Source organism: Pseudomonas sp. 02C 26 (genome assembly GCF_002843585.1).
Lineage (GTDB): Bacteria > Pseudomonadota > Gammaproteobacteria > Pseudomonadales > Pseudomonadaceae > Aquipseudomonas > Aquipseudomonas shirazensis.
On sequence record NZ_CP025262.1, the window covers coordinates 2,840,899 to 2,949,414 of the forward strand.

The window sequence follows — 108,516 nt, forward strand, 5'->3', positions numbered from 1 at the left end:
GACCATCGATGGCCGCCTGCGTTATGGCAGCTTCGACGATTCGGAAATCGCCTTCGGTATCAATCAGGCGCTGGCCAGCAACCCGGCCGAGGCCCACCACTTCGTGCGCCTGGATTTCAGCCGCGGCCACAGTAACGGATACATCGACCGCAATGAGCGCGATACCGACAGCCTGGCGTTGTCCTTGCTCAGTGAGCTGACCCCCGACCTCACCCACACGCTGGCCATCGAGTACCAGCAGGACAAGGAAGTCAGCCCCTACTGGGGCGCGCCGATCCTGCCGGGGCGCAGCACCATGAAGATCGACAACAGCCGCCGCTTCGAGAACTACAACGTCGCCGACGGCCGCTATGAACAGCGCGTGCGCTGGTTGCGGTCGATGCTCGACTACCAGATCAGCGACGCCACCAGCGTGCACAACACCCTGTACCACTACGACGCCCAACGCGATTACCGCAACCTTGAGCGGTACAGCTACAACGCCGCGGGCAATGTGCAGCGCGGCAGCCCATACCTGCAGCGCCATGAGCAAACGGTACTGGGCGACCGTATCGAACTGCGCCACGCCAACAGCCTGCTTGGCCTGTCGAGCCAGTGGGCGATGGGCGTGGATTACTCGCGCATGCGCCAGGACCTCTACCCCACTGCGGGCAGCTGGAGCGACGTGGTCGACCCAGACCATTTCGACCCTGGCAGTTTCGGTGACATCCCGGGGGTCAATACCGGCCTGACCCGCCAGCGCCATCACCAGATCGACAATCGCGCAGTGTTCGCTGAAAACCGCCTGCAGTTGACCGATCGCCTGGCCTTGCTCACAGGCCTGCGCTACGACTACCTGGAAATGCAGGTGGACAACTACGGCACGGTTTCGCCCACCAGCCCAGCCTACTTTGAACGCCGTTGGGAACCGCTCAGCGGGCGGGTCGGCTTAACCTATGAACTGACACCTAGCGCCAACGTGTACCTGCAGTACAGCACCGCTGCCGACCTGCCGGCCGGGTCGTTGGCCGCCGCCACCTATTCCAACGTCGGCCTGTTCGATCTGTCCAAGGGCGAGCAGTGGGAAGCCGGCAGCAAGTTCGACTTTCTCGAAGGTCGCGGCGCGGCAACCGTTGCGCTGTATCAGATCGTGCGCAAGGACTTTGCCGTGCGCGATTCGAGCAACCCCAACCTCACGGTGCAAGCCGGTCAGCAGACCTCACGCGGGATCGAACTGGCTGGGCGTTTTCAAGTCACGCCAACGCTGCTGGCCGAAGCCAACTATGCCTATGTTGACGCGCAGTACGATGAGTTCAACGAGGCCGCCAATGGCGTCTCGGTATCGCGTAAAGGCAACGCGCCGGTCAACGTGCCGGCCAATGTCGGCAACCTGTGGCTGACCTACAGCTTCGATACGGTTTGGTCGATGGGCGTTGACGGACGTTATGTCGGCTCGGTCTACGCCGACAACGCCAACACGTTGAAGGCGCCGGCCTATACCCTGTTCGGTGCATTCGCGCGCTATCAGGTCGACCGCAACACCGCACTGACCGCACGGGTGCGCAACCTGACCGACGAGGTCTACGCCAAGCAGGCATACGGCCTGCAGTACTACATGGGCGCGCCGCGTACGCTCGAGTTGGCCATGGACGTGCGTTTCTGATGGTGCCTCAACGTCGTGCCGAGACCAGCAACATCATTGGCCGTTCAAGCTCTTCAGCCAGCGCCGGCCAGGCCTCGATCTGCTCTGGGCTCGGTGCAAACTCCTCAATCCGGGCAACCTGGAAACCCGCCTCGATCAAGCTGTTGAGCGTGCTGGCCAGGGTGCGGTGATACTTCAACACATCTTTGGCAAACCAGTCACTGCGCCGCTCGCCTTCAACTGCGTAGCGGCTCACCGGCCAACTCAGGCTGCCGTTCTCGGCGTGCTGCCAGTGCGCGCCGGCAGCGGCCATGTAGATCGGGTGTTCACAACTGAACACCAACTGGCCGCCCGGTACCAGTGCCTGGTACAGCGTTGCGATCAGGCGTGGCAAGTCTTCGATGTAGTGGAAGGTGAGCGCACTGTAGGCCAGATCGAACGCTGCTGCTGGCAGCGTGAGGCTTTCCAGATCAGCGATGCGGTACTCGATCGCCGGATCATGGGTATCGTGCCGGGCACGCGCGAGCATGTTCTGCGACAGGTCCAGCCCTAGCACCGAGGCCGCGCCTTGCTCGCGCATCCAGCGCGACGCCCAACCAAAGCCGCAACCCAGATCGACCACCCGTTTGCCGGCGAGTACAGGCAACATGGCGCGCAAGCTGGGCCACTCGGGAGCGCCAGCGAGCCCCTGAGTCTGACGTGGCAACTGGCTGTAACCGGCGAAAAATGCAGGGGTGTCGTAGATATTCTGGGCCATGACAGGGTCCGTGAGTGGCACAAGCACGAACTCTAACCTGAGATCGCAGAGCACGGCCACTAGCTGCTCAGTTGGTCGGGCAGCTCAGGACGCTTGCGCCACCGCACCAATGAAGTTGGCCAGCTCGGCGGTTTGCGGCGCGGCGAACACCTCCTGCGGATTGCCCACTTCATGCACCTTGCCCTGGTGCATGAACACCAGTTTGTCGCCCACTTCCCGGGCAAAGCGCATCTCGTGAGTGACCATGATCAGGGTCATGCCCTCCTTGGCCAGCTGGCGTACCACCCCCAGCACCTCGGTCACCAGTTCCGGGTCCAATGCCGAAGTGATCTCGTCACACAGCAGCACTTTCGGCGACATCGCCAGCGCACGGGCGATGGCCACCCGCTGTTGCTGGCCGCCAGAGAGTTGATCCGGGTAGGCATTGAATTTCTCGCCCAGGCCGACCCGCGCCAGCATCTGCTCAGCCAGTTGCCGCGCTTCGCCCTTGCTGGTCTTCTTCACCACCTGCGGCGCCAGCATCACGTTCTCGCCGACGCTCAGGTGCGGGAACAGGTTGAACTGCTGAAACACCATGCCCACCTTCTGGCGCAGGCTGCGCAGGTCGGCGCGGGCAGCGTCGAGGTACTCGCCGTCGACTTCGATGACGCCGTCACTGATCGACTCCAGGCCGTTGAGGGTGCGCAACAAGGTGCTCTTGCCCGACCCGCTGCGGCCGATGATCGCGACCACTTCGCCCTCTTCGATGCTCAGGTCAACGCCCTTGAGCACGTGGTTGTCGCCGTAATACTTGTGCAGCGCAGACACTCTAAGCAGGGCCATGCAGCCTCCTTTCCAGATAACGGGCGCTCAATGAGAGCGGATAGCAGAGGATGAAGTAGCCCACGGCGACCAGGCCGTAGGTCAGGAACGGCTCGAAGGTGGCGTTGGCGAGCATGCCGCCGGTCTTGGTCAGTTCGGTGAAGCCGATGATCGACGTGACCGCGGTGCCCTTGACCACCTGCACCGAGAAGCCCACCGTCGGCGCGATGGCGATGCGCATGGCCTGCGGCAGGATCACATAGCGCAGTTGTTCGAGCCGGCTCAGCGCCAGGCTGCCGGACGCTTCCCACTGGCCACGGCCGATCGACTCGACACAACCGCGCCAGATCTCGGCAAGGAACGCGCTGGTAAACAGCGTCAGGGCAATTGCTGCTGCCATCCACGCCGAAACGTCGATGCCGAACAGCGCGATGCCGAAGAACACCATGAACAGCTGCATCAGCAATGGCGTGCCCTGGAACAACTCGATATAGCCCCGGGCCAGGCCGCGCAGATAAGGGTTTTCCGAGATCCGTGCGAGCAGCAACAGCAAGCCGGCAACGCCGCCGCAGACAAACGCCACCAGCGACAGCAACAAGGTCCATTGCAAGCCGGTCAGCAGGTTGCGGACGATATCCCACAAGGTGAAGTCCATCAGCGTCTCCCCATCAGCCAGCGCTGGCCGAGCCAGGCCAGCAACTGCCGCACGCCGATGGCCATGAGCAGGTACAGCACGGTGGTCAGCAGATAAGTCTCGAACGCGCGGAAATTACGCGATTGAATGAAGTTGGCCGCGAACGACAACTCCTCGGTGGCGATCTGCGAACACACCGCCGAACCGAGCATGACGATCACGATCTGGCTGCTCAGCGCCGGCCAGACCTTGGCCAGTGCCGGCTGCAGAATCACATGTCGAAACGCCTCGAAGCGGCTCATGGCCAACGCTGCAGCCGCTTCCAGCTGGCCCTTGGGGATGGCCATGATGCCGGCGCGGATGATCTCGGTGGAGTACGCGCCGAGGTTGATCACCATCGCCAGCACTGCCGCTTCCCATTCACTCAGGCGCACGCCAAGCGCCGGCAAGCCAAAGAAGATGAAAAACAGCTGGACCAGGAACGGCGTGTTGCGGATCAGCTCCACATACACCCCGAACACCGCGGAAAACGGCTGCAGACGCCAGGCCCGGACCACCGCGCCGAGCACGCCGATGGCCAGCCCCAGCACGGTGCCGACCACCGTCAGTTGCAGGGTGAACAGCGCGCCCTTGAGGAGCAGGTCAGCCTGGGCCAGCACCGGGACGAAATCAAATTGATAGGCCATCGAACAGCAACTCCAGGCGCGGCTTAAAGGTCAGCCGGAAGCGGCTGCTTCAGCCATTTTTCCGCATTGCGATTGAGGCTGCCGTCAGCCTTGGCTGCATCCAGCGTGGCGTTGACCTTGTCCAGCAGTGCCGGCTCCTGCTTGGCCAGGCCGACATACACCGGCGAGTCCTTGAGCTTGACCTTGAGTACCGGCACCTTGGCCGGGTTCTTCTCGGCGATCACCGCCATGACCACGCTGCCACTGGCGATCAGCTCGACCTGCCCAGCCAGGTAGGCGGCGATGGTCGAGTTGTTGTCTTCAAAGCGCTTGATGGTTGCGCCCTTGGGGGCCACTGCCGACAGCTCCATGTCTTCGATCGAGCCGCGGGTGACGCTGATGGTCTTGCCAGCAATGGCATCGATGCTGTCGATCTTGGTCTCGGCCGGGCCGAACACAGCCAGGTAGAACGGTGCGTAGGGTTTCGAGAAGTCGATCACCGCCGCCCGCTCCGGATTTTTGCCCAGGCTTGAGATCACCAGGTCAACCTTGCCGGTGGTGAGGAACGGGATACGGTTGGTGCTGTTGACCGGCGTCAGCGCCAGCTTGACCCCAAGCTTGTCGGCCAGCAGCTGCGCGGTGTCGATGTCCAGGCCGCGCGGTTTGAGGTCAGGGCCGACCGAACCAAATGGCGGGAAGTCTTGCGGCACAGCGACTTTCAATACACCACGGGCGGTGATGTCGGCCAGCACGTCGGCTTGGGCCTGAACTGTGCCAAGGGCACCGCCGCAGAACACGGTAGCCAGAAACAGGGTACGGAACTTGGTCATGCACGAGCCTCGCAGGGTCAGAGTGGGCAACTGGACAGGCAGTTACACAGGACAAGTGCACGGGCCATGCCAGAAAGCTCGCGAAACCCCGCAAAAGCAGGCCAGCCCCTCTGCGCCACGGTCTTACTGGTCTGAACAGTTGCCTGCTGACTGAGGTAAGCACGCCGCGCTGCGCCCTGCATTTGTGCAAACCCCGTTCACCCTGCGCCAGCACGGAGCAAGGCTTGCCAGCGCCGCGCATTGCCCGTAAAAGGGTCGAACCCTGCCCTCTGACCGGTCTGAACTGCATGCTCGATACCCTCCCCCGCGCCGTCCCGGAAATCGCCTTGCAGGCAATCCGCAAACTGATCGATGACGGTGGTTATCTGCCCGGTGATGCCCTGCCCTCGCAGCGCGACCTGGCCGAGCAATTGGGAGTCAGCCGGGCCTCGTTGCGCGAAGCATTATCGACCCTCAGCGCGTTGGGCCTGGTCAGCGTGCAGCCCGGCAAGGGCGTGTTCGTGCTGGCCCCGGTGCCGGCCACCCCGGTGGGCTTCAGTTGGCCGTACGCCGAGCAGGTTTCTGCCGCCGACACCTTCCAACTGCGCTATGCACTGGAAGGCTTTGCCGCCGGGCAGGCGGCGCTGAACCTGACGGCCGACGATCTCGACCGGCTTGCCGCCAATGTCGAGGCCATGCGCCAGGAGTTGCGTGCGGGTAACTTCGAAGCGGCAGCGCGGCTGGACTTTGCCTTCCACCAGGCTCTGCTGCAGGCCGCCGGCAACCGCGCCATGCTGCATGTGATCACCGCCAGCCAGGACATCTTTCTGGAAAGCCAGAAGCTGCCGTTCATACGTCCGGAGCGGGCCATGGAAACCTGGCAGGAGCACAGCAAGATCCTCCGCGCCCTGGCCCGACGCTCGCAACTGGGCGCGCAGCGGGCCATGCAGGAGCATATCCGCAACGCGGCTTCGCGTACCGGCGTGGTGTTCCCGGTCTAGGCCGGCGCAACCGCTTGCCTGCTGGTTGAAACAGATAGCTCAGTGTCGCCCCCGACTATGCGCGCGGCGCAACCTGCCGATCTACTGATAGCCATAACAACGATGCTGCGGCCCGACTGCGGCACTTTCATTCAGGCTGCCATGGCAAATCGGAGCGTATCCGCATGTCCACTTCCCATGAGGTATCACCGGCCACCTTGCGCCGGGTCATCGCGGCCTCGGCCGTTGGCAATTTCGTCGAGTGGTTCGACTTCGCCGTCTACGGCTTCCTTGCCACACTGATCGCCAGCCAGTTCTTCGCCAGCTCCGATCCAGGCGCCGGCCTGCTGAAAACCTTTGCCGTATTCGCCGTGGCCTTTGCCTTGCGGCCATTGGGCGGCATCGTGTTTGGTGCTTTGGGAGATCGGCTCGGGCGCAAACGCGTGTTGTCGATGACCATTCTGCTGATGGCGGGCTCGACCACCCTTATCGGCCTGCTGCCCACCTACGCCAGCATCGGTATCGCCGCGCCGCTGTTGCTGACCCTGGCGCGCTGCCTGCAAGGCTTTTCCGCTGGTGGCGAGTACGCCGGTGCATGCGCTTATCTGATGGAACACGCACCGCAAAACAGACGCGCGTTCTATGGCAGCTTCGTGCCGGTGTCGACCTTCTCGGCGTTTGCCTGCGCAGCAGTGATCGCCTACGCCCTCGAGGCAAACCTGAGCAGTGACGCGATGAACAGCTGGGGCTGGCGTGTGCCGTTTCTGATCGCGGCGCCATTGGGCCTGGTCGGTCTGTACCTGCGCTGGCGCATGGAGGAAACCCCAGCGTTCCGCGCGGCCATCGCCGAAGGCAAGGTGCACAGCCATTCGCCGCTCAAGCAGACCCTGCGCAATCACGGCCGGGCGATCCGCAACCTCGGCGCGTTCATTTCGCTGACGGCGCTTTCGTTCTATATGTTCACCACCTACTTTGCCACCTACCTGCAACTGGTCGGCAACCTGACCCGCGCGCAGTCATTGCTGGTGACCACTGTGGCACTGCTGTTCGCCGCTGCCGGCTGCCCACTGGCGGGGTTGCTTTCGGACCGCATTGGCCGACGCAAGACCATTGGTTTTACCTGCCTGTGGGTGATGGTTGCGGTGTTCCCGGCCTACTGGCTGGCGAGCTCGGGGTCGATGTCCGGCGCCTTGCTCGGCGTGATCCTGCTGGCGGTCGGAGCGCTGATGAGTGGCGTAGTCACTGCCGCGCTGCTGTCGGAAAGCTTCCCTACCCGCACCCGCTACACCGCTTCGGCGATCACCTACAACGTTGCCTACACGTTGTTCGGCGGCACCGCGCCGCTGGTTGCGACCTGGCTGATTGGCCAGACCGGCAGCAGCCTGGCACCTGCGTTTTATCTGGTGGTGATCGCCTTGCTGGCGTTGATCGGTGGCCTGGCGCTGCCGGAGACTGCGCGGGTTTCACTGCATGACGAGGTGCCGACAGGGCAGCCTAATCCCGCCGTTTAAGCTATGTGTGCGGGGTCGTTGAGGCCCCGTGGCACAGTTAGTTGCGGTAGTCGCCACCGTGCACGGCCCAAAGGTAGGCTTTGTCTGCCTCAAGCCTCAGGTCACGCCACTCTTGCCACGTCACCAAGCCCAGGCGGTCCATTTCGTCAGCCTGATAGAGCAGCCGCTCGTGGTAGGTGTTGGGGCAGTCCATGCGCTGCTGGCGGTCCTCAAGCAGGTGGTACCACCCCGACAGTGCCGAGATCCGCTGTTCATCCTGTGGCTGCAAGGAGGCATCGAAGACATTCATTGGCAGTTACCCGGCGCTGGTTTCCCGGTTGAGTCAGCCCAGCGCCGAGGGGTTCCTGCGAACTTGCCCATGGCCTGCTCAGCGGTTAGAGGCTGCGGGTAATGCCGCCATCGACGCGGATGTTCTGCCCTGTAATGTAGGCGGCGCCTTCACTGGCCAGAAATGCCACGGTGGCGGCGATTTCTTCGCTGGTGCCATAGCGCTTGAGCGGTACGCTGTCGCGGCGTTGCTCGGTGCTGGGCAAGCTGTCGATCCAGCCGGGCAAGACGTTGTTGATGCGCACGTTATCGCCGGCAAATTCGTCGGCAAAAATCTTGGTGAACGCAGCCAGCCCTGCCCGGAATACCGCTGAAGTCGGGAACAGGGAGCTAGGTTCAAAAGCCCAGGCGGTAGAAATATTGATGATCACCCCACCTTGCTGGCGCTGCATGATCGGGGTAATCAGGCGACTGGGACGGATTACATTGAGCAGGTACGTGTCCATGCCAAGCTGCCAGTCCTGATCGCTCAGCTCCAGAATCGGCGCCCGTGGGCCGTGGCCTGCGCTGTTGACCAGCACGTCGACGCGGCCCCATTTGGTCATGACCGCATCGACCAGTGCTTGCAGATCGGCAGGGGACTGATTGCTGCCGGTCAGGCCGATACCGCCTAGTTCAGCGGCAAGGGCCTCGCCTTTGCCGGAAGAGGACAGGATCGCGACGTGAAAGCCGTCGGCGGCGAGTCGGCGGGCGGCGGCGGCGCCCATGCCGCTGCCGCCGGCGGTGATAATGGCTACTTTGTCTGCTGACATGATTGCTCCTGAGTACACATTGATGACGCTAAAAAGGCTACACCCGAGAGCAGGCTCGTCAGCAGTCATGAATAATCACGAGAGCCAGTAGAAAAACTTCTGAGTAGATCCGGATTTGAAACTCACCCGCACGGCCATTGGCCGATGCGGTCCTACTCATCAAGGTGTTATTTCCAGCAGATCAGGGCCGTCTTCCATGCCACCACGCAGCACATCCCCAGAGCACGCCTTCACCGGCTTCGTCAGCGTGCGCGGCGCCCGCGAACACAACTTGCAGAACGTCGACGTCGACATCCCTCGCGACGCGCTGGTGGTGTTTACCGGTGTGTCCGGCTCAGGCAAATCCTCGCTGGCGTTTTCCACCGTGTACGCAGAAGCGCAGCGGCGTTATTTCGAATCAGTGGCGCCTTACGCACGGCGCCTGATCGATCAGGTCGGCGTACCCGATGTCGACGCCATTGAAGGCTTGCCGCCAGCGGTAGCCCTGCAGCAGCAACGCGGCAGCCCCAGTGCGCGCTCCTCGGTGGGCAGCGTGACCACCTTGTCGAGTTCGATCCGCATGCTCTACTCGCGCGCCGGCAGTTACCCCGACGGGCAACCAATGCTGTACGCCGAGGACTTCTCGCCGAATACGCCGCAGGGCGCTTGCCCGGAGTGCCATGGCCTGGGCCGCGTCTATGAAGTCACCGAGGCGAGCATGGTGCCCGATCCTTCTCTGACTATCCGCGAGCGTGCGGTGGCGGCCTGGCCGTTGGCCTGGGGCGGGCAGAATCAGCGCGATATCCTCGTCACCCTCGGCTACGACATCGACAAGCCATGGCGCGATCTACCGCAAGAACAGCGTGACTGGATCCTGTTCACCGAGGAAACCCCGACTGTGCCGGTGTACGCCGGGCTGACTCCCGAGCAGACCCGCACAGCGCTCAAACGCAAGCTGGAGCCGAGTTATCAAGGCACATTCAGTGGCGCCAAGCGCTATGTGCTGCACACCTTCATGCACTCGCAAAGCGCGCAGATGCGCAAGCGCGTCAGCCAGTACATGCGCCCGAGTGCATGCCCGCTGTGCGCCGGCAAACGCCTCAAGCGCGAAGCCCTGACCGTCACCTTCGCCGGCCTGGAAATTGCCGAGCTGTCGCAACTGTCGTTGCAGGACCTGGCCGTGGTATTGCGCACGGTGGCCAATCCCGACTACCTGGCCAACGCAGAGCAAAGCGGCGCTACCCTCTCCCATCAGCAAACCCGCGAGGCCCGCCAGCAACGCGCAGCCAAGGGCGAGCCGGCGCACAGCGGCGGCCCGGACGTGCGCCACACGCCCAATCTGTCGCTGGAGAAACGCCTGGCCGCGCAACGCATTGCCGCCGAACTGCTGGAACGGATCAACACCTTGATCGACCTTGGTCTGGGTTATCTGGCACTCGAGCGCAGCACGCCCACGCTGTCGTCCGGCGAGCTGCAGCGGCTGCGCCTGGCCACTCAGCTCAACTCGCAACTGTTCGGCGTGATCTATGTACTCGACGAACCCTCGGCCGGCTTGCACCCGGCCGATAGCGAGGCGCTGTACGCGGCCCTGCAACGGCTGAAAAGCAGCGGCAATTCAGTGTTTGTGGTTGAGCACGACCTGGACACCATGCGCCGCGCCGACTGGCTGATCGATGTGGGCCCAGCCGCCGGCGAGCACGGCGGGCAGATTCTCTACAGCGGCCCGCCAGCGGGCCTGGCCGAGATCGAGCAGTCGTGTACCCGCGCGTATCTGTTCGCCGAGGCCGGGCCGCAACATCAGCAACCAAGGGCCCCCCAGGGTTGGCTGACACTGGAGGGCGTAACCCGCAACAACCTGCAGGACCTCAGTGCGCAGTTCCCGCTGGGCTGCTTCACGGCGGTTACCGGGATCTCCGGCTCGGGCAAGTCCAGCCTGGTCAGCCAGGCCCTGCTCGAGCTGGTAAGCGCTTACCTGGGCCAGCCGGAGCAAGCCGCAGAGCCTGACGAACAGAGCCTGGAAGACGAGCCTGAGCAGGCCAGCAGCGGCCGCATCGTCGCCGGCCTGGAGGCGATCAAGCGGCTGGTCAAGGTCGACCAGAAGCCGATCGGGCGTACCCCGCGCTCCAACCTGGCCACCTACACCGGGCTGTTCGATCACGTCCGCAAACTGTTTGCCGCTACCGAACAGGCCAAGGCGCAGGGCTTCGACGCCGGACGTTTCTCGTTCAACGTTGCCAAGGGCCGTTGTGAAACCTGCGAAGGCGAAGGTTTTGTCAGCGTCGAGTTGCTGTTCATGCCCAGCGTCTACGCGCCCTGCCCGACCTGCCACGGCGCCCGCTACAACCCGGCAACGCTGGCAGTGACCTGGCAGGACATGAGCATTGCCGATGTGCTCGGCATGACCGTCGAACAAGCGCTGCAGGTGTTTGCCGAACAGCCGCCCGTGCGGCGCAGCTTGCAGGTGCTGGCCGATATTGGCCTCGGTTATCTGCGCCTTGGCCAACCGGCCACCGAGCTGTCCGGTGGCGAAGCGCAACGGATCAAGCTGGCCACCGAGCTGCAACGCAGCGCGCGCGGCGCCACCCTGTATGTGCTGGATGAGCCCACCAACGGCCTGCACCCGCAGGACGTCGACCGCCTGCTGCTGCAACTGAACCGGCTGGTCGACGGCGGGCACACGGTGGTGGTGGTCGAGCACGATATGCGCGTGGTGGCGCAAAGCGATTGGGTCATCGATATTGGCCCCGGCGCCGGCACTGCGGGTGGCCAGGTCGTCGCCAGCGGCGCGCCCGCCGAGGTCGCCCGCTGCAAGCACAGCCGGACGGCGCCATTCCTGGCAAGCGTGCTGCGCTGAGGCTGCGGCCCAATCGGCAACTGGAAAGTTGCCGATTGGGCCAGTGCTTCTATATTGACTGAACCCTGCCTCACGCGAGGCCAACCATGGCCAGCACCGCCCAGCTGATCATTTGCGAGCACTGCGACTGCGTTTATCAGCAGGTTGTGCTCGGCAAACATCAAAAGTCCTTGTGCGTGCGCTGCGCCGGCGTGCTGGAGCGCTACAACGGCCTGACGGTGGAACAACGCCTGGCACTGACCATCACCGCAGCCATGCTGTGGCTGTTCGCCAACTTCTACCCGATCATGACCATCAGCCTGCAGGGCCTGAAAAACAGCGCCACCTTGTGGGATTCAGTACTGGCGCTGAGCCAGGGACCCATCACCTTCATTGCCATGGTCGCAGCCATCGCCATCATCATCGCGCCGGCGTTTCAGTTGATGCTGCTGATCTGGGTACTGGCCTTTGCCCTCAGCCAGCGCCGCGCGCCGGCGTTCAAACTGTGCATGCGCTGGCTGGAAACCCTGCGCCCGTGGAGCATGCTCGAAGTCTGCCTGCTCGGCGCCATGGTCGCGGTGTTCAAGCTGGCCGGGATGCTGGCGGTGCTGCCCGGTATCGGCCTGTTCGCCCTGGCCGCGCTGAGCCTGCTGCTGATCCGCATCGCTGGTCGCGATATCCGCGAACTGTGGGCGCTGCCATGAGCCGCACTGCCAGCAATCGCCCACCGACGGCCGCCGAGCTCAACCTGTGCCTGTGTCACAGCTGCGGCCTGGCCTGCGACATGCGCGACGAGCCACACAGTTGCCCGCGCTGCGACGCACCACTGCACCGGCGCAAGGTCAACTCGCTGGCCCGCACCTGGGCGTTCATGCTGGCCGCGCTGGTGTTCTACATCCCGGCCAACCTGCTGCCGGTGATGAACACGACCATGCTCGGCGACGGTGCCGACAGCACCATCATGAGCGGCGTGCTGGAGTTCTGGGCGCACGGCGCGTGGGACATCGCGCTGATCATCTTCATCGCCAGCATCGCGGTGCCGGGGGTCAAGTTCGTCGCGCTGTCGCTGCTGCTGATCACCGTCCAACGGCGCAGCCGGTGGGCATGCCGCGAGCGTTCGCAGTTGTACCGGTTTGTCGAGTTGATCGGCTACTGGTCGATGCTCGACGTGCTGGTAGTGGCGCTGGTTGCAGCGTTGGTCAAGTTCCAGGCGCTGGGCGATATCGAGCCGCGCGTAGGGATTCTGTTCTTTGGCCTGGTGGTGGTGTTCACCATGCTCGCGGCGATGAGCTTTGACCCGCGTCTGATCTGGCAAGCAGGACCTGAGGAGGCCACGGATGAAGTCGCCCGCCACTGAAGCACCCGCAGAACCGGGACCGCCACCGATCAAGACGCGCCGTTTCAGCGTGTCACTGGTGTGGCTGGTCCCGCTGGTGGCGGTACTGGTCGGCCTGTCGTTGGTGATTCACAGCAAACTGCAGGAAGGCCCGACCATCACCCTCAACTTCAAGACCGGCAGTGGCCTGGTGGCGAACAAGACCGAGGTCAAATACCGCAGCGTGGTCATCGGTCACGTTTCGGCGGTGGCCCTGAGCGATGATCAACGCAGCGTCAACGCCACCGTCCAGCTGGACAAGCAAGCCGAGGGCTTCACCCGCGAAGACTCGCAGTTCTGGGTGGTACGCCCGCGCATTGGCGCCGGCGGCGTGTCCGGTATCGATACGCTGCTGTCGGGTGACTATATCGGCGCCGACATCGGCCAGGCCGAGGGCCGCGCCAAGCGCTTCAAAGGCCTGGAAAACCCGCCGCCGATCACCTACGGCGAACCCGGCAAGCGCTTCACCCTGCACACCCAGGACCTCGGCTCGCTGGATATTGGCTCGCCGGTGTACTACCGCAAGATCCCGGTCGGCCAGGTAGTCGCCTACGCGCTGGATGCCGACGGCAAAGGCGTCAATATCGAAGTGTTCATCCACGCCCCCAACGACGCCTATGTCACCGACAACACGCGCTTCTGGAACGCCAGCGGCATCGACGTCAACGTCGGCGCCAACGGCGTGGCGATCAAGACTGAATCGCTGTCGACCCTGCTGGTTGGCGGCATCGCCTTCCGCGCACCGGAGTACAGCCCCAACGATAGCGCCGCCGCCGAAGACCGCACCTATGAGCTGTTCGACGATCAGCAAACCGCGCTGGCCCCGCCGAGCGGCAAAGCCCAGTACCTGACATTGCGTTTCGACCAGGCCATGCGCGGCCTCAAAGTGGGCGCGCCGGTGGAGTTTCTCGGTATCGAGATCGGCCGAGTGGTCTCGGTCAATCTGGACTTTGATGAAGTGCAACGCAGCTTCCCAATCAACGTTGGCATCGTGGTGTATGCGCAGCGATTGGGCCAGGCGCACCAGAAAATGCTCAAAGCGCTCAAGCATGATCCGGATGACATGACCGCCACCGCCCAGGTGTTCAGTTCGTTCGTCGCCAACGGCCTGCGCGCGCAGGCACGCAATGGCAACCTGCTGACCGGTCAGCTATATATCGCCCTGGACTTCTTCCCCAAGGCGCCCAAGGTCGCCTTCGACCTGAACGCCAGGCCAATTGCGATCCCGACCCTGCCCGGCAGCCTGGAAATTCTCCAGGAGCAACTCCAGGCGATGCTGGAAAAAATCAACAAGCTGCCGGTCGAGCGCATCGCCGGCAACCTTGACGGCAACCTGGTGGAGCTGCGCAAAGGCCTGATGCAGTTCAACAGCCGCACCCTGCCGGGGGTGCAGAGCACCCTGGCGGATGTCAGCAAGACCTTGCAGTCGGCCAGCGCCACGCTCGCCGAAGACTCACCGCAGCGTGAGAAGCTCAGCGAGACCCTCGACGAACTCGGGCGCATGTCGCGCTCGTTGCGCGATCTGTCCGATTACCTGGGGCGTAACCCAGAGGCGTTGATCCGTGGTCGACCAAGCAATGCGCCACCAATCGACCTGCAAGGCCCGCCGCGCAACTGACCCGGAGCGATAGCCATGACTTCACCCTGCAAGCTCATGCTGCTCGTCACGCTGGCGCTGCTGGCAGCGTGTCGCAGCGAGCCGATCCAGTTTCACACGCTGATGCCAACCCAGGTCAGCCGCTCCCCGGCCGGCAGCGAGATCGCCATTGAAGGCATCAGCGTGCCCGCGCAGGTCGACCGCGCCCAGATCGTGATCCGCCAAGGTGCCAGCGGGCTGGCCATTCTGGAAACGCAATGGTGGGGCGCCAGCCTGGCCGATGAGCTGCGCAGCGCCTTGGCCGAGCAACTAAGCAGTGGCGTGCCTGGCCAGCAACGCTCGGTAAGAATCATTGTGCAGCGCTTTGATTCCGTGCCCGGCCAATACGCCCTGCTGGATACCAAGTGGCGCCTGCGGGTCGCCGCAGGCGCCAGCCTGGATTGTCGCAGTGTGGTGCAAAGCCCGGCCGGCGCATCAATCGATGCAGTGGTTACGGCCCATCAGCGCAACCTGATGCGGCTGGCCTCGCTGATCAACCAGACCGCGCGCAATCCGCAAGCAGGCTGCGCGGCCAGCCCAAGCCTAGGCCCGGGCGTCTGACTACTCGGTAGGCGATTCGGTATTCACATAGGGCGGGACTTCGGCGAGGGCCAACGCGCGACGCTGCTCACGCTGCGGCAGGCGCCTGGCCGGCAGCGGCTCGAGCATCTGCGCCTGCCCGGTGATCAACGCCCGCTCGATCGCCATGATCACGCGGACATCGCGCCATCCCTCCTCCGCGTCTGGCTCCGGCGCCTGGTCGTTGAGGATGCAATCAGAAAAGTACGCCGTCTCGCCAGCAAACTGATCCACCACTGGATGCACATGCACGCGGGTGGTGCCGTCGAGGGTTGCGCGGTAGCTGATCGCGACATCTTCACCATAGCCATAACAAGGCGAGGCTTCGATTTCGCCCCCGCTACCGAGCAACTGGAAACGCTCCGAGCCGGGTAGGCAGTAGCTGACGGTAAACTGCGCCAGGCGCTCGTCAGGAAACCGCAGCGACACGCTGACGGTGTCCCAGGTGTCGATCCGACTGCCTGGAGAATGGCTGCCCTGCGCACTGACCTCGATCGGCTCGGCATTGAACAGCTGGCGCACCATGTTCAGCGGGTATGGGCCCATGTCAGCTACCGGGCCTGCGGCAAAGCCGCTGTGGGCACGGTGATTGCTCGGCTTGACGGTCTGGGTGAAGATCGAGGTGAACAACCGTGGTTGGCCAAACTCGCCGCTATTCACACGCTCGATCATCTCCAGCGTGCCTGGCTCACAATGCAAACGGTAGGCGACCATCAATTTAGTGCCTGTGCGTTGCGCCACATCGCGGATGGCCACGCAGTCGTCATCGCTGGCCGCCATGGGCTTTTCCAACAGCACATGAATGCCGGCTTCCAGCGCCGGGATGACGAACTCGCGATGGCGGTAGTTGGGCGTGGCAATGTAAACCGCATCTATTTCACCTGAGGCGAGCAGTGCTGCGTAATCGGTGTAGGCCCACGCCTTGAGCTGATAGCGGCTGGCCAGCTGACGGGCCTTCTCAGGGTCGCCAGTCACCAGTGCAGCGAGCGCCGAATTGTCGGTCTGGCCGACCCCAGGCATGAATGCACCCTGTGAGATCGAACCGCCGCCAACCACTGCGTAGCGGATTTTGCCATCTGAACTGGGCATTGCTGTCTCCTTGCGGGAATTATTCACTAGCTAGGAAGTGGGCAAGCAAGCCGGGGCGCGAGTTCGATTTTTTTCTTTGTGGTTCTCACCAGGCGCGTACAAGTGATGCAACGCAATCAGCTTGTGCTGTAGTCGTATTTTGTTACCTGCAGGCCAGTGATTTTGTCTGGACTCCCCCCGGCGACCTCTCTAGGCTACGGCCTCCGTCAAGATAGGGTCCCACCTGTGAAGCAGTCCTCCGGCACATTAAAGTCCGCCCTCTGGGGCTTGCTGCTGGCTACCAGCCTGTGCGCGCACGCCGACCGCGAGGCACCAACGCTGGTTTACTCGTGGCCGGTCAATGCGGGCCCGCTCGACCCGCGCGGCTACGCACCCGACCAGATGTACGCACAGGCCATGGTCTACGAGCCGCTGGTGCGCTACACCGCAGCCGGTACGGTCGAACCCTGGCTGGCCAGTAGCTGGCAGGTCAGCGACGACGGCAAGACTTACACCTTCACCCTGCGCGACGGCGTGCGCTTCAGTGACGGCACGCCGTTCGATGCGGCTGCCGCCAAGGCCAATCTGGATGCGGTGCTGGCCAACAGCAAACGCCATCGCTGGCTGGAGTTGGTCACTACGCTGGAGCGGGTCGAAGCGCCGGACCGGCGGACCCTGCAACTGTTCCTCAAACACCCCTACTACCCGACCCTGATGGAACTGGCCCAGGTACGCCCACTGCGCTTCGGTGCGCCGCTGGCCAAACCTGGCGAGCCAGTCGGCACAGGTCCTTGGCAGCGGGTGGAGAGCCGCCTGGGCGAATTCGATCGGTTCACCCGCAACCCGTATTACTGGGGCGCGCAACCCGCCTACGGCGAGGTGCTGGTCAAAGTCATCCCCGACCCCAACAGCCGCGCGCTGGCTCTGCAGACGGGGCAGATCGACCTGATCCAGGGCGCTGCCGGCGAGATCACCGCCAGTACTTTTGTGCGTCTGCGCGATCAGGGCTTTGCCAGTGCACTGTCAGCACCGTTGGCGACTCGCAGCCTGGCGATCAATACTGGCAGAGGCGCAACCCGCGACCTGGCGGTGCGCAGGGCGATCAACCATGGCCTGAACAAACAGGCGATCATCGACAATATTCTGTATGGCCTGGAGCCCCGCGCCGACACACTGTTCGCGCCCAACCTGCCTTATGCCGACCTCGGCCTTGCGCCGTATGCCTACGACCCTGCCCTCGCCGCCCGCGAACTGGATGCTGCAGGCTGGCAACTGGTGCCCGGGGCAAGCGTGCGCAGCAAGGGTGGCGAGCCACTGGCAGTCGAACTGGTGTTCCTCGGCACCAGCGCTCTGCAAAAGAGTCTCGCCGAAGTGTTCCAGGGCGAGTTGGCCAAGCTTGGCATGCAGATTACCCTGCGCGCTGTTGAGGAAGGTGCGCTGGTGAGCCGCCAGCGCGAGGGCGACTTCGGCATGATCTTCGCTGACACCTGGGGCGCGCCCTACGATCCACACTCGTTCGTCAGCTCGATGCGCTACCCCGGCCATGCCGACTACATGGCCCAACGTGGCTTGGCGATCAAGGACCAACTCGACCAGCGCATCACCAAGGTACTCGCCAGCACCGACCCACAGCAACGCGCCGAGCAGTACCGTTTCATCCTCACCACCCTGCACGAGCAGGCGGTGTATGTGCCGATCTCCTACCTGACTGCGATCAGCCTGCGCCGCGACGTGGTCGACCACGTGCAGTTCGGCAGCACCCTGTTCGATGTGCCGTTCGAAGCCATGACTCCCAGCCAGGAACATTGACCGATGCTGCGCTATATCCTGTTGCGCCTACTGTTGCTGGTACCGGTCATGCTGGCCGTGTCGTTGCTGGTATTTGTCTTGCTGCATCTGGGCAGTACCGACCCTGCGCTGGACTACCTGCGCCTGTCGCATATCCCGCCCACCGACGCGGCAGTGGCTGAAGTGCGCCAGGCGCTGGGGCTGGATCTGCCCCTGTACCAGCAATACTGGATCTGGCTGTGCAAGGCGCTGCAGCTGGATTTCGGTATCTCTTACCTGACCGGTCGGCCGGTGCTTGACGATCTGCTCTATTACCTGCCGGCGACTTTGCAATTGGGCGGCCTGGCGCTGGCCTGCACCCTGCTCTTCGCAGTGCCGCTGGGCCTGCTGGCGGCGCGTTGGCAGGGGCGCTGGCCAGATCACGCAGTGCGCGCGGTGACCTTCATCGGCGTGTCGATGCCCAACTTCTGGCTGGCGTTTTTGCTGATTGCGCTGTTCTCGCTGTGGCTGGGCTGGCTGCCGGCGCTGGGCCGCGGCAGCCCCGGCCAGCTGGTGATGCCAGTACTGGCGATTGCGCTGATGTCGATGTCGATCAACGCCCGCCTGCTGCGTGCAAGCCTGCTTGAAGCCAGCGGCCAACGGCATGTCACCTACGCCCGTGCCCGAGGTTTGCCCGAGCGGCGGGTGTGGCGCGGGCACATCCTGCGCAATGCCTGGCTGCCACTGGTGACCGCGACCGGCATGCACGTTGGCGAACTGATCGGCGGTGCGCTGGTGATCGAAACCATTTTTGCCTGGCCCGGGGTCGGCCGCTTTGCCGTATCGGCGGTGCTCAACCGTGATTTCCCGGTGATGCAGTGCTTCACCCTGCTGCTGACCGGCCTGCTGATGCTGTGCAACCTGCTGGTGGATATCTGCTATGCCTGGCTTGATCCGCGCAGCCGCCTGCAGGGGGTCGACGCATGAGCGCCTTTGCCGCAGTGCCACACAAACCGTTGCGACTTCGCTGGAGCCTTGCGGCAGGCGCGCTGCTGGTCAGCTTGCTGGTGCTGCTGGCAGTGTTCGGCCAGTGGCTGGCACCACATGATCCGGACTTGATCGACGTCGGCCAACGCCTGCAACCGGCCAGCATGAGTCACTGGCTGGGCACCGACCACGTCGGCCGCGACCTGCTCTCGCGGCTGATTGTCGGCACCCGCTTGTCGCTGGGCAGCGTGCTGTTGACGCTGTCCCTGGTGTTGGCACTAGGTCTGCTGGTCGGCGGCGTCGCGGGGTTTGTCGGCGGCAAGCTGGACCTGCTGCTGATGCGTCTTTGCGACATGTTCATGACCTTCCCCACGCTGGTGCTGGCGTTTTTTTTCGTCACCCTGCTCGGCACCGGCTTGACCAATGTCATCGTCGCCATCGCCCTCTCCCACTGGGCCTGGTACGCGCGGATGGTGCGCGGCCTGGTCATCGCCCAGCGTGGCCGCGAGTACCTGCTGGCAGCACGGCTGGCCGGCGCTTCGCGCTGGAGCCGGCTGCGCCAGCATGTAGTGCCCAACATCGCCGGGCCGCTGCTGGTGCTCGCCACTATGGATATCGGCCATATGATGCTACACGTCTCCGGGCTGTCGTTTCTCGGCCTTGGGGTGACGCCGCCAACTGCCGAGTGGGGGGTGATGATCAACGACGCCAAGGAGTTCATCTGGACCCATCCACAACTGCTGCTGTGGCCGGGGCTTATGATCTTTTTCTCGGTGATGGCCTTCAACCTGCTCGGCGACGCCCTGCGCGACCGCCTCGACCCTGCTCAGGAGCGCCACTAGATGCCCACCCCCACCCTCGAGTTGCGCACCCTCAGCGTTGCCAGCCGGAACACGCTGCTGGTCGATCAACTCAGTCTGCAGCTGCACCGGGGCAAGGTCTGCGCGCTGGTTGGCAGCAGCGGTTCGGGCAAGTCGCTGAGCTGTCTGGGCATGCTTGATCTGCTGCCGCAGGGCCTGCTGCGTAGCGGTGGCGAGCTATTGCTAGACGGCGTTTCGCTGGCACCTGCGCAGGTGCGCGGGCACGTTGCGAGCCTGGTTCTGCAAAACCCGCGCAGCGCATTCAACCCTGTGCGGAGCATGGCCAGTCATGCTCAGGAAACGCTCAAGCTGCGTGGCGTGCATGGCGCCGATGCCCGTCAGCAAATGATCGAATGCCTTGCCGCAGTTGGCTTGAGCGATCACCAGCGGGTGCTCGAATCGTTCGCCTTCCAGCTCAGTGGCGGCATGCTTCAGCGCATGATGATCGCCTTGGCCTTGATGGCGCAGACCCCTTATCTGCTGGCCGATGAGCCGACCAGCGACCTCGATGCACTGAGCCAGGCACGCTTCCTCGAACTGTTGATGGAGCTGGTTGAAGGACACGGGCTAGGCGTGCTGCTGGTGACTCACGACATGGGCGTGGTCGCACGCTGCGCCGACCACGTGCTGGTGATGGACGCCGGGCGCATCGTCGAACGGCAAGACACCCAAGGTCTGTTCGACGCACCCGCGAGCGCCACCGCCCGTACACTGCTAGACGCGCACCATCTGCTGACCGGGGGTCATCCATGAGCCTGCTGCGAGTACAGCAAGTTGAACACGGTTATCGCAGTGGCGGGCTGCTCGGCAGAGGTAAGTGGCTGCAGGTGCTGGAAGGCATCGATGTACAGTTCGAGGCCGGCCAGACCACCGGCCTGCTCGGTAGCAGCGGCAGCGGCAAAAGCACTCTCGCCCGCCTGCTGCTCGGGCTTGAGCGGCCCAGCCAGGGCCAGGTCAGCTTCGCCGGGCGGGACGTCAGCCGCTTGCGTGGCGAGGCGGCGCGCGATTTTCAGCGCGCCGTCCAATTGGTGTTTCAGGACGCGCCGAGCGCGTTCAATCCACAGCGCTCGATTGGCTGGAGCATCGCTGAGCCCCTGCGTCATCTGAGCACGATCAGCCAAGCAGCCCAACGCCAGCGCGTGTTGCAGTTGCTGGAGCAACTGGGCCTGTCGGCCGAACACGCCGAGCGTTTGCCGCAACAACTCAGTGGCGGTCAATTGCAGCGGGCCAATATCGCTCGAGCTCTGGCGATTTCACCCCAGCTGGTGGTGCTCGATGAAGCCCTGTCCAATCTCGACCGGGTGTTGCAGGTGCAACTGTTGCAGCGGCTTGAGCAACTGCGCCGCGACACCGGCACCGCGTTCGTGCTGATCAGCCACGACCTGAGCCTGGTGCGCTACTTCTGCCAGCGTGTAATGGTGCTTGCGGATGGCCGCATCGTCGAGGATCGATCCGTCGATCAGGAGCTCAGTTTTCAGCACTCAGCAGGCCAGCAGCTGCAGGCAGCGATGCTGCCAAGCCGTCCTCAGCGTGCGCGTAGCGAGTTTGATCGCGCGTGAAAAAATATTTTCAACAGCCTGCATCCAAACCCGTTCCTGGCGGGTAGTACTGTCAGCAGCCCATCGCTGCCACTCGGTTACTCACCAGGAGATACACCATGAATGGCAAACGTACTCTCAGCCTGATCAGCGCTTCCCTGGCCATCGGCGGCCTGTCCCTGTTCATGCAGACCGCCCAGGCGCAAATGGGCCTGCCGGATGCAGTCAAGGTGCCGGACGGCAACAAAGTGATGATGGAAACCGTCGGCGTAGGCGAGATCACCTACGAGTGCCGCGACAAGGTAGATGCCGCCGGCCAGACCGAGTGGTTCTTCGTCGGCCCCAAAGCCGTGCTCAATGACCGCAAGGGCAAAGCAGTCGGCGACTACTTTGGCCCACCTGCGACCTGGCAGGCCAAGGATGGTTCGAAAGTCACCGGCACCCAGGTCGCCGTCTCCCCAGCCAACAAAGGCGACATCCCCTACCAACTGGTCAAGGCCAACCCCGCCGACGGCAAAGGCGCGATGCAGGGCGTGAGTTACATTCAGCGCACCGCGACCAAAGGCGGCGTAGCTCCCGCCAGCGCATGCACTGCCGCCAACAAGGGTGAGAAACAGGTTGTCAAATATCAGGCCGACTACATTTTCTGGTCTGCCAAGTGATCGACGTGCGCGGCAAGTGCTGACTACAAAAGTCGTCTAAGCTCTGCGACAAACCCCGGCCAGCCGGCTGGGGTCCGCACCCCTTGCCAATGGCTGAACAGAATTTGTCCTTGCCTGAAACCGCGTTTGATTATCAACGTTGCCTGCTGGCCTGCGCTGCAGGCGATCGTAGAGCCCTGCGCGAGCTGTATCAGCAGGAAAGCGCGCGTTTGCTCGGGGTCGCCCTGCGCATCGCACGCGAACCGGCGGTCGCTGAAGACATCGTCCATGACGCCTTCGTGCGCATCTGGACGCATGCCGCAAGCTTCGACCCAGACAGAGGTTCGGCACGTGGCTGGATCTACAGCGTCACCCGGCATCTGGCATTGAACTTCGTGCGTGATGGCGCCCGCCAGGTGCCTCTGGATGAGCAACACGACGAGGCGCTGCAAGCCTCTGCGCAGTGGCAGCCAGTGGACTTTACCGCGCAGGCGCATTCGGCGCGGATTTACCACTGCCTGGAGCAGTTGGAGCCGGCGCGGCGCGACTGCATCCTGCACGCCTACGTCGACGGCTGCACCCATGCAGAAATCGCCCAGCGCATGAGCACGCCGCTGGGCACGGTCAAGGCCTGGATCAAGCGCAGCCTGGCAGCATTGCGGGAGTGCATGGGATGAACAACGACCAGAGCAACGCCGATGAGCTGGAGCAACTGGCCGGTGAATACGTACTGGGCACGCTCGACGCCGAGCAACGTGCCGCCGTGCAACAACGCCTGGCTTATGACGGCGCCTTGTGCGCCGCTATCGATGCCTGGGAGCAACGCCTGCTGGAGTTGACTACCCTCGCCCCGGCGCAACAACCCTCGAGGCAACTGTGGCAGCGCATTGGCCGCAGCCTGGACAACCTCGCTCCACGTGAAGCAGCCCCCGAACGCAGCGTGAACACCTCCTGGTGGAACCTGCTGCCGCTGTGGCGTGGCCTGGCAGGTGCTGGCCTGGCGGCAAGTCTGGTGATGGCCGTGGCGCTGTCGAGCCAGACTGTCACGCCGCCGCAGACCTCCTATCTGGTCGTGCTGGTCGCCCCGCAAGACCGCGCTCCGGGCTGGGTGATTCAGGCCAGCAGTCCGCGTGAGGTCGAGCTGATTCCACTCGGCCAAGTCACTGTGCCGGCCGACAAAACCCTGCAGTTCTGGACCAAGGGTGATGACTGGCAAGGGCCGGTCTCGCTGGGTCTGGTCCAGCCAGGGGAGAAGATTTCGGTGCCGCTGGACAAACTGCCGCCGCTTGAAGCGAACCAGTTGTTCGAACTGACACTGGAGAATGCCGGCGGATCGAAGACTGGCAAACCGACTGGGCCGATTCAGTTTATTGGCCGGGCGGTGAAAGTCATCTGATTGTCGGCATGGAACCTGTGGCTTCGAGATTGAGCACCGCATGAGCTATGTGGACAAAGCTGTGCAAAAGCCCTCATGCTCACAGCTTCACGTTCACGACCGAGCAAGGAAGCCATCATGACTGTTCGCGGTAACGACCGGCAGATCGACAACATCGAATTCAATGTCAGCGACATTGCCCGCAGCAAAGCGTTTTACGCCAAGGCATTCGACTGGACCTTTGTCGATTACGGCCCGACCTACAGCGAATTCAGTGACGGTCGCCTGAGTGGCGGTTTCACTACCGGCGAGCCGGTCCGCCTCGGCGGCCCGCTGGTGATTCTGTACGCCGACGATCTGGATGCGACTCAGCAGCGGCTGCTGGCTGCTGGCGCGCAGATCAGCCGGCAGACCTTCTCATTCCCCGGCGGCAGCCGCTTCCACTTCATCGACCCGGACGGCTACGAGCTGGCGGTGTGGACTGCAACAAGCACTGCTTGATCGGCCCGTTCAGTTGTCGCCGAAAAAACTGCGCCCGCGTTCCTTGAGCAATTCGACCATCGCGGCCACGGCCGGTGGCAGATAGCCCTCGGCGCGAATCGACACCGCCACAGTGCGGTGCATGGTGGTTTCATCCAGGGTCACCGCACGCAAGCGCGACATACCGTGGCCGTGCTCAAGGGTTTCCCTCGCTACAAAGCTCAGCAGCCGGGTGCGCTCGATCAGGCGGGGCAGCATCGAGATGCTGTTGGCTTCGATCTGCACCTGTGGCATCGGCAAATGGCGAGTGGCAAACACGTTGTCGATCCAGCGCCTGGAACTGACCGTGATCGCCGGCAGCACCCAGCGGTATTGGCAAAGGCTGTGCAAGGTGATCGGCGCGGCAAACAGCGGATGGTCGGCACTGGCTACCACCACGGCCTCATCCTGCAAGATCGGGTAACTGCTGACGTGCGGATCATCGACGATCAGCGGGCAGATGATGGCATCCAACCGCCCCGAGCGCAGCGACTCCTTGAGCAGATCGTCCTGGCCGATGGACAGCTGCAAGGTCAGTTCGGGCGCGCGCTGCAACAACGACTCAGTCAGCCGCGGCAACAAGTACTCAGCCATGCTCGCCGCGCAACCGAGGCGGATGTTGCCAATCAAACCACCGGCAAAATCGCGGACCTCGCGCTCGGTTTCGGCGATGTTCAGCTGCAATTGCCGACCTCGTTCAAGCAGCAACTCGCCTACGTCGGTCAGCTTGATACGCCGACCATCGCGCTTGAACAGCCGCGTGCCAAGGGATTCTTCCAGCCGCTGGATACTTTTGCTCAAGGCGGGCTGGCTGCGGTTGAGCCGTTCGGCAGCCCGGCCAAGATGACCAAGCTCAGCGATAGTGGCGAAGTACGTCAGGTCGCGAAGGTCCATGATTCATGAATTTCAGTTATAGGTTCATCGAAAGTAGAAAATAGACTTGATCGATTGCGCCGTCGATAATTTTCTCCAGCAAGCGCCGTTACCGGGTCGAGGAGAATCACCACGTGCAGTTGTTCCTATCAAATCCCCTGCTGATCCTGCGTTGGCTGGCCCTGATCGGTTGTGCTGCCGCCAGCGGCCAACTACTGCATGCGTTGGCAGTGCCTGCAGGATTGTTTCTCGGGCCGATGCTGACCGCGATCGCCTTTGGCGTCAGTGGCGCCGGGCTGCGCCTGCACAAACAGGTGTTTCGCTTTGGCCAGGGCTGCGTCGGCCTGATGGTTGCCCACTCGATGAGCTGGACGGTACTGGTGGCCTTGGCGCAGTCGTGGCCGGTGATGCTGATAACCACGCTGCTCACTGTGCTGTTGAGCGCCATGGTAGGCCTGGCCACTGTGCGTTACGGCGGTATCTCGGCCGCGACTGCAGCCTGGGGCACAGCCCCTGGCGCAGCTTCGGCGATGGTCTCGATGGCGGAAGCACACGGTGCCGATCCTCGGGTAGTGGCAACCATGCAATACGTGCGGGTCGTCTGCGTAGTGATGATCGGCGCGCTGGTCAGCCACTTGCTTGGCGCCGGCGATATCGCCAGCAAGGCGTTGGTACCAGCCGCCAGCACCCCTGCGGTACAGCTGAACCAACTGCTGCCATGCCTGGCAGTGATTGTGATCGGGATAACCCTGGCCGCCAAACTGCCTGCGGGCGCGCTGCTGGCACCGTTGCTGATCGGTAGTGCGCTGCAACTGAGTGGCCTGATGCAGATCGCCCTGCCCGGCTGGTTGCTGGCCTTTGCCTACGGCGCCATCGGATGCTACGTAGGCCTGCGGTTCGATCGCGCCACGGTGCGTTATGTGGGGAGCCGCTTGCCGACCATGATCGCCGGAGCGACCGGCTTGATCGCGCTGTGCGCCGGCTGCGCCTGGTTGCTGGCATGGGTCACTGGGCATGATTTTCTTTCGATGTACCTGGCAACCAGCCCAGGCGGGCTGGACGCCATGGCCATCATTGCGGTGGAAAGCCACTCAGATGTCGGGCTGGTGCTGGCAATGCAGACCTTGCGCCTGTTTGCCGTGATCATTACCGGTGCCTTTTGCGCCAGACAGATCATCCGCCTGGCCAAGGCCTGAAACCCGCTTACCCCTGCTGCGCGTTTACCAGAGCGCAATGTCGTAGGTCAGGTACAGCCGATTGCTGTCACGACCGCGGGCGAAGTCAGCGCGATAGACGTAGTTACGTGCCTTGATGCCAAGCCCCTTGAAGGTGCCCGACTGGACCACGTAGGCCAGCTCGATGTCACGTTCCCACTCGCTCAGGCCAGCATCGCCGGAACGGCCATTGTCACCGCTCAGGTAGCGGGTCATGAAGGTCAGGCCTGGCACGCCGGCTGCAGCAAAGTTGTAGGCGTAGCTGGCCATCCAGGTCTTTTCTTCTTCCTCGATGAACTTGCCGATGCCGACGTTGCTGAACGAGTACACGGTCGCACCGCTGATGTACGGCAGCCCGGCGTCGCCGTTGAGCACCTGGTAACCGGCACCTACGGTATGGCCGCTGTGGGCGTAGGCCAACTGGCCGCTGAGCATGTCGTTGTCGATCCGGCCGGCGTAGGCCGAACCGCTGTCATGGCTGCTGAAGTAGCGCAGGTCGCTGGTCAGCACGCCGCCACCGAGCTTGAGGTCGTGCTGGATACCGGCGAAGTCCTGGCGGTAGAAGTTTTCCAGTTCGCCATGGAAGTAGCTCAGGCGCAGTGTTTTGCTGGCGGCATAGTCAGCACCGGCGTAGCGGAAATCGCCGGTCTCGTCGCCGCGATAGCCGTCGACATAGAGCCCGGTGCTGTCGGACGAATCGCGCTGCTTGAAGCGGTCCAGCTGGCCGGCAGTCAGGGTCAGTCCATCGATATCGGTGCTGACCAGTTGAGTGCCCTGGTAGGTCTGCGGCAACAAGCGTGCATCGTTGTGCACCAGCACCGGGGTCTTGGGCAGCAAGGTGCCGTGCTTGACCACCGTATTGGCCAGCTTGGCTTTGGCGGTTACACCGGCGCTGGCGAACTCGTCGGCCGCGCGGCCATCGTCATGCACGGGCAACAGGCCGGTGCCACTGCGGCCGCGACCGGAGTCGAGCTTGACCCCGACCAGCGCCATGGCATCGAGGCCAACACCGATGGTGCCCTGGGTGAAGCCTGACTGGTAATCCAGCAAAAAGCCCTGCGCCCATTCGGTGCGCTCGCTCTTGGCAGTGGCGGCAGCACGGGCAGTCATGCCCTGCTCGTCACGGAAGTTCTCGTTGAAGTAGACATTGCGCAGTTGCAGCTTGAGTTTGCTGTCTTCGATAAAACCGCCAGCGACGGCCGCAGGCAGGCAGCCGCAGAACAGGCCGCAGGCGGCCCCACGCAGAAAGAGTGATTGCATGTCAGAGGACTCTTTTATTGTTTTTTGAAGGGCTGCGCGGGCACCGTGCGGTGCCCGTCCAACAAGGTCAGGCGAAGAACGAAATGGCGCCGGTCAGGACTGCCAGGGCGGTGATTACCAGGGAGGTATACACCGCCCATTTAACCGTGGCTTTCTGGAAGTCGCCGATATCCCGGTCAACCATCCCCACCAGCAGCAGGGTCGAAGCCACCAGCGGGCTCATCAGGTGTACCGGCTGGCCAAGTACCGAGGCGCGAGCGATTTCCACCGGGTCGATGCCGTATGCAGCAGCGGCGTTGGCCAGGATCGGCACCACGCCGAAATAGTAGGCATCGTTGGACAGGACGAAGGTCAGCGGCATGCTGGTGATCGCCACCACCAGCGGGAACCAGTGCCCCCAGGCATCCGGGATCCAGTCAACCAGGGTCTGCGCCAGCGCGTCGACCATCTTCGTGCCCGAGAAGATGCCCGCGAAGATACCGGCGGCAAACACCAGCAGGACCACGGTCATGGCATTGCCCGAGTGGGCGAGGATGCGCTCTTTCTGGATGTCCAGCTGCGGGTAGTTGATCATCAGCGCAGCAACGAAACCGATCATGAACAGGATCGCCGCGTGCATCACACCCAGCACCAGCGCAGTCATCACCGCGATCACCAGCACCAGGTTGACGTAGGCAAGGCGCGGACGCTTGTGCGGGGTGTCTTCCAGGATCGCCTTGATGTAGCAGTCGCCACCACCGGACTCGAGCTTGATGTTACCAATGCGCTTGCGCTCGCTACGGCCCAGCAGGAACGCGGTGAACACAACCCAGGCGGCACCGCCGATCATGGTTGGCAGCATCGGGATGAAGTAGTGGGTGGCGTCCAGGCCCAAGGCAGCGATGGCGCGAGTAGCCGGCCCGCCCCATGGGCTCATGCCGCTCATGATGCTCAGCGACAGCATCGAGATGGTCGCCAGAATCATCGGGTTCATGCCGATGCGCTTGTACAGCGGCAGCATTGCGGCGCAGGTGATCATGTAGGTGGTGGTGCCGTCACCATCCAGTGCGACCAGCAGCGACAGCAGCGCGGTGCCGATGGCAATTTTCAGCGGGTCGCCATTGACCCTTTTGAGGATCTTGCGGATCAGCGGGTCGAACAAGCCCGCATCGATCATCAGGCCGAAGAAGAGAATGGCAAACAGCAACAAGGCTGCCGACGGCGCAACCATTTTCAGGCCGTCGAGCATCATCTTGCCGGTTTCCGGGGCGAAGCCGCCGATCACCGCAAATACGATAGGCACGACCGTCAAGGCCACGATTGGGGATAAGCGTTTGCTCATGATCAGGTAGGTGAACGTCACTACCATGAGCAAACCGAGGAGTGCGAGCATGTCTGTATCTCTTGTTTTTATTGTAAATGTGCACGTCTGCCGGGCAGACGGCGCCTGACCCGCTCGATGCCCGGCAAGGCAGCGAGCGATTGTATGTCAATCGTTAAACAAAGCGTTTAAAGCGATCAGCCGGCGAGCCTGCGCACGGACGGCGCGTAGACGTAGCCGGAGAAGAGCCGCCGGGCAGTGCGTACCACCGAGGCTTGAATCGGCTTGCCTTCGGTGCGTTCCAGGGCAATATCGATGCTGCCGCTCGGGTGTTCCAGGCGCACCTGAGTAAGGCCATTGGCGCGCTCGCCGAGCATCTGCATGACCACCGTGCCTGGGCTGACGCAGGCCGTCGCCAGGCCGATGGCGCCGGTGATGGCCAATGCCCGATGGCAGTCGTGCGGCATGAAGTAACGCACCTGCAGGGTGCCGTCGAATTTGGCTGGCGAGATCAGCACGGGTTTGGGAATGACCATACCGCTGACATCGCCCAGGCCCATCGCCGCGCCGGCCTTGATCCGCAGCGCTTCGATCTTTTGCATCAACGCGCTGTTGCCCTCGAGCTCGGCCGGGCTTTCGCCGCCGGTAACGCCAAGCTTGCTGGCTTCGATGATCATCATCGGCATGGCCATGTCGATGCAGGTCAGCTCGACACCATCGATCACATCGCTGGCCTGACCGGTGGGGAACAGCTTGCCAGTCTTGCTACCAACGGCATCGAGGAAGGTCAACTGCACCGGCGCTGCGGTACCCGGCACGCCGTCGATCGCAGTGCGGCCCTCGTAGCGGACGATGCCGCCGGGGGTTTCCACCAGCGAGTTGACGAAGGTTCCGGTGTTCAAGTTGCGGATGCGCACCAGGGTCTTGCCTTCGGTGGCCTTGACCAGGCCCTCTTCGATGGCGAATGGGCCGACTGCGCAAAGCATGTTGCCGCAATTAGGTGCAGTATCGACGCGGCGCTGAGCGACCATGACCTGAACGAACAGGTAGTCGACATCGGCATCGGCATGTAGCGAGGGGCTGAGGATCGCCACTTTGCTGGTCTGCGGGCTGCCGCCGCCGATGCCGTCGATTTCCAGCTCATGGCCAGAGCCCATCAGGTTGATCAGCATTTCGTCACGCTCGACCACATTGGTCGGCAAGTCCCAGGCATGGAAAAACGGACCCTTGGAGGTACCGCCGCGCATCAGAACACAAGGAATTCGTTGCATGACTACTGACTCTTGTTGATCAATAGGGGGTATTGATGTGTTGGAAACAAGAGTGACAGGGACCGATAAATCAATCCAATGCAAAGATCGTAGCTATTATTGCGCGCAGCAAATGAATCAAGTCGTGAACTGCTGAAGAGAATCGTCATGGAATATGAGCTCCAGGATATAAGATCTTTCGTGAAAATCGCCGAACTTGGCAGCTTCCACGAAGCTGCTGATGTGCTCCATCTATCTCAACCGGCGCTGAGCCGGCGGATCAAGAAGCTAGAAGAAGGCCTGGGTACGCCGTTGCTCGAACGGACTACGCGCCGGGTCAGCCTGACCAGTGTCGGCCGCGACTTCCTGCCCAAGGCCAGACGCCTGCTGGATGACTTCGAGGACTCGATCCTGAGCATCCGCGAACTGGCCGAACGCCAGACCGGCCAGGTGACCCTGGCCTGCATCCCGACCGCAGCGTTCTACTTTTTGCCGTCGGTGATTCGCCTGTACAACGAGCAATACCCGAAGATCCGTATTCGCCTGCTCGATCTCAGCGCCAACGACGGGCTTGAGGCCGTACTGCGCGGTGAAGCCGACTTCGGCATCAACATGATGAGTGGCCAGCACCCGGACATTGAGTTCGTGCCGCTGGTCGAGGAGAAGTTCGTCCTCGCCTGCCGCCGTGACCACGAGCTGGCCAGCCGCGCGTCGGTGACCTGGACGCAACTGGCCGACTATCGCCTGATCGGCGTAGGCCGCCTGAGCGGCAACCGGATGCTGCTCGACCATGCCTTGTCCGGCCTGAGCTGGCGTCCCAAGTGGTTCTATGAGGTGCAGCACTTGTCGACGTCGCTGGGCATGGTCGAGGCTGGCCTTGGCGTCTCCGCCATGCCCAGCCTGGCCATGCCGGCAGCCGACCACCCTACCCTGGTCAGCGTGCCGCTGAGCGAGCCAGAGGTGACCCGCACCCTCGGCCTGGTCTACCGCCGCGGCGCCTCGCTGTCGCCGGCTGCCGAGAAGTTCGTGGCCATTCTGCTGGAGAAATGGCCGAACAGCTGAGCCGTGCACGGCGACTGGCTTGCGCTGGTACTGAGCGGACGTCATTCGCCCCCCAGGCCGTGCGGATCGGGCTGGCGTTTTTCGATGGCAAACTTGAGCAACGCCGCGCTGCGGAAAATGCCGTGGGCGAACTTGCCGTAGGGCAAGGTCAGGAACAGCGCCATCACGCAGCCCAGGTGCACCGCGAGCAAAATGGCCATCGCTCCGGTGTCGCGCCAGCCGAGCAAGGCCAGGCCAGTCAGACTGACCAGCAGCAACAGCAGGATGAACGCGCGGTCCATCGGCCGCTGGCTGACATCGCCATGCGCTGGGTCGCGGCGCAGGTTGAGCAGCAGCAGGCCGACAGGGCCGATGACCAGGCCCACACCGCCGACAGTACCCAGCACTACCGGCCAGCTGAGCAACGGATAAGGCGCCATTTCACCCAGCAGGTAGTGGTAACCGGTGGCGACCACCGTCGCCGCGAAACAGAGCATGAAACCGTAGAAGGTCAGGTGATGAAAACGCCGGCGCCACAAGGTGTAGCGGTCGCTCTCGTTGGTGCAGCCCTGGCCATGACCACCGTCCAGATACTTCAGTGTCAGCGCCGCAGTCGAGGCTTCCACCACCGCAGCATGCTTGCTTGCGGGCGGGCTGTCTGCCGGTGCGACCTCGCGCCAGAAGCGTCTGACGGCGATGCTCAACGCCAGCATGGCCGCGGCGAAGACCACGCCAAACATCAACGCCAGGGTGTTATGCGGGAACACCGCATAGAAATCCCCCGCCAACCGCCCTGGTAGCACCGTGCCATTGACCAGCAGCGCCAGCAGCAGGAACAGCGACAACCCGGCTGCCAGTGCACTAGCGAGCAGCGTGCCGTTATGCCGGTAGAGCCGGCCGAACGCGCTTGGCCAGGCGTAGTCCGAGTAAGTCTGGCCGCGCACGGTGGCCAGCGCCTTCGGCACATTTACGGCAAACTCATGCGGTGCGGCGTACTGGCAGGCATGCAAGCAGGCACCGCAGTTGTGACACAGGTTGGCCAGGTAGTGGATGTCGGCCTTGTTGAAGTCCAGCCGCCGGGTCATTGCCGGGAACACCGCGCAAAAGCCCTCGCAATAACGGCAGGCATTACAGATGCGCATCTGCCGGTCGACTTCGCTTTCGTCCACATTCAGCACGGCGATCAGTTCGCCGTGGCCCTTGCTGGGCTCGACCAGCCGCGGTTCAAGCAGTTGCGCAGTCATGGGTAATCTCGCTGGAAGGATGGTGATAGCCGAGCGCTGCCGCCGCCTGGGTGCCGGCAATCCGGCCGAAAGCGGTGCCGATGGACATGCCGACGCCGGCGGTGTAGCCCTTGCCCAAGACGTTGCCGGCCATCATTTCACCGGCAACGAACAAGTTCGGGCTGGGCTTGCCGGCAAAGTGCACGGCGGCGGTGTGATCGGTGCGCAGGCCCAGGTAGGTAAAGGTCACGCCGGGGCGCAACGGGTAGCCGTAGAAAGGTGGGGTATCCAGCGGGCGCGCCCAATGGCTCTTGACCGGTTGCACGCCTTGGGTATGGCAGTCATCAAGCCGAGTGTGGTCAAACGTGCCGACCTGGCAGGCTGCGTTGTAGGCCTGCACGGTGGCGACGAATTCGCCCTCGGGCAGGCCGAGCTGCTGTGCCAGTTCGCCGAGGGTATTGGCCTTGGTGCCGGCAAACACCGGCGGCATGAAACGCCCGAGCGCCTTTTGGTCAATGATCGAAAAGCCCACCTGCCCTGGCTGCTGGGCGACCAGGCGGCCCCAGATGGCATAGCGCTTAGGCCAGAAGTCTTCACCCTCGTCGTAGAAGCGCTGGCCGTCACGGTTGACCACCACGCCGAGCGACACGCAGTCGATACGGGTGCAGATGCCGCCGTCATACAGCGGAGCACGCGCGTCGATGGCAACCATGTGCGCCTGGGTCGGATCGCCGATGGTGTCGGCGCCCTGCCCCATCAAGCCACGCAGCAGCACGCCGGTGTTGAAGCGTGTGCCACGGATCAGAAAATTGTCTGCAGTCCACTCGCCACGTTCGTTCTGGCCCCAGGCCTCGCGCAGCCATTCACGATTGGACTCAAAGCCACCGGCGGCGAGCACACAGGCCCGCGCCTCGATACGTTCGGCGGGCAGGTCGCGGCCATCGACGTGACGAGGGCCAATATGGGCGGCCACAAAACGATCACCGTCAAGTTCGATGTGGCTGACCGGTGCGTTGTAGCGAACGCCTACGCCGAGCTGCTCGGCGCTGCGGAAATAGGCGTTGACCAGCGCCTTGCCGCCACCCATGAAAAAGGCGTTGGTGCGCGCGGTATGCAGGGCACCGGACAACGACGGCTGAAAGTGCACGCCATGGCTGCGCATCCAGTCCCGGCAGGTCGCCGAAGCTCTGATAACCAGGCGCGCCAGCTTTTCATCGGTCATGCCGCCGGTGACCTTGAGCAGGTCCTGCCAGAACTCTTCTTCCGGGTAGCTCTCGACCAGCACATCCTGCGGCGCATCGTGCATGCACCTGAGGTTGCGCGTGTGCTGCGAGTTGCCACCGCGCCATTCGCGCGGTGCGGCTTCCAGCAACAGCACGCTGGCACCGGCCTCGCGCGCCATCAGCGCAGCGCACAGGGCTGCGTTGCCGCCCCCTATGACGAGCACATCAATCATATCGCCTCCTGTTCAGCGAGGAGACGGGCGTTCGGTTGCTCCTCGCGATGGCGGCGACTTTAGAGCGCTGCCCAGGACGGCGAAACGGGCTGTCGGCACAGGGGCCTGCAGTTTTGCTAAAGGGTCAGGTCGAGAGCATCCGTGCACCGGGCCAACGGCCTTGCTCGACCAGCTCACGCGCCACGTCGAACAGCACGATGCGCGTGGCCAGTGCCGCCGGTGACAGTTCGTCTTCGGCCAGGCTGACCATCACATTGCGCCGCTCGGCGTCGGCATCGCTGATCTCGAACACCTTCAGCCCCGCCTGCAGCGATCGCGCTACCGTGGCCCCTGGCTGGATGGTTGCGGCGTGGCCGGCACACACCGCGTCCATCAACAACGACAGGCCGTCGATCTCCATGACAATGTCAGGCTCATGCCCCACCCGCTCGAAGGCTGAACGCAGTGTCGTGCGCAAACCATGCTGGGCGCTGGGCAACACCAGCGGCAGATCCTTGAGCTGTGCCAGGCTAAGGCTATCGCCCCACTCCGCCCGCACCAGCGCCGCTGGCACCAACGCAAACAAGCGCTCTTGCAGCAGCGGTCGCAGGCTCAAACGCGGCCCCACATCGGCCTGGAACAGTACTGCCAGGTCCAGATGGCGCGCGTTGAGCTGGTTGACCAGATAACCCGAAAGCATCTCGACCAGATGCAGGCGCACGTCTGGATAACGCTCGCGCATGCGCGCAATCAGCGGCAGGCCGAGGATCGAGGCTGTTGTGGGCGCCAAGCCAACGCTGGCATAGCCGCTCATGCGCCCGCTCTGCGCGGCCAGCACAGCGTGCTCGGCCTGACGCAGTGTCAGCCGGGCATGGTGCTGGAACGCCAAACCGGCCGCAGTCGGCGTCACGCCGGTGCTGGTGCGGGTCAACAGCCGCGTGCACAGCTCACCTTCGAGCTTGGACAGCTGCTGGCTCAACGCCGAAGCGCCAACACCCAGCTCAAGGGCGGCGCGGCCGAGGCTGCCGTGTTCGAGTACACCGAGGTAGTAGCGTAATTGGCGCAGTTCCATGGAGACCTCGGGCGATGGTGGGCGGCTACCCTATACTCAAAGCTTTGCACAACTCAATGGCTGGCTCGACGGTGATGTTGCAACCTGCTGGGCCGCACATCGGCACTTTCCCAGCGCGTTGGGTTCGAACGTTGCAGACAAACCATTCGACTGTTTCCAGGAGGTGCCTGATGATCCTACGCAACACTTTGCTGCTGTCATGCCTGGCCTTGGCGCTGGCCGGCTGCGCAAGCTCCAGCGACAACCAGAAACCGCCGGCAACCATGCAGGTCGACCTGCAGCGTTACCAAGGCACCTGGTATGAAGTCGCCCGCCTGCCGATGTTCTTCCAGCGCAACTGCGTGCAGTCAGAAGCGCGATATGGCCTGCGCGCCGACGGCCTGATCGACGTTACCAATCGCTGCCGTGAAGAAGACGGCAAGTGGAACGAAGTCCACGGCACCGCCGAACCACAGGTGCCGGGCAAGACCGACAAGCTCTGGGTCAAGTTCGACAACTGGTTCAGCAAGCTTCTGCCCGGCTTGACCAAGGGCGAGTACTGGGTGCTGTACCACGATCAGGATTACCAGGTTGCATTGGTCGGCCACCCGAACCGCGAGTATCTGTGGCTGCTGTCGCGCACGCCGACCATCAGCAGTGAAACGCGTGAGAAATTGCTGACTACGGCGCGTGAGCAAGGGTATGACGTGAGTGAGTTGGTGTGGCGTAAGGCGGACTAGGGCAAATAGGTTGGAAGGGGCTGGCTTTTACGCCCCCTTCCGACCAATGTACTTATATATCCTTCAACTTTATTATTGCAGCAACGATCGTTATCCAGACACACCCAACAATCGTCGGCCATCAAGACGCCACCATCCGCTTCTTCAAGCTAGCCGAAAACGTCCGCAAATCTTCAATGCTCAGCAGACCCCTTCGAAGGTGCGGACCTGGCAGAAGCAATAAACCGCACATATTGGAAACAAGCATCCAGCGCGAACGCACACTTAAAAAGCCCGTGCAGTTCTTTGTCGCTCAAGCCACGGCCTGCTTTTGATGGCAGACGACATCGCAAAGACAGAAGAATTCACCAATGCCCTTGCCTACTTCATTGCCCTCCGGCTTTAGCGATCTTGGCTCAGAGCCACTAACTCGAGCTAACGCTGGCGACCTCACCACTCATAAATGGCCCTAGCAGCATACAATAGTGAAGCCCATGCAATACCTAAGCAGTAGCACCCACCTCCAACTCGAAGTCGAAGACGTAAGCTGCGCGGTATAGCATGCAAGTCCTCAGGCACTATCTTGCCGCGTCGAATATAGAGATGATGGCAATCCGTCAACGAGGAAAAGTTAGTCACAAACCACCACCTACCTCGCAAAGTGCGAAAATCCCCCGCAATTAAAATCCTTAAGCGCGGATTGGCAGATACTATTTCCTGCATGACGTTTATATCATCACCCATCATGATATAGGCCCACATCACCATACCAACACCTATAAAAACAAATGGCATGGCATAGACGAACACACCAAGTCCGGCCACCAGATTTTCGAGAGCATTAATCATTATTCAATACGCTCATAGATGAACTCGCCAAGAGCCTCGCCTCCCTCTTCAGCAATTGCGCCTCCTAGCAACACGCCTCCACCGACCATAACCAGCCCGCAAACGGGCGCCAAGACTCCGGTGAAGCCGCACACTAAAACAGCCACCTTGCTGCCTGCCGCCGCTCCCGCGGTACCACCAGCGATTCCACCTGCGAAACTACCCGCCTCCTTGAACCGAATCAGGTTGCACTCCTCCGTCCCCCCCGCCCGACATACTTCTTCCACCTTCAAATAAGACGAAGCACCTCCCAAGGCTGTGCCGATGTGTCCTCCATACTTGACGTACTTAGCCGCCTTGGCCACCTCATCCAAATGCGTGGCATACCCCGGAATCTGCCCCGGCCCTCCGGCTTTTGACCAGTGATGAACCAGGCTCTTGGTAGAAATCTTCAAATCACGACGAAGACGCTCGTAAGGGCCAAGGTTCAATCGCTTGTTCAAAAACGCCGCCTTCAACTGTCCATCCAGTTGCCTGAGCAACTTCTGTCGATTAGCAAAAAACTCCGGGCTGTTCAGGTGGCCGAACTTGTCGAACTGCTGTTTGTGTAACTGATCGACTTCGAGCAAGGTCGCCCGGACCTGCCTCAGGCCTTGCTCGAGCATGTCCTTGCCAACACCCATGGACTGACTCGCGCCTGTCAGCAATCCTGCAATTTCAGCCTGATGCTCCATCATGAATTCGGCCTCGTCGTAGTCGAGCAGCGCCAGCGAGTCGCGGGCCTGCTGTGCGGCGGCCATCAGTTGAGCTTCTTCGCGGGTGCAGGCATCGCCGTTGTCGGGGTCTCCGATGACGAAAATCTCGCCAGCCTTGAAGCCTTGCTGGAACGTCGGGTTGAGCATCTGCAGGCGCGAGATGGGCAAGGTGCTGTCCTGGTCGGCTAACTGCAGCAGCACCTGCGGGAAGGACATGTTGCGCTGGACAATATGGAAGCCTGGCTCATTGATATACGGCCGGCTATCAACGAAGTGCACAGGCTGACCAAAGCTCTGCGCGCTTGGGCCGACCACGCGCGAAGTCCTTGTCTCCCGCCAGGGTGGAACAAAGTCAGGTGGCGCTACAACTCGGTTGGTACCAGGCGGACAAGCGCACAGCACCAGCGAACCATCGACCGCCACTTCGCTGCCATCGGAGATAAAGCACGGCGCGCCTTCGGCAACAGTGCCTGGTTCGGCGCACAACGGGCAGGCCGTGGTCTTGTCGCCGACACGCAGGACCATGCGCCCATCACAGATGTAGCCATCACCCGTGGCGATGCACACCGCACCCGTTGTCGTATCATCGCCATCGACAGCTTGACCTTTACCGTCAATTATCACGCGCATCTGCAAACGCCCTGTGCTTGTTGAGCCAGGGAAACTAGCAGCTGCTGACCGGTATTTTTCCCCGCCAAAAGCGAACAGGATGCGCCCTACTACATTGAGCGAAAAGTCTTACGGCCGGAGACTTATCCTGACAGCCAAAACGCTCAAACCTGCTTTGAGAGTCTTCATCAGTCAGCCAACGCAAGGCTAAAATAGCCCTCCGAACCCAAGAGGATCCTGCAATGGACCTGCAGTTTCTGGGCACCTCGTCTGGGGTACCCACCAAGGCCCGCAACGTCAGCGCGACAGCAGTCATCGAAGCGTCCGGCAAAAGCTGGTATCTGGTCGATTGCGGCGAAGGCACCCAGCATCAGTTACTGCACACATCACTGTCGATGCGTGATCTGCGCGGGATATTCATCACCCATGTCCACGGTGACCACTGCTACGGGCTGCCGGGATTGCTCGCCAGCGCGGGAATGTCCGGGCGCAGCGAACCGCTCGAACTGATCATGCCGCTGGCACTGCATGAGTGGCTGCGCCTGAGCCTGGCGGTGAGCCAGACCTATCTGCCCTTCGAGCTGCATCTGCTGGCGGTAGAAACGCTGCAGGACTGGCGCAGCACGCAGGTTGCGGTGACTACCGTAGAGCTGTCGCACCGGGTGCCGAGCTATGGCTTTGTGTTCACCGAAATCAACCCGGAGCCGCGCCTGGACACCGAGCGCCTGCAAGCCGACGGCATCCCGCGCGGGCCGCTGTGGGGTGATCTGGCCCATGGCCGGCAGGTCGAACATGAAGGTCGTGTGCTCGACACGCTGACTTACCTGAAGGCATCCCGAGCGGCCCGGCGCATCGTCGTCTGCGGCGACAACGACTCACCCGCTCTGCTGGCCGAGGTTGCCAAAGGTGCCGATGTGCTAGTGCATGAAGCCACCTTCACCGAACCTGTGCTGCAACGCTCGCAATCGAACTTCGGCCACAGCACTGCGGCGGCTGTCGCGCAATTTGCCGAGGCTGCAGGTGTACCGAACCTGGTATTGACTCACTTCAGCGCCCGTTATCAGGACAACCCGCAGCGCAGCCCGTCCATCGATGATGTGCGCCAGGAGGCGCAGGCCCATTACAGCGGGCAACTGACGCTGGCTCGGGACCTGCAGCGTTATCACCTAGGCAAGGATGGCCTGCTCGCAGCGCTGTGAGTTGGCCGACAGTGCGCTTCTCCACAAAGATCAGTAACCGGTCATTTCCAGGTAACCCCTGCCCTGCCCGCTGCCGCCCTCGACCCGCACCGGCCCTTCCCAATACGGGAACCGGGTGTTCATCCAGGCCTGCTTGTACAGCGCTTCGACCTGGACATCGACGCCCTCCTCCGGCAGCCGCACGCGCCAGCGGGTCGGTACGGTTTTACCGTTTGCCTGCTTGCTCGAGGCCAGCACTTGCAGCTCGATCTGCGCTCCCTGGAGTGGCTGGATCTTGCCGTCGGCGCTGACCCAGGTGCCGGCTTTGTAGGCATCGCCGTGAGCTTCGCGCACCTGAAACAGCATTACCTTGGCGCCGCTGTCCAGGTGCAGGGAAAACCAGTCCCAGCCTGACTGCCCGGCCGCCAGCGGTTGGCTGCTCCATTCGCGATCGAGCCAGGCCTGACCGGTAACGGCCACGTGCTGGCCGTCACGCTCGACTTCGCCACTGACCTGATAGAACGGTTGGCTGTAGTAATAGGAAGCCTGGCCTTTGCCGGATTTTTCGCTGTAGCCCTTGGCCCCGTGCAGCACCAATGGCCGCTCACTGACCAAGTGCAGATCAAAGCGGAAATCCTCACCTGCGGCTTTCATCTGCAACTGGCCAATCCCATTGCCGCCCAGCAGCGACCAATCATCTATCCAGGCGCGAAATGGCTGCGCCTCAACCCCAGCCTGGCCGATGCCACCGCGGGCGAGCACCTCACTGGACTGATGACCGCCCGGCCCGGTCAGCGCCGCGTGGCCCATCCACAGATTGGGGCTGTTCCAGTCGGCGGTTTCTGCGCCAGGGCGCAATGCCGAACGAAACAAGGTCCACTGCGCGCCCCACTGCCGCCCCTGGGCATCCTGCAAGTTGGCGGTGACGTACCACCACTCGATGCGGAAGCCGTCGTGGGCGCCATGATCACGCGGGAACTGCAGCTCATGGCCCGGCGTGACCTGCTGGAAGGCGCTGGCCTCCTGCCCCAAGCCGGCAAAACTGTTGGACTCGGGTACAGGCGCATCGCAGCCTGCAAGCAGCAGGCACAGCACGGTCAGCCAGGGTTTAACGTTCATTGGCAAACTGCCTCAAGAGATCGCTGGGTTGCCTGCGCGCCAGTTGCCAGAGCGGCCAGACGCTGGCCAGAAAGCTGGTCAGCACGCCGAGCACTGCCAGTTGCAGCAGCTGACCGGGGAACACATAGAGCGGCAGACGCCAACCAAACGCCTGCACGTTGACCACGGCCACCAGGCACCAGGCCAGCAGCAAGCCAAGCGGAATCGCCAGCAACACGGTGCAACTGCTCAGCATCAGGGTCTGGCCGAGTGTCAGCCAGATCAACCGACGGCGTTCGACCCCCAGCGCCCACAACGGCGCCAACTGGCCCAGGCGGCTCTGGCCGAGGCTCAGCAGGCTGATGAACAACGCCACGCCAGCGATACCGAGGGTCAGGCTGTTGAGTGCGGCGGTAGCGGCAAAGGTGCGCTCGAACACCGCAGCAGACCATCGCTTGAGCGTGGTCTGCTCGACCATGCGGCTATCATCGAGACTGAACTGTTGGCCCAGCGCCCGCTTTAGCGCCGGCAAATGCTCGCCAGCCAAGGTCAGGCCCAGATTGCTCAACGTCGCCTGCGGCCAGTGCTGGCGTAACCAGTCGGCGCTGATCAGCAGGTGCCCTTTGGGATTGCCATAATCGGCATAGATGCCCACTACCGGCATCGTTTGGGCTGATGGCTCGGGCAGTTGCAAGGCGTCGCCAAGACCCAGCTGCAGGCGCCTGGCCAACTGTTCGCTGAGCATGATCCCGCGCCCCTGCGCAAGCTGCTCCCAGGCACCGGCGGATTTTTCCAGCAGCGGCCAGTGATTGTTGTAGTACGGGTGATCGACGATGCCCTGGACCTGCGTCGGCCATTGCTGCAGCCGCCACTCGACCCGCCAGTTGGGCAGCACCGCGGTGACTTCGGGCTGGCGTGCCAGCCAGTCGCTGATCTGCACGGCCTGGGCAGTGTCGCGCGGGGTCAGGTACAGGTCTGCCGACAGGCGCTGATCGAGCCAGCCGGTAAAGGTGCGGCGAAAGCCCTCGGTCATGCTGCCCACACCGACGCTGGCGGCCAACGCCAGCAGCAAGGCCATCAGCGCCAGGCTCAGCGCCGGCAATTGCTGGCGGCTGTCGGCCACGAACCATTGCGGCAATGGCCGCCGGCACAAGCGCGCCAAACCGGCCAGGGCAAGCTCGAGCAAGGCCGGCAGCAATAGCGCCGCTGCCAGCAGCAATGCCGCGAGCAGGACAAAGGCGCTGCTCAGGTTATTGCCCCACTGCCAGCAACCCAGCGCTACCAAACCAAGCAACAAGGCGACCAGCGCCTGACGACGCAGCCACGGCCCTTGGGCCAGGCGCCAGGCCTGTGGCTGGGCAAGCGCCAGCAGCGGCAGGCGCGCAGCGCGCAGCACGCTGCTGACACCGGCCAACAACGCACCGAGCAGACTCACGCCGACGCCGGCCAACCACCACTGCGGCGACAGGCTCAACTGCCCGGCGATCTGCGCTCCATACAAGCCGCGCACGCTGGCCGCGAAGTCAGGCAACAACAGGCTGGCCAGCAGATAACCACTGACTACCCCGGCGAGGCCGCCGAGCAACGCGAACGCACCCAGCTCCAGCGCCAGCCCGGTCAACAGCACCCGCAAGCTGACACCGCAGGCACGCAAGGTTCTGATCAAGCCGCGCCGTTGCTCCAGCGCCAGGCCAATGGCCGCATGGGCAATGAACAGGCCGACCACGAATGCCAGCAAGCCCAGCGCAGTCAGGTTGAGGTGAAAGCTGTCGGTCAGGCGCTGCAGATCACCGTCGTCGCCACCGGTTTGCAGCATAAGCTGGGCGGCGATGTCGGCAGGCAGCGCGGTGGGTTGTTTTTCGAGCAGCAGACGCGACAGTTGTCCTGGCGCGCCGAGCAGCGCCTGCGCGTGGCCGATATCGACCACGATCACCCCAGGCGCCAGTTCCGCTTGCAGGACCAACGGCGGCATCAGCTGACCATCGCGGGTGCCCGCGCGCTGACCCGGTTGCAGGTTCAACTGGCGTAGCGTGTCTGGACTGATCCAGGCTTGCCCAGGGCTGTCGATGAAGGCCGCAAGCTCGAACGCTTGCGCCTGTACCCCGGCCACGGCCATCTTCGCTGGCAGGCTTAGCGGTTCAATACCGATCAAGCGCACTGCCTGAGTCGCGCTTCCTGAAAGTTGCAGGCGGCCTTCCAGAACCGGCGTCACCGGCACGCCTCTAGTGCGCAGTTGCACATACAGCGCTTGCGCCAGATGCTCGCCCTGACGCGGCACCAGTTGCGTCTGGCTGGCGCCCGAAAGCACACCACTGGCACGGGCATAGTCGCTGCGGGCCTGGCTGTTGAGCGCCTGCACGCCGGTCCACAATGCCGTTGCCAGCCATAGCCCGGTAAAGATACTGAAGCACTGCAAGCGGTGCCGGCGCCAATGGCTGAGCAGCGCCTGCAAGGTGATCAGCAGGCTGGCCATCAATCCGGCTCCGGCTGAACACGTCCAGCCTTGAGGAAGCACCGATGTTCGAGCCGCGCCGCCAACTGCCGGCTGTGGGTCACCATCAACAGGCTGCTGCCCGCCTGGGCAACCAGCTCGAGCATCAGTTGCAGGACGTCTTCACTGCTTGCTTCATCGAGGCTGCCGGTGGGCTCGTCGGCCAGCACCAGCGCCGGCCGTCCCGCCAACGCACGACCAATCGCCACACGTTGCTGCTGGCCGCCCGACAGCTGCTCGGGGTAGCGCTGCAACAACTCGGTCAACCCAAGCCGCTCCGCCAGCTGCGCGGTCCAGGCAGGATCGTGGCGCCCGGCCAAGCGGGCTTGAAACGCCAGATTGGCGGCAACGTCGAGGCTGCTGATCAAGTTGTACTGCTGGAACACCAGGCCAATGCTGTCGCGCCGCCAGCGTGCCAGCGCCGTTTCGTCCCGCGTATCGAGGGGTACATCCTCGATCAGTATCCTGCCGCTGTCAGCCCGATCAAGTCCGGCGAGCAGGTGCAGCAACGTGCTTTTGCCACTACCTGATTCGCCCATCAGCGCCAGGCTGCTGCCCCGCGCCAGTTGCAGGTCGACGCCCTGCAGCACAGGCAGAACGCTCTGGGCGGTATTGAATGACTTGCGCAGCTGCTCGACGACCAACATCGGTGGGGGCTTCCTCTCAGGGCACAACGGGCGTTAATCACTAACTCTTGGGCACAGCGTTGCAGCCATAGGTTGCATCGTTCTGCCCTTCAAGGGTAGGCGCAATCGGGGCTAAACTGAGGTACGAACATCATCAGGCTTACAGGAACCTCCATGGCCCGCACTGCGATACCTGGCTACCACCCATCGTGGTTGCTGCTGATCCTGCTCATCGGCAGCCTTGCATCGCTGACGGGATGCTCGAACAAATCCAGCGCTACGCGCTATGCCCAAGCAGGCGCGAACTGCTTCGCCAAGGCAGTGCCGACCGCTGGCGAGGGTGGCCTGGCATGGGGCAACACGTTGAGCGCGGCGCGCAAGAAATCCATGGACAGCTGCATGCGCTATGCGAGCCGTTCAGGCGGTACGCCGAAGACCTGTCAGGTGGTGATGGCCAAGTGCAAGTGATGGGTGGCGGCTACGAGCGGGCCCGCTAGTTCGAGCTATAAGGTTGGTTCACTCGGTTGGTCGTAAGACCGCCCGCCCGCAGCCACCATTGCGATTGTTCAGGCATTGCACCTGAACAATCGCGCAATCATGGTCGGCCAGTCGGCAGGCAGCAATCAGGCGAATCTTATTGCCAGGGGTTACTGCAGCCACGGCGGCGGTGGCGGCTCCTCGCTCTTGACCGGGCCACGCTCGGCTTCTTCACGACCGGCACGGCGACGTTCGTCATCCATCCGCGCCGCTTCGATCTCGCGCAGCACGCCGCCGACATCGGCGTCGTGGTCGTCATCCTCGAACTCGCCGGTCAGCGGGCTATCGGGCAACAATTCCCCGGCCTCGAACAGCGACCACATCTCGCGGGCGTAGCGGGTGTCCTTGAGCTCGGGAGCAAAGCGCCCGAAGTAACCGCTCATGTTCGCCACGTCACGATCGAGCATGCTGAAAGCATGGTTGTTGGCGGCAGCATCGACGGCCTGCGGCAAGTCGATGATCACCGGGCCATCCGGGCCGAGCAGGACGTTGAATTCGGACAAGTCACCGTGCACCAGCCCTGCACAGAGCATCAAGACGATCTGGCGGATCACGAACGCGTGGTATTCACGCGCCTGATCCGGCTCCAGGTGAACGTCGTTGAGGCGTGGCGCGGCGTTGCCGTCGGCATCGACCACCAGCTCCATCAACAGCACGCCGTCCTGGAAGTCGTAGGGCTTGGGCACTCGCACGCCGGCATGCGCCAAGCGGAACAAGGCGGCCACCTCGGCGTTCTGCCAGGCATCTTCGGCTTCCTTGCGACCGTACTTGGAACCCTTGGCCATGGCCCGCGCCTGGCGGCTGTTGCGCACCGTGCGCCCTTCCTGGTACTCGGCCGCCTGGCGGAAGCTACGTTTGTTGGCCTCCTTGTAGACCTTGGCACAACGCACCTGGTCACCGCAGCGCACCACATACACCGCTGCTTCCTTGCCACTCATCAAGGGCCGCAACACCTCGTCGACCAGACCGTCTTCGATCAGCGGCTCAATACGTTTTGGAGTCTTCATCAGGTTTAATTCAGGGTCCTGTTCTGCCAGACACATGGTTTGCCGGCCATCCTCTCACAGCCTGATCCGACTTGCTCGTTTCGAGCTAATCAATACGCGGATGTTGTTGTACCAAATGCGTGCGTTTGGCCTCAAGTTCAGCAATCTGCTCGTCGATATCCTCGATTTTTTGCTCAATGTTGTCGTGGTGTTCCTGCAGCAGTTCACGCGCTTCCTCGATGTCCGAGGCGGCGGGCGCAGCGCCGCGCAATGGCTGATTGGCAGTTTCTTTCATGGTGATACCGGTGATCAGACCGATCAGGGCAATGACCATCAGGTAGTAAGCCGGCATGTACAGGTTGTTGGTGCTTTCTACCAGCCAGGCGGCGATGGTCGGGGTCAGGCCGGCAATCAGCACAGAAATATTGAAGGCACTGGCCAGCGCGCTGTAGCGAATGTGCGTAGGGAACATCGCCGGCAGCGTCGAAGCCATCACCCCGATGAAGAAGTTGAGCAGCACCGCCAACATCAGCAAACCGGCGAAGATCAGCCCGAGCACACCGCTGGTGATCAGCATGAAGGCCGGGATGGCCAGTGCGAACAAGCCGATGCTGCCGCACAGGATGAACGGGCGGCGGCCGTATTTATCGCTGAGGAAGCCGATCAGAGGCTGCACGAAGAGCATGCCCACCATGATCGCGATGATGATCAGCACCCCGCGGTTCTCGCTGTAATGCAGGTTGTGCGACAGGTAGCTGGGCATGTAAGTCAGCAGCATGTAATAGGTGACGTTGGTGGCGATGACTACGCCTACGCAGGTCAGCAGGCTGCGCCAGTGCTTGGTAGCTACCTCCTTGAACGACACCTTCGGACCGCCAGCCAGGCCTTCGCGATCGCCCTGCTCGAGCTTGTCGACATGCTGCTGGAAGGCGGGGGTCTCTTCCAGCGCATGGCGCAGGTACAGGCCGATCATGCCCAGCGGCAGCGCCAGCAGAAACGGCACCCGCCAGCCCCACTCCTGGAACCTCTCTTCACCGATCATGGCCGAGATGAACACCACCAGGCCGGCGCCGGCAACAAAGCCTGCGATTGAGCCGAAGTCGAGCCAACTGCCGAGGAAGCCGCGCTTGCGGTCCGGGGCGTACTCGGCGACGAAGATCGAGGCACCGGTGTATTCACCCCCTACCGAGAAGCCCTGGGCCATCTTGCACAGCAGTAGCAGGATGGGCGCCCAGATACCAATCGCGGCATAGGACGGAATCAAGCCAATGGCGAAGGTGCTCAGGGACATGATCACAATGGTGGCGGCGAGAACCTTCTGCCTGCCGTATTTGTCGCCGAGGGCGCCGAAGAACAGCCCGCCCAGGGGCCGAATCAGGAACGGCACCGAGAACGTACCCAAGGCTGCGATCATCTGTACGCTGGGGTCAGCGCCGGGGAAAAAGACCTTGCCGAGCACATAGGCGACAAAGCCGTAGACGCCGAAGTCGAACCACTCCATGGCGTTGCCAAGCGCTGCGGCGGTGATCGCCTTGCGCATCTTGGCGTCGTCAACAATGGTGATGTCTTTCAAGCCGATCGGCTTGACGCTTTTTTTGCGTGATTTCATATCTGCCACTCTGTTACTGACGTGTCCATTACCAGTTGCCATTGTTTTAATGGCCAGGCTCTAAGGCATCAGATACAAAGGGTTACGAAAAAATTCACTGAGCGCCGACATTTTTCGCGCCAGCAAACAGGCCATCTGCGCTGAGGCTCCACGCAGATGGCCTGGTATTGGTGATCAGCGCAGCGTTACTGACTGCGCGTTACCCGCCAAATGGTGTTGGCGAGGTCGTCGGCGATGATCAGCGCACCGCGCGGATCCACCGTCACACCCACCGGGCGACCGCGGGTCTTGCCATCATCACCACGGAAGCCGGTGGCAAAGTCGATCGGCTCGCCGGCTGGCTTGCCATTGCTGAACGGCACGAAAATCACCTTGTAGCCCACGGGGTTGGGGCGGTTCCAGCTACCGTGCTCACCGACGAACGCGCCCTCGGCAAACTGCGCGCCCATGGCCGCCACCGAGAAATCAACGCCCAGAGCCGCAACGTGAGAGCCGAGGCTGTAATCCGGCTTGATCGCCGCAGCGACTTTCTCAGGGTTCTGCGGCTGCGCACGTGGGTCGACGTTCTGCCCCCAGTAGCTATAGGGCCAGCCGTAGAAGCCCCCCGCTTTGACTGAGGTCAGGTAGTCAGGCACCAGGTCAGGGCCAAGCTCATCGCGTTCGTTGACCACAGCCCACAGTTCACCGCTGGTGGGTTCGATGCTCAGCGCAGTCGGGTTACGCAGGCCAGTCGCATACGGCTTGTGCGCGCCGGTCTGGGCGTCGATCTGCCAGACCATGGCCCGATCTATTTCGACCTCCATGCCGCGCTCGGTGATATTGCTGTTGGAGCCGATGCCGACGTACAGGTAGCGCCCGTCGGGGCTGATCGTCAGCGCCTTGGTCCAGTGGTGGTTGATCTCGGCCGGCAGATCGCTGACCTTACTGGGCGGGCCACTGGCCTTGGTCTGGCCATCCGCGTAGTCAAAGCGCACCAGCGCATCCTGATTGGCCACGTACACGCTGCCCTCGAAGTAGGCCAGGCCATAGGGTGCGTTGAGGCCTTCGGCGAACACCGTTTTCACTTCGTACTTGCCGTCACCATCAGCGTCACGCAGCAAGGTCAGGCGGTTACCGCCCTTGACCTGGGTATTGCCCTTGGCCTTGATAGAGCTGGCGATGACGTCCTTGGGCTTGAGTTTGGCCGCACTGCCGCCGCGCCCTTCCGCTACCAGAATATCGCCGTTGGGCAGCACCAGCGTCTGCCGCGGGATCTTCAGGTCAGTGGCAATCGCAGTGACGTTGAAGCCCTGCGGTACGGTTGGCTTGAGATCGCCCCAGGCGGTCGGCTCGGCGATTTTCATGCTCGGCAACAGGCCGCGCTGCTGATCAGGCAGTTTCGGGTTGGCGCCGTAGGTTTGCGTGGCGTCGCCCTCGCCACCGCAGGCGCTGAGCAGCAGCGCCATGCTCAAGGCTGTCAGTGCATGTACGCGGTTCATCTCACACCTCCGGAGCGCAGATTGGTCAGCCCGAGGCCGGTTGCGATGCACGCCAACGCACTGACGATGACCGACAACACCAGCCCCGACGGCATCACGGCCCAGGCATCCTTGGCATGCTCAAAGGCGTTCATCAGGCCCAGCAGCCAGGTAGCCAGCAGCAGCACGAAGTACACCACTGGGCGCCCGCCCTTGTGCTCGGCGCGGATCAGATTGACCAGGGCAAACAGCAATGCCAATCCGCAGAACAGCAAGCCACCGGCAATCAGCCAGGCAGCAAAGTTGGCCCATTGAATCTGGTAGCTTTGGTAATAGGCGATGTCACTGAGCAAGGCGCCGAGAAACAGCGGCACGGTGCCGGCCAGCAGGGTCGCGTGCAGCGCTCCTGGCCGGCAGCGATAGAGGGTTGAGTCGTTCACGGTGGCTCCTTTCATCGATCCAGAGGTCCCTCCCTGCACAGACTGCGCCTGGAGGCCTAATGGAAGATCGCTCGGCCAAAGCGATAGTTCAGCGCAATTGCAGACAGGGCTGTAATCTGGCCGCTACCCGTTTGCTGAGCGGTGCCGGTTGAGGACTAGAGTTTTGGGCAAAGACGCAGACAACCCGTGCATATCCAAATGCCAGATCCGCGACGAAGTTTGCCTGGGCTGCGGGCGCAGCAAAGACGATATTCGCAAGTGGAAGAAGATGAAGAAGAGCGAGCGCATCGAGGCTGTGCAAAAGGCCAAGGCGCGCTTGAAGGCTATCAAGAAAGGCAAAAAATAAGGGGGGCCGCAGAGCAGCCCCACGTGGTAACCGCTTAGCCCGCGAACTTGGCCCGCGCTGCGTGCAGCTTCTTGTAGCTGTCGACCAAGCGCAGGTGCCGATCGAGCCCCTCCAGCTTCATACTGGTCGGCGTCAAGCCATGGAAGCGCACGTTGCCCTCGACCGAGCCCACGACCGCATCCATCCGCGCATTGCCGAACATGCGGCGCAAGTTGACCTCGTAGTCGGCCAGTTCCAGTTCATCATCGAGCACCACTTCCAGCACCACGTTGAGCGCCTGATAGAACAGGCCGCGCTCCACGGTGTTGTCGTTGAACTGCAGGAACGCTTCTACCAGTTCCTTGGCTTCGTCGAAGCGCTTCAAGGCGAGCTTGATCAGCAGCTTCAATTCCAGAATGGTCAACTGGCCCCACACCGTGTTGTCGTCGAACTCCACACCGATCAAGGTGGTGATGTCGGTGTATTCGTCCACTTCGCAGTTATCCAGACGCTTGACCAGCGCCTTCAGGCTGCGATCGTCCAGGCGGTGCAGGTTGAGGATGTCTTCGCGGAACAGCAGCGCCTTGTTGGTGTTATCCCAAATCAAGTCTTCAACCGGATAGATCTCGGAATAGTCCGGCACCAGGATACGGCAGGCCTTGGCGCCAAGGTGCTCGTACACGGCCATGTACACTTCCTTGCCCAGCGATTCGAGGATGCCGAACAGGGTTGCAGCCTCTTCCTCGTTGGAGTTTTCCCCTTCACCAGAGAAGTCCCACTCAACGAATTCGAAGTCGGCCTTGGCACTGAAGAAGCGCCATGAGACGACACCGCTGGAGTCGATGAAGTGCTCGACGAAGTTGTTCGGCTCGGTCACTGCGTGGCTCTCGAACGTCGGCTGCGGCAGGTCATTGAGACCTTCGAAGCTGCGTCCCTGAAGCAACTCGGTGAGGCTGCGCTCAAGCGCGACTTCCAGGCTTGGGTGCGCGCCGAACGAGGCGAACACGCCGCCGGTGCGCGGATTCATCAAGGTCACACACATGACCGGGAATTCGCCGCCCAGCGAGGCATCCTTGACCAGCACCGGGAAGCCCTGCTCTTCCAGCCCCTTGATCCCGGCGAGGATGCCCGGGTATTTGGCCAGCACGTCCTCAGGAACATCTGGCAGGGCCAGTTCACCCTCAAGAATTTCCCGTTTTACCGCACGTTCGAAAATCTCTGACAGGCACTGCACCTGCGCCTCGGCCAGAGTGTTGCCGGCGCTCATGCCGTTGCTCAGGTACAGGTTTTCGATCAGGTTGGAGGGGAAGTACACCACTTCACCGTCGGACTGACGAACGAACGGCAGCGAACAAATGCCGCGCTTCACATTGCCCGAGTTGGTGTCGTACAGGTGCGAGCCGCGCAGTTCGCCGTCGGGGTTGTAGATCTCGAGGCAGTACTCATCGAGGATCTCGGCAGGCAAGGCGTCCTTGCTGCCGGGTTTGAACCAGCGCTCGTCCGGGTAATGCACGAACTCGGCGTTGGCGATGTCTTCGCCCCAGAACTGATCGTTGTAGAAGAAGTTGCAGTTGAGGCGTTCGATGAACTCGCCCAGCGCCGAAGCCAGGGCTCCTTCCTTGGTGGCGCCCTTGCCGTTGGTAAAGCACATGGGCGAATGCGCATCGCGCACGTGCAATGACCAGACGTTGGGCACGATATTGCGCCACGAGGCGATTTCGATCTTCATCCCAAGGCCCGCGAGAATGCCCGACATGTTGGCAATGGTCTGCTCCAGTGGCAGGTCCTTGCCAGCGATGTACGTGCTTGCCTGCGGATCGCTGTCGAGCATCAACAAGGCTTGCGCATCAGCATCCAGGTTAGCCACCTGTTCGATGACGAACTCTGGGCCGGCCTGTACCACCTTCTTCACCGTGCAACGGTCGATCGAACGCAGGATGCCCTGGCGGTCTTTGTCGGAGATATCCGCCGGCAGTTCGACCTGGATCTTGAAGATCTGGTTGTAGCGGTTTTCCGGGTCGACGATATTGTTTTGCGACAGGCGAATGTTGTCGGTGGGGATGTTGCGCGTTTCGCAATACAACTTCACGAAGTAAGCCGCACACAACGCCGACGAAGCCAGGAAGTAGTCGAACGGACCTGGCGCCGAGCCATCGCCCTTGTAGCGAATGGGCTGATCGGCGACCACCGTGAAATCATCGAACTTGGCTTCAAGTCGGAGGTTGTCGAGAAAGTTAACCTTGATTTCCATGCGGGATTACCATGATAAAGCGAAACGAAATGGCCGCCATTATCCGGATTTTTGCCGCGCAAGTCTTTGCCGATCAGCGCGGCGTACAGGTTGCAGCCGCTGGCGTGCTTGCTTAGCGTCAAGGCCGCTCATAAAATGATAATGACTCCCAATTGCGCTTCGAGCCTTTTATGACCTCCAGCCAACGCCCGCTGAACCGTCAGGTGCAGTGCCTTTACCAGGAACATCAGCGTTGGCTGTTGAGCTGGCTGCGCCCCCGCGTCGACTGCCGTGAGCTTGCCGCAGACCTGGTGCAGGATGTGTTCATTCGGGTGCTCAGTGCCAAGGATGCACAGAATCAGCTTGAGGCAGTGCGCGAACCCAAGAGTTACCTGGCCACCATCGCCCGCCGCCTGATGATCGACCATTTTCGCCGGGCTCGACTCGAACGCGCCTGGCTGCAGGCCCTGGCCGAGCAACCCGAGGCGGTCAGCATCAGCGAAGAAACCCGCGCGATTTTGCTCGAAAGCCTGTGCGAACTGGATGCGATGCTCGCCGGCCTGGGCCCAAACGTGCGCCAGGCGTTTTTGCTGTCGCAACTCGACGGCATGAGCTACAAGCTGATTGCAGAGCAATTGCAGGTTTCGGTGGTGACGGTTACCCGCTATGTAGCCAAGGCCACCCAGCATTGCGTGCTGTTCAGCCTGGGCGCCGAACGCTGATGACCGTCCTCCACGCTCGACAACGCGCAGCCCTGGAACAAGCCGCAGGATGGTTTGGGCTTTTGCAATGCGAGGAAGCCTCGGTTGCAGACCAGGCTGGCTGGCAAGCATGGCTCGACCGCGATGAATACAATCGCTGGGCCTGGGCTCAGATCGAACAACTGCAACAACGTCTGCATGGCATGCCCACGAACGTTACCGGGCGAGCGCTGCGCCTAGCCGATCAGCCCGCGCTGGATAGCAGACGCGCCGTGCTCAAAGGTTTCGCCTTGATGATGGGTACCGGCGCGCTTGGCTACGCAGGTTATCGCCAAGGCCAACGCGCAGGCTGGATGGCTGACTACCACACACGCACCGGCGAGCGGCTCAATACGATGCTCGCCGACGGATCGCGCCTGCAACTGAACACCGCCAGTGCGGTCGACGTGCTCTACAGCGCAACTCAACGCCGAATACAACTGCACAGAGGCGAGCTGCTGCTTACCAGCGCCGCCGACCCTGCTCGTCGGCCGCTGCAGGTGCAGACCGCACAGGGCAGCATTCAGGCGCTGGGCACGCGCTTCGCCGTCAGGGCCGACGGCGCGAGCACGCTGGTCAGCGTTTTTCAACATCAGGTGCGTGTCACCCCAAACGGCGCTGCGCCAGTGGTGCTCGATGCAGGCACCCAGTGCCGCTTCAACGCCAGCCAGCTTGGCGCGGTGCAACCGATCAATGCCGGTCAGGACGCCTGGAGCGAGGGCATGCTGGTGGCCAATGATCAGCGTCTGGATGCGTTTCTCGCTGAACTGAGCCGCTATCGCCCCGGCTGGTTACGCTGCGACCCCGCGGTCGCAGGGCTGCGCATCAGCGGCGCCTTCGCCATCGACGACAGCGACCAGACCTTGCGCGCACTGAGCACGACCCTGCCCGTGCGCGTCGTACAAACCACACGCTATTGGGTCACAGTGGTAGCGCTATAAAGCATCCTGGTTCGGTAATCGCCCATTTTCAACCAGCAAACGTGCTAGCCGATTGACGAATTAACCAGATAGTACAAATATCGGGGCAATCAAAAACAACAAAGTGATCTGCCATGACGCCCCGAATTCTCGTGCTCAACGGCCCCAATCTCAATCTGCTCGGCACCCGCGAACCTGAACAGTATGGCCGCGAGACGCTCGCCGACCTCGCCAACAGCTGCGCCGACAGCGCCCGCAATCTGGGCCTGGATATCGAATTCCGCCAGACCAACCACGAAGGCGAACTGATCGACTGGATCCACGCCGCCCGCGGTCGTTGCGCCGGCATCGTGATCAACCCTGGTGCGTGGACCCACACCTCGGTGGCCATCCGTGATGCGCTGGTCGCCAGCGAGCTGCCAGTGATCGAAGTACACCTGTCCAATGTGCACAAGCGTGAGCCGTTCCGGCATATCTCGTTCGTCTCGTCGATTGCCGTTGGGGTGATCTGCGGCCTGGGTAGCCATGGCTATCGCATGGCGCTGGCGCACTTTGGGCAGATGTTCGCGGAGCAAGCATCATGAGCCAACCAAGCATTCTGGCCGGCCTGATTGGCCGCGGCATCCAGGCATCCCGCACCCCTGCCCTGCATGAGCACGAGGGCGACGCGCAATCGCTGCGTTACCTGTATCGGCTGATCGATGCCGACCAGCTGGGGTTGGAAGACAGCGCCCTGCCCGATCTGCTTGAGGCCGCGCAACGCACCGGCTTTACCGGCCTCAACATCACCTTCCCGTTCAAGCAGGCGATCCTGCCGTTGCTCGATGAGCTGTCTGATGAAGCGCGTGGCATTGGCGCGGTGAACACAGTGGTGTTCAAGGACGGCAAGCGCATTGGTCATAACACTGATTGCCTGGGCTTCGCCGAGGGTTTCCGACGCGGGCTGGGCGACGTCAGCAAGCGCTTGGTGGTGCAGATGGGCGCCGGTGGCGCCGGTGCTGCAGTGGCCCATGCCCTGCTCGCTGAAGGAGTCGAACAGCTGGTGCTGTTCGAAGTCGATGTTGCGCGCGGGCAAGCCCTGGTCGACAACCTGAACCAGCGCTTCGGCGTAGGCCGAGCTGCCCTGGGCGGTGATCTCGCTGCCACCCTGGCCGATGCGGATGGCCTGGTCAACACCACACCGGTGGGCATGGCCAAGCTGCCAGGCACACCCTTGCCAGTGGAACTGCTGCACGCGCGGCTATGGGTTGCCGAGATCATCTACTTCCCGCTTGAGACAGCACTGCTGCGCCACGCCCGTGCGCTCGGCTGCCGCACACTCGACGGTGGCAACATGGCGGTGTTTCAAGCGGTCAAGGCATTCGAGCTGATCAGCGGCAGAGTCGCAGACGCCAGCAGGATGCAGGCGCATTTCGCCAGCATGAATTGAAATGCCGGGCGACGGGCTGCCGAGGTTGCAGCCCGCTTGCCTCAGCTTTCATGGCAGCCACTGGTGGCATAGCTGCGGTATTCAACGCTCTGGCGCTGGCCGTGCGAATCGAGATACTCGATGCGCGAGTTGACTACCCCGCACGCATTGCTGCGGTCATCTTCTACCGACAGTACTTTCTTCACGTCCAGCCGATCGCCATAGCGATAGTGCATGGCGCTGCTGCTTTCCATCGATACGCTGCTGGCTTGGGCAGCAATGGTGGCGCTGCTGGCAACGGCGAACAAGGCTGCACGGGCAATAGTCTTGAAGTTCATGGCAACGCTCCTGGCTAGGTGGGGAAGACCACGCTTCCCGTTGAGTGCCATTTCACCCCCGACAGGTATCTGCCCTGTGTCGCCGAAGCGGCGTTATTGCGAGCCCGTGTATCTGCAGCACTGCGAGATACACTGCAATACAAAGCCGCGCAGGCAAGCGCCTTGGCGCTCGGTACACTGCGTCCATTCTCGCTGAGACGGACTTGCCTGATGGATCACATCGACCACATCCTAATCGTCGACGACGATCGCGAAATCCGCGAGCTGGTCGGCAATTACCTGAAGAAGAACGGCCTGCGCACCAGCATTGTCGCCGATGGCCGGCAGATGCGCAGCTTTCTGGAATCGAACACGGTCGATCTGATCGTCCTCGACATCATGATGCCCGGCGACGACGGCCTGCTGCTGTGCCGTGAGTTGCGCGCCGGTCGCCAGCGTACTACGCCGGTTCTGATGCTTACCGCGCGCAATGACGAGACCGATCGCATTGTCGGTCTGGAGATGGGCGCCGATGATTACCTGACCAAACCGTTTTCCGCCCGTGAGCTACTGGCGCGGATCAACGCAGTGCTGCGCCGCACCCGGATGCTGCCGCCGAATCTGACCATCAGTGAAAGCAGCCGATTATTGGCCTTCGGCCAGTGGCGGCTGGACACCAGCGCACGCCACCTGCTTGACCAGCAAGGCACGCTGGTGGCCCTGAGCGGCGCCGAGTACCGGCTGCTGCGGGTGTTCCTCGACCACCCGCAGCGGGTACTCAGCCGCGAGCAGTTGCTCAACCTTACCCAGGGCCGTGAGGCGGATATCTTCGATCGCTCGATCGACCTGCTGGTCAGCCGCCTGCGTCAGCGTCTGGGCGACGATGCTCGTGAGCCGACCTGCATCAAAACCGTACGCAGCGAAGGTTACGTGTTCTCGCTGGCGGTTCAACTGCTCGAGCCAACACTATGAAATGGCCGCACACGCTGGCTTCGCGGCTGGCCCTGATCTTCTTCAGCGGGCTGGTGCTGGCCTACGGGCTGTCGTTCAGCCTGCAGGCCTATGAGCGCTTTGTCAGCAGCCGCTCGATGATGCTCACCAATCTCGAACAGGATGTAGCCACCTCGGTGGCAATTCTCGACCGCCTGCCCGCAGCAGAGCGCGCCGCCTGGCTGCCGCGGCTGGAGCGCAGCACCTACCGCTACCGGCTCGACAACGGTCAGAGCGGCCAGGCCATGCCCAGCGAGAACCCGCCGATGGCGGCCGAGTCGGTGGTCAAGGCAATTGGCAAGGACCATCACCTGACGTTCCTGGAGATCCCCGATCAGGACGCGCACTTCCAGGTCCATCTGCGCCTGGCCGACGGCGCCCCGCTGACCATCGATGTAACGCCAGCCCTGGCACCGGTAGCCAGCTGGCTGCCGGTTGTGCTGCTGATACAACTGGTGCTGCTGCTGATCTGTACCTGGCTCGCCGTGCACTTGGCGATAAGCCCATTGACGAGGCTATCGCAGGCAGTGGACAACCTCGACCCAAACGCCCCCGGGCCGCAACTGGATGAAAGCGGCCCACGTGAGGTCCGGTATGCGGCAGTGGCCTTCAACGCCCTGCAAGCACGTATCGCTGCCTACCTGAAAGAGCGCATGCAAATCCTCGCGGCGATTTCCCATGATTTGCAGACGCCCATTACCCGCATGAAACTGCGCGTGGAAGTGATGGATGATGGGCAGGAAAAGGACAAATTATCGAGCGACCTGAGCGCCATGGAGCATCTGGTTCGCGAGGGCGTGGCCTATGCCCGCAGCATGGACGGCGGCACCGAAGCGCCGTGCCGTGTTGATGTTGACGCCTTCATCGACAGTATCGTCTTCGATTACCAGGACAGCGGAGCCCAGGTCGAGCGGCTGGGCCATACCGGCGGTACCGTGCAGACCCGGCCGCATGCCTTGCGCCGGGTGCTGGTCAACCTGCTCGATAATGCGCTGAAGTTTGCCGGGGCTGCGCAGTTGGATGTATCCCGGCATAACGACCTGACGATCATCCGCGTGCTCGATGACGGCCCGGGCATACCTCAGGAAGAGCTCGACGAGGTACTCAAGCCGTTTTACCGGGTTGAAGGCTCACGCAATCGTCAGACCGGTGGCACCGGCCTGGGATTGGCGATTGCCCAGCAACTGACGCTTGCGATGGGCGCCAGGCTGACGTTGAGCAACCGCTCGGGCGGCGGACTCTGCGCCCAAATCGAGGTGCCTTGAAGGCGTAGCCGGGCGCTTGCAATACACAGCGATACACAATGCTGTTTGGTCGACACATTGCCGATACCTCAGCGTCGCAGACTCTGCTCTCCCCCCTCTTCATGCAGCGGAGCCTGACCATGAACGCTATGAACCGCGCCTTCAGCAGTTTCGACAATTTCGCAGGCTGGACTGCCGACATACCGCTGCGCTTGTTCCTGGCCTGGGAGTTCTTTGAATCAGGCTGGGAAAAGTTCAACGGCGGCAACTGGTTTGGCGACCTGCAAGCGAGTTTCCCGTTCCCTTTCAACCTGGTGCCTGCACAATTCAATTGGCAGCTGTCGATGTGGGTCGAGCTGGTCGCCCCGCTGCTGCTGTTGCTGGGTCTGGGCACCCGGCTGGCCTCGGCGACACTGATTATCCTGACCGTGGTAGCCATTGCCGCAGTTCACTGGCCTGCCGACTGGTCGAGCCTGGCCGAGCTGGCCAAAGGTTATGCGATTACCGACCAAGGCTATGGCAACTTCAAACTACCGCTGATTTACCTGGTGGTCTTGCTGGCCCTGCTGCTGAGGGGCGCGGGCCGATTGAGCCTGGATCATTGGCTCTGGCAGCGACGCCCGATTACCACCAATACCGCGTGATAAATTTCCGCCCACGGCCCTCGTCATTTGTACAAATGAGCCAACCAAGCGAGTAAGCCGTGGACCTGCAGAGCATTCTGGGCAATTTGTTCGCCAACGCCGCCAGCGTTGGCCTCAAGGGCGTGTTTCAGTTCGTCTTCGATGGCCATACTGCGTACTGGTACGAGGCCGGCGGCCATGCCGAAAGCGGCAGCGGCCAGCACGGCTCAGCAGATGTCAGAATTGCCGTTGCCAGCGCAGATTTCATGGCGATCATGGCCGGGCAGGCCAATGTCGAAGAACTATTCGCCAGCGGCCGCCTGATCATCGACGGCAACCTGGGCCTGGCTACTCTGCTGCCGCAGGCGATCGACATGGCGCTGCGCGGTAACCAGGCGCCTGCGGTCGAAGCCAATCGCCGCTATCCGCCAAGCGCCCGACCCAGCGATGCGCTGTCTGCAGCGCAGCAGCCGTTAACTCGAATCGAACGGCGGCCACGCGACGGCTTGTCCGTGGACGAGTTCCGCCAACACTACATGCTGCACGGCATTCCGCTGGTGATCAGCGACGCGCTGCACGACTGGCCGTTGTTCAGCAATGGTCATGAGGCCTCGCTCAAGCTGTTCGCCAACCTGCAAGGCATTACCCGCCACGGCGACTATGTCGAGAAAACCTTCTCCACCGAGCGCGACTTCCGCTCGACGTCCATGGCTGATTTTGTCTCCAGCCTGGACAACCCCATAGCGGCAAGCACTGACGGCAAGCCGCCCGCATACATGGGTAATAACATCCTGCCGGCACAACTGCTCGAACACATCCGCTACCCCGCCTATTTCGAAACCGAGCAATTCATCCCGCCGCGCATCTGGATCGGCCCCAAAGGCACGCTGACGCCCCTGCATCGCGACGACAGCGACAACCTGTTCGCTCAGGTCTGGGGAGAAAAGTCGTTCATACTCGCCGCGCCCCATCACCGCGAGGCCCTAGGCTGCTGGGCGACATCGCCAGACGGGGGACTGGAAGGCTGTGACGTTGACCCCAAAGCGCCCGATTACGCGCAATTCCCGCGTTGCCGCGAGGTGCGGTTCCTGGAAGTTGTGCTGCAGGCTGGCGACTTGCTGTTCCTGCCCGAAGGCTGGTTTCATCAAGTCGAGTCGCTGTCGACATCGTTGTCGGTGAATTTCTGGGTGGACTCAGGCCGCGGCTGGCCACGCTCGCCGCTGCCTGAGGTGGTCGAAGCAGCGCCCTGCCCTAGAGTACCCGCTTGATCAGCGGCTCCAGCCGACTGAAACGCAAGCGTTTGAGGAATTTGCGCACCTGCTGCGGATGCTCGCCCGGCTCGCCCAGCTCACTGGCCGAGCGCAGCGCCGGCGCATGGCGCCTGAGCGCTTGCAACTCTTTCTCGCGCGGCGCCAACCACTGGCCCAGCGGGTCATCGATGAGCAACCCGTTTTCAAGGTCGAGGTTGAAGCCGCGCGGGTTGAGATTGTTGCCGGTGAGCAGGCTGTAGCGCTGATCGATCCAAACGCCCTTGGCGTGGAAGGTGTGGCCGGGGTCATTCCAGATGCGCAAGGTCAACTGACCCGCGTCGATCGCCGCCTGGCGGCGTTTGGCAAAGGCGCGCAGGGTGTCTTCGTACAGGTACGGCAATACACCACTGGCGCTGAATGGCTCACCAGGCGCGACGTAAAAATCATTGGCAGTACGGTCGCCGACAATGATTTCCAGCGCCACACCACGCGCCAGTGCCCGATCAATCTCGGTCATGACCAGGCGCGGCGGATTGAAATAGGGCGTACTGATGACGATCTGCTCGTCCGCTGCCGCGAGTAACGCGCAGATCGCACGGTTGAGCGGGTTGCCACGGCCAATGCCGAGCAGCGGGATGACCCGCAGGCCGTGACTGGCCGGTTCAGCCGGCAATGGATAGGTCATGCGCCGCAAGCGTGCGCGCAAGCGACGGATAGCCGCGCGCATGGTGCGCGTGGCCGGCAGCGCGGGCTGGTCCAGGCGCGGCGTGGCAGCGCTGGCCAGCACCTCGTGGACCAGGCTGACCATGGCATCGGCAAGGCTTGGGCACTCGAACAGGTGATAACGGTCGAGGCGATACCGATCGAAGCGATGCAGGTAAACGTTGTTGAGGCTGGCACCGGTGTAGATCACGCAATCATCGATGACGCTGCCTTTGAGGTGCAGCACGCCAAACAGCTCACGGGTTTGTACCGGTACGCCATGGATGACGACGTCCAGACCGCGCTGTTCGCGCTGGGCCTGATACCAGGCGGCGTTGCCGGGCTGGCGGCCAGCGCCAAGCAAGCCACGACGCGCGCGGAACCAGTCAACCACGATGACAATCTGCAGTTCAGGCCGCGCCGCCTTGGCCTGGTAAAGCGCGTCCAGCACCTCTTGACCGGCTTCGTCTTCCTGCAGGTACAGCGCCACGATGACGATGCGCCGCTGCGCGCTGGCAATGCGTTCGAGCAACACCGTGCGATAAGCTGCAGCATCAGGCAGAGCGCTGATGGCTTGCGGGTTGATGGCAAAACCAAGCTGGGGAACAGGCATGGACGTGCGGATCAAGCGGATCACCTCCGGTCTCGAGTGAAATGCAAGGTTCACCCGTGCATTGCGTGGCGCCCATCATAGCAATAACGCCAGCACGCCCGACCATCGCGATCATTACAAAAAAATGAAGGGATGAGATGTCGCCGCCACCAGAGCAGCCCAGATTGCCTGGGGCTGCCCGGGGCGAGAACGGCTACTTCAGATCGAAACGGTCCAACTCCATTACCTTCACCCAGGCCGCGATGAAGTCCTTGGCAAACTTCTCACTGGCATCACTGCTGGCGTAAACCTCGCTCAATGCGCGTAACTGCGCATGGGAGCCGAACACCAGATCTACCCGGGTACCCGTCCACTTCGGCTGGCCAGTTTTGCGGTCACGGCCTTCGAACGCATTGTTGTCCGCACCGGTCGCCTTCCATTCAACGCTCATATCCAGCAAGTTGCGGAAGAAGTCATTGCTCAACTGCCCAGGTTTGTCGGTGAACACGCCGTGCTTGCTCGCATCGTTGTTCGCGCCCAGCACACGCAGACCACCGATCAGCACGGTCAGCTCTGGCGCGGTCAAGGTCAGCAGTTGCGCCTTGTCCAGCAACAGCCGCTCTGCCTTGACGTTGTAACTGCCCTTGGCGAAGTTTCGGAAACCGTCAGCCAACGGTTCCAGCGCACCGAACGATTCGACATCGGTCTGCTCCTGCGAAGCGTCGACACGACCCGGGCGGAACGGCACAGTCAGGGCATGGCCGGCATCACGCGCCGCTTTTTCAACGGCAGCACTGCCAGCCAGCACAATCAAGTCGGCCATCGACATCTGCTGGCCGCCAGTGGCGAAACCGCTGCGAATGCCTTCCAGCACACCCAGCACTTTATCCAGCTGCTGCGGCTGATTGGCGGCCCAGAACTTCTGCGGCGCCAGGCGTATGCGCGCGCCGTTGGCACCGCCACGTTTGTCCGAGCCACGGAAGGTCGAGGCCGAAGCCCAGGCGGTATTGACCAGCTCGCCTAGGCTCAGGCCCGAGGCGAGCACTTTGCTCTTGAGCGAGGCGATGTCTTGCTCGCTCAGTGCCGAGGGGGTGGCTTTGGGCAGAGGGTCTTGCCAGAGCAGCTCTTCCTGCGGCAGCTCCGGCCCCAGATAGCGCGCCAGCGGGCCCATGTCGCGATGGATCAGCTTGTACCAGGCGCGCGCAAAGGCATCCGCCAACTGCTCGGGGTGATCCTTGAAGCGACGCGCTATCGGCTCATAGATGGGGTCAAAGCGCAACGCCAGGTCGGAGGTCAGCATTGACGGCGCATGGCGCTTGCTTGGGTCGTGCGCGTCGGGGATCTGCCCTGCCCCATCACCGTTCTTTGGCTGCCACTGATGGGCGCCAGCAGGGCTTTTGCTCAGTTCCCAGTCGAAGCGGAACAGATTTTCCAGATACTCGTTGCTCCAGCGCGTCGGCGTCGAGGTCCAGGTCACTTCGAGGCCACTGGTAATGGTGTCGGGCCCTTTGCCGGTGCCAAACTTGTTGTGCCAACCCAGACCTTGCTGTTCCAGGCCGGCAGCCTCGGGCTCGGCGCCAACGTTGTCGGCCGGACCGGCGCCGTGGGTCTTGCCAAAGGCGTGCCCGCCAGCGATCAGGGCCACGGTTTCTTCATCATTCATGGCCATGCGGCCGAAAGTCTCGCGGATATCCTTGGCCGATGCGACTGGGTCCGGATTGCCTTCGGGGCCTTCCGGGTTGACATAGATCAGGCCCATCTGCACCGCCGCCAGCGGATTCTCCAGGCTGCGCCCGGCATCGGTGCGGCTTTGTTCCTCACCATGCTTGGCGGGCTCGGCAACCAGGTCACCCTGGCCCGGCGCCTGGGCCTTGCCGTAGCGGGTGTCACCGCCCAGCCAGACCTTTTCCGACCCCCAGTAGACGTCTTCGTCGGGTTCCCACACATCGGCTCGGCCGCCGGAATAGCCAAAGGTCTTGAAGCCCATCGATTCGAGGGCGACGTTGCCGGTCAGTACGATCAAGTCAGCCCAGGAGATAGCCTTGCCGTATTTCTGCTTGATCGGCCACAGCAGACGCCTCGCCTTGTCCAGGCTGACGTTGTCTGGCCAGCTGTTGAGCGGCGCGAAGCGTTGTTGTCCGGAGCCTGCACCACCGCGCCCGTCGCCAATGCGATAGGTGCCGGCGCTATGCCAGGCCATGCGTACGAACAACGGCCCGTAATGGCCAAAGTCGGCTGGCCACCACTCCTGCGAATCGGTCATCAGCGCGGTCAGGTCCTGTTTGAGCGCTTGAAAATCAAGGCTGGCATAGGCTTTGGCGTAGTCAAAATCGGGGTCCATTGGATCGGACTTGTCTGAATGCTGGTGCAGAATGTTCAGGTTGAGTTGGTCAGGCCACCAGTCACGATTGCTGGTGCCACCACCTGCGGTTTGATGGAACGGGCATTTCGATTCGTTCGACATCTGCGGGTACCTTCGGGTCGGGTTCTGTCAGAGTTCCGGTCTAGGCCAGCTTGATCAGCCGAGCACATAGGCTCGGCCGTCTGCTCATCAGGTGGAGCGGTCAGGCCGCCACAAGCGTGCAAAGGGGTTGCCTGGATACGGCGTGTTGTGCAGCAGGCGCTGCGCAGCCGCAGGCTTGTCCCTTGACCAAGACTAGCTGAGCGCGGGCAGAGGTCTAATAGAGCAAGTATTACCCACCGATAGCGTGAATATGTCAGCACCCCGAAGCCAACGTGCGCGCCAGCAGATTACTTGCGCCGTTGCATCCACGCAGCGCCCAGACCACTGAGGCAGATGATCGCGATGCCCACCATGCTCAGGTGGTCTGGCACCTGGCCGAAGACCACAAAGCCCAACAGCCCGGCAAACACGATCTGGCAGTAGCTGAACGGCGCCAGCATGGCCGGTGCGGCAAAGCGGAAGGCCTGGGTCAGCAACAGGTGCGCAGACATCCCGAAACCACCCAGCGCCAGCATCAGCAGCAGGTGGTCCCACTCGGGCATCTTCCAGAAAAACGGCACCAATGCCGTCATCACCAGGGTATTGCACAGCCCGGCGAAGAAGTTGCTGGTGGTCGGGCTGTCATAGGCAGCTACTTTGCGGGTGAGTAGCTGATAAAAGCAGAAACCCAATGCAGAGCCGAACGGGAAAAGAATCGCCGGGGTGAACATTGAGCCGCCTGGGTGTACCACTACCAACACGCCAATGAAGCCCATTACTACCGCGACCCACTGGCCAGTGGTGACATGCTCTTTGAGCAGCGGTACCGACAATGCCGTCACCAACACCGGTGCGAGAAAGTTGACCGAAGTGGCCTCGGCCAATGGCAGATACTGCAAGCCCGCGGTAAACAGCAGGCTGGTACTCAGCAGGCTCAGTGCACGCAGCGTCTGCAACACAGGCTTGCGGGTACGCAGCACCGCCATGCCCGACTTGGGCAGAAAGATCCCAGCCATCAGCAATGTATGCACCAGATAGCGGACCCACACCACCATGATGATCGGGTACAGACCACCGAGGAACTTGGACAGCGCATCATGGCTGGCAAACAGGAAAGTGGCGACCACTACCAGGGCGATGCCTCGCAGCGGCTGATTGACTCCGGACAGCGGTGTACTCGAACTCATGGCGTACTCAGATAGGGACTTGGCAGCTACTCCGCCAAGATCCGGCTGCCATCAAAGGCGGCCTGGATATGGGCGAATTCTAGAAGAGATGCGCGCAATTGCGATAGCCGGTAATGGATTGCCGTGTCTAGCGGCCGCTTTAGCGTTCGCTGATCGAACACTTTTTCACAGCAGGTACGACAGCACCGATGCGCTAAAGCTCCCGGCGCAACAGGTATGTATCCATGATCCAGCCCTTGCGTTGCCGCGCTTGTTCACGCGCGGCCACAATCTGCGCCTTCATCTGCAACAAAGGCCCGGCAAGCAGCAGCTCGTCCGCCGTGCCGAGATAGGCGCCCCAGTAAATATGCAGTTGTGGGTCGTCGATATCGGCGAACGCGCACTGGCCATCAAGCATGACCAGCACATTGTCGATCTGCTTCACTGCGCCGAGCTGCCGCCCGGGAAGTACGGTCAGCGGCTCGCCAATGCGGTTCAGCGGGATCTGATGACGAGCTGCCAGGGCCTGAATACTGCTGATGCCGGGGATGACTTCGAGTTGCAGTTGTGTACCGTGCTGGCGTACCAACTGGAGAATGCGCAGCGTACTGTCGTACAGGCTTGGTTCGCCCCACAGCAAGAAAGCACCCACGTCGTCCGGGCCGAGTTCTTCATCGATCAATCTTGCGTAGAGCGCTGCGCGTTGCTGGTGCCAGTCCTGTACTGCCTCAATGTAATCGCTGGCCAATGCATCACGCTGCGGATCATCGACTTGCAGCACCCGGTAGTCGCCAGTGGGCAGGTAGCGCTCGAGAATTGCCCGGCGCATGCGCACCAGCTCATCAGAGCGGGCGCCCTTGTCGAGGACGAAGAATACCGTGGCCCGCTTGAGCGCATCGACTGCCTCGAACGTCACCTGCCGCGGATCACCAGGGCCGATGCCGATCAATAACAACTGCTTCATTAGCCACTCCCGCTCGGGTTTGCTGTGATTGCCAGACCCTGAGTGTCGGCTTGAGCCGACTTTATGTCGAGCAGTTAAGGCTGTGGGTGAACAGCAAATAAATTAACGCACATAAAACTAGTAAAGTTCCCTGGCTACTTGCAAAGTTTATGGTTTACCGTGACGCCGACGGCAACTACACTCGGGACTACTGAACAGCACTATCCCTGCGTGACCGACGTTAAATCTTCTTACGATGTTCGTCACGTTTTGACGCAGTCTTATTTAAGGAGTGATGAAAGTGTCCAGACTTGCAGAGTTTCGCGCTGCCGAAAAAGCGCTTCAGGAACAGATCGCCCAACTCGAGGCGCTCAAGCAGGATGCCGGTCTCAAACGCGAAATCGAGTTCGAGCAGAAACTGCTGGGCCTTATGAAAACTTACGAAAAGGGCCTGCGCGATATCGTCGCCATCCTTGATCCAAAAGGCAGCAGCAAACCCGCCACCAAGGCGTCCGGGGCGACCCCAAAACAGCAGCGCCGCGCCCGCGTGGTCAAGGTTTATGAGAACCCGCACACTGGCGAACTGATCGAAACCAAGGGCGGTAACCACCGCGGTCTGAAAGCCTGGAAAGAAGAATACGGCGCCAGCACTGTCGACGGCTGGTTGCGTCCATGAAACATGGACATACACTTCACACTTTTTTCACAGCTTGTGGGCCATGATCAATTCCAGCTAACGGATTAGCGACCCCATCTGCGCCCGCACACGCGGGCCTCTAATTTCAGCGCCCTGCCCTCGTGCAGGGCGCTTTCATTTTGCCTCCCCGCTCACGTCCCGTATCATGGACGGCCTGTCTTACCGCTGGTGCCTGCGGGCCCGGCCTCGTCTCTGGAGCCTTCATGAGCCTGAACGATCTCAACACCTTGCCTGGCGTTACCGCTCAAACGGACGCTGCCACTGCGCAATTCGTTTTCAACCACACCATGCTGCGCGTCAAGGACATCGAGAAGTCGCTGGACTTCTACACCCGCGTGCTCGGTTTCAAACTGGTGGACAAGCGCGACTTCGTCGAAGCCAAGTTCAGCCTGTACTTCCTGGCACTGGTTGACCCCGCGCAAATTCCGGCTGATGACGATGCTCGTCACCAGTGGATGAAGTCGATCCCGGGCGTGCTGGAGCTGACTCATAACCACGGCACTGAAAGTGATGCAGCGTTTGCCTATCACGATGGCAACACTGACCCACGCGGTTTTGGTCATATCTGCATTTCGGTGCCTGATGTAGTTGCAGCGTGCGAACGCTTTGAAGCTTTGCAGGTGCCGTTCCAGAAGCGCCTGAGCGACGGCCGCATGAACCATCTGGCATTCATCAAAGACCCCGATGGTTACTGGGTCGAAGTGATTCAGCCGACGCCCTTGTAAGCACAGCTGACTAGGCGCCCCGCGCATAGGCAATTGCAGCGTCGATCTGCGTTGCCGTGGGGCGCACGCCGGTATACAGCACAAACTGCTCCAGCGCTTGCAGGGCAATCACCTCAAGCCCTGTGATGACCGGTTTGCCGAGCGCTTCGGCGCGGCAGATCAGTGGCGTGCGCGCCGGCATGGCCACCACGTCGAATACCCGTTCTGCCACTGCAATCGCGGTTTCGGGGAACGCCAGTTGCTCCGCTTCCGGGCTGCCGGCCATGCCTATCGGCGTTACGTTGATCAGCATCGGCGGCGCCAGATCGCCCAGCTCTGACTGCCAGCGATAGCCCAGCATATCGGCCAGTTGCCGCCCAGCCTGCTCATTGCGGGCAACAATCAGCCCCTCACGAAAGCCGGCATCACTCAATGCACACGCTACGGCTTTGGCCATGCCGCCGCTACCGCGCAGCGCGAACGCGGCTGCCGGATCTACCTCATGCTTAGCCAACAACTGCTGCACCGCCAGATAATCGGTGTTGTAAGCCTTCAAGTAGCCGTCGCTATTGACCAGCGTATTAACCGACTCGATGGCAGCCGCAGACGCATCAACCTCGTCGACCAAGGCCAGGCAAGCTTCCTTGAACGGCATCGATACACCGCAACCGCGAATCCCCAATGCTCGAATACCAGCCACCGCGGCGGGCAGATCATCTGTAGTCATGGCCTTGTAGTAGTAATCCAGGCCCAGCTGTTCATAGAGATGATTGTGAAAGCGCACGCCAAAGGTGCCGGGACGGCCGGCCAGGGAGATGCACAACTGCGTGTTTCTGCTGGGAATGTGGCTCATCTACTGCTCCGTTTGCCTGAGCTGAATCGTTGTTCCAGCGTACCAGAGGGCATTGCTTACACAACCTTTACCCTTTCCCGGCGCTCAGTTGACAGTAACAACGGCCATAGTAGGAGCCATCGCCCAGCGTGGTCTCGACACTACTGTTGATAGAGCTGATGACCACTATTGAGGAAGTTGATTTCAAACGCCGTCAGCAGCTGGGTAAGGTTGGCGCACGTCTTACAGGAGGTCAGCATGGCCACTATCCAGATCATGTCGGTTGTTGGTAGCGCAGTTCCCACTCGCTTGCGTGAGCAGGGGCTGCTGGCCTGCTGGTATCTGATGCGCAATGGCGAGCCGGTGAGCGGCCCGCTGGCGTCCAAAGCCTGTGCAGTAGCGATGGCTGATCAGCTGCAGAGCGGCAGCTTGATGGCTTGAACGAATGTGTTGTGTGTTGCTCCTTGTGCCCTTGTTGCCCGCCATTTTTGGCGGGCTTTTTTTGCGCGCTGGGGCACGCCTCAGGCTGGATCTGGATGCTCGCTGGAGACTGTGTTGTTGGTCTCTACGTCAGACATTTCTTCGTCCAGGCCGGCATCTTCATCTTCAGGCAGCGGAGGCATTGGGTCATGAGCCGTCTCGTTGTCGGTCGTGCCGCCTACGCCCTGCTGAGAGATGTTGCCAGGTGCTTTTTCGTCGATATCCATAGCGCTACCCTCGTCAATGCACGGATGATCCGTGCCTTAGCGTGAGAGCCGCGGGATTGACGCAAGTGCCCGCGACGAGACCAACGGCGGTAACTCTCGAGAAGCAACTCTTAACAGTGGGTATTGGCTAAGCCGATCGTTTTTTCCCGGTGCTGATCAATTCGACGCTCCATCGTCATCAAAACGACGTTTGCGCCGAACCGCCTGCAGCAACAATACAGCGCTGGGAATCAACAGGCCGACCGCGGTCCAGCCAAACGCAGGCTGACCAGAAGCGCCTACGGCGGCGAAAACAACACCGATAACCAGCATGGACCCGCCTGCGGCGTAAAAAGGGGTAGTGCTGTGCTTGCTCATGATGATCCTCCTTGAAGTTCGGCATTTAATCATGAATCGACAAAGTGCCTATCGTCTTCGGCAACCTCGAGATACGAAGTAGCCCGTTCGCGCTATGCCCCACTCCCACAGTTTCGCCGCATATGGCGTTAAAAAATGGATACTGGATTAAAATTCCTTCACCTTGCGCCATTTAGTCATAAGGCATTCGACACGCTTTCGGCCATACTCCACAGATGTTTTTCGCGTTTCGGCACGTTTTGGAAAGGGCGGAAAGCCCGTGTTTACGGGCCTTCCAGCCCTCCCCGATACCCTGCAACACACTCGAAAACGAGGCCAGTGGTACAAAAACTGGTACGACGCAGCTGTACGTCCATCCAGCCGAAACTGGTCATGCCCCTCCCCCGGCGTTCTGCCGAAACCCCCTTCCTTTATATGGCTACACCGTCCGGCACCACCACGACTGCGCATACAGCACGCCGTCGACCTCCTCTACACCATTGATGTTGATGCCGAGCTGGGCCATGCCATTGACCTTCGCATCGTGTAGCCGCGGGATGACATCGGCGCCGGGCGAATGAGTGAATACCCAGGCCTGCGTCGACACCCTGCCAAGCGGCGCGCTATGGTGATCGCCAATGTGAATGTCTGCCTTCAGGGCCTGGATCTTCGACAGCTGATCGCTCGGGATGGCCACGCCCAGCTTGCGCCGCCGGACGATCAGGAAATACATGTCATCGGCCCATGGCTGCACAGGCTGTAGGTAACCACGCCCCAGACAGGTAGGAGAAAGTAAGGTGATCACGATAGAGCACATGCTCGATCACTTTAGTACTAAAAAGCTGTTCGGGTACCTGTGCGCTTGGTTGAATGCAGCTCTCGCTCTCGTAAAATTTCGGCTGAAACCCGCTGTGCAGCAGTTCGCCCTGGAGATGCCAGCGCCCTAGCGGCAGATGAAAATGGTGGCTTCAACTGACGTTCATAGCCAATGCGGTGCCGATTTTCTGAAGGCAGAGCACGCACCGTCACTTCCTAGCTGTCACCCTTGTGTAGGCCAGTTTCCGCACAGAGCCCGGACAAACTGCGCAACACGAGCTCAGAGGCATGAAAACTGAATGTACCAGTAGTTTGACTGCGCGTAGTAAGAGGTTGGCCCGGAGTTAAAAACCGTGCCTCCCTCTGCTGCAGAGCCTTCTGCATCAATCATGTACCGTCCGCCACATGCTTCATGCATCTGCTTATATGCACTTTCGCGGCGTTGATTCCGGACAAACTCAGCTCCGTCGTTGAGATATTTAACAACCCCAGGCCTTGCTCCCTCGTTAGCAGGAGCATACGCCGAGCCAGAGTTCGGCGACGAAACCATCTGTGCTGACGTACAACCAAATAGCAGATGTGCCTGCCTTTGCACTGGCCGAAGAGCGCGCAGAAGGTTTTGTGGAGGGGGTGGAAGCCGCACATGCGCTAACCCCCGCTTCGATTGAGGGGTTGTTTATCGCCGTTGAAGACGCCGCCGCACGCCGGCGGCGGGATCTGGCGCCATGAATGGTGAAGCGATCCAGTCAGACACCTTGAGCGCTTTGGTCAGCCAGCACGCGATCCGCGAAACGGTGGTGGGCCGCGTGGCGTGGATAACCACTAACCATAACGGACGTTCAGGCAGATGTGATGCCAAATAATAGATGGAGTTCGCATTGCCTCTAGGGGGCATTTCAAAACCTCAAAAAAATGACCAAAAGCCCTTGGCATTGATTTCACGGCGATGCGTTGATTAGCCATCCTGACCGCGATCAGCAAAACGCACCGCGATAGCCTGGAATTGCTCATGGTTGGCCAGGAAAACCTCGCAAATATCTGGATCGAAATGCGTAGCACATCCCTGGCGGATTATCTCCAGCGCCTGATCGTGTGACATGCCTTTCTTGTATACGCGTCGGCTAATCAACGCGTCATAGACATCCGCCAATGCCATGAGCCTGGCGCTGATGGGGATGTCATCGGCACTCAGCCCATCGGGATAACCGGTACCGTCCCACTTCTCGTGGTGGCTGTAGGCGATCTCCTTGGCCAGACGCAGAAATCCCACCGAGGTGCCCAACTGCTCTTCGGCATGCCGGATTGCATCGCGTCCCAGTACCGTATGGGTCTTCATCGTCTCGAACTCTTCCGGCGTGAGGCGCCCCGGCTTGAGCAGTATGTCATCGGGTATGCCGATCTTGCCGATGTCATGCAACGGAGCTGACTTAAACAGCAGGCGGATACTTTCCTCATTGAGAAACTGCTGGAACCTCGGATGTTCGCGAAGCAGCTCGGCCAGTAGTCTGACGTAGTGCTGAGTTCGTCGAATGTGGTTACCCGTCTCATTGTCGCGGGTTTCGGCCAGCGAGGTCATGGCCTGAATGGTCACATCCTGGATAGCGATGACCTCGGCGGTGCGGCGCTGGACTTCCTGCTCAAGGTAAGCCTTCTGATCACGCAAAAAGTCGGCGGCCGCCTTGATCTTCAATTGGGTTTCCACCCGTGCCAGCACGATGGGTGGGTTGATCGGCTTGGTGATGTAGTCCACGGCGCCCATCTGCAAACCCAGGATCTCGTCTTCCATTGTCGCCATGGCGGTGATGAAGATGATCGGGATATGAGCGGTGCGCGGATCGCGCTTGAGCTGCTCTGCCACCTCATACCCCGACAGATCAGGCATCATGATGTCGAGCAGAATCAGATCCGGGCGAGGCTCCTGCACCGCTGCCTTCAGCGCGCGCTCACCGCTGATGGCCACCCGCATGCGGTAGATGTCCTTCAGCAGGCCATTGATCAGCGTAATGTTCTCCGGCGTATCATCGACAATGAGGATGATCGGGGGAAGTGGATAGTTTAGCGTTTCACTCATGATGTTCCCTCCAGCACGGGGTATCGCGGGCCGTCGATGCACGTTTGAGGGTTAGCCGTGCGGCCTCGAAGTCAAAGTTGTTCACCTCATTCATCAACTGCTCGAAACTGTCCTGGCCGAGTGCTCCGCGCAACGAATCCGCATACTGTTCCATATAATCCGGCGCTGCTCCGTCATTGGCCTCCAGCAGGTGGATGAGCGCTATGGCATGCTGTGCCCAGTCGACGCTCGATACCACCGCCGGTGCTGCCTGGCCGCTACCCAGCGCTTGACGGATTGCATGCACGGCCAGCGAGAGCGCCTCAATCAATTCATTCACCAATGCGTCCGACTCAGCGTGTGCCCCGATCGCGGTTTCCAGCTTACCGGCCATGGCTTGCAGGCCGCTGAAACCGAGGTTGCCTGCAACGCCTTTCACGGTGTGGGCCATTCGCTCGGCCGTCGCCCGATCACCCGCACGTAGCGCGTTCCTCAGCGCTTGCCCTTCCATAGCCCTGCGGTCGGCAAATTGACCCAGCAGCTTGATGTATAGCTGGCGATTGCCCGCCACTCGCCTCAGTCCGTCGGCGCTATCTAGCCCTGGAATGTCCGGTAGGCGCTCCTCGCCCGATGCGGCGCTGGACGGCTCCACTGCCGCCGACCGAGGTACGACCCAGCGCAGAACCGTGGCGATGAGTGCTTGCGGATCCACGGGCTTGGTCACATGGTCGACCATGCCCGCCTCGATACAGCGCTCCCGGTCCTCGACCCTGGCATGTGCGGTCATAGCAATCACCGGGATCTGTGCGCAGTGAGGCCCGACGCGAATACGCCGGGTCGTCTCGAGACCATCCATCTGCGGCATCTGTACGTCCATCAGCACCGCGTCGTATTGCGCTGCAGCCAACATCGACAGCGCCTCGCAGCCGTTGCCGGCAACTTCCACCAGGGCACCGGCAGCCTCGAGAAGCTCCCTGGCAATCTGTTGGTTGATTTCGTTGTCCTCCGCGACGAGCAGGCGCACTCCGGCGAGCACCTTCGCCTGCGCAATGGGTACGGTTAGCGCCACCACGCCCGTTTGCGGCGCGAATAAGTTGACCAGTACCTCTACCAGCGAGGACTGGTTGACCGGCTTGACCAGGAACGCGCGAATGCCGGCCGCTTGCCCAGCGGCGTGCATTTCGTCATGCCCAAATGCACTGACCATGATGGCGTACAGTGCAGGCTGCAGGCCAAGCGCCCGGCGCGTCGTCTCGATGCCATCCATCTCTGGCATTTGCCAATCCACCAATAGCACCCGGAACGGGTCGTCGGCCGCAGCACCGCGAAGGCTCTCCAGAGCAGCCTCGCCTGACGCCACCGCGACCGGCGAAAGCCCCGCTACGAGAAGCATGTCGGAAAGGATCTGGCGCGCGTCGGCATTGTCATCGACGACCAGGACGCGCGCTCCGGCGAGCTCCGCAGGGACAATCTGGCGCTGCGTACGCATGTGCTGGTCAAGACCAAGCCAGACACTGAAAGAGAACGTGCTGCCGTTGCCCGGTTCTGAGTCAACCGCGATCGTTCCGCCCATCAACTCGACGATGCGCTTCGAGATGGCAAGGCCCAGGCCGGTACCACCGAATTGTCGCGTGGTGGAGCTATCGGCTTGGGCAAAGGCCTCAAAGAGTCGCCCGGTTTGCTCGGGAGTCATGCCGATACCGGTATCGCGGACACGAACCTGCAGTTGAACTTTGTCGCCGGTGCGGCCCAGGTTGCGAACCACGACCGTAACCTGCCCCTGTTCGGTGAATTTCACTGCGTTGCCTACCAGGTTCAGGATGACCTGGCCCAGACGCAGCGGATCTCCAAGCAGCGTCTCGGGAACGTCCGACGCCCGGTCGAACAGCAGCTCAATGGCCTTGTCGTAGGCCTTTTGCGCAATCAGCGAGGACACGTTGTCTAGCACTGCGTCTATCTCAAATGGCACTACCTCGACGCTAAGCTTGCCGGCCTCGATCTTGGAGAAGTCGAGGATGTCGTTGATGATGCCAAGCAGCGAAGTGCCCGCGTTGTGGATTTTCGAGACATAATCGCGCTGCCGCTGGTCCAGCGAAGTCTTCAGCGCAAGGTAAGACATGCCGATGATCGCATTCATGGGCGTGCGGATTTCGTGACTCATGTTTGCAAGGAAGTCGCTTTTTGCCCGCGTCGCCTCTTCAGCAATCTCCTTCGCCCGCTGCTGCGCGTGCTCTGCTGCCTTGCGCTCGGTGATGTCCTGCAGCCAGCCGAGCAGCCCTTGCTCCCCCTGGATCTGGATTGGCAGGTAGGTGACAAGTATGGTGCGTTCGCGCCCCTGCCGGTCACGCATCGGTACTTCTTGGTCCTTTGCGATGCCGTCGTCCGTGAGGCGTTCGACGATGGCTTCGCGATCATGCTCATTCGCGTAAATCTGCGAAGCAGCGTCACCGACGCCTACGCCGAACGTTTCACAGAAGCGGGGGTTGGCGAAGCGGATCACGCCCTGGGTAGAAAAGGCTATGTTGATTGGACTCGTATCGAGGATTGCCTGCAGCCGCGCGCGTTCTTCGCTAAGCGCCACTGCTGCCGCATGATGATCCGTGACATCGCGCACCCAACTGGCGACCAGGGTCTCACCGTGGATTGTCACGAATGATGCACCGACCAGAACCCAGAGAATTGATCCATTTTTGTGCAGCAGGCGGGTCTCGAAGTTTTCGACCTTGCCATTTCGTGTCAGCAGTTCGAGGAAGCGCTCGCGCTCCTCAGGGTCGACATACAGGCTCGTGGCGTTGCGCCCGAGCAGGTCCTCGCTGACATAACCGGTCGCCTGTGAAAAGCGTTGGCTTACTTCCCTGACAGCTCCGTTCCGATCTGCCAGCACCAGGCTGGCGGGGCTGGTATCCATGAGCGCGCGGGTGAAAGCCTCGCGCTCGGCTAGCTCTGCGGCAACGCGCTTGCGCTCGTCTACTTCCCGGTTGAGGCGTCGGTTCCAGGCCAGCATGGCGCCGAGCAACAGCAGGACCGCGACCAAGCTCGGGATCGCCCATCTCATTACGGTTTTAATATCGAGGCCGTCCTCGTTGAGGGACTCCTCGAACAGCCGGTATTCCATGAGCGATACGCGATAGTACCGCCGCCAGCTCGCATCGAGCGGCGAATCAATGCGATTGCTGGACTGGAAGAACTGCTCCAGCGCTCGTGCGAGATCCGGCGCGTTGCGCGCAACACCCCACCCAACGCTGGTCGCTTCGCTGACCGGAAACGCAATGGAGAGACGTTCGGGATCTTCACGGGCCCAGCGCAGCGCGCTTTCACTACCCAACACCGTGAAATCCACCTTCGCATCGGCTACCAGTTTCACAGCCTGCTCGGTTGGCGCATAGACGATTCTGACCGGCTGACTGGATAGAGGACCGCGGTTGGCTTCATCGATCCACTGCTCGTAGCCCGTACCCTTCTGCACTGCCGCCGTCAGACCGAGCAGATCAGACACCTCGTTGCCAAGGGACTGGTTGGAGCGATGGGCGATGACCAGGTTGCGTACCCGGTAATAGGGCACGAGCAACATCTTCGTTTCGCGCCAAGGGACGATCTGCAAGTCATTTGGATAAAGATCGCAGCGGCCGTCGGCGAGTAGCTTCGGGTCGTAGCTTGCCTCGCGTACGGTCTCGCCCCGATCGTCGTGAAACTGCGCATCGAAACTCGGCAGTTCCGTTACCTGTGGGCGTAAACCGAGTGACCGCGCGAACGCCTCCGCGTTAGTCCGGTAGAAGGAAGCGCTTGAGCCAGCCACGCATATGCGCAGGACGCCGCTTTCCCGAATCTGGGACAGCGTACGTGCTTCCACGCATGGCATGCCCAACACCAACAAGCCTCCCAGTGCAAGCAACGCTCCCAAGCGCGGCTCTGTTTTCAAAATGCTCCTGCTGGTAGGTAATTGCTCACGATCCAACTCGACATATCCTTGTGAACGCCCTTCCAAGAGCTTGTCCGCCGTTCTGCACTGGTATTATAGGTTTTGGAGTGTAGGCATACGCTGCAGCAAGCGCCAGCAACAAAAACTGGGCCAGCTAGCAACCCCCCACTGCTACTCACCGTTCGGAAAGTGAGTTTCCGGACGCTTACTTAATACTCGCACACCTAAGTATCTCCAATGTCCGCTATGGGTCGATAGCAGACCCCGCTGGCCGATTCTTGGATCACATTCCAAGCTCTCCTGATGACAGCGCTGTTGTGCTAAGTCAACGGGTTTCAAGACCGTGATACAAACGCCCGACCCACGCGGTCTAGACGCCCAAATCGATTCCAAAACAAACACGAAATAGCACGGCTACAGGCCGCATACCGCAAGGGTCGCTGTTTCAGTTTTGGAATCGATTTTTGCCTTTCCTCCGGCGTCCTGCCGACCGAACTCCAAACCCAAATTACACCGTTCTGCACCACCACGACTGCGCATACAGCACGCCGTCGACCTCCTCCACGCCATTGATATTGATGCCGAGCTGGGCCATGCCATTCACTTTCGCATCGTGTAGCCGCGGGATGACATCGGCGCCGGGCGAATGAGTAAACACCCAGGCCTGCGTCGACACCCTGCCCAGCGGCGCGCTGTGGTGATCGCCGATGTGAATGTCTGCCTTCAGGGCCTGGATCTTCCCCAGCTGATCACTCGGGATGGCCACGCCCAGCTTGCGCCGCCGGACGATCAGGAAGTACATGACATCGGCCCATGGCTGCGCAGGCTGTAGGTAACCACGCCCCAGACAGAGAACTCGTCACCCTCCATTATGAACCGCGGCGCGTACCGAGGATTCTCCGAGCGCAGCACGATCTGCCGGCCAACATAGTCGAGCCGCTTGCAGACTGGCTCGCCGTTCACAGCCGCGATGACGATGTGGCCGGCCCGCGCATCGATCGCCTTGTCGACGATCACCACGTCCTCATCAAAGATCCCGGCACCCTCCATGCTGTCGCCGTCGATCTTGACCAGATACACGCTGGGTGCGCGCACCTGCAGCAGTTCGTCGAGGGAAATGGCCTGCAGGTCTTCGGCTGCAGCAAAAGCACTCACGGACTGCATAGCTGGCCAGCCTCAAGGCCGTAGAGACGAGCCGCCTCTGCCAGCTCGAGCATGTCGGCGAGCTGGTCGGCGTCGACCTCCTTTCTGCGGTGAGCGGCCAGGGCCATGACCTCCAGTACAGCCGCTCTTCCCTCGGGGTCGTCGGTCAAGGCCGCGACATCATCGAGCTCAGCGACCCAAAGCGCAGGTAAGTGTTGTGACATGGCGGCACCCAATACTGTATATAAAAACAGTATCGTAAGACCGGGGGCCGCCGCCGGCAATCACCGCCTGGCGGGCAAAGATCAATGCGCGGGCGAGACTCTGCCGCTAAAGGCTTTGAGCTGGTCACCAGTGACCGCCTGTGTATGGACCTCAAAAATGTGCCGTTCCCGCTCAACTACAGGAGCTTGAGCACCCACCTCTTGCCTCGTGAAACACCCTTACTGTTTCCGTGGCTTGCTGGTCCAGCATGGCCTGGCATCAATACGTCATTCGCAACGAAAGCTACGGCTGGCTACACGGCTGCGGACGAGCGAAAAACTCACGATAAACCGCGAAGGATCAATGCCGAATAGCCAGCACAACGGATTTCGAATCCGTTTTCGCCTTCAATTTCCTCTAGAATAAAATCGCAAAATCTAGTGAAATCAGGCGATTAAACACAGGAAGACGCAACCGGGTTCCACACAATTCGGGGATTCATTAACCCAAAATTCCCCATGTTTTTTGATAGCATTCTGCAACCAGTACTACGCGTCGCAAGCGCAGACGCCTCACCAGCTTTGATGAGACCCTCCACATGGAACAGATGATTACTGACAATCCTGCGGCGCGCACGCTGCGCGTACTGAAAGAGATTGATGAGATGCACGGTACCAACGATGCTAAGAAAGCTTGGGGACAAGCCCTAGGTGTGGATAGCACCGACGAAGGAACCCTTCTCATCAGGCTGGGACAGTTCATCGCAATGCCGGCCGAGGCAGTCGAACTGATGAATCAAAAATTTCCGGCGCTCAAATCGCAGGCTACCACTTGGCATCACAAATTGATGTCAGCCCTTACAAGGCAGTCACTGAGCAGCCAAATCTCCACTTTCACCACGAATTACTCAGGCTCTGCAAACAATTTCCTCGAGGTAATGGATCAGATGCTCGCGCTATCCTCACCTCCGCAGCTCGACCAATCGGTAATTGCCGATTTCCAAAACACCCTAGAAGATCTTATTAATGACGTGAAAAGCAGGGATCTCGAGCTCAAGGTCAAGGAGTACCTTGTGAAATCATTGAGAAGAATTGTCTCCTCTCTAGACGATTACTACTTCAGCGGCGTAGTACCAGTGATGGAATCAATTGAAATTGTGGCAGGTCATATGTTCACTGACTCACAATTCAAAGAGTCGCTACCTTCTGACCTTGGCAACAAGCTCTTTTCTGTTCTCGGCGCCGTTGCTGATGGTATATCCATAGCTACCGGAGCCCCGCCATCACTCTGGAACCAGCTTGGCCAGAGTATCCAAGCACTTCTGCCACAAGGCAACTGATGCTCAGCGGAGCTGAGGCAGATCTTTTGCGCAGCCAGGGCTACATGCAGGCGCTGACAGCGGCCACCAGCTGTCTCTCGTAGCCGATCCGCTGTCGACGCTCAGCCAGCAGCGCCCTCACTTTCACCTCCAGGCTGTCGGTCTTGCGCAGGCCAGCCGCAGCCCACGGAGGAACCGCCACCTCCGGCGCCCGGCACGGCACCTGCACCGGAACCTCGACACGCACGTACTGGACCTGCGGCGGCGTCTTTGCTGTACATCCTGCCAGCAGCAGGCCGGACAGCAGCACCTGCAACACATGCATTTTCATAGGCCAAGCTCCTTGTCGATGATCGAAGTGGCTGCATCGCACTGGTCACCACCGGTTCGCTCCTGCTGCAGACGGTTCGCCGCGGCGTAGTCGGCGTCGGCGCTGGCCTTGGCTACGCCCACGGCTTGTTCGGCGACAGCCTGACGGTTGGCGGCGGCAAGCATCAGGTCGCCGAGGGCTTTCCCCTGCTCTTGGGCCAGGCCGGTCAGGTTGTCGCGCGCGGCGGTGCACTGGGTGACCTTGCTCTGCTGATCATCCAGCAGCGGCCGGAAATGGCGGGTAGCCCCCCAGGTGCCCACGGCCATGCCCAGCAGGATCAGCAGCCCGGCGCCAGCCAGGCGCAGCGCCCATCCCGTCATGCCAGCGCCCTCCGCACGCCCTCATCAATCACCGCCGCCGCATACGGGTTGCCGCCGTTCTCGTGGATGATGATGCTCACCACCATTCCGCGCAGTACCGTCGGGTTTTTGATGTCGATCGGGTCAGTGGTACGCACGCCGATACGATTGGCCACGGCCAGGGCATAAGCCTGAGTGTCGTTCTCGTTGCTCGGCGCCCAGCGGTTTACGGTCTCGAGCACCGTGTCTATGCCCTTCCCGCCAACACCAGGCATACCGTCCTTGCCTCGATATGCAATCAGCAACTTTCCCAGGGCGCGGATGCCGTTCTCTGCTGTATCGAAAATGGCGAAGCGGCCTTTCGGCTCCTTGCCGGTCTGGCCGACCCAGTCGTTGCGTGGGTTGTAATCGATGTTGCCGGGGTTGCGATTGCGTACGCCGCGGGGAGTGCTCATTCAGCAGCCTCCTCTGCCGGCGCTTCCACCACCGCCTCGCCCGCGTCCTGCGCGGTGACGCGAACCTGGGCGCTGTAACGCTTGATCACCTGCGCGGTGCGCACGATCGCCGCCGGCTGGGCCTTGAGCAGCTCGCGCGCGGCGGCGTCAGCCTCCTGCTCGGTGGCGAATTCGTTCTGGTGAACAGGATCGAAGTTGTTGCTCGAATTGATGACGATGAAGGGCATGGCCTTTCTCCAGGCAAAAAAATACCGCCAGGCGGCGGTTGGGTTTCAAGCGGTGGGTGGATCAGGCCGGCGGCGCTGGCCAGTCGATGGTGGCGGGATAGCCATCTTGCTCGGGCAGTCGATTCAAGGCGATGCGGAAGCGCTTCCAGGCCTTCAGCGCGGTAGCTTCGGCATCGGTCGCCTCGTCGAGATCGACCGCGTCTTGAAGCGGTGCGATAGCCTGGTCTGCGATGGCGCGCCTGCTGGCGATGTCTGCCGCGATGCTTGCCAGCAGAGACGCACGCTCTTGGGCGCTTCGCACTTCTGCAGTGATCACCATGCTCCAATCAATGTTACTCATCGCCAGTCTCCTGCTGACCTGTTTCTGCATTCGCGGCAGGCATAATTTCATAGGCGGGAAGGCTCACCGGCCCGTCACGATCCAGAAATACCGAAGCGGGGAATCGTGCATCCTCTGGCGCGTTCTGGCCGTGGGGTAGCTTGATTACCACGTGTAGCATTCCATTGATCCGTTCGACCGGACCTGCAAACCACTCCGATGAGATCGCTTCCTGAGGCAATACTGCTCCCTCTGGAAGCGGGCGGAAATCTAGCTCAGCACCGTTGACGATGATGATATCGCCGTAACGACTGAGGTTCAGACGCTCGTCCATTCGTGCTGGTGAATAGCTGAGTCTCATTGATACCACCTTCCTACAGCCACGGCTGTGATCTCCACAATAGACTGCGCGTTTGGACCATTCCGGAATACAGGCGTGATCGACAGCGCGCTGGCGTTTGCCACATAAATGCATCCGTACCAATCAGCTGAAGCGTTCGGCGACCCCTGAACGTGTGCGAAAAAGGTCCGGCTTGAAAACGCTGCGGCAAAGTTGATCGTCATGTTTTTTATATCATTTGCGCCCAGCGCAAGCGTGGTAGACGGCTGGTTGATGCAAACCTGCAAGCCATTGGCGAAGCGGTAGTACTGGCCGTTGGCGTTGGAGCCAAACTCCATCAGCGCTCCGGTCGGTACCCCGCTCGCCTGGCTGACAGTCCCCAGCGCATTCGCGCGCCCGTATGCCCCCGCGCCCAAGAGATCGGCCAGCAGCAGCGCCAGGGTCCCGCGCCCCGTGCCCCCTTTGGCCACAGGCAGAGCAGCTGGGAGCGCGGTTGCCTGATCGTCAGTTTGAGAGAGGTTGGCGAGCCAGTTGTACAGTTCGGTGAAATTAGCGCGCGCTTTAATCCAGGCGCTGCGCCGATCATCACCGCCGGCGCCCGCCGGGGCGGTACCGAGATTGATTACTTGTTTGGTCATGATTGGTCAACTCAATTGAAGGGAAATGGAAGCCCAGTAGTTCTGACGACAAGTGCAGTAGGGAATCTATCTAGCGGTATCTGTCGCCAGTAGTTATAAGGTGCACCGCCTGTAGCGGACTGAGTTGTGACAGCGGCGATGGTGAACATGAAACGCACGCCCCCAACATAACCAAAGGCGCCTTCCTGACATCCATATTCATACCCGCCTAGGCCAGAGTTCGACCCATTGCACCCTGCGCTTCTTGTAAAGTTGATACATGCTGCCAGCTCTCCGCCACCCAAGGGCACATCAACATACGACTTCATCACTGGGCGCCCTGGGTTGCTTATTGAGTTGTAGCCGCCAGCGTATGCCGTGTATCGATAGTCGCTACCTGATACGACCGGAGGACCAGGGTCAGGTGCTCGGACTGAGGCAATTACGTTTAGGGGCGGCTGCGACGAGTTGAATGACAACCCACCGTCAGATTCCCTAAAGCATTTCATGCCGGTGATCGGACCGGTATCGCTCATCAGGTCAAATACAAAGCACTTCGTGCTTGCTGAGGCTCCAACAAACAACAGGGTCTTGACGCCGTTCTCCAGCATTTCGCCGCATGGGCTGCCGTCTCCCACCAGGAACGCCATCGGCGAACTCCAACCGCTAAGCGAGATTCCGTAGATCGGTTCTATCGCCGCACTCTCAGCCCAGTTGGCGCCGTTATTGGGGTCCAATTGGGCTGACCTGAAATATTTCATCGGCCAGTAGGCGATCAGCTGCAAGTAGCCGCTTTTTTTCAAGCCATAGCAAATCCTTTCGGTATCAAACAGTAGGGTCTGATCCTGCTCCTTGTACGCAACAAACTTGCCTGTCATTAGTAATATCCGTAGAAGATTCTGCAGTTGGCGGAGAAGTATCCCCAGCCGTTTGTGCTGTAGGAATAAGCCCACGTCATGGCGTTGCCAGATATTGTCACACCTGGCTTCTTTCCCCTCTCCCTGTTCAAATCTACCAAGGCCACGATCATATAAAACCGGGATTTCCCGGGGGGGAGGCTTGGGAGCGTTGCGCTCCCATTTGCGCCATTAGTGATAACACTACCCATGGTCTGACTGATGAAAACTGTCATGTCAGTCATGACAGTGCCATCTTCCTTGAACGCCAGAAAGCCTGTGCTCATATGCCGATACCCATCTTGGTTGCTGGGTTACCACTCGCGTAGTAGGTATTGACCTGGCCGTTGGTAATGAGGGTTGAGCCATTAGCGCTCTGGCCGCGCAGAATGAATGTGCCAGCCTTGAAGTTGATTTCAAGGAGAGGCAGGCCCTGCGCGTTCAGCGTCTCCGACCTGATCGTCATCCCAGCTACGATCTCCTGGATGAATGCGGTGTTGATCACAGCCTGGTTGATGAAGACCTGGCCGTTCTGAACAACGAACGGCAGGACCATGTCGCCATTCACCCCGTCGACAATCGCCAGGCGCTGGGCCATCAGCAGGATCTCGCCCTCCTCCCCGTTGCTACCCTGCACGATGCCGGTGGCCACCCGCCGGCCGTTGGCGTTGGTCTCGGTCTTCCAGGAGGATATGGCTGAGACCTTGCCGTCGACGCCGGCAACCGTTTCGCTGATGGTCTGCACCGAAGCGGTGACCTCGCCGAACTGGGCTTGCACCGTATCGACTCGCTTGCCGGTGGCGATGAACTCGTCCGTGCGCGCCGATTGCTCGGTCCACACACCGACAAGGCTGCCTTGCTGGCCAGCCATGCCGGACGAATCGCCCTCCATCTCGGGATTGACCTGGACGTAGATCCCGTCCAGCCGCTCCGCCTGCGCGGTGATGGCCGTTCCCTGCTGAGTCAGCGAGGTGTTCATCTGGTTGATGGCGGTGGCCTGAGCCCTGATGGACTCCGCGCTGTTGCCTGTCACATAAACCGATGGCGCGGTTGAAGTGCCGATCTGCTTTTCGATCATGATGCGGTCGAAGGAAATCTCGGTACCTGAAACCCCTGAAAGGTTGGGCTGAACGGCGAAGACCATCCGGTTGCCCGAGAACGTCGCCGCATTGGACAGGTCGATCACCGCCGAGTAGCGAGCCCAGACATCAGTGAGGGTAACTGCTGCCATCGCTGAGTTCTGCGCAGAGGCGGCGCTGTTCAATGCCCGCAGCCAGAATCGAACCTGGCGCCCAGTGACGTTGGCCTTGGCATAGAACGAGACGATGTACTTCCCGTTCAGATAGCTCATCGGGAACGACCCCAGCACACCTGGCGAGTTGGAGGTATGCATGTAGACGGCGGACGTAGTCGATGCATCAGCGCTGGTTAGCTTGAGCGCGTACCCGCCCTGAGTCGCAGAGTCAGCGAGCGTTGAAGGTGCGATCGCGCCGCCAATTGTCATCGCGGGAGCAGTGACGGAGTTAAATACGGAATACTCGGCCGGCATCTGGTTCGAGCCGGAACCACCTATTCCGCTGATGGTGCTCTGCAACTGGGTGACTGCCATACCCTGAACGGACAAGCCAGCCTCCGTCTGCGTGACGCGACCATCGAGGGCCGAGGTTGCAGATGCGTTGGCAGCATCCGCCGCAGTCACGCGACGCGCGAGCATGTTGGCCCACAAAGACCTACCCACTCCGTCTGAGGTCTCCGTCCTGGTCACGAACCTCGCTGTTACTGCGCCTGCCGGCGCAGTGATCCGGCCGCTAAACGGCTGGAACCCAGTGCCTCCAGCGGCGGCAATGAAGGCGTTGAAGTAACCTAGGTTGGTGCCGGCCTTATCGTAGAACTGCATCTGGAAGCGCGTCGTCTGGCCTGCGCTCATGAACTCCCGGCACACGTCCGCAGACAAATCGAACTGCTGTCCGCTGGCGGTCATGATGGGCGCGCCCACGCCTGCGAAGCTATTACCCATAAAGGCAATCGCCTTACCTGCCGAGGTTCCTGCAACGGTCACCGTCTCAACAGCTGTGAGGGTTGAAGCGCTCGTTGTCCAGGGCGCGAACAGCCCATCCTCGAAGCTCCCGCGCGCCAGCAGGTTGTCCGCCTGCTGGCCGATGGAGGCCTGGATGTTCGTGAGTGCAGTGCCCTGAGCAGTGATCGTCGTACCTTGCTGGGCGACGGTGTTGCTCAGCGAGGCGACGGTTGTAGCATCGGCCTTGCCTGCTAGGCTCGTCTTCACACCCTCAATCTGCTGCGCCTGCGCAGTGATCTTCCCGTCCTGCTCGGTGACCTTGGTTTCGACCGTGGACACCCGCGCGGCCACGCCATCTGCCGTGCGCACCGCCTGGCCAACATCGGTCCAGTAGGTGGTGTTCGGCGGCGGGGTGTTGACCGGTACCGCCTTCTTGGCTTGGTACAGCTTGCCGTCGTCGCCCAGCACGCCCTGGTCAATCGCGTAGATCTGGTCTGGCTTGTACGGCATCGAGTCAGCCAGGTCTGCAATGCTGTCGATCTGCTCCTGCAGCTGATCGTTGATAGCGTGGAGCCGGTTGTTCACCGACCCGGGCATGGTGGGTGGTCCAGAGATCAACGCGATGTCCTGGCGTAGCGCTGGATAAAGCGCGCCGTTGCCGATCTTGTCCTTGAAGTACTCCTCATATTCCGACTGGTTGCTGCTGGACGCCCCCGGCACGCCCGCGACGGCGGGATACCAAGGCCCGATGTTGCCGGAACGGTCGACGAGGCGCGCCCAGAAGAAGAACTGCAGGCCGGCGGCGCCGAGCTGCAGTGTGTGGTCCTGCTGCGGATAGGCGAAGTCCGCCAGCTTAGTCGCGGCCTCGCGTGAGTTCGTCTTGCCGTACCAGATCTCGGTGCGCTGGGTGTCCTCGGCGCCAGCCGGGAATCCCCAAGCCAGGCCGATGGCATAGACAAGAGGAGTGGCCGTGAGGTGCGTGACTGCTGGCGGCAGACCTTCTTTGCCAGCCAGCTCGGTGAGCATGGAGTCGCGCCAGATCGACGTGATGTCGAAAGCGCTCACCGCCCGAACTCGCGCCAGGTAGGCGCCGGCGTAGATGCCGGTGATATCGACAGATGTCGTCCCTACGCGCTGCAAACGGATCCAGTTGCCGTTGTCCTTGCGCCACTCAACGTCATAGGCGACCGCGCCCTCGACAGCTGGCCACTCGATCGTCATGGTGCTGACCGCAATGCCTTGGTCAACCGCGTAGCCAGAGGTCAGGGTGACGCTGGCCGGCGCGGGCACCGTGGTAATCGGGATCACACTGATCGGGCGCTCTTCCAGCTTGGCGCCGTTGTCGATCGCTGCAAACTTGCTCGGGTTGAACTCCAGCGCGGTGAACTCGTACTCGCCTTCGGTCGTACGCTTGCGCTTGAGCACGCGGAACAGCTGCACGGCCAGGTCGCTGTAATCGATCGCCCACTGCAACTGCGGCTCGGGCTGCAGAGTGTATGCCGTGGTCACCGTCACGGCGCGGCCAGCGACAGATTGCACAGTCCGCGCCTGGGCGGTGCCATTCGGCAAGTTGACGATCAGGCGGTCGCCCGCCTTCACTGGCGTGTCACGGTCCAGAGTCACGGTACGGCCCGCGACAGCGGAGATGCGCCCGCCATTCGGCCTGCCGGCGACCAGCTCGTCGGCCACCGGAATGACAAAGCCCGGCAACACGTTCGCCCCTTCCATGCCGGTCTTGAAGGAAACGGTTCTGTCCTGGTTGTTGCTCAGCAGCGCCCACTTACCGCGGCGCTGAGCCTCGCTTGCCCGAGTGCAGCCGATGGCAGAGATCTCAATTGGCCGATCCCGGTACCGGCGCTGCAATGCGTTGTCGGTCACCGGAATGACGTCGGTGTCGTAGTTGTTGGCCGGGTTGTCGTAGCTGATCAGCGCTCGGCTGTAGTGCGTGTCGCGCCCGGCGCCGCCGTAAACGAAGTCGCCGTCAATGACGTTGGAGCGGGTGAAGGTGTAGTCGATGTCCTGCGCGCGCGGCATATCCGCCTGCATGTACAGCGAGCCCTGCGCCCAGTACACCATCCCGCGATAGATTGCGGACAGGTCGCGTAGCAGCGTCCAGGCCTCGGCCTTGCCCTGCAGGTTCAGGTCGCACAGGTAGCGCGGCTCCATGCCGCCCACGCCGTTCGACACCAGCTGATCGCAGTACTGGCCGATCCGGTACATCTCCCACTTGTCGACCATCCACTGCTGGATTCGCTTGCCCAAGCCAAAGCGATCGTTGACGCACAGGCCGTAGGTGGCCCAAACCGGGTTGTTCGTCCAGGCCTGCTTGAAAGTGCCGTCCCACACGCCGGTGTAGGTCCGGGTCACGGGATCGTAATTGCTCGGTACCGGCCAGCGCTGGCCGTTGCAGTTGACGGTCACAGCCGGGATATTCTGGAACTGCTCGGCGTCGAACTCGATGTAGAGCAGCGCGGTGTTGGGATAGCGGATCTTCTGGTCGATGATCTCGGTGTAACCCGCGATGGTCATCGTGTCGGCGATCAGGCCGTCGTTTGCATTGGGCGTGATCCGACGCACTCGAAACGACCACCCCGTGGTGGCCCGTGGCAGGTCTACCGCCTCAGATCGTTGATAGCCAGAGGTAGTCTTGCCGTCGACCGCTCCGCGAAGTGCTTCTACAAACGATCCACCATCAGTCGCAATATCGATCGCGTACTCGATGCGGTAACCGTTTGTGTCTCCACTGCTCTTGTCCTGCCTCGCCAAGCGCGGCCAGGCGAATCGCAGACGTAGCCTGGAAAGCTGGGTGTTGCTCAGCGCTCTCGTGAAGGGGTTATCGCTGCGCAGCTCGACGTTGACCGTGGTCTCGTTCTCGATCGACGGGATGCCCTTGATGTACTCCTGCTCGACACTGCCAGGTCGCCACTCCCACTTCACACCCGGGAAGTTGAGGTTGCCGCTGGCATCCATGATCGGCGTGTTGTCGAGGTAGATGTCCCGCGCGGTCGGCGTCCCATCGAACTCCCCCTCGCCCACCGCCAGCAGTATCTTGGCAATGTTGGTCGAGCGCAGGCTGTCCGGCGCCTCTACCGGGGTTTTCGGCTTCTTCTCGCCACCTTTTTGCCCGGCAATCACCAGGTGAGCTGCTGCGCCCATGCTTTCCTCCAGGCGTAAAAAAACCGCTCGAGGCGGCTGATGTTGTTTCGTGCTGCTACGCCTTGTCTTGGGCGTAGATCGAGGCGGAGATAATCGCTCCGCCCCAGCGGCGCTTGCCGATACAGATAGGGACCGGGTTACCGCTTGCCGTCGTGTTCTTCGCAGAGCCGAAAGCGTATGAAGGCATGTTCGCAGGACTGCCGCTCTGGGAGAGTCCTTTGGCTTGCGGGCTCAGCATCTGGATGACGCCGCCGGCCACGAGCCCAATACCCGCACCAATTAGCGGTGCACCGAACGGGGTTGCAGAGAAGAAAAGACCCGCAACGATCATTACAGCGCCCAGTATCGTCTGGAGAATCCCACCACGCTTGCTACCGCCGATTACCGGCACAATACGAATTTCGCGGGCTCCGCCTCTCGATAGATCGCCCTCGCCGACGTTTCGCCGGTTGCGAAAAATAGCGAAGCGCATACCAAGGCTACTGAGCCGTTTAACCTCATCCTCGAACCCTGGCACTGTAGCTTTCAATGCACGAAAGACCTCAATTACGCTTCCCTCTTCGAGCAAGCGTCGATGCAGCCTACCGAACTTCTGTGCGAGGGATCCCGACAGTTTGATCGAGGTCATAGGTTGATAGTGCGCAGCAGTCGCGATCATGATCTCTCCAAAATGAAAAAACCGCCCGAAGGCGGTTGAGTTAGCGGTAGTCAATAAACGGACCGATGTAGACGCCACCAGCATCTCCGCTTATTCGATACAGGCTTGTCCGGTCAGCTTCCACCTTTCCGGTTATCGAGCGCACAGCCATTCCGCTGCAAAGCCCTGACTCCGCAAGACCAATCCCGATGTTAGGCTGGCCTGGCTGTAGGTAAAAGCTCGCCCGCTGACCGGGGCCAACTTTGGCCGATTTGCGGCCATCGATGTATACGACAACATCACAGCCTGATCCAAGAGCGCCTGAATCGCGGACTACTGTCAAAGTCCCACTGCCCGCTGCGGGCTTCTGCTGAAAAGCATAAAGCTCATCGGCAGGAACGGGCTTGGCCTCCCCGATTGGAGTTGCAGAGGTTGCACACCCCGTCAAAACCGCAAAGCTGAAAAACAAGATCGTTTTCCGCATGTCATGCCTCCTTGAAACGCAGGACTGTAGCAGCCGGGCTGGCCAAGCATCCAGCGTGGATGAAATGCCAGTAAGCAGATTATTCAGTAAATCAGTAGCATCGCTCCTCCAGTATTTCGACTGCGTAGCACCGCGAAATCTTGGAGTCGGCAAGTTAATAGACTGGAAAAGGGAGTAAATTTTGCAACTCAGGACTGCGGTAGAAGAGAACACCCTTAAGGTACGCTTTCTGAATTCCGACGGTAGCACCAGTGAAACCCCAAAAGAGGTAGATATAATACCCGTTATAGAGATAGTGCTTTCTCAGGGAGGCGACTGGCAGGGCACCCCACAGATGGGTCTAGCGCTGATTGATACAGGTGCAGATCACCTTTACATAGACAAGGCTTTCGCCGAACAGATGGGGTTCACGGCGCTAGGCGTCACCAATCCATCTGGCGCGAGTGGTGCGGTGGTGGACGCTAATTATTACAGCTTGGACTACGATGTCCCGACACTCGGCGTAACCCGCCTTTACCGCGGAAGATTTGTAGCGATGCCTCTGTCTAAAAATGGCCGAAAGTATCATGCCCTGCTCGGCATGTCGTTTTTGAACCATGGTCGCCTTGTGATGGATTCGAAAGACGGTATTTATTTATTCGAATTCAACTGAGGCCCCCAGCCGGAGCCCTACTGCCGCCTCCAGCGCCAACGGCTTATTGATTGTGATTGAAACTGAGTCGTGGAGGTTCTCGACGAAGAGAGAAGGGTGTGACCCTTTAGCCAAATCACAATCACGACTGACGGCAAGCTGAACCCACTCAAGCGCAGATCTTATCTCGCTACCGACTGAAAGCCCACATGACGCTGGGTTACCACTCGAAGCTTCAAGCTCAATTTTGCATTGAAACTTCTGCATAATTTTCCCTCCTAGCTTCATTTTGCGCCCCGATGACGCAACACAAGGCGTGTCCGGTCGAGCCAAGGCCCGCCGAACACGATGATTTCTGACGGCCTGCCATACAGATGGTGCAGCAGGAACGGGCCTGGCCCGAACACATCTGCTTGCTCGCCCGGCAGTGCCGGCTCGGTCCCTAGGAAAATGCCAGCGTGGTTCGGGTGCGCAGTTCGGCCGACAGCCATGACGACCATGTCGCCGCGCTGAGGCTTGTCCACTTGGTAGAAGCCGGCGGCTTCGTAGGCCTGCTCGTACAGACTCGGCCCCTCGGCGCTCTCCCACCAGCCATCCTCACGGACGTAGGCTGGAAACTCCAACCCCCACTCGCGCCGGTACCAGTCCGCACAGACCTGCCAACAATCCCAGGCGCCATGTACGAAGGGTCGGCGCAGCAGCGGCGTTTCGCCCGTTAGGGTGATGGTGCGCAGGTCGCCCTCTGGCCAAGACAGGATGTGCCATGGCAGCCCTGTTGCCTCGCACATGGCCAGATCTCGCGGCGACGGCCGACTGGTCGCATCAGGATGCGAGTGCACAACGCCGATCACCTCGCCCTGGTCTTCGGCCTCGGCGTACTGCTCCGGCGCGATCCGAAACTCTTCGGTGGGCTCGGTGGCCACGTTCGTGCACGGGTAGTAGATCTGCTTTCGGCCCACTGCCAGCAGCAGTCCACAGCACTCGCGCGGGTACTCCGCCGCTGCGTGCTGCTGCACGGCGGCGAGGATGTTTTTGCGCATGATCAGCTCCTGGCGATCAGGGACACGGCCGGGAAGCCGCCGAATGGAATTTGATTGCCTTGGCCGTGACGTACAACGCAACCGGTGTCCAGGCAGCCATTGCACTCATCCTTGGCAGGGTCGTCCGTGGGATTCCCGTCGAAGTCGAAATACGGGCCGGTGTAACCGCAGTCCGGCCCACGGTAGCCATTGGTCATTGCCCAGTGGCACAGCGTCGTCATCTGCCGGCCGATCGTCTCACCGCCCACATCGCCGGGACTGGCAAGCTCCCAGGCAACCGTCTGGCCGTTCTCCGAAATTTTCTGATCGATGAACCACACCTCGAGCGCCTCCTCCGCCGGATCGGCCTCAGGATTGCCGCCGGGGAAGTTGGCTGCGTCCAGGTACTGCGCCAAGGTGAGGCGCATCGTCAGCTGAAACTCGAGCAGGTCGTCGAAGGCCAGGCAAAGCGCCGTGATGCGACCGTTGACGTTACCCACCGTCAGCGTTGGCCGCACTGCGGTGCCGTCCGAGTTGGCCTCGATGCCATCGATCTGCATTGGCCAGGCTGAATACTCGTTGCCCTGCCACCAGATGGATTTCGCAGGCAGCTGGTCTGCATCAGCACCAGCCGCGGTCAGTTCCTCAGGCGTGTGAGGAATCGCGTGACCGTGGAACCGCAGTATGTCGGCGCCGAAGTCCGAGCCATCCAGCTCAAACAGCAGGATCTCGGCGCCGGGGTCGAGCTTCTGTAATTGGGTGATCAGGCTCATGGCTGGTACGCCCGCTCAAAGGTCGCCGACAGCACCACGACACCGCCTGGTTTGCGCTGCTGTCGGAAGGTCTCACACCGGTACATCCCAAGCACGCCCTCGGGGTTGGTCCACAGAAATGACCTCGCGCCGCGGTGGCGTCGTATGAAGGCAAGCGGCGGCGCGATTTCGTCCGCCAGGCCCCCGAACGACAAGGACCAGCTGTCCGTCTCGCCATTGAGCCCGTCGCTCGATACCTGCGCGTAGCCATCGCCGAACTGCGACTTCCTCGTGCGCAAGGTGCTCTCGCCGCCCGCCTCATCGTCAGGCTCCCAAGTGAATGTCTCGATGGCCATTACCGTCTTCCTGTGCTGTTTCGATAACTGAGCCCGCCGGCGCGCCATGACACCGCGATGGCCCGCTCGGCAACGCCCTGCATCTGCTGCTCTAGGTTTTGCTGCAGTGCGGAGCTGTCCAGCTCCATACCGTCCTTGCTCCGATCCTCAAGCGTCACCGCCACGGGCATGTTGAGTTGAAGAACAGTTGAGCCTCCGCCCGCTCCTCCCACCATCTGAACCCCGAGCGATCCATCCGCGCCGCGCGCGAGTGGCATGATTGCCTCCGGCCCGGCCTCGCCAGCAACGCCCAGCCCGCCGTCGGCCATGCTGAAAGGCGTGGGTGTGTTCAGAATGTTATTGGTGCGAAACGCAGCCCCTTTGGCGAACATCTGCACGCCGCCGTTCCAAGCCCCGCCCAGCGCCTGTGGGAAATAGGCGCTGCCATAGCCGGCCTGTGACGCGCCAAGGTTGGAGGATGTGGCCCCAGCTGAGCCAGCCGCCATTCCATTCCCGCCGCCGCTGCCGAAGTAGCTGCCAACCGCTGACACCCCGAGCCCCACCAACCCGCTGAGCAGCGAGCTGGCAGCCTGCTGACTGCCGATCCTGGCCATGTCCGAAATGACGCTGACAGCGAAGCTCTTGAAGTTGGCCTTGCCCGTCATGGCGAATTCGGCCACGGCATCGCGGGCCGAGTTGAATCCGGCAGTGAGCATGTCATCGGTTGCGCCGGCCACGTTGGCGGCGTCAGCCTGGATGTTCGCCCAGGCACGCTTGGCGCCGTTGCGATAGTCGCGCTGCGCCTCCAGCCGGGCGTCAAAGCCGTCTACCTCCATCTGCAGCTCTCGGGCCTGATAGTCGGACAGGTCCGCCAGCCGCTGCTGGTAGGCCTCCTGGCTCAACCGGCGCGACACATCTTCCTGCTGCTCTTCCAGTTGCCGGCGAGACTCGGCGTACTTCTGGCGAACCGCGTTCAGCCGGTCGGCCTGCTCGCGCTCGTCGTCGCCCATTCCCACACCGGCAACGTCCGCACTGATTGCGTCCTGCCGTGTCTGCAGCACGATCTCCATGGCCTTGCGGTATGCATCGGCGCTGTTGCGGCGTAGTTCGGCGAGCTTCTTCTCTTCCTCGGTGCGCTTCTGGATGATCGGGTCGGCGTAGGCTGTGTTGAGATTCTTGATGCCGAGTTCCATCTCGGCGGCCGTGATCTTGCCTGCAGCCTGGGCCTTGCGCAGCCCCTGCACGCCTTCCGACAGATCGGTCAGCCGCTTCTTCTCCGGCAGCGCGCGGTCGATGATCGCATCGAGGGCCTTGATCTCGTCCTTGAGCGCCTTGGTGCGATCCTTGGTCCCCTCGGTGGCGTCCTTGTTGGCCTTCTTCTGCGACTCGATCGCGCTGGCTGCCGAGAGAATCGCCTGCCGATCCGTCTCGGTGAGGTCAGCGTTGTCAGCGATATGGCGGTTGGCGATCTTCATCGCGTCGCCGTTGTCCTGCAGGCCGGCCAGCTGCTTCTGCAGCGTCTCGAGGTATGTCTGCCCGGCGGCACTCATACCGGCCTTGGCCGCGTTGTTCGCCTGGGTAGCCGAGGTGTTCTGCTCGGTGACGCCAGTCAGCACTCGCAGCGTCTCGGCGATCAGATTGGTGCGCTGATCAGCGTCACTGACGGCGCCTGCCTGGGTGATCCACTGTTGCACCGTGGACGCAGGCAGTTGCAGACGCGCTGCTACCTCCTGAAGTACAGGCGACAGGCCTTGGCCCGAGGCGCGCGCTTCGTTGAGCCGATCAATCAAACCCTGGTATTCAGCCAGCTGCCGATTGTACTGACCGCCGGAATCGCGCACAGGCGCTGTCACTACGGCGGAGCGGATGGATTGGGCCAGGTCGCCGTAGGCATCCTTGACCTTGTCAGCGGCGTTGACCTGTTCCTGCTGCCACTTCACCAGCGAGGCTTCGCGCTGGTCCTTGTTGAGCTTGGCGAACTCCTCGCGAAGCTGGGCGACAGGCTTCTGCAGCTCGTCGAGGCTGACCCCGGCTTTGTCTGCGTTGTCTCTCAGCAGCAGGAAGCTAGCCGCGGCGGTACCGGCCATCAGCGCCAGGCCCATTGGCCCGCCGAGCGCCGCGAGCAGCCCACCGGTTGACGCTCGCATCAGGTTGGTCTGGGCGATCGCCAGCGCATCGGTGGACGCCTTGAGCGCGGCCTGCCGGGGGATCAGCTGAGTCTGGACCAGCGAAAGCCGCTGCAGGCCGGTTGCGGCTGCCACGGACGCCTTGGCCTGTTGGACCTGCGCCTGTGCATAGATCCGCTGCGCGTCGGCGGCACGCAGGGCAGCCTGCGCGTTCTGGATCTCGGCCGCGCGCTGGGCCAGCGCGGCTTTGATGGCCATTCCTGCCTTGGCAACGTACAGCGTCAGCGCGGCAGCGCCCGCACCGCCCATAGCGACGGCCACCAGGTCGACGTTATCAGCCAACGCAATCAGGATGCTCGATAGACCTGCAACAGCGCCGGTCTGCTCCTCCATGCCGCCCAAGAACGTCTGGATCGCGTTGCTGATGTTTACCAGTGCATCCTGCACGCTGGTGGACATATCCGCTGCAGCCTTGCGGTTTACATCCACGGTGCGCAGAAGGCCGGTGTTGATCGCCTCCAGAGACAGCTTGCCCTCAACGCCCAGCTTGCGTACTTCGTCAGCGCTTTTGCCGGTGGCATTGGCGATGGCATCGACGATCGTCGGCATAGCGCCCTGAATCGCCACCCAGCCATCGGCCTCGACCTTGCCGGTTTGCAACGCCTTCGAGTAGGCATCGAGCGCAGAACCTGCCTTGTCAGCGGCCGCAGCGTTGGTGACCAGCAGGAAGCTGAAGCTATCGGTGATATCGAGCGTCTGCTGCGTATTGAAGCCCAGGCTGCGCATCACATCGGCTGTGCGGATGTAAAGCTCTTGCGCCTCCGCCATGGGGCGATAGGTCTCTTGCGCGGTCTGCAGCAGGTGCTCCTGCACCAGCTGATACTCGGCGGCACTGCCAGCAGCAGCCTTCATTCGATCGGACATCTGCCCATAGGCATCGACCTGCTTGATGATGCCGCCAATTAGGCCAGCCCCCGCCACAGCAGCGAATGCGCCGCGCATGAGCACGCCAGCGCCCTGGGCCGCAGCGCCAGCCCTGTCGAATGCCGTGTCGACTGTCGCCAGGTTGCGGTCAATCGCCTGGGTGCTGCGGGCCACCACCTGGTCAGCGGTCGCTAGTTCCCGGCGCAGCTGGGCTGTAGTCGCCTCGATCTGAACCAGCATCCCCTGGACTTGTTGGTCGGCCATGCATTTCTCCAAGCACAAAAAAACCGCTCGAAAGCGGCTACTTACTCTTCTCGGCGACCGCGGAAGAAGGACTTCAATTTATCCGCAACGCTTCCCTGCTTCCGGGGCGCTGCGGTTCGCCCCGGCGCCTGGCCCTGGCCGCGACCCGTCCAGTCAAGGCGTGCATCGAGCGCCAGCATGATCTGCGGTATCGGGGTGTTCCAGGCAGTGTCAGGCGGCCAACCAAGCCAACCGGTGGCCACGCCGAACAGATAGTCGACGTAGCTGCCGTTTTTCACTGCGCTGTGCTGTCCGCCTCTTGCTTTCCCCGGGCAGCAACGCTCGGCGGAACAGGGTTGAGCAGAACGGTAATGAACGCGGTCAGGTCGGCTGACACCTTTGCGACACCAGTTTGGAACACGCCAGTGGCCACCTCGGTGTGCTGGCTCTGCTGCAGACCGGCGCCGGCGACGATGATGTCGGCGCTGGCACCGATGCTCATCAAGCGCATGGCTTCCAGTGCCCCGCGCAGGCCACCGAAGCGGGTTTCGATCAGCAGCGCTGCCTCAAGGGTCGGGCGCAGGATGTAGGTTCGCGCGCCGATAACCAGGGTCACGGTGCCGTGTAGTGCTTCGCTCATGGAGTGGTCTCAGCAGGAGACGGGGCCGCAGCCCCATCGATCAAGGAACGGCAGGGCCGGCGTCGATTTCGAGGATGTCGGTGTTGATACCGAGGGTGATGTTGCGGCGCACCACATTGTCAGCGGAGCCAGCCGCCACTGTGTTGTTCATCACCTTCACACCGAAGTAGAACGTGGTGGGCAGAATCGCCGGGGTTGCGCCGGGATCGCCATCGTTCAGCGTGACCTTGATGTTGTAGTTACCCTTGCTGCGGTCCTTGTGCGCGACCCCGACCGCTTTCTGCCCAACATCACCGTTGTCCAGGCCGACGGTAACAGTCATGTTGCCTGCATCAGCGGTGCCCTTGTACTTGCGCACGCGGCCGTTGCTCAGGGCTGTGAAGTTCACGGCGCTGAAGGTATCGCCGAACTCGCCAAGGTCTTCGATCTCGCCAACATCGACGTAGGTGTCGGCCTTGTATTCCGCTTCGGTTGAGGCGGGAACTTTGCTGCCGATAGCGAGCCGGCAGCCGGCGGCTGTATTGAGGTTGTCTTCGGCCATGGGGGATCCTCCAAAGGCTCATTGGATAAAGCCGCGGGGCGGCCGGGTGTTGGGTTAGTGAGTGGTGATGACGCGGACCGTGATCGAGCCTTGATAGGTGACGCCGTCCGCATCGCGCTGGGCGTCAGACTGTTCCACCCGAACAGAAACCGCGCGGCCGACAGTTAGCGGCAACCGGCGTTCGTCCAACGCAGCGATGACCTCGCCATTGATGCGCTTGACCTCAGCCTGGCCGACCGCGTCAGACCAGACCGACAGGTACACCATGCGCGTCTCGCGCTTGCGACCGGAGATCGGGCTACTGTTCGCGGAAATCTCGCGGTCGATCGACACATACGGCATGTCCGCATTCAGCGGCGCGCCGTCGTAGATCGGGCAACTGACCTCGGCCTGTAGTCTGCCGAATATCGCCTCCTGCAGCGCAAGTGATGGATCAGTCATATCAGGCCCCTTTACTTGCCTTGCGCAGCGTCCGATTGATCGCCGCCTCGACTTCAGCCAGGACAAACTCGCGATTGACCTGCAGCGCTGGGCGCAGCCATGGATGCGCCGGCCGAGCGGGGATGTCAGGGAATTTGCCGAAGAAGTGCGCGCCATCAGACTTGTTCTTTACGTCACGCTGCCGGATACGGTTGCGCCGCCCGCTCAGTTGGCTCGTGTCGCGATTTTTGGTGTGTTGGCCACCTATCGCATTGATGTCTGCGCGGCGGTACATGGAACCGGAGTAGCCCTTGGTGCCGTATTCGATGAAGCGCATGTAGAAAAACTGCCTGTTGATCCGCTTGCCGCGCAGACCGATCTCGGCGTCCAGGCCGCTTTTTGATACGTACGCGGTCAATGCACCTGCGGCTGCGCCAGTGTCCTTCGGTATCAGCTGCTGCATGGTGCCGAGGATGCGGTCGGCACACTTCTGCATGGTGGGTCGCAGCTCGTTGTCCATGGTTGTGTGGATGTTGCGGAGCGTGCGGCGCAGCTTGAAGTCGCCGCGCAACCTCGAGCGCCGGGCCATGGCCTACTCCTTGGCCGAATCGACCTTGCCGGGTTTGGTGGCCTTGTCCGCGACTGCGGGGCTCTCGACGACTTCTTCCACATAGCCGCGGGCGATAAGGCCAGCGCCATACGCTTTGTCGACGACAAATTCTTCACCCTTCTCGCGATCGCCCGAAGCGCCGGAGAGTGGACCCAAAGCACGAATCTTCATAATTCACCTCATGGATTAGGGACCGATGAGCACAGAAGCCTCATCAGAGTGTTGTCGTTGTCCGGTAGCACAGCCTCGACCTGATATGTCACCCCGCGCCTGGTAATTCGCCAACCGGCAGCAATATCGGCGCGGGGTCTGGCGATGATCTCGGCCGTAACCACGGACGCCAGCTTCTCAGCCACGGGGGCGACTCGTCCGCTGGGGGTTCGAATCTCCGCCCACATGATGGGCGGGGTCGCCGGCAGCCATGTCACCGTCGCACCACCAGACTTGTTCCGTTCCTCATGCGGGAACGCCACCTGGCAGCGGTTGCGCAGCGGTCCAGCCCTCATACGCCCCACCCGATCCGGTGCGGGGTCAGCAGAGCTGCCGAGCCCTTCGGCAGCTCGGTGGCAATGGTCCCGATCACAACGTCCTCACGGTTCGCGTAAAGGTGGCCGAGGATCAGCAAGCAGGCAGCACTGATTTGCTTGTTGCTGACCATGGGCCGCTCGCCGGCGTCACCCACAGCGACCGCAAGCTCCAGCGCTTCTTGGTCGGCGTAAAAGCGGCGGTTCAGATAGTCCATCGCCTGCCCTTCTGCTGCCTCGATCAGAAGCTCAAGGTACTCATCATCATCGTCTGGGTCGCGAAGGTGGTGACGGGCAATGGTCAAGCTGATGACCGACATACCCTCACTCCTTCAGGGGGTTGAGGGAGGCCAGATTCCGCTGCACCAGTTCTTCAGCGTGCCGGCGCGGTGCCGTATACGCCGGGCCGCCGCGACGGCGAAGCTCGCCTTCATCCATGTATGACCGCAGCGGATAGATCTGAAGAGTCGAAGGGTTGAGCGCCGCTTGCTCCTCAGTCGCCAACTGATCAGCGCCGGGACTGCTGTCGGCCAAGGTTGGTGCGGCCTGGCTTGCTTCTTCGGATGCCACGGTGCCGGCGCTGGCACCCTGATCGCCCGCGACGACATCCGGCGCAGTGCCAGCGACTGCTTGTCCTTCTGGCGGTACCAGGCCCGTTCCTTCCGCATGGCCAGTAGCACCTGTGGGGACAGCCGAGTCGCCCGAGTCAGTGCTAGCTGGAACAAGCCCAGCGCCAGGCGAAAGTGGCGAACCGGTAGTTTCAGGAGAGCCACTGCTGGAGTCAACGGTGGAGACCGTAGCGTTCGCTTCCCCCTTGGATGCTGATGTTTCCTGTTTACGTGCCATTGGAATACTCCATTGGGGCGCCATTTCTGGCGCCACGTTGTGGGAGGGTTAAGGCGTGACCAGTGGACCAGTGACGAATGCTTCGTCGCGGTAGATCGCGAACGCCAGGCGTTCCTCGGCGCGGATCGTCGCCATGTTGTTCTCGAAGTCCTTGTCGTTCTCGGTCGAGATCAGCACTTCGATTTCCATGCGATCGAAGATCTGTGCGCCGAGCTTGAACGCGCCGACGAGGAAGTCGTTCTGCGTCATGGCTTGAGTGGACACCACCGGGCGGTTCCAGAGTTTTGCGTTCGTGCCTTCCTGCGGCTGGCCGATGATGTAGCGGCCCTCACCATCTTTGGTGAGCTCGATCGCTGCCCAGTCGATGGGGTTCAGCACAATGCCATCCGAGGGGAAGTCGGCCAGCTCAGCTTGAAGCAGCGCCAGGCGCAGACGGTCGATCCGTTGCTCACCCACTACCGTCAACCCTGCCTGCGGTGCATACAGCTGAGCAACAGTCACGAGGCCCTGCAGGTTGGCGCCGGTGCCGTTGCCGTAAAGCAGCTGAGCCTCTTCCGCCATGTTCAGGCCGTAGCGAGCGCGACCGTCGATGTAGCTCTGGAGCGCCTTGGCATCGTCGAGCATCTGCCGACTCGCCTTGAACAGGTGGGCAATGGTGCGGACGTTCGCGGTCGTCAGCGCGAAGGTGATGTCGGAGTACGGCTTGGCAGTGTTCTCCGCGACGGTCCGCGCGTTGTTGGTGAATCCGGTTTCGCGGATGTACTCGATGGAGTTCGACTCCGTCTCGCCCGGCGCCACCAGGTCGCGAATCGTCAGCCGGCGCTGAGGCGGAGCAACGACACCAGCCAAGCGCTCAGCAGACACCAGGTCGCCGCCAGTTGCGGTGGTGATGGCCGCGCGCGGCACGGACACGCGGCGCGACCCGCGGAAGGACGAGTTCATGTCCTGCATTTCTTCGCTGCCGATCACCAGGGCGCCGACCGACTTCTGCGGCTCATCCTGGTTGCCGCGGTCACGGCTGGCGTTTACCAGCTTCTGTTCGGCCTCGCCCAGACGTGCGTTGAGCTCGCCCTGCTTGGTCAACAGTTCGTCGACCTTGGCACGGGTTTCGGCAGTCATCTCGCCGGACGCCTTGATCTGTTTGTCGGTCGCCTCAGCTTGGGCTTTGATCTGATCACCAATGCCCTTCAGGCTGGCATTGAGTTCTTTGACTTGGGCTTCAAAGTCCATGGTCACTTTCCTTTCAGAGAATTGAGTAGATTGGTTGCCGCGCTCAGTGAGGCGGAGAGGTCTGGCGCGACAGCGCTAGGCTTGTCGGGCGGAGCAGCGTTGTGCGTGCCCCCGCCGGCAGCGCGAGGCATACCGGACTTGAAACTGGCGAACAGTTCGCGGCGCTCGGAGCGCGGCATGCCGGCCTTAGCCAGGGCGACATCCATGGCTTTCAGCGCATTGTTCTGAGCGGCCCCTTCGGTTTCTCGCTCGGTGATCTCGCTGGATGACAACAGCCCGGTGGCCAGGCCAAGTTCCACGGCACGCTTGCCACGGATGTAGGTTTCATCGTCCATCAGTTCAGCCATGTCCTCGGCACTTTGGCCACTGGTCTCGGCGTAGAGGTCCGCCATGGCGGCATCGAACTCCTCCATGTCATCGGCAATGTTGCGAAGGTAATGGCGGTTGCCAGCGAGCCAAGTCCAGCAGTTGTGGATCATCAGGAATGCACTACTGGCGACCTCTCGTTTTTTTCCCGCGAGGAAGACAATCGACGCAGCACTGGCCGCCATGCCTAGCACCTTGGTGGTAACCTGGTGACTGTGCTCCTGCAGGCGGTGATAGATGGCGATGCCTTCGAACATGTCGCCGCCTGGCGAGTTGATGTAGACCGTGACATCACGCTCGCCGATGGCACGCAGCGCGGCGTCTATTCGTTTCAACGTGACACCCTCGCCATACCAGTCCTCGCCGATCACCCCGTACACCGTAATGGTGTCCGAAGTGTTCTCAACGGCCGCCTGGATCGCGGGATTCCATTTATCGAGCGCACGCGGGCTCATCTCGCTGCGTAGGCCGCGAGACTGGATCTTGTGTTTCATGGATTACTCCCGAGAGGTGCTATCCGGCTCTTGCAGCCAGTTCATCAGGGCGGCTCGAACAGCTTGCCCATCGTTTTGCTTGCCCAACTGATCCAGCGGTACCAGGTTTGATTGCACGGTGAGCACGTCTCCGCCGGGCTTGCTCGGCAGGTTCTCTTTGCTCCTGCCCTCGTTGCGGGTGTAGAAGCCGTTCTGCGCCATCGTCGCGAGATAACTCGCACGCCCCGAGCTGTCAGCCCGCAGGAACGCTTCAAGCGAGAACTCCGAATAGAAGTTGATTCGGTCCACTGCGGTCATGCAGCGTTTGTTCACGCACTGCTCGATCGGTGCTGTATAGGACATGATGCAGTAGGTCAGGAAGGCGATTTGCTGCTGCTCAAGGCCGGTACCCCAGTTGCTCCCCTTGTCGGTCTTCATGACCATCCAGGGCGGCACGCCGAACCAGCGGCAGATTTCCTCGATACTGTGCCCGCGCGACTCGAGCAGCTGAGCGTCGGCAGGGTTGATGCCGATCATCTCTGGCTTGACGCCCTGCTCGAGCACGGGGCTGCGACCTGCGTTCAGAGCGCCAGATACAGTCTGGACATACTCTCTAAACTCGGTGCGCTGCGCTGGGTTCAGCGTCTTGTCCACCGAGAATGCAACGGTAGGCATCATGCCGTTCTTGAACGTGTTGTTGGCCGCATCGTCAGCAGACATTGCGGACCCGAAGACATCGGCTCCATACCTGATGGCAGACAACCCGACGCGGCCATCCAAGGTGAACGCGGGAATATGCAGCATGTCCTGAGGCTGGATCTCCCGGCGAGCGCCTTTGCGCGGCCTGAACCAGTACCTCAGGCGGCCATCATTGTCATATTCCGGGTCAACCCGCGATGGCATCAGAAAATCCAGCGCAATGACCCGGCCAGCGGAGCGATGGATTTCGCAGTAAGCATTGCCCCATAACAACATGGACGCGACTACCGACTGCCAGAAGTGGAACGCTGCCATGTCCTCATTCGGGCTGGTGTGCACTACGTCGTACAATGGAAAGTCCCGAGCGCTCTCTCGGCTGCCGTCAGGCATGCGCTTGTAGATGCTCAGTGGTAGACCGGCGACCGAGGTGGAGATGATTCGTACGCATGCCCACACCGTTGAGAGACGCATGGCCTTATCGACGGTGACGGCTTTACCACTACTTGATTGCCCCCCCGAGAAGCTGCTCCAGAAACCGCCGTCCGAAAGGCGAATCTTCTTGCCAACCCACTCTCCCATACTCGCGCTGGGCTTTACCGCTGCAGCGCCCAGCGCTTGCGACAGTGTCTTAACCATCGGTGAGACCTCGGCGGATAAAGGCGGCGATGCAGAAAAAGCTGACAGCGCCCGTCAGCAGCGCCCAGCCTGTGCCGACCAGCATCCAGACGCCTGCACAGGCTAGGCAGAAGGCAACCAGGGCACTGGAGATGAAGTAGTGGAATGCGCTCATGCGATCAATGGATCCCGAATGCCAGCCATGAAGTTGTCCATGCCACCTTGGCCCGCAGGATTCAGGGCCATCAGTGTCACGGCGTTGAACAGCGCCATCAGCGGGTCAATCTTCGCTGAGCCGCTTGCTTGCTTTGTAATCAGAATCGAGTTGCCGCGGGGCTCGACCTTCGCATTACCGCAGCACCAAGCCATCATCGGCTGACCACCGTGCAGCAAGGTGCCTTCGGCCAGCTTTCGCTCCGCCGTTTTGATTGCACCGCCAAGCCGCCAACCTTGCGAGATACCGTCAATCTTCTCGCGCGGGATGCCGGCAAATTCGAGTGCATCCAAGATCGCACCCACCCCCGCCGGATCAAGGCCCACCTTATCCAGCAGCCCGGAGACCTCAACCTGTGAAACAAGCTCGGCAACTTCATCAATGTCGTTGCCGATCCTCTCAACCAGCCGGAGGTGGCCGTCATTGGCGAAGTCTCGGATGCGAGGTGCCTCGGCCTTGCGGCGCTCCAGCACTGAGGGGTGGGCCCATGCGCGGGTCCATACCAGCCAGCGGCGAGTTTCACGCTCTCGACCCACCGCGGCGAACCCCAGCAGGTCGTCAAGCCCGCCACCGTCGACGCCTATATCGATGACCTCGCAGCGCGCTATCAGATCCTCAAGCGTTTTGCAGAGGTCCGAACTTTGCTGCTCCCAGAAGTCCGCGCCTGCCCAGCGGTCAGACAGAAGCGCCAGGCCGATTTCGACGTTGAGGTGCTTGGCCAGGAAGCCTCGGAACGACTCCTCGCCGTCCATCTGCGCTTGGGCGTAACCACGCTCAATGAACGGTTCATCAACCGACAGTCCAAGGTTTGGGTTGGTGATGTATGCATTGCCGACCTCACGATGCGCTCCAGCATCGAGCATCGCCTTAGGAAACTCGTACAGCACCGGCAGGAACGATTTGTCGACGATCTCGCCGTCTCGCACCTTGCGTGCGTACATGAGCTTCTGGCGAAACACGCCGGCCGGCGGTGCATCGGACTGGGTGGTAGCCCAGATGATGAAGCCTTCAGGACGAGATGCCAGACCACCAGTGGCTTCGCGAAGCATGGCTTCGGCATTGGCTCGCTTGCCGAACACCCAGAGTTCGTCGATGAATACGCCAATGGCCTTCTTGCCCGACACCGTCTCACTGTCCGCTGCCACCACTTTGAGTGTTGCATTGGTCTGATGGTGCGTAACGGTGCGCAGGTGATCTTGGACCTTAAGCAGCGCCGACAGCTCCTCATCCGCCCGAACCATGTCGCGGATTGGGATGTAGGAGTTGTCAGCGATTTCCTTGGTGGGCGCCAGGATGATGAATTCACCTGACGGTCGCCAGTTGAGGATCAGTGCAGTCAGCATGATCCCGGCAGCGATTGTCGACTTGCCGTTTTTCTTGCTGATCAGAAGCATGAATTCGCTGACCAGGCGCCGGCCCTCATCTGGGTCGTAAGCACCGAAGATCGCCGCAACGAATTGGTTTACCCAGTCGCGCACAGTCTCGGACATCAACGGGCTGCCGGTGGCGTCGACCATCCGCAGAGCGCCGAACACCTCAAGTGCCTCCTCAGCTTCCGAGGGGAACAGCGGCTCGAAGGGGATCAGGCTCTGCCGGGCAACAATTCGCTTCTCCCAATCGGGGCATGCGGTTGTCCACTGCATCATTTCACCGACCGAAGCGGGCCGCGCCGCGCGCCGAACTTGCCTGTTGCTGCTTCAGCGGCCTTGTCCTTTGCCTGCTCTTTCTTGCCGCTCTCACCTCTGCGGGGATGAACAAAGGGCATCAGCGCCTTGGCAGCGTCGACGCGCAATTTTGCGTCAGTGCCCAGGTCATTCATCACAGCAAGCAAAAAGTCTTTCGGATCCTTGTGTGAAAGCGCAGCAGAGAGATCGAAACCCGCAGGTTGCCACTCCCCCTCCACGCTTCCGGCGTCATTCTCGCCCTCTGGCTTGTCCAACGGAGCGGTGGTAGCCGAGGGCTTTTTGTTAACGCCCGCTTTAACATTTTCTTTAACATCTGACGCTATCAGCCCAAGCGCTTGTAGCTTCTGCAACTCGGCCACTACATCTGGATCCTTCGCGACCCTGGATCCGGCTGCAGACGCCGTCTTCTCTGAATAACCGGCGGCGATCGCTGCGTCTTTTTTGGACGCACCTTCCCTCAGCGCAGCGACGAAGGCACGCTTTCGGGATGTTAAAGCCATTTAACAAAAATCCTGTGGGGGAAAAAAATCTGTACGTGGGATCGGAGGCGGTCTAGCTAGCTGAGAAATCTTAGCTTTTAACCCCCCTACCCCTTTTGCGGCACGTCACTGGCATGCCTCTTTGTAGCTCCACCGGGTTTCGACGATCCGCAGTCGCCTCAGCTACCCAGCCCCGCAGCCTCCTCGGCCTGCTTGACGGAGTCGTGGCAACGTTTGCAGAGGCTCTGCCAGTTGGTCTGATCCCAGAAAAGAACCATGTCTCCACGGTGAGCAACGATGTGGTCGACGACTCTGGCCGCAGTTGTGCGGCCGTTCCGCTCGCAGTAGATGCACAGCGGGTTGTCACGCAGGTACTGCTCTCGCGCCTTCTGCCACCGGTAGTCATAGCCACGTTGGGAGCTGGTCATGCCGCTCCGCCAGCTGCCAGGTGTGACCACCTTGACCCGTGACCCTGTGCTCTCCTTGATGCGCGATCCGAGCGTCTTGAGCCTGGCCATCAGCGCACCTCGATCACGGTGCCGCGCTCTATCCAGCGCATCACTCGCCCAAGGTGAGGATCGCGACCAGTCACATGGGACATGAGCAGGACGCCGGCCAGGTAGTACTTCAGCCACCGGCGATGCCGGCAGACGATCGTTGCTGTCACGTGGGGCATTCGCTCACCTCGCGCCACGAAATGGCGCATGTCGATTTCGTGGTGCGGTGCACTTATGCTATGCGCGAAGGAATTACTTCACAGGGATCGGGATGACCAAACTAACCAAAATTCGTATTGCTCTCACGCTCGGTGCGCTCGCCGGAATCGCTCCAGTGACATTGATCTTCCTCTGGGGACTAATCTATTTGGTCATAGCCATCGTCTATATGGAGAAGCTTGCCTTGCCAGTGACGATAATCGCCATCTCTGTACCGAGCCTATGGGGGTGCTGGAAAGCCTATGCAGCCGCAATGGCGAGCAAGCCCAGGCACCCACGTGACTGGCGAGTTATCGCGTCAGTCATTGTCGCCACTTTCTGGGCCTTCCCATGCAGCGCGGCAATGAGCTGGGATCTCACGATCCTATTCACATTTCTCATGCCGGGATTGACTGCAGCGATCATGCTCGCCGTGACCGAGTGCCGCGCTCGCAGGAATGGTCAGAACGGCGAGGTTACGGCGATACCCGATTGAGGGCCTCATCAGCCTTGTCGGCTGCCTTGGTCGCGGTGGTCGCCGCCTTGGTTGCCTTCTCGGCTGCCGTACTGGTCTTCCGGGTCAGCTCATCCAGGCGATGGTCACGTTGCAGCGTGGCCTCGTCGTAGGCGGCGCGGATCTCGGCGACCTGCTGCCGGTAGGAATCTGCCAACGCCCACTGTCCGAGCTGGAAGCCGAAGAAGACCCCGCCGGTCACCAGCAGCATGGCGATGAACCACACTTCGACACGTCGCCACCAATGGCGGGCCATGAATTGGATTGCGCACTTGTCCATCAGGTAGTACCTCCCAGCTTGATGCGCAGGCGGGCGATCTCGTCGCTTTGCAGCGTCACCCGCTCTGTAAGGCTGGCTACCTGAGTGGTCAGCGATTCGATCTTTCCTTCCATCCGGCCAACAGTAGCCATCAGGTCGTTGCGTTCTTTGGCAAACTGGTCAGCTCGCGCCTCAGCCAGCTTTCGAGCTTCACGCTCGGAGTCGAGCAGTTCATTCAAGCGGCGGACGGTGCCAATATCTGCGTTGTCCATAGCGCGGTCGGCGGCATCCTTTGAGAGGAACTTCCTCAACCACAAGAAACCGCCCAGCAATACTGTGCCCGTGCCGCCCAGCCAGGTGGCTGTGCCTGGGCCGAAGTCGGTCGGGTCCATCAATTGCTCCAAGAAAAAGAAAAGGCCCACCAACAGGTGAGCCTAGAAATAAGTAAAGCGGCTGCGGTTAGACATTCTTCGCTAGCTGTAGAGAGTCTTCAGTCTCTGCTTCCCGCTCTCCGTCAAGCCTTTCATGAAGTGATGAGGGTGCGGGAAGCCATCCTCCTCTCCGACTGCCCCTGCAGAGATGATGAAGCCGTCTTTGACCAGTGCATCGATAGTTAGCAGGAAATAGGGGGTATGCCCAAGCTTCAAGCCCTTTGCCTTCATCTCGTTATAGAGACCGCCGGAGTCAATGTCTTGCCTGGTAGAGGGCACTAACTCATTCAGCGTTGCAAGAATGTCCCGGCTCAGCTTCCAATCGATTTCCAATTTGCATCCCTCATATGTGAATTCTGCCGGGATGACGTTACATGGCAGGCTGCCAACTGGGCAACAAAAACCCCAACACAATGGTCGGGGTTCGTCTGTGTCGCGTTGCTTGCAAGCTGGACACGCTGCTATGAAACCAGGACTTTATCCGCGCGGAAAGCTTTTTATGCAGCCTCGCGCAATTGCTCCAGCGCGCAATCGATCCAGGCCACTCCAGTGTTGATCAGCTCGCGGGCCTTGGCTTCGCTCATCTTGTTCTCGCGGGCGATCCGCAGCGCCGGCCATTTAGCACCGAAGTACAGCCAGACGAAGCCGCCCATTTGCGGGTTGCGCTTATTCAGCCTGGCTACGGCGCCGTCCACCGCAAGTGCTAGGTCGTCCGTGATCACGTATTGCTTAAGTCCTCCTTCCGCTGGGGCGTGCTCCCTCATAAGCGCATACAGCGGGCATACGTACTGAGGCACGCCCATGCCATCCATGCGCCACCAGCCCCATTGCTCGAGCATGTACGCGGTGTCACCAAGGGCCTTGTCTACGTAGGTTCGCTTTTTCATGTCCTTCCCCCTCAATCCCCGGTGTGGTTGGTGCCGCCGGCGCCGCGCCGGTTGCTTCCCTGATATGTCGCCTCAGGCCCGGATGCCTGAGGATTCTTCAACTGCTCGATCTGCCGGAGCGCTGCTCGAAGCCTCATGCTGAGCTGGGTCACCAGTTCATCCAGGGCCAAGGCCTCGCCGGTTGCAGCCGCCACAAAGCCCGAGGCATTGCAGTGGTCGCATGGCAGTTCGTGAAACACGCCCTGAGAGACCGATCTCCCACGGCACAAAGGGCACTGAGCCAACTTGATCGCAGCCCTCTTGAAGGCAGGGCCATGGCTCTTTCTTGTCACTTCGAATCCTCGCTAGTAACAAATTCAGTAAGACCGCTTGGAGCCTTGCCAGCCGTGGGCTGCACGCGATTCTGTGAAAATTCAAATAAGGTCTCTGTAAGGCCGTGAATGGTGGAAAAGCCGATGCTGTCTAACCAGCCGTGCCACTTCTCCAAGGCTGCCCGGCGCTGCTGCATGGCTTGCGTGTGGATGTAGGTACTGGCGATCTTGCCGAGCGTGTGGTTGAGCAGCATCTCGCCGATGTGCCCGTCGATGCCGAGGTCGGTCCAGGTGCTGCGGGAGACTTTGCGCAGGTCGTGACTGGTCCACGCGCCCTGCCCCAGCCGAGTGAATACGTTGCTGGCCTGAGTCTCGCTCAGCGGCAGGCCTCGACGATTCGGGAACAGGTAGGCGCCGCTGTAGCCTTGGCTCTGTTGCATGGCCCGGTAGCGGGTCAGCAGGGCCTTGAGCTGGCCGGTCAGTGGCAGGCGGTGCTCGGTGCGGGTCTTGGTGTTGGCTGCTGGGATGAACCACTCGGACGCGGCCAGCGAGATGTCCGCCCAGCGCGCCATACGGGTCTCGCCGATCCGGGTGCCGTGGGCCAGCATCATCAGGGCCAGCATGGCGCCACCCGGAGCACGCTCGAATGCCTGGGCCAGCTGCTGCATCAGCTCGGGCAGTTGCACGTCACGCAGTCGCGCAGCCTTTGGACGAATCCGGGCCTTGGTGAAGTCCTTGAAGCGCATTCCGGCCATGGGGTTGCAAGCGATCATGCCGAGCGTGTGCGCCTGGCGGAAAGCGATCAGCAGCAGCGCGAAGATCTGCTGCAGGTAGGACAGCGAGACATTGGCTTGGCACGGCCACATCAGCTGCTTGTCCAGCGATTCGGCGCTCACCTCGGCAAAGGCCAGGCCGGACAGTCGCGGACGCAGGTGCTGGACCACGGCAGAACGGGCGCCGGCCTTGCGCTTGGAGGACAGCGAGCGATCGTCCACCATCCGATCGACATACCAGTCCAGCAGCTCACCCACAGTCGTCATGCCGGAAACCGCCACCGGCGCCTCAGGGTCGCGCATTACCCGCCTGCGCAGCGCGGGAAGCTCGGCCAGCACATCGGCAACGCTCAGCTCCGGCCAGTGGGCAATCGGCTCCCAACGCTTGCCGGAGACCAGGTGCCAGGTGCCGCGCTCGCGACCGGTCCAGAAGCGAAGGTACAGGCCGGGGTGACGCGGGTCACGCAGATCACGCACTGACACGTCGGCAGCCTGTCTGCGCACCTCGGCTTCGCTCAACTTCACCGCTCGCGTTGCGCTCATGCTACTGCGCCTTCGATAGCATGGATGCGAACGCGAACGGCGCCGCCCTTGATAGTGTCCTTGCTCACCACGATCTGGGTGGAAAACACGTTGTCGTCTATGCCTAGGGCGTCGGCCAAACCATCGCGACCGGCCTTGAACATCGCCAACAGATTGTCGTCGTCACGACGGCGGCGGTCGGGCGGCACGAACTCGAGCACTAGCAGAGCATCACCTTGCGGCGCTTGGACGCCTGCCTGCTTGGTCAGCAGATGACAGGCTGCACGGTAGGCCTTGGCCGCCCTGCTTTTTTTGGTCCAGTGCAACCGTGCATTTGGGCTGCATGCGGCCGGCGGCCACGGGAGCGTCAAGTCACTCATGCAGCCACCACGCCTTCGCTAATCAGCAAAGCCTGGGTGCGCATGACGCCCTCGGCGTGGTAACGACGGGCAGTGTCCCTGTCGATCGCCCTGCTGCGCCCATCGCATGCGTCATGGCAGGCGCTGCAGGCCCAGGCACCCTGTAGGTCATGAGGCTTGGAGCCGACCCCGCAGGTGCCAGCCATGCGGTAGTGAGCCAGAACGGTCGTTTCAGGGTTGCCGTTGCAAACGCCTGGGATGCGCACCTGGCACTCCCGACCGCGCGCGGCCTTGGTCAGTTTCGATTGCCGCATGGGCTGTCTTCTCCATGAAGATCAATAACGAGGTAAGTGCTCGGCCACAGCAGCTTGCCGTGGGCAGTAGCAATCTCCCTGCTGCCATAAAGCGCAATGGGCGGCGCGGGAGCGTCGGATAACCCGATCAGGTGGCTCTGGCAGTAGAGGGCGTAGCGGTAGGTGGACGGATCAGGAGCGAGGAGCGTGCTCATACCGACTCCTTGCCGCGGTGGGATTCCCACTCGAAAGGCACCACCACCCCGCCACCCTCGCGGAGACGGTCGTAGCAGCGTTCGCCCATGGCGTGCCGCAGCTGGCCGGGCTCCAAGTTGGAGATCACCACAGTGGGGCGCATCTGCTCGTAACGGCCGTTGATGATTGAAAACAGGGTGGTCAGCTCAAATTCGCTCGGCTGCTCCTTGCTCACGCCGACCTCATCCAGCACCAGGAGCGAAGGCTCGATCAGGCTCGCCAGAATGTCAGCTTCGGACTGCTCGCTGTTGCGGTCGTAGGTCGCGCGGATGGCTTGCAGGATCGCACCCACGGTCCGGTAGACGGCTGCCGCTGACGTGTTTCGCATCAAGTCGTTGGCCATGCCGGCACCCAAGTGGGTCTTGCCGGTACCGACCTGGCCAAGCAGCATCAGGCAACGCCCGGTACGCTCGATTTCCTCGAAAGCGGCCACGTAGCGCGTGCAGTAGGCCAGGGCTTTGCGCTGCCCTTCGTGCTCAACGCGATAGTTGGCCAGAGTGCGGTCGGCGAAGCGCTTCGGGATCAGCGCCGAACCCAGCTTGCGGGTCATGGCCTCGCGCTTCAGGCGGGTTTCCTCGGCCTGCTGCTTCGCCTCTCGCTCGGCAATGGCGGCCTTCTCGCACTCAGGGCAACGACCTACGATTTCGCGACCCATCAGCACGTTCACGCGCTGCTCGAAGTCGCCGTGATGCTCGCAGTGTGCAGGCTGGACACGGAAACCGGCGGCATTCCGCACGTCGGACATGGTGATCACCGATTCAGATCGCATATACGCCCCCCTCGAGTTCGGTCAGGCCGTCGGTGTAGTCGCGGTCGCTGAAGCCGTGGTGGCGGCTGTTGGGACTGGCTTTGGCAGGCAACTGGGCGCCGATGCGCTTGGTCACCCACTCAACTTCGAAGCCTCGCCAACCGTTCTCGACGGCGATCTCCAGAGCCTGGGCAGGCTGAATTCCGAACGCCTTGCACTGCTCGAGCTTGGAGTTCAGGGTGGCCCAGATCCTGGCAGTCACCGGGGCCTTGGCGGCTTTGCGGACTACGAGGTAATCAGCGATCAGTGATTCGTCCAAGCCATGCGGGTTGCCGGCCAGCATGGCGACCTTCCCGAACGGCGCCTTGCGGTCAGCCTTAGCCGGCGCCGGCGGTTCATCGCTGGGGGGGCATGTAATATCTTCCGTAGGAAGATTTACATAGGGGGTTAGATTCTTAGAATAAAGAAGGGACTCGGCGGTTTTGGTCTGTTTCGACTCTTCGCCGATTCGGACCACCTGAGCCGACTCGGCTGTTTTGGTCTGTTTCGGATCAACGTACACCCAGTCTTTCGGATCGTTCACGCCGATGTCACCCCGAGCACCGCCGTCGCGGAACAACACACGGCGCCGCAACAGGCTGGAGATAGCCTTTGACACAGTGTCCGG

General features: G+C 61.4%; 119 protein-coding genes and 1 pseudogene (2 of these 120 cut by a window edge). 37 read left to right on the forward strand and 83 right to left on the reverse strand.

Annotated elements, in window-relative coordinates; all coding sequences use genetic code 11:
* Positions 1–1,642, forward strand: partial view of a TonB-dependent siderophore receptor gene (locus CXQ80_RS12795; protein WP_101320006.1) — the 3' portion only. The gene continues 509 nt to the left of window position 1, outside the view; only the last 1,642 of its 2,151 coding nucleotides appear in the window; its start codon lies beyond the left edge, outside the window; it ends in the stop codon at positions 1,640–1,642.
* 7 nt (positions 1,643–1,649) lie between these two features.
* Here CXQ80_RS12795 and CXQ80_RS12800 read toward each other — a convergent pair whose 3' ends face one another.
* The 5 genes from CXQ80_RS12800 to CXQ80_RS12820 form a co-directional block, all read right to left on the reverse strand.
* Positions 1,650–2,378 (reverse strand): bifunctional 2-polyprenyl-6-hydroxyphenol methylase/3-demethylubiquinol 3-O-methyltransferase UbiG, encoded by a 729-nt coding sequence (locus CXQ80_RS12800; RefSeq protein WP_101320008.1) that lies wholly within the window; start codon positions 2,376–2,378, stop codon positions 1,650–1,652.
* Positions 2,379–2,462: 84 nt separating this feature from the next.
* The gene (locus CXQ80_RS12805) at positions 2,463–3,200 is read right to left on the reverse strand and encodes an amino acid ABC transporter ATP-binding protein (protein ID WP_101320010.1); all 738 of its coding nucleotides are present in this window, start codon (positions 3,198–3,200) and stop codon (positions 2,463–2,465) included.
* Positions 3,187–3,837: an amino acid ABC transporter permease gene (locus tag CXQ80_RS12810; RefSeq protein ID WP_178080829.1), complete on the reverse strand. Its 651-nt coding sequence runs from the start codon at positions 3,835–3,837 to the stop codon at positions 3,187–3,189. The genes CXQ80_RS12805 and CXQ80_RS12810 overlap by 14 nt, the downstream gene beginning before the upstream one ends.
* A complete protein-coding gene (locus tag CXQ80_RS12815) occupies positions 3,834–4,499 on the reverse strand; it encodes an amino acid ABC transporter permease (protein WP_101320015.1) in 666 nt (221 codons plus the stop codon). Before CXQ80_RS12815 ends, CXQ80_RS12810 begins: the two co-directional genes overlap by 4 nt.
* A gap of 23 nt (positions 4,500–4,522) precedes the next feature.
* Positions 4,523–5,308, reverse strand: a complete 786-nt coding sequence (locus CXQ80_RS12820; RefSeq protein WP_101320017.1) for a transporter substrate-binding domain-containing protein — start codon at positions 5,306–5,308, stop codon at positions 4,523–4,525.
* A gap of 287 nt (positions 5,309–5,595) precedes the next feature.
* Here CXQ80_RS12820 and CXQ80_RS12825 point away from each other — a divergent pair, with 287 nt between their 5' ends.
* Together CXQ80_RS12825 and CXQ80_RS12830 are read left to right on the forward strand one after the other, a co-directional pair.
* Positions 5,596–6,288 carry a FadR/GntR family transcriptional regulator gene (locus tag CXQ80_RS12825; RefSeq protein WP_101323040.1) on the forward strand — a complete coding sequence of 231 codons (693 nt, stop codon included), beginning with the start codon at positions 5,596–5,598 and terminating at the stop codon, positions 6,286–6,288.
* 164 nt (positions 6,289–6,452) lie between these two features.
* Complete coding sequence (locus CXQ80_RS12830) at positions 6,453–7,778, forward strand: MFS transporter (protein ID WP_101320020.1); 1,326 nt, start codon at positions 6,453–6,455, stop codon at positions 7,776–7,778.
* A gap of 37 nt (positions 7,779–7,815) precedes the next feature.
* Here CXQ80_RS12830 and CXQ80_RS12835 read toward each other — a convergent pair whose 3' ends face one another.
* Together CXQ80_RS12835 and CXQ80_RS12840 are read right to left on the reverse strand one after the other, a co-directional pair.
* Entirely contained in the window at positions 7,816–8,067 is a 252-nt protein-coding gene (locus tag CXQ80_RS12835) for a hypothetical protein (RefSeq protein WP_101320022.1), read from the reverse strand.
* 85 nt (positions 8,068–8,152) lie between these two features.
* A complete protein-coding gene (locus CXQ80_RS12840; protein WP_101320024.1) occupies positions 8,153–8,857 on the reverse strand; it encodes an SDR family oxidoreductase in 705 nt (234 codons plus the stop codon).
* 196 nt (positions 8,858–9,053) lie between these two features.
* Here CXQ80_RS12840 and CXQ80_RS12845 point away from each other — a divergent pair, with 196 nt between their 5' ends.
* The 5 genes from CXQ80_RS12845 to CXQ80_RS12865 all read left to right on the forward strand — a co-directional run bounded on the left by CXQ80_RS12845 (position 9,054) and on the right by CXQ80_RS12865 (position 15,241).
* Positions 9,054–11,690 carry an excinuclease ABC subunit UvrA gene (locus CXQ80_RS12845; protein ID WP_101320026.1) on the forward strand — a complete coding sequence of 879 codons (2,637 nt, stop codon included), beginning with the start codon at positions 9,054–9,056 and terminating at the stop codon, positions 11,688–11,690.
* Positions 11,691–11,776: 86 nt separating this feature from the next.
* Complete coding sequence (locus CXQ80_RS12850; RefSeq protein WP_101320028.1) at positions 11,777–12,373, forward strand: paraquat-inducible protein A; 597 nt, start codon at positions 11,777–11,779, stop codon at positions 12,371–12,373.
* The gene (locus CXQ80_RS12855) at positions 12,370–13,026 is read left to right on the forward strand and encodes a paraquat-inducible protein A (RefSeq protein ID WP_101320030.1); all 657 of its coding nucleotides are present in this window, start codon (positions 12,370–12,372) and stop codon (positions 13,024–13,026) included. Before CXQ80_RS12850 ends, CXQ80_RS12855 begins: the two co-directional genes overlap by 4 nt.
* The gene (locus CXQ80_RS12860; protein WP_101320032.1) at positions 13,007–14,662 is read left to right on the forward strand and encodes an intermembrane transport protein PqiB; all 1,656 of its coding nucleotides are present in this window, start codon (positions 13,007–13,009) and stop codon (positions 14,660–14,662) included. Before CXQ80_RS12855 ends, CXQ80_RS12860 begins: the two co-directional genes overlap by 20 nt.
* Before the next feature lie 15 nt (positions 14,663–14,677).
* A complete protein-coding gene (locus CXQ80_RS12865) occupies positions 14,678–15,241 on the forward strand; it encodes a PqiC family protein (protein WP_101320034.1) in 564 nt (187 codons plus the stop codon).
* Here the strand turns inward: CXQ80_RS12865 and CXQ80_RS12870 are convergent, their stop codons facing one another.
* Positions 15,242–16,348 carry a Gfo/Idh/MocA family protein gene (locus CXQ80_RS12870; protein ID WP_101320036.1) on the reverse strand — a complete coding sequence of 369 codons (1,107 nt, stop codon included), beginning with the start codon at positions 16,346–16,348 and terminating at the stop codon, positions 15,242–15,244. It abuts the gene before it with no gap.
* 225 nt (positions 16,349–16,573) lie between these two features.
* Here CXQ80_RS12870 and nikA point away from each other — a divergent pair, with 225 nt between their 5' ends.
* From nikA to CXQ80_RS12915, 9 genes are all read left to right on the forward strand, one after another.
* On the forward strand, positions 16,574–18,136 hold the full coding sequence (nikA, locus tag CXQ80_RS12875; protein ID WP_101320039.1) for a nickel ABC transporter substrate-binding protein: 1,563 nt from the start codon (positions 16,574–16,576) through the stop codon (positions 18,134–18,136).
* A gap of 3 nt (positions 18,137–18,139) precedes the next feature.
* On the forward strand, positions 18,140–19,081 hold the full coding sequence (gene nikB / locus CXQ80_RS12880; protein ID WP_101320041.1) for a nickel ABC transporter permease subunit NikB: 942 nt from the start codon (positions 18,140–18,142) through the stop codon (positions 19,079–19,081).
* Positions 19,078–19,923, forward strand: a complete 846-nt coding sequence (gene nikC, locus CXQ80_RS12885; protein ID WP_101320043.1) for a nickel ABC transporter permease subunit NikC — start codon at positions 19,078–19,080, stop codon at positions 19,921–19,923. The genes nikB and nikC overlap by 4 nt, the downstream gene beginning before the upstream one ends.
* The gene (locus tag CXQ80_RS12890) at positions 19,924–20,694 is read left to right on the forward strand and encodes an ATP-binding cassette domain-containing protein (protein ID WP_101320044.1); all 771 of its coding nucleotides are present in this window, start codon (positions 19,924–19,926) and stop codon (positions 20,692–20,694) included.
* Positions 20,691–21,500 carry a nickel import ATP-binding protein NikE gene (gene nikE / locus CXQ80_RS12895; protein WP_101320046.1) on the forward strand — a complete coding sequence of 270 codons (810 nt, stop codon included), beginning with the start codon at positions 20,691–20,693 and terminating at the stop codon, positions 21,498–21,500. Before CXQ80_RS12890 ends, nikE begins: the two co-directional genes overlap by 4 nt.
* Positions 21,501–21,598: 98 nt before the next feature.
* Positions 21,599–22,141 (forward strand): DUF3455 domain-containing protein, encoded by a 543-nt coding sequence (locus CXQ80_RS12900; protein WP_101320048.1) that lies wholly within the window; start codon positions 21,599–21,601, stop codon positions 22,139–22,141.
* 89 nt (positions 22,142–22,230) lie between these two features.
* On the forward strand, positions 22,231–22,797 hold the full coding sequence (locus tag CXQ80_RS12905; RefSeq protein WP_101320050.1) for a sigma-70 family RNA polymerase sigma factor: 567 nt from the start codon (positions 22,231–22,233) through the stop codon (positions 22,795–22,797).
* The gene (locus CXQ80_RS12910; protein WP_101320052.1) at positions 22,794–23,516 is read left to right on the forward strand and encodes an anti-sigma factor domain-containing protein; all 723 of its coding nucleotides are present in this window, start codon (positions 22,794–22,796) and stop codon (positions 23,514–23,516) included. Before CXQ80_RS12905 ends, CXQ80_RS12910 begins: the two co-directional genes overlap by 4 nt.
* Before the next feature lie 117 nt (positions 23,517–23,633).
* Entirely contained in the window at positions 23,634–23,996 is a 363-nt protein-coding gene (locus tag CXQ80_RS12915) for a VOC family protein (protein ID WP_101320054.1), read from the forward strand.
* Positions 23,997–24,005: 9 nt separating this feature from the next.
* On the opposite strand, the gene CXQ80_RS12920 is transcribed toward CXQ80_RS12915, so the two are convergent.
* Entirely contained in the window at positions 24,006–24,908 is a 903-nt protein-coding gene (locus tag CXQ80_RS12920) for a LysR family transcriptional regulator (protein ID WP_101320056.1), read from the reverse strand.
* A 113-nt stretch (positions 24,909–25,021) separates the two neighbouring features.
* Between CXQ80_RS12920 and CXQ80_RS12925 the strand changes: the two genes are divergently transcribed.
* Positions 25,022–26,083 (forward strand): AbrB family transcriptional regulator, encoded by a 1,062-nt coding sequence (locus CXQ80_RS12925; RefSeq protein WP_101320058.1) that lies wholly within the window; start codon positions 25,022–25,024, stop codon positions 26,081–26,083.
* Positions 26,084–26,107: 24 nt separating this feature from the next.
* On the opposite strand, the gene CXQ80_RS12930 is transcribed toward CXQ80_RS12925, so the two are convergent.
* The 3 genes from CXQ80_RS12930 to CXQ80_RS12940 all read right to left on the reverse strand — a co-directional run bounded on the left by CXQ80_RS12930 (position 26,108) and on the right by CXQ80_RS12940 (position 29,932).
* The gene (locus CXQ80_RS12930) at positions 26,108–27,361 is read right to left on the reverse strand and encodes an OprD family porin (protein WP_101320060.1); all 1,254 of its coding nucleotides are present in this window, start codon (positions 27,359–27,361) and stop codon (positions 26,108–26,110) included.
* 67 nt (positions 27,362–27,428) lie between these two features.
* Complete coding sequence (locus CXQ80_RS12935) at positions 27,429–28,733, reverse strand: CitMHS family transporter (RefSeq protein ID WP_101320062.1); 1,305 nt, start codon at positions 28,731–28,733, stop codon at positions 27,429–27,431.
* A gap of 125 nt (positions 28,734–28,858) precedes the next feature.
* Positions 28,859–29,932 carry a 4-oxalomesaconate tautomerase gene (locus CXQ80_RS12940; RefSeq protein ID WP_101320064.1) on the reverse strand — a complete coding sequence of 358 codons (1,074 nt, stop codon included), beginning with the start codon at positions 29,930–29,932 and terminating at the stop codon, positions 28,859–28,861.
* Positions 29,933–30,079: 147 nt separating this feature from the next.
* Here CXQ80_RS12940 and CXQ80_RS12945 point away from each other — a divergent pair, with 147 nt between their 5' ends.
* Positions 30,080–30,973, forward strand: coding sequence for a LysR family transcriptional regulator (locus tag CXQ80_RS12945; protein WP_101320065.1), 894 nt, complete (start codon positions 30,080–30,082; stop codon positions 30,971–30,973).
* A 41-nt stretch (positions 30,974–31,014) separates the two neighbouring features.
* Here CXQ80_RS12945 and tcuB read toward each other — a convergent pair whose 3' ends face one another.
* The 3 genes from tcuB to CXQ80_RS12960 all read right to left on the reverse strand — a co-directional run bounded on the left by tcuB (position 31,015) and on the right by CXQ80_RS12960 (position 34,682).
* The gene (gene tcuB, locus CXQ80_RS12950; protein WP_101320067.1) at positions 31,015–32,196 is read right to left on the reverse strand and encodes a tricarballylate utilization 4Fe-4S protein TcuB; all 1,182 of its coding nucleotides are present in this window, start codon (positions 32,194–32,196) and stop codon (positions 31,015–31,017) included.
* The gene (gene tcuA, locus CXQ80_RS12955; protein WP_101320069.1) at positions 32,177–33,631 is read right to left on the reverse strand and encodes an FAD-dependent tricarballylate dehydrogenase TcuA; all 1,455 of its coding nucleotides are present in this window, start codon (positions 33,629–33,631) and stop codon (positions 32,177–32,179) included. The genes tcuB and tcuA overlap by 20 nt, the downstream gene beginning before the upstream one ends.
* A 124-nt stretch (positions 33,632–33,755) precedes the next feature.
* Entirely contained in the window at positions 33,756–34,682 is a 927-nt protein-coding gene (locus CXQ80_RS12960; RefSeq protein WP_101320071.1) for a LysR family transcriptional regulator, read from the reverse strand.
* A gap of 170 nt (positions 34,683–34,852) precedes the next feature.
* On the opposite strand from CXQ80_RS12960, the gene CXQ80_RS12965 reads away from it, so the two are divergent.
* Positions 34,853–35,401: a lipocalin family protein gene (locus tag CXQ80_RS12965; protein WP_101320073.1), complete on the forward strand. Its 549-nt coding sequence runs from the start codon at positions 34,853–34,855 to the stop codon at positions 35,399–35,401.
* Positions 35,402–35,830: 429 nt separating this feature from the next.
* On the opposite strand, the gene CXQ80_RS24740 is transcribed toward CXQ80_RS12965, so the two are convergent.
* Both CXQ80_RS24740 and CXQ80_RS12970 read right to left on the reverse strand, forming a co-directional pair.
* Positions 35,831–36,229, reverse strand: a complete 399-nt coding sequence (locus CXQ80_RS24740; RefSeq protein WP_157831748.1) for a hypothetical protein — start codon at positions 36,227–36,229, stop codon at positions 35,831–35,833.
* The gene (locus tag CXQ80_RS12970) at positions 36,229–37,593 is read right to left on the reverse strand and encodes a PAAR domain-containing protein (protein ID WP_101320075.1); all 1,365 of its coding nucleotides are present in this window, start codon (positions 37,591–37,593) and stop codon (positions 36,229–36,231) included. The genes CXQ80_RS24740 and CXQ80_RS12970 overlap by 1 nt, the downstream gene beginning before the upstream one ends.
* Before the next feature lie 221 nt (positions 37,594–37,814).
* Here CXQ80_RS12970 and CXQ80_RS12975 point away from each other — a divergent pair, with 221 nt between their 5' ends.
* Entirely contained in the window at positions 37,815–38,771 is a 957-nt protein-coding gene (locus CXQ80_RS12975; protein WP_101320077.1) for a ribonuclease Z, read from the forward strand.
* A 30-nt stretch (positions 38,772–38,801) separates the two neighbouring features.
* On the opposite strand, the gene CXQ80_RS12980 is transcribed toward CXQ80_RS12975, so the two are convergent.
* Genes CXQ80_RS12980 through CXQ80_RS12990 form a run of 3 tightly spaced genes read right to left on the reverse strand, consistent with a single transcriptional unit; the run spans position 38,802 to position 42,986 of the window.
* Complete coding sequence (locus CXQ80_RS12980) at positions 38,802–39,869, reverse strand: lipocalin-like domain-containing protein (protein WP_101320079.1); 1,068 nt, start codon at positions 39,867–39,869, stop codon at positions 38,802–38,804.
* A complete protein-coding gene (locus CXQ80_RS12985; protein ID WP_101320081.1) occupies positions 39,859–42,321 on the reverse strand; it encodes an ABC transporter permease in 2,463 nt (820 codons plus the stop codon). The genes CXQ80_RS12980 and CXQ80_RS12985 overlap by 11 nt, the downstream gene beginning before the upstream one ends.
* A complete protein-coding gene (locus CXQ80_RS12990) occupies positions 42,321–42,986 on the reverse strand; it encodes an ABC transporter ATP-binding protein (protein WP_101320083.1) in 666 nt (221 codons plus the stop codon). Before CXQ80_RS12990 ends, CXQ80_RS12985 begins: the two co-directional genes overlap by 1 nt.
* A gap of 153 nt (positions 42,987–43,139) precedes the next feature.
* On the opposite strand from CXQ80_RS12990, the gene CXQ80_RS12995 reads away from it, so the two are divergent.
* Positions 43,140–43,433, forward strand: coding sequence for a hypothetical protein (locus CXQ80_RS12995; RefSeq protein WP_101320085.1), 294 nt, complete (start codon positions 43,140–43,142; stop codon positions 43,431–43,433).
* 179 nt (positions 43,434–43,612) lie between these two features.
* Here the strand turns inward: CXQ80_RS12995 and CXQ80_RS13000 are convergent, their stop codons facing one another.
* From CXQ80_RS13000 to CXQ80_RS13015, 4 genes are all read right to left on the reverse strand, one after another.
* Positions 43,613–44,509: a PA4780 family RIO1-like protein kinase gene (locus CXQ80_RS13000; RefSeq protein WP_101320086.1), complete on the reverse strand. Its 897-nt coding sequence runs from the start codon at positions 44,507–44,509 to the stop codon at positions 43,613–43,615.
* Between the two features lie 85 nt (positions 44,510–44,594).
* Positions 44,595–46,097: a glycine betaine/L-proline transporter ProP gene (gene proP, locus CXQ80_RS13005; protein ID WP_101320088.1), complete on the reverse strand. Its 1,503-nt coding sequence runs from the start codon at positions 46,095–46,097 to the stop codon at positions 44,595–44,597.
* A 185-nt stretch (positions 46,098–46,282) separates the two neighbouring features.
* On the reverse strand, positions 46,283–47,575 hold the full coding sequence (locus CXQ80_RS13010) for a sorbosone dehydrogenase family protein (protein ID WP_101320090.1): 1,293 nt from the start codon (positions 47,573–47,575) through the stop codon (positions 46,283–46,285).
* Positions 47,572–48,009, reverse strand: a complete 438-nt coding sequence (locus CXQ80_RS13015; RefSeq protein ID WP_101320092.1) for a DUF2231 domain-containing protein — start codon at positions 48,007–48,009, stop codon at positions 47,572–47,574. The genes CXQ80_RS13010 and CXQ80_RS13015 overlap by 4 nt, the downstream gene beginning before the upstream one ends.
* A 148-nt stretch (positions 48,010–48,157) precedes the next feature.
* On the opposite strand from CXQ80_RS13015, the gene CXQ80_RS13020 reads away from it, so the two are divergent.
* On the forward strand, positions 48,158–48,340 hold the full coding sequence (locus tag CXQ80_RS13020; RefSeq protein WP_101320094.1) for a DUF1289 domain-containing protein: 183 nt from the start codon (positions 48,158–48,160) through the stop codon (positions 48,338–48,340).
* Positions 48,341–48,374: 34 nt separating this feature from the next.
* On the opposite strand, the gene CXQ80_RS13025 is transcribed toward CXQ80_RS13020, so the two are convergent.
* Positions 48,375–50,570, reverse strand: coding sequence for an OsmC domain/YcaO domain-containing protein (locus tag CXQ80_RS13025; protein ID WP_101320096.1), 2,196 nt, complete (start codon positions 50,568–50,570; stop codon positions 48,375–48,377).
* A gap of 170 nt (positions 50,571–50,740) precedes the next feature.
* Here CXQ80_RS13025 and CXQ80_RS13030 point away from each other — a divergent pair, with 170 nt between their 5' ends.
* The 4 genes from CXQ80_RS13030 to CXQ80_RS13045 all read left to right on the forward strand — a co-directional run bounded on the left by CXQ80_RS13030 (position 50,741) and on the right by CXQ80_RS13045 (position 53,638).
* Complete coding sequence (locus CXQ80_RS13030) at positions 50,741–51,271, forward strand: sigma-70 family RNA polymerase sigma factor (RefSeq protein WP_101320098.1); 531 nt, start codon at positions 50,741–50,743, stop codon at positions 51,269–51,271.
* Positions 51,271–52,230, forward strand: a complete 960-nt coding sequence (locus tag CXQ80_RS13035) for a FecR domain-containing protein (protein ID WP_101320100.1) — start codon at positions 51,271–51,273, stop codon at positions 52,228–52,230. Before CXQ80_RS13030 ends, CXQ80_RS13035 begins: the two co-directional genes overlap by 1 nt.
* Before the next feature lie 113 nt (positions 52,231–52,343).
* Positions 52,344–52,793 (forward strand): type II 3-dehydroquinate dehydratase, encoded by a 450-nt coding sequence (aroQ, locus tag CXQ80_RS13040; protein WP_101320102.1) that lies wholly within the window; start codon positions 52,344–52,346, stop codon positions 52,791–52,793.
* Complete coding sequence (locus CXQ80_RS13045) at positions 52,790–53,638, forward strand: shikimate dehydrogenase (protein ID WP_101320104.1); 849 nt, start codon at positions 52,790–52,792, stop codon at positions 53,636–53,638. The genes aroQ and CXQ80_RS13045 overlap by 4 nt, the downstream gene beginning before the upstream one ends.
* A gap of 41 nt (positions 53,639–53,679) precedes the next feature.
* Here the strand turns inward: CXQ80_RS13045 and CXQ80_RS13050 are convergent, their stop codons facing one another.
* Positions 53,680–53,955, reverse strand: a complete 276-nt coding sequence (locus CXQ80_RS13050; protein WP_101320106.1) for a DUF2790 domain-containing protein — start codon at positions 53,953–53,955, stop codon at positions 53,680–53,682.
* Positions 53,956–54,165: 210 nt separating this feature from the next.
* On the opposite strand from CXQ80_RS13050, the gene CXQ80_RS13055 reads away from it, so the two are divergent.
* From CXQ80_RS13055 to CXQ80_RS13070, 4 genes are all read left to right on the forward strand, one after another.
* Positions 54,166–54,906: a response regulator gene (locus CXQ80_RS13055; RefSeq protein WP_101320108.1), complete on the forward strand. Its 741-nt coding sequence runs from the start codon at positions 54,166–54,168 to the stop codon at positions 54,904–54,906.
* Entirely contained in the window at positions 54,903–56,189 is a 1,287-nt protein-coding gene (locus CXQ80_RS13060; RefSeq protein WP_101320110.1) for a HAMP domain-containing sensor histidine kinase, read from the forward strand. The genes CXQ80_RS13055 and CXQ80_RS13060 overlap by 4 nt, the downstream gene beginning before the upstream one ends.
* A gap of 119 nt (positions 56,190–56,308) precedes the next feature.
* Positions 56,309–56,812, forward strand: coding sequence for a DoxX family protein (locus CXQ80_RS13065; protein WP_101323041.1), 504 nt, complete (start codon positions 56,309–56,311; stop codon positions 56,810–56,812).
* Positions 56,813–56,871: 59 nt separating this feature from the next.
* The gene (locus tag CXQ80_RS13070) at positions 56,872–58,059 is read left to right on the forward strand and encodes a cupin-like domain-containing protein (RefSeq protein WP_101320112.1); all 1,188 of its coding nucleotides are present in this window, start codon (positions 56,872–56,874) and stop codon (positions 58,057–58,059) included.
* Here CXQ80_RS13070 and pssA read toward each other — a convergent pair.
* The 4 genes from pssA to cobF all read right to left on the reverse strand — a co-directional run bounded on the left by pssA (position 58,043) and on the right by cobF (position 63,908).
* Positions 58,043–59,356, reverse strand: coding sequence for a CDP-diacylglycerol--serine O-phosphatidyltransferase (gene pssA, locus CXQ80_RS13075; protein ID WP_101320114.1), 1,314 nt, complete (start codon positions 59,354–59,356; stop codon positions 58,043–58,045). The two genes, CXQ80_RS13070 and pssA, sit on opposite strands and share 17 nt — an antisense overlap.
* Before the next feature lie 193 nt (positions 59,357–59,549).
* Positions 59,550–61,799, reverse strand: a complete 2,250-nt coding sequence (gene katG / locus CXQ80_RS13080) for a catalase/peroxidase HPI (RefSeq protein ID WP_101320116.1) — start codon at positions 61,797–61,799, stop codon at positions 59,550–59,552.
* 287 nt (positions 61,800–62,086) lie between these two features.
* A complete protein-coding gene (locus tag CXQ80_RS13085) occupies positions 62,087–62,965 on the reverse strand; it encodes a DMT family transporter (RefSeq protein WP_101320118.1) in 879 nt (292 codons plus the stop codon).
* Between the two features lie 193 nt (positions 62,966–63,158).
* Complete coding sequence (gene cobF, locus CXQ80_RS13090; protein WP_101320120.1) at positions 63,159–63,908, reverse strand: precorrin-6A synthase (deacetylating); 750 nt, start codon at positions 63,906–63,908, stop codon at positions 63,159–63,161.
* 280 nt (positions 63,909–64,188) lie between these two features.
* Here cobF and CXQ80_RS13095 point away from each other — a divergent pair, with 280 nt between their 5' ends.
* Together CXQ80_RS13095 and gloA are read left to right on the forward strand one after the other, a co-directional pair.
* Positions 64,189–64,563: a histone-like nucleoid-structuring protein, MvaT/MvaU family gene (locus tag CXQ80_RS13095; RefSeq protein ID WP_101323042.1), complete on the forward strand. Its 375-nt coding sequence runs from the start codon at positions 64,189–64,191 to the stop codon at positions 64,561–64,563.
* Between the two features lie 224 nt (positions 64,564–64,787).
* Positions 64,788–65,309, forward strand: a complete 522-nt coding sequence (gloA, locus tag CXQ80_RS13100) for a lactoylglutathione lyase (RefSeq protein ID WP_101320122.1) — start codon at positions 64,788–64,790, stop codon at positions 65,307–65,309.
* A gap of 10 nt (positions 65,310–65,319) precedes the next feature.
* Here the strand turns inward: gloA and CXQ80_RS13105 are convergent, their stop codons facing one another.
* Positions 65,320–66,141, reverse strand: a complete 822-nt coding sequence (locus tag CXQ80_RS13105) for a shikimate 5-dehydrogenase (protein ID WP_101320124.1) — start codon at positions 66,139–66,141, stop codon at positions 65,320–65,322.
* Positions 66,142–66,378: 237 nt separating this feature from the next.
* Here CXQ80_RS13105 and CXQ80_RS13110 point away from each other — a divergent pair, with 237 nt between their 5' ends.
* Positions 66,379–66,561 carry a hypothetical protein gene (locus CXQ80_RS13110; RefSeq protein WP_101320126.1) on the forward strand — a complete coding sequence of 61 codons (183 nt, stop codon included), beginning with the start codon at positions 66,379–66,381 and terminating at the stop codon, positions 66,559–66,561.
* Between the two features lie 80 nt (positions 66,562–66,641).
* On the opposite strand, the gene CXQ80_RS13115 is transcribed toward CXQ80_RS13110, so the two are convergent.
* The 8 genes from CXQ80_RS13115 to CXQ80_RS13150 all read right to left on the reverse strand — a co-directional run bounded on the left by CXQ80_RS13115 (position 66,642) and on the right by CXQ80_RS13150 (position 75,315).
* The gene (locus CXQ80_RS13115) at positions 66,642–66,827 is read right to left on the reverse strand and encodes a hypothetical protein (protein WP_101320128.1); all 186 of its coding nucleotides are present in this window, start codon (positions 66,825–66,827) and stop codon (positions 66,642–66,644) included.
* 156 nt (positions 66,828–66,983) lie between these two features.
* A complete protein-coding gene (locus CXQ80_RS13120) occupies positions 66,984–67,184 on the reverse strand; it encodes a hypothetical protein (RefSeq protein WP_101320130.1) in 201 nt (66 codons plus the stop codon).
* 418 nt (positions 67,185–67,602) lie between these two features.
* The gene (locus tag CXQ80_RS13125) at positions 67,603–67,896 is read right to left on the reverse strand and encodes a hypothetical protein (protein ID WP_101320132.1); all 294 of its coding nucleotides are present in this window, start codon (positions 67,894–67,896) and stop codon (positions 67,603–67,605) included.
* 1,038 nt (positions 67,897–68,934) lie between these two features.
* Positions 68,935–70,050, reverse strand: coding sequence for an HD-GYP domain-containing protein (locus CXQ80_RS13130; protein ID WP_028614250.1), 1,116 nt, complete (start codon positions 70,048–70,050; stop codon positions 68,935–68,937).
* On the reverse strand, positions 70,043–73,984 hold the full coding sequence (locus CXQ80_RS13135) for a response regulator (RefSeq protein WP_101320134.1): 3,942 nt from the start codon (positions 73,982–73,984) through the stop codon (positions 70,043–70,045). Before CXQ80_RS13135 ends, CXQ80_RS13130 begins: the two co-directional genes overlap by 8 nt.
* 472 nt (positions 73,985–74,456) lie before the next feature.
* Positions 74,457–74,750, reverse strand: coding sequence for a hypothetical protein (locus tag CXQ80_RS13140; RefSeq protein ID WP_101320136.1), 294 nt, complete (start codon positions 74,748–74,750; stop codon positions 74,457–74,459).
* On the reverse strand, positions 74,738–75,112 hold the full coding sequence (locus tag CXQ80_RS13145; RefSeq protein WP_101320138.1) for a LexA family transcriptional regulator: 375 nt from the start codon (positions 75,110–75,112) through the stop codon (positions 74,738–74,740). Before CXQ80_RS13145 ends, CXQ80_RS13140 begins: the two co-directional genes overlap by 13 nt.
* Positions 75,100–75,315, reverse strand: a complete 216-nt coding sequence (locus tag CXQ80_RS13150) for a hypothetical protein (RefSeq protein ID WP_101323043.1) — start codon at positions 75,313–75,315, stop codon at positions 75,100–75,102. The genes CXQ80_RS13145 and CXQ80_RS13150 overlap by 13 nt, the downstream gene beginning before the upstream one ends.
* Before the next feature lie 578 nt (positions 75,316–75,893).
* On the opposite strand from CXQ80_RS13150, the gene CXQ80_RS13155 reads away from it, so the two are divergent.
* Positions 75,894–76,634 (forward strand): hypothetical protein, encoded by a 741-nt coding sequence (locus tag CXQ80_RS13155; RefSeq protein WP_101320140.1) that lies wholly within the window; start codon positions 75,894–75,896, stop codon positions 76,632–76,634.
* A 40-nt stretch (positions 76,635–76,674) separates the two neighbouring features.
* On the opposite strand, the gene CXQ80_RS13160 is transcribed toward CXQ80_RS13155, so the two are convergent.
* The 13 genes and pseudogenes from CXQ80_RS13160 to CXQ80_RS13220 form a co-directional block, all read right to left on the reverse strand.
* The gene (locus tag CXQ80_RS13160) at positions 76,675–76,938 is read right to left on the reverse strand and encodes a hypothetical protein (protein ID WP_101323044.1); all 264 of its coding nucleotides are present in this window, start codon (positions 76,936–76,938) and stop codon (positions 76,675–76,677) included.
* Positions 76,939–76,940: 2 nt separating this feature from the next.
* A complete protein-coding gene (locus tag CXQ80_RS13165; RefSeq protein ID WP_101320142.1) occupies positions 76,941–77,303 on the reverse strand; it encodes a hypothetical protein in 363 nt (120 codons plus the stop codon).
* Positions 77,300–77,737, reverse strand: coding sequence for a structural protein P5 (locus tag CXQ80_RS13170; protein WP_101320144.1), 438 nt, complete (start codon positions 77,735–77,737; stop codon positions 77,300–77,302). Before CXQ80_RS13170 ends, CXQ80_RS13165 begins: the two co-directional genes overlap by 4 nt.
* Positions 77,734–77,964, reverse strand: a complete 231-nt coding sequence (locus CXQ80_RS13175; protein WP_101320146.1) for a hypothetical protein — start codon at positions 77,962–77,964, stop codon at positions 77,734–77,736. Before CXQ80_RS13175 ends, CXQ80_RS13170 begins: the two co-directional genes overlap by 4 nt.
* 61 nt (positions 77,965–78,025) lie before the next feature.
* Positions 78,026–78,304, reverse strand: coding sequence for a tail fiber assembly protein (locus tag CXQ80_RS13180; RefSeq protein ID WP_101320148.1), 279 nt, complete (start codon positions 78,302–78,304; stop codon positions 78,026–78,028).
* Positions 78,297–78,644 carry a hypothetical protein gene (locus CXQ80_RS13185; RefSeq protein WP_101320150.1) on the reverse strand — a complete coding sequence of 116 codons (348 nt, stop codon included), beginning with the start codon at positions 78,642–78,644 and terminating at the stop codon, positions 78,297–78,299. Before CXQ80_RS13185 ends, CXQ80_RS13180 begins: the two co-directional genes overlap by 8 nt.
* On the reverse strand, positions 78,641–79,261 hold the full coding sequence (locus tag CXQ80_RS13190) for a hypothetical protein (protein WP_101320152.1): 621 nt from the start codon (positions 79,259–79,261) through the stop codon (positions 78,641–78,643). The genes CXQ80_RS13185 and CXQ80_RS13190 overlap by 4 nt, the downstream gene beginning before the upstream one ends.
* Before the next feature lie 11 nt (positions 79,262–79,272).
* On the reverse strand, positions 79,273–80,118 hold the full coding sequence (locus CXQ80_RS13195; RefSeq protein ID WP_101320154.1) for a hypothetical protein: 846 nt from the start codon (positions 80,116–80,118) through the stop codon (positions 79,273–79,275).
* A complete protein-coding gene (locus CXQ80_RS13200; protein WP_256585564.1) occupies positions 80,118–80,381 on the reverse strand; it encodes a hypothetical protein in 264 nt (87 codons plus the stop codon). The genes CXQ80_RS13195 and CXQ80_RS13200 overlap by 1 nt, the downstream gene beginning before the upstream one ends.
* 38 nt (positions 80,382–80,419) lie before the next feature.
* Positions 80,420–82,153, reverse strand: coding sequence for a DUF1983 domain-containing protein (locus CXQ80_RS25345; RefSeq protein WP_371918931.1), 1,734 nt, complete (start codon positions 82,151–82,153; stop codon positions 80,420–80,422).
* A gap of 255 nt (positions 82,154–82,408) precedes the next feature.
* Positions 82,409–85,309, reverse strand: a pseudogene (locus CXQ80_RS13210) (host specificity protein J); the annotation flags it as partial.
* Between the two features lie 55 nt (positions 85,310–85,364).
* Positions 85,365–85,967: a tail assembly protein gene (locus tag CXQ80_RS13215; RefSeq protein WP_101320158.1), complete on the reverse strand. Its 603-nt coding sequence runs from the start codon at positions 85,965–85,967 to the stop codon at positions 85,365–85,367.
* Between the two features lie 40 nt (positions 85,968–86,007).
* Complete coding sequence (locus tag CXQ80_RS13220) at positions 86,008–86,430, reverse strand: hypothetical protein (RefSeq protein WP_101320160.1); 423 nt, start codon at positions 86,428–86,430, stop codon at positions 86,008–86,010.
* A 181-nt stretch (positions 86,431–86,611) separates the two neighbouring features.
* Here CXQ80_RS13220 and CXQ80_RS13225 point away from each other — a divergent pair, with 181 nt between their 5' ends.
* Positions 86,612–87,082 carry a retropepsin-like aspartic protease gene (locus CXQ80_RS13225; protein ID WP_101320162.1) on the forward strand — a complete coding sequence of 157 codons (471 nt, stop codon included), beginning with the start codon at positions 86,612–86,614 and terminating at the stop codon, positions 87,080–87,082.
* A gap of 263 nt (positions 87,083–87,345) precedes the next feature.
* Here CXQ80_RS13225 and CXQ80_RS13230 read toward each other — a convergent pair whose 3' ends face one another.
* From CXQ80_RS13230 to CXQ80_RS13325, 20 genes are all read right to left on the reverse strand, one after another.
* Positions 87,346–88,101 carry a C40 family peptidase gene (locus CXQ80_RS13230; protein ID WP_101320164.1) on the reverse strand — a complete coding sequence of 252 codons (756 nt, stop codon included), beginning with the start codon at positions 88,099–88,101 and terminating at the stop codon, positions 87,346–87,348.
* Between the two features lie 2 nt (positions 88,102–88,103).
* Positions 88,104–88,853, reverse strand: a complete 750-nt coding sequence (locus CXQ80_RS13235) for a phage minor tail protein L (RefSeq protein ID WP_101320166.1) — start codon at positions 88,851–88,853, stop codon at positions 88,104–88,106.
* Entirely contained in the window at positions 88,850–89,188 is a 339-nt protein-coding gene (locus CXQ80_RS13240) for a phage tail protein (RefSeq protein ID WP_101320168.1), read from the reverse strand. Before CXQ80_RS13240 ends, CXQ80_RS13235 begins: the two co-directional genes overlap by 4 nt.
* Positions 89,188–92,481 carry a phage tail tape measure protein gene (locus CXQ80_RS13245; RefSeq protein WP_101320170.1) on the reverse strand — a complete coding sequence of 1,098 codons (3,294 nt, stop codon included), beginning with the start codon at positions 92,479–92,481 and terminating at the stop codon, positions 89,188–89,190. The genes CXQ80_RS13240 and CXQ80_RS13245 overlap by 1 nt, the downstream gene beginning before the upstream one ends.
* Positions 92,482–92,522: 41 nt before the next feature.
* Entirely contained in the window at positions 92,523–92,759 is a 237-nt protein-coding gene (locus CXQ80_RS24815) for a hypothetical protein (RefSeq protein WP_101320172.1), read from the reverse strand.
* Positions 92,756–93,100 (reverse strand): hypothetical protein, encoded by a 345-nt coding sequence (locus CXQ80_RS13255; protein ID WP_101320174.1) that lies wholly within the window; start codon positions 93,098–93,100, stop codon positions 92,756–92,758. The genes CXQ80_RS24815 and CXQ80_RS13255 overlap by 4 nt, the downstream gene beginning before the upstream one ends.
* A gap of 40 nt (positions 93,101–93,140) precedes the next feature.
* The gene (locus CXQ80_RS13260; RefSeq protein WP_101320176.1) at positions 93,141–93,641 is read right to left on the reverse strand and encodes a hypothetical protein; all 501 of its coding nucleotides are present in this window, start codon (positions 93,639–93,641) and stop codon (positions 93,141–93,143) included.
* A 54-nt stretch (positions 93,642–93,695) separates the two neighbouring features.
* A complete protein-coding gene (locus CXQ80_RS13265; RefSeq protein ID WP_101320178.1) occupies positions 93,696–94,082 on the reverse strand; it encodes a DUF3168 domain-containing protein in 387 nt (128 codons plus the stop codon).
* A 1-nt stretch (position 94,083) separates the two neighbouring features.
* Complete coding sequence (locus CXQ80_RS13270; RefSeq protein WP_101320180.1) at positions 94,084–94,650, reverse strand: HK97-gp10 family putative phage morphogenesis protein; 567 nt, start codon at positions 94,648–94,650, stop codon at positions 94,084–94,086.
* 3 nt (positions 94,651–94,653) lie between these two features.
* Positions 94,654–94,842, reverse strand: a complete 189-nt coding sequence (locus CXQ80_RS13275) for a hypothetical protein (protein ID WP_101320182.1) — start codon at positions 94,840–94,842, stop codon at positions 94,654–94,656.
* A gap of 8 nt (positions 94,843–94,850) precedes the next feature.
* Complete coding sequence (locus CXQ80_RS13280; RefSeq protein WP_101320184.1) at positions 94,851–95,177, reverse strand: phage head closure protein; 327 nt, start codon at positions 95,175–95,177, stop codon at positions 94,851–94,853.
* The gene (locus CXQ80_RS13285) at positions 95,174–95,515 is read right to left on the reverse strand and encodes a head-tail connector protein (RefSeq protein ID WP_101320187.1); all 342 of its coding nucleotides are present in this window, start codon (positions 95,513–95,515) and stop codon (positions 95,174–95,176) included. Before CXQ80_RS13285 ends, CXQ80_RS13280 begins: the two co-directional genes overlap by 4 nt.
* 574 nt (positions 95,516–96,089) lie before the next feature.
* Positions 96,090–97,271 carry a phage major capsid protein gene (locus CXQ80_RS13295; RefSeq protein ID WP_101320189.1) on the reverse strand — a complete coding sequence of 394 codons (1,182 nt, stop codon included), beginning with the start codon at positions 97,269–97,271 and terminating at the stop codon, positions 96,090–96,092.
* 2 nt (positions 97,272–97,273) lie between these two features.
* Entirely contained in the window at positions 97,274–98,131 is an 858-nt protein-coding gene (locus tag CXQ80_RS13300; RefSeq protein WP_101320191.1) for a head maturation protease, ClpP-related, read from the reverse strand.
* Between the two features lie 3 nt (positions 98,132–98,134).
* Entirely contained in the window at positions 98,135–99,445 is a 1,311-nt protein-coding gene (locus CXQ80_RS13305; protein WP_101320193.1) for a phage portal protein, read from the reverse strand.
* A complete protein-coding gene (locus CXQ80_RS24820) occupies positions 99,438–99,599 on the reverse strand; it encodes a hypothetical protein (RefSeq protein ID WP_178080770.1) in 162 nt (53 codons plus the stop codon). Before CXQ80_RS24820 ends, CXQ80_RS13305 begins: the two co-directional genes overlap by 8 nt.
* Positions 99,596–101,284, reverse strand: a complete 1,689-nt coding sequence (locus CXQ80_RS13310) for a terminase large subunit (RefSeq protein ID WP_101320195.1) — start codon at positions 101,282–101,284, stop codon at positions 99,596–99,598. Before CXQ80_RS13310 ends, CXQ80_RS24820 begins: the two co-directional genes overlap by 4 nt.
* On the reverse strand, positions 101,281–101,823 hold the full coding sequence (locus tag CXQ80_RS13315; RefSeq protein WP_101320197.1) for a terminase small subunit: 543 nt from the start codon (positions 101,821–101,823) through the stop codon (positions 101,281–101,283). Before CXQ80_RS13315 ends, CXQ80_RS13310 begins: the two co-directional genes overlap by 4 nt.
* 158 nt (positions 101,824–101,981) lie before the next feature.
* Positions 101,982–102,320 (reverse strand): HNH endonuclease, encoded by a 339-nt coding sequence (locus CXQ80_RS13320; protein ID WP_101320200.1) that lies wholly within the window; start codon positions 102,318–102,320, stop codon positions 101,982–101,984.
* Positions 102,320–102,508, reverse strand: a complete 189-nt coding sequence (locus CXQ80_RS13325) for a hypothetical protein (RefSeq protein WP_101320202.1) — start codon at positions 102,506–102,508, stop codon at positions 102,320–102,322. The genes CXQ80_RS13320 and CXQ80_RS13325 overlap by 1 nt, the downstream gene beginning before the upstream one ends.
* 62 nt (positions 102,509–102,570) lie before the next feature.
* Here CXQ80_RS13325 and CXQ80_RS13330 point away from each other — a divergent pair, with 62 nt between their 5' ends.
* Positions 102,571–102,993, forward strand: coding sequence for a hypothetical protein (locus CXQ80_RS13330; protein WP_101320205.1), 423 nt, complete (start codon positions 102,571–102,573; stop codon positions 102,991–102,993).
* Here the strand turns inward: CXQ80_RS13330 and CXQ80_RS13335 are convergent.
* From CXQ80_RS13335 to CXQ80_RS13385, 11 genes are all read right to left on the reverse strand, one after another.
* Entirely contained in the window at positions 102,974–103,291 is a 318-nt protein-coding gene (locus CXQ80_RS13335) for a hypothetical protein (protein WP_054915222.1), read from the reverse strand. The genes CXQ80_RS13330 and CXQ80_RS13335 overlap by 20 nt on opposite strands.
* On the reverse strand, positions 103,291–103,662 hold the full coding sequence (locus tag CXQ80_RS13340) for a chemotaxis protein (protein ID WP_101320208.1): 372 nt from the start codon (positions 103,660–103,662) through the stop codon (positions 103,291–103,293). The genes CXQ80_RS13335 and CXQ80_RS13340 overlap by 1 nt, the downstream gene beginning before the upstream one ends.
* 81 nt (positions 103,663–103,743) lie before the next feature.
* Positions 103,744–104,034 (reverse strand): hypothetical protein, encoded by a 291-nt coding sequence (locus CXQ80_RS13345; protein ID WP_101320210.1) that lies wholly within the window; start codon positions 104,032–104,034, stop codon positions 103,744–103,746.
* 164 nt (positions 104,035–104,198) lie between these two features.
* Entirely contained in the window at positions 104,199–104,588 is a 390-nt protein-coding gene (locus tag CXQ80_RS13350) for an antiterminator Q family protein (protein ID WP_101320212.1), read from the reverse strand.
* Positions 104,589–104,599: 11 nt separating this feature from the next.
* The gene (locus CXQ80_RS13355) at positions 104,600–104,920 is read right to left on the reverse strand and encodes a hypothetical protein (RefSeq protein ID WP_101320214.1); all 321 of its coding nucleotides are present in this window, start codon (positions 104,918–104,920) and stop codon (positions 104,600–104,602) included.
* Positions 104,917–106,215, reverse strand: a complete 1,299-nt coding sequence (locus tag CXQ80_RS13360; RefSeq protein ID WP_101320216.1) for a site-specific integrase — start codon at positions 106,213–106,215, stop codon at positions 104,917–104,919. The genes CXQ80_RS13355 and CXQ80_RS13360 overlap by 4 nt, the downstream gene beginning before the upstream one ends.
* The gene (locus CXQ80_RS13365; RefSeq protein ID WP_101320218.1) at positions 106,212–106,574 is read right to left on the reverse strand and encodes an endodeoxyribonuclease RusA; all 363 of its coding nucleotides are present in this window, start codon (positions 106,572–106,574) and stop codon (positions 106,212–106,214) included. Before CXQ80_RS13365 ends, CXQ80_RS13360 begins: the two co-directional genes overlap by 4 nt.
* Entirely contained in the window at positions 106,571–106,867 is a 297-nt protein-coding gene (locus CXQ80_RS13370; protein ID WP_101320220.1) for a DUF1364 domain-containing protein, read from the reverse strand. Before CXQ80_RS13370 ends, CXQ80_RS13365 begins: the two co-directional genes overlap by 4 nt.
* On the reverse strand, positions 106,849–107,061 hold the full coding sequence (locus tag CXQ80_RS13375) for a hypothetical protein (protein WP_101320222.1): 213 nt from the start codon (positions 107,059–107,061) through the stop codon (positions 106,849–106,851). Before CXQ80_RS13375 ends, CXQ80_RS13370 begins: the two co-directional genes overlap by 19 nt.
* The gene (locus CXQ80_RS13380) at positions 107,058–107,870 is read right to left on the reverse strand and encodes an ATP-binding protein (RefSeq protein WP_101320224.1); all 813 of its coding nucleotides are present in this window, start codon (positions 107,868–107,870) and stop codon (positions 107,058–107,060) included. Before CXQ80_RS13380 ends, CXQ80_RS13375 begins: the two co-directional genes overlap by 4 nt.
* Positions 107,860–108,516: the 3' portion of a replication protein gene (locus CXQ80_RS13385; RefSeq protein ID WP_101320226.1), read on the reverse strand. Its footprint extends 198 nt past the window's final position; the window shows 657 of its 855 coding nt (coding positions 199–855); the start codon falls outside the window, past its right edge; its stop codon occupies positions 107,860–107,862. The genes CXQ80_RS13380 and CXQ80_RS13385 overlap by 11 nt, the downstream gene beginning before the upstream one ends.

What these genes read in the sequence shown, in the direction of transcription:
- proP (WP_101320088.1), bottom strand. Translation starts at nt 46,097, where the DNA reads ATGAAATCACGCAAAAAAAGCGTCAAGCCGATCGGCTTGAAAGACATC.
- CXQ80_RS13330 (WP_101320205.1), top strand. Translation starts at nt 102,571, where the DNA reads ATGACCAAACTAACCAAAATTCGTATTGCTCTCACGCTCGGTGCGCTC.
- CXQ80_RS13035 (WP_101320100.1), top strand. Translation starts at nt 51,271, where the DNA reads ATGACCGTCCTCCACGCTCGACAACGCGCAGCCCTGGAACAAGCCGCA.
- CXQ80_RS12805 (WP_101320010.1), bottom strand. Translation starts at nt 3,200, where the DNA reads ATGGCCCTGCTTAGAGTGTCTGCGCTGCACAAGTATTACGGCGACAAC.
- CXQ80_RS12910 (WP_101320052.1), top strand. Translation starts at nt 22,794, where the DNA reads ATGAACAACGACCAGAGCAACGCCGATGAGCTGGAGCAACTGGCCGGT.
- CXQ80_RS12900 (WP_101320048.1), top strand. Translation starts at nt 21,599, where the DNA reads ATGAATGGCAAACGTACTCTCAGCCTGATCAGCGCTTCCCTGGCCATC.
- CXQ80_RS13030 (WP_101320098.1), top strand. Translation starts at nt 50,741, where the DNA reads ATGACCTCCAGCCAACGCCCGCTGAACCGTCAGGTGCAGTGCCTTTAC.
- CXQ80_RS13060 (WP_101320110.1), top strand. Translation starts at nt 54,903, where the DNA reads ATGAAATGGCCGCACACGCTGGCTTCGCGGCTGGCCCTGATCTTCTTC.
- CXQ80_RS13230 (WP_101320164.1), bottom strand. Translation starts at nt 88,101, where the DNA reads ATGCGCAAAAACATCCTCGCCGCCGTGCAGCAGCACGCAGCGGCGGAG.
- CXQ80_RS12825 (WP_101323040.1), top strand. Translation starts at nt 5,596, where the DNA reads ATGCTCGATACCCTCCCCCGCGCCGTCCCGGAAATCGCCTTGCAGGCA.
- gloA (WP_101320122.1), top strand. Translation starts at nt 64,788, where the DNA reads ATGAGCCTGAACGATCTCAACACCTTGCCTGGCGTTACCGCTCAAACG.
- CXQ80_RS25345 (WP_371918931.1), bottom strand. Translation starts at nt 82,153, where the DNA reads ATGGGTAATAGCTTCGCAGGCGTGGGCGCGCCCATCATGACCGCCAGC.
- CXQ80_RS13015 (WP_101320092.1), bottom strand. Translation starts at nt 48,009, where the DNA reads ATGAAAGGAGCCACCGTGAACGACTCAACCCTCTATCGCTGCCGGCCA.
- CXQ80_RS13200 (WP_256585564.1), bottom strand. Translation starts at nt 80,381, where the DNA reads ATGACTGACATGACAGTTTTCATCAGTCAGACCATGGGTAGTGTTATC.
- CXQ80_RS13335 (WP_054915222.1), bottom strand. Translation starts at nt 103,291, where the DNA reads ATGGACAAGTGCGCAATCCAATTCATGGCCCGCCATTGGTGGCGACGT.
- cobF (WP_101320120.1), bottom strand. Translation starts at nt 63,908, where the DNA reads ATGAAGCAGTTGTTATTGATCGGCATCGGCCCTGGTGATCCGCGGCAG.
- CXQ80_RS13175 (WP_101320146.1), bottom strand. Translation starts at nt 77,964, where the DNA reads ATGCCCTTCATCGTCATCAATTCGAGCAACAACTTCGATCCTGTTCAC.
- CXQ80_RS13325 (WP_101320202.1), bottom strand. Translation starts at nt 102,508, where the DNA reads ATGCGCCATTTCGTGGCGCGAGGTGAGCGAATGCCCCACGTGACAGCA.
- CXQ80_RS13220 (WP_101320160.1), bottom strand. Translation starts at nt 86,430, where the DNA reads ATGCGGAAAACGATCTTGTTTTTCAGCTTTGCGGTTTTGACGGGGTGT.
- CXQ80_RS13300 (WP_101320191.1), bottom strand. Translation starts at nt 98,131, where the DNA reads ATGAAACACAAGATCCAGTCTCGCGGCCTACGCAGCGAGATGAGCCCG.
- katG (WP_101320116.1), bottom strand. Translation starts at nt 61,799, where the DNA reads ATGTCGAACGAATCGAAATGCCCGTTCCATCAAACCGCAGGTGGTGGC.
- nikE (WP_101320046.1), top strand. Translation starts at nt 20,691, where the DNA reads ATGAGCCTGCTGCGAGTACAGCAAGTTGAACACGGTTATCGCAGTGGC.
- CXQ80_RS12920 (WP_101320056.1), bottom strand. Translation starts at nt 24,908, where the DNA reads ATGGACCTTCGCGACCTGACGTACTTCGCCACTATCGCTGAGCTTGGT.
- CXQ80_RS12835 (WP_101320022.1), bottom strand. Translation starts at nt 8,067, where the DNA reads ATGAATGTCTTCGATGCCTCCTTGCAGCCACAGGATGAACAGCGGATC.
- CXQ80_RS13140 (WP_101320136.1), bottom strand. Translation starts at nt 74,750, where the DNA reads ATGTACTTCCTGATCGTCCGGCGGCGCAAGCTGGGCGTGGCCATCCCG.
- CXQ80_RS13295 (WP_101320189.1), bottom strand. Translation starts at nt 97,271, where the DNA reads ATGGACTTTGAAGCCCAAGTCAAAGAACTCAATGCCAGCCTGAAGGGC.
- CXQ80_RS13245 (WP_101320170.1), bottom strand. Translation starts at nt 92,481, where the DNA reads ATGGCCGACCAACAAGTCCAGGGGATGCTGGTTCAGATCGAGGCGACT.
- CXQ80_RS13115 (WP_101320128.1), bottom strand. Translation starts at nt 66,827, where the DNA reads ATGGATATCGACGAAAAAGCACCTGGCAACATCTCTCAGCAGGGCGTA.
- CXQ80_RS12960 (WP_101320071.1), bottom strand. Translation starts at nt 34,682, where the DNA reads ATGGAACTGCGCCAATTACGCTACTACCTCGGTGTACTCGAACACGGC.
- CXQ80_RS13000 (WP_101320086.1), bottom strand. Translation starts at nt 44,509, where the DNA reads ATGAAGACTCCAAAACGTATTGAGCCGCTGATCGAAGACGGTCTGGTC.
- aroQ (WP_101320102.1), top strand. Translation starts at nt 52,344, where the DNA reads ATGACGCCCCGAATTCTCGTGCTCAACGGCCCCAATCTCAATCTGCTC.
- CXQ80_RS13170 (WP_101320144.1), bottom strand. Translation starts at nt 77,737, where the DNA reads ATGAGCACTCCCCGCGGCGTACGCAATCGCAACCCCGGCAACATCGAT.
- CXQ80_RS13155 (WP_101320140.1), top strand. Translation starts at nt 75,894, where the DNA reads ATGGAACAGATGATTACTGACAATCCTGCGGCGCGCACGCTGCGCGTA.
- CXQ80_RS13260 (WP_101320176.1), bottom strand. Translation starts at nt 93,641, where the DNA reads ATGGCCGAAGACAACCTCAATACAGCCGCCGGCTGCCGGCTCGCTATC.
- CXQ80_RS13265 (WP_101320178.1), bottom strand. Translation starts at nt 94,082, where the DNA reads ATGACTGATCCATCACTTGCGCTGCAGGAGGCGATATTCGGCAGACTA.
- CXQ80_RS13025 (WP_101320096.1), bottom strand. Translation starts at nt 50,570, where the DNA reads ATGGAAATCAAGGTTAACTTTCTCGACAACCTCCGACTTGAAGCCAAG.
- CXQ80_RS13370 (WP_101320220.1), bottom strand. Translation starts at nt 106,867, where the DNA reads ATGCGGCAATCGAAACTGACCAAGGCCGCGCGCGGTCGGGAGTGCCAG.
- CXQ80_RS12975 (WP_101320077.1), top strand. Translation starts at nt 37,815, where the DNA reads ATGGACCTGCAGTTTCTGGGCACCTCGTCTGGGGTACCCACCAAGGCC.
- CXQ80_RS13160 (WP_101323044.1), bottom strand. Translation starts at nt 76,938, where the DNA reads ATGCATGTGTTGCAGGTGCTGCTGTCCGGCCTGCTGCTGGCAGGATGT.
- CXQ80_RS13340 (WP_101320208.1), bottom strand. Translation starts at nt 103,662, where the DNA reads ATGGACCCGACCGACTTCGGCCCAGGCACAGCCACCTGGCTGGGCGGC.
- CXQ80_RS13055 (WP_101320108.1), top strand. Translation starts at nt 54,166, where the DNA reads ATGGATCACATCGACCACATCCTAATCGTCGACGACGATCGCGAAATC.
- CXQ80_RS12935 (WP_101320062.1), bottom strand. Translation starts at nt 28,733, where the DNA reads ATGCTCGCACTCCTCGGTTTGCTCATGGTAGTGACGTTCACCTACCTG.
- tcuA (WP_101320069.1), bottom strand. Translation starts at nt 33,631, where the DNA reads ATGATTGATGTGCTCGTCATAGGGGGCGGCAACGCAGCCCTGTGCGCT.
- CXQ80_RS13045 (WP_101320104.1), top strand. Translation starts at nt 52,790, where the DNA reads ATGAGCCAACCAAGCATTCTGGCCGGCCTGATTGGCCGCGGCATCCAG.
- CXQ80_RS12840 (WP_101320024.1), bottom strand. Translation starts at nt 8,857, where the DNA reads ATGTCAGCAGACAAAGTAGCCATTATCACCGCCGGCGGCAGCGGCATG.
- nikB (WP_101320041.1), top strand. Translation starts at nt 18,140, where the DNA reads ATGCTGCGCTATATCCTGTTGCGCCTACTGTTGCTGGTACCGGTCATG.
- CXQ80_RS13145 (WP_101320138.1), bottom strand. Translation starts at nt 75,112, where the DNA reads ATGCAGTCCGTGAGTGCTTTTGCTGCAGCCGAAGACCTGCAGGCCATT.
- CXQ80_RS12985 (WP_101320081.1), bottom strand. Translation starts at nt 42,321, where the DNA reads ATGGCCAGCCTGCTGATCACCTTGCAGGCGCTGCTCAGCCATTGGCGC.
- nikC (WP_101320043.1), top strand. Translation starts at nt 19,078, where the DNA reads ATGAGCGCCTTTGCCGCAGTGCCACACAAACCGTTGCGACTTCGCTGG.
- CXQ80_RS13195 (WP_101320154.1), bottom strand. Translation starts at nt 80,118, where the DNA reads ATGACAGGCAAGTTTGTTGCGTACAAGGAGCAGGATCAGACCCTACTG.
- CXQ80_RS12830 (WP_101320020.1), top strand. Translation starts at nt 6,453, where the DNA reads ATGTCCACTTCCCATGAGGTATCACCGGCCACCTTGCGCCGGGTCATC.
- CXQ80_RS13275 (WP_101320182.1), bottom strand. Translation starts at nt 94,842, where the DNA reads ATGAAGATTCGTGCTTTGGGTCCACTCTCCGGCGCTTCGGGCGATCGC.
- CXQ80_RS13050 (WP_101320106.1), bottom strand. Translation starts at nt 53,955, where the DNA reads ATGAACTTCAAGACTATTGCCCGTGCAGCCTTGTTCGCCGTTGCCAGC.
- CXQ80_RS12940 (WP_101320064.1), bottom strand. Translation starts at nt 29,932, where the DNA reads ATGCAACGAATTCCTTGTGTTCTGATGCGCGGCGGTACCTCCAAGGGT.
- CXQ80_RS13110 (WP_101320126.1), top strand. Translation starts at nt 66,379, where the DNA reads ATGGCCACTATCCAGATCATGTCGGTTGTTGGTAGCGCAGTTCCCACT.
- CXQ80_RS13375 (WP_101320222.1), bottom strand. Translation starts at nt 107,061, where the DNA reads ATGAGCACGCTCCTCGCTCCTGATCCGTCCACCTACCGCTACGCCCTC.
- CXQ80_RS12980 (WP_101320079.1), bottom strand. Translation starts at nt 39,869, where the DNA reads ATGAACGTTAAACCCTGGCTGACCGTGCTGTGCCTGCTGCTTGCAGGC.
- CXQ80_RS12815 (WP_101320015.1), bottom strand. Translation starts at nt 4,499, where the DNA reads ATGGCCTATCAATTTGATTTCGTCCCGGTGCTGGCCCAGGCTGACCTG.
- CXQ80_RS12970 (WP_101320075.1), bottom strand. Translation starts at nt 37,593, where the DNA reads ATGCGCGTGATAATTGACGGTAAAGGTCAAGCTGTCGATGGCGATGAT.
- CXQ80_RS13255 (WP_101320174.1), bottom strand. Translation starts at nt 93,100, where the DNA reads ATGAGCGAAGCACTACACGGCACCGTGACCCTGGTTATCGGCGCGCGA.
- CXQ80_RS12800 (WP_101320008.1), bottom strand. Translation starts at nt 2,378, where the DNA reads ATGGCCCAGAATATCTACGACACCCCTGCATTTTTCGCCGGTTACAGC.
- CXQ80_RS13150 (WP_101323043.1), bottom strand. Translation starts at nt 75,315, where the DNA reads ATGTCACAACACTTACCTGCGCTTTGGGTCGCTGAGCTCGATGATGTC.
- CXQ80_RS13320 (WP_101320200.1), bottom strand. Translation starts at nt 102,320, where the DNA reads ATGGCCAGGCTCAAGACGCTCGGATCGCGCATCAAGGAGAGCACAGGG.
- CXQ80_RS12870 (WP_101320036.1), bottom strand. Translation starts at nt 16,348, where the DNA reads ATGCCCAGTTCAGATGGCAAAATCCGCTACGCAGTGGTTGGCGGCGGT.
- CXQ80_RS13180 (WP_101320148.1), bottom strand. Translation starts at nt 78,304, where the DNA reads ATGAGTAACATTGATTGGAGCATGGTGATCACTGCAGAAGTGCGAAGC.
- CXQ80_RS13190 (WP_101320152.1), bottom strand. Translation starts at nt 79,261, where the DNA reads ATGACCAAACAAGTAATCAATCTCGGTACCGCCCCGGCGGGCGCCGGC.
- CXQ80_RS12945 (WP_101320065.1), top strand. Translation starts at nt 30,080, where the DNA reads ATGGAATATGAGCTCCAGGATATAAGATCTTTCGTGAAAATCGCCGAA.
- CXQ80_RS13065 (WP_101323041.1), top strand. Translation starts at nt 56,309, where the DNA reads ATGAACGCTATGAACCGCGCCTTCAGCAGTTTCGACAATTTCGCAGGC.
- CXQ80_RS12965 (WP_101320073.1), top strand. Translation starts at nt 34,853, where the DNA reads ATGATCCTACGCAACACTTTGCTGCTGTCATGCCTGGCCTTGGCGCTG.
- CXQ80_RS12995 (WP_101320085.1), top strand. Translation starts at nt 43,140, where the DNA reads ATGGCCCGCACTGCGATACCTGGCTACCACCCATCGTGGTTGCTGCTG.
- CXQ80_RS13240 (WP_101320168.1), bottom strand. Translation starts at nt 89,188, where the DNA reads ATGGCCATCGAGACATTCACTTGGGAGCCTGACGATGAGGCGGGCGGC.
- CXQ80_RS13305 (WP_101320193.1), bottom strand. Translation starts at nt 99,445, where the DNA reads ATGGTTAAGACACTGTCGCAAGCGCTGGGCGCTGCAGCGGTAAAGCCC.
- CXQ80_RS12820 (WP_101320017.1), bottom strand. Translation starts at nt 5,308, where the DNA reads ATGACCAAGTTCCGTACCCTGTTTCTGGCTACCGTGTTCTGCGGCGGT.
- CXQ80_RS13185 (WP_101320150.1), bottom strand. Translation starts at nt 78,644, where the DNA reads ATGAGACTCAGCTATTCACCAGCACGAATGGACGAGCGTCTGAACCTC.
- CXQ80_RS12865 (WP_101320034.1), top strand. Translation starts at nt 14,678, where the DNA reads ATGACTTCACCCTGCAAGCTCATGCTGCTCGTCACGCTGGCGCTGCTG.
- CXQ80_RS13165 (WP_101320142.1), bottom strand. Translation starts at nt 77,303, where the DNA reads ATGACGGGATGGGCGCTGCGCCTGGCTGGCGCCGGGCTGCTGATCCTG.
- CXQ80_RS13010 (WP_101320090.1), bottom strand. Translation starts at nt 47,575, where the DNA reads ATGAACCGCGTACATGCACTGACAGCCTTGAGCATGGCGCTGCTGCTC.
- CXQ80_RS13365 (WP_101320218.1), bottom strand. Translation starts at nt 106,574, where the DNA reads ATGAGTGACTTGACGCTCCCGTGGCCGCCGGCCGCATGCAGCCCAAAT.
- CXQ80_RS13315 (WP_101320197.1), bottom strand. Translation starts at nt 101,823, where the DNA reads ATGGCTTTAACATCCCGAAAGCGTGCCTTCGTCGCTGCGCTGAGGGAA.
- pssA (WP_101320114.1), bottom strand. Translation starts at nt 59,356, where the DNA reads ATGCCTGTTCCCCAGCTTGGTTTTGCCATCAACCCGCAAGCCATCAGC.
- CXQ80_RS12855 (WP_101320030.1), top strand. Translation starts at nt 12,370, where the DNA reads ATGAGCCGCACTGCCAGCAATCGCCCACCGACGGCCGCCGAGCTCAAC.
- CXQ80_RS13285 (WP_101320187.1), bottom strand. Translation starts at nt 95,515, where the DNA reads ATGTCGGTCATCAGCTTGACCATTGCCCGTCACCACCTTCGCGACCCA.
- CXQ80_RS13130 (WP_028614250.1), bottom strand. Translation starts at nt 70,050, where the DNA reads ATGAGTGAAACGCTAAACTATCCACTTCCCCCGATCATCCTCATTGTC.
- CXQ80_RS13280 (WP_101320184.1), bottom strand. Translation starts at nt 95,177, where the DNA reads ATGAGGGCTGGACCGCTGCGCAACCGCTGCCAGGTGGCGTTCCCGCAT.
- CXQ80_RS12905 (WP_101320050.1), top strand. Translation starts at nt 22,231, where the DNA reads ATGGCTGAACAGAATTTGTCCTTGCCTGAAACCGCGTTTGATTATCAA.
- CXQ80_RS13380 (WP_101320224.1), bottom strand. Translation starts at nt 107,870, where the DNA reads ATGCGATCTGAATCGGTGATCACCATGTCCGACGTGCGGAATGCCGCC.
- CXQ80_RS13215 (WP_101320158.1), bottom strand. Translation starts at nt 85,967, where the DNA reads ATGATCGCGACTGCTGCGCACTATCAACCTATGACCTCGATCAAACTG.
- CXQ80_RS13360 (WP_101320216.1), bottom strand. Translation starts at nt 106,215, where the DNA reads ATGAGCGCAACGCGAGCGGTGAAGTTGAGCGAAGCCGAGGTGCGCAGA.
- CXQ80_RS13085 (WP_101320118.1), bottom strand. Translation starts at nt 62,965, where the DNA reads ATGAGTTCGAGTACACCGCTGTCCGGAGTCAATCAGCCGCTGCGAGGC.
- CXQ80_RS24820 (WP_178080770.1), bottom strand. Translation starts at nt 99,599, where the DNA reads ATGAGCGCATTCCACTACTTCATCTCCAGTGCCCTGGTTGCCTTCTGC.
- CXQ80_RS13235 (WP_101320166.1), bottom strand. Translation starts at nt 88,853, where the DNA reads ATGAGCCTGATCACCCAATTACAGAAGCTCGACCCCGGCGCCGAGATC.
- CXQ80_RS12990 (WP_101320083.1), bottom strand. Translation starts at nt 42,986, where the DNA reads ATGTTGGTCGTCGAGCAGCTGCGCAAGTCATTCAATACCGCCCAGAGC.
- CXQ80_RS12890 (WP_101320044.1), top strand. Translation starts at nt 19,924, where the DNA reads ATGCCCACCCCCACCCTCGAGTTGCGCACCCTCAGCGTTGCCAGCCGG.
- CXQ80_RS12850 (WP_101320028.1), top strand. Translation starts at nt 11,777, where the DNA reads ATGGCCAGCACCGCCCAGCTGATCATTTGCGAGCACTGCGACTGCGTT.
- CXQ80_RS13125 (WP_101320132.1), bottom strand. Translation starts at nt 67,896, where the DNA reads ATGTATTTCCTGATCGTCCGGCGGCGCAAGCTGGGCGTGGCCATCCCG.
- CXQ80_RS13270 (WP_101320180.1), bottom strand. Translation starts at nt 94,650, where the DNA reads ATGGCCCGGCGCTCGAGGTTGCGCGGCGACTTCAAGCTGCGCCGCACG.
- CXQ80_RS12930 (WP_101320060.1), bottom strand. Translation starts at nt 27,361, where the DNA reads ATGCAATCACTCTTTCTGCGTGGGGCCGCCTGCGGCCTGTTCTGCGGC.
- CXQ80_RS13310 (WP_101320195.1), bottom strand. Translation starts at nt 101,284, where the DNA reads ATGATGCAGTGGACAACCGCATGCCCCGATTGGGAGAAGCGAATTGTT.
- CXQ80_RS24740 (WP_157831748.1), bottom strand. Translation starts at nt 36,229, where the DNA reads ATGATTAATGCTCTCGAAAATCTGGTGGCCGGACTTGGTGTGTTCGTC.
- CXQ80_RS12860 (WP_101320032.1), top strand. Translation starts at nt 13,007, where the DNA reads ATGAAGTCGCCCGCCACTGAAGCACCCGCAGAACCGGGACCGCCACCG.
- CXQ80_RS12845 (WP_101320026.1), top strand. Translation starts at nt 9,054, where the DNA reads ATGCCACCACGCAGCACATCCCCAGAGCACGCCTTCACCGGCTTCGTC.
- CXQ80_RS13105 (WP_101320124.1), bottom strand. Translation starts at nt 66,141, where the DNA reads ATGAGCCACATTCCCAGCAGAAACACGCAGTTGTGCATCTCCCTGGCC.
- tcuB (WP_101320067.1), bottom strand. Translation starts at nt 32,196, where the DNA reads ATGACTGCGCAACTGCTTGAACCGCGGCTGGTCGAGCCCAGCAAGGGC.
- CXQ80_RS13350 (WP_101320212.1), bottom strand. Translation starts at nt 104,588, where the DNA reads ATGAAAAAGCGAACCTACGTAGACAAGGCCCTTGGTGACACCGCGTAC.
- CXQ80_RS12915 (WP_101320054.1), top strand. Translation starts at nt 23,634, where the DNA reads ATGACTGTTCGCGGTAACGACCGGCAGATCGACAACATCGAATTCAAT.
- CXQ80_RS13120 (WP_101320130.1), bottom strand. Translation starts at nt 67,184, where the DNA reads ATGAGCAAGCACAGCACTACCCCTTTTTACGCCGCAGGCGGGTCCATG.